This window comes from Nocardioides sp. NBC_00850, from assembly GCF_045207335.1.
Classification (GTDB): domain Bacteria; phylum Actinomycetota; class Actinomycetes; order Propionibacteriales; family Nocardioidaceae; genus Nocardioides.
Genome location: NZ_CP108845.1, coordinates 3,723,704 through 3,836,338 on the forward strand (window position 1 = coordinate 3,723,704; position 112,635 = coordinate 3,836,338).

Genomic DNA, 112,635 nt, shown 5'->3' on the forward strand with positions numbered 1-112,635 from the left:
CAGCCGCGGTCGACAAGGCGCCCACGCTGAAGTGGGAGTCCGCGATCGCCTACCCCAAGGACCCCAAGGTCAAGACGCTGACCGAGGGCAAGGGTGAGGAGATCCCGGAGGGCCGCGGCGTGTTCGCCAAGATCTACATCGGCAACGCCACCACCCTGGACAAGGAGTGGGCCTACGAGAGCCAGGCGCCCGAGGGTGAGGAGCTCCCGGCGGAGAAGCCGTGGAGCACCATCCTGAAGGGCGCCAAGGTCGGCGACCGGATCGAGGCCATCGTCGGCTCGGCCGACCTGCTCGGCGAGGGCGGCAACCCGCAGATGGGCATCGGCAACCACGACACGCTGCTGGTCGTCGTCGACGTGGTGAAGCCCGCCGCCGACAAGACGCCGAAGGACGTCGACGCCTCCGAGCTCCCGAAGGTCGTCGAGAAGAACGGCAAGCCGACCGGCTTCGACTTCACCGGCATCGCCAAGCCGAAGGCCGACGACGGGCTCAAGCGGGCCATCGTCACCGAGGGCGACGGCGAGGAGATCACCACCGACCAGACGGTCACTGCCAACTACCTCGGCATGACCTACGGCGCCAAGAAGCCCTTCGACGAGAGCTTCAGCAAGGAGGCCGTGCCGTTCGCCCTCAACCAGGTGGTCGCGGGCTGGACCAACGGCCTGGAGGGCGTCAAGGTCGGCAGCCGTGTTCTGCTGCAGATCCCGCCGGAGCTGGGCTACGGTGCAGAGGAGAAGCCGGGCCAGGGCGGCACGCCGGGGATCCCGGCCAACAGCACGCTCTACTTCGTCATCGACGTCGTCAAGGCCGAAGCCACCCCGGCGCCGCAGTAGAAGAGTCTCTAGGGGGAGAACACCGTGGCGGCGGGTAAGACCGAGCGGTTGATGAACCTGCTCATCATGCTGCTCGTGCAGCGTGACAACGTGTCGAAGGAGCGGATCCGCGAGGTCCTCTACCCGTCGTCCCACGGTGAGGCGTTCGAGAAGATGTTCGAGCGCGACAAGGAGGAGTTGCGCAGCCTCGGTGTGCCGATCGAGACCGGGGTGATCGACTCCTTCTTCGAGGACGAGATCGGCTACCGGGTCAGCCCCGAGCAGTTCGCGCTGCCGCCGATCACCCTCGAGGCCGACGAGCTCGCCGTGGTCGCCCTGGCCACCAAGGTCTGGGAGAACGCCTCGATGGCGGAGGCGACCACGGAGGCCGTACGCAAGCTCAACGCCGCCGGGCTCGAGACCGATGTCTCGGCGCTGGAGATCGTGCAGCCGCGGCTGGCCGCTGAGGAGGGCTCCTTCGACGTCTTCGTGGCGGCGACCCAGGACCGGCAGATCGTCGAGTTCGACTACCGCGGGTCGCGGGCGGCCGAGCCGTCCCATCGGCGGCTGCAGCCGTGGGGCGTGGTGCGCTACTCGGGCCGTTGGTACGCCGTCGGCCACGACGTCGACCGCGACGACACCCGCATCTTCCGGCTCTCCCGCGTCCTGGGGGAGGCTCGGGCGGTCGGCGAGTTCGATGCCTTCGAGGTGCCGGCCGAGGTGGACGTACGCGATATCGCACGAACCCTGGCGCCGGCACCGCCCACCGGGAAGGCGGTCCTGCTGCTGCGGCAGGGGAGCGGCTACACCCTCCGCCGGGCCGCCGACTCCACCGAGTCCGGAGTGACCGGACCCGACGGCAGCGACGACTGGGACCGCGTGGTGCTGACCCGGGTGCCCGCCGACCTGGTCGGGGCGGTGCTGGGCCACGGCCCCGACGCCTACGTCGAGGAGCCCGAGGACCTGCGCCGCGAGGTCGGCACGCGGCTGGAGCAGCTGGTGGCGCGCCTGGACGGAGCCGCACGATGACCGCGACAGGTGCGAGCGGCGCCAAGGGCCAGGTCGGGCGTCTGCTGACGCTGGTGCCCTACCTCTACTCCCAGGAGGACGACGTACGCCTCGACAAGGCGGCCGCCGACCTCGGCGTCGAGGAGAAGCAGCTGGTCAAGGACCTGCAGGTGCTCTTCATGTGCGGCCTGCCCGGCGGCTACCCCGACGACCTGATCGACGTCGACATCGACGCCTTGACCGAGCCCGACGGCGACCGGGTCATCCGGATCTCCAACGCCGACTACCTCGACCGCCAGCTGAGGTTGACCCCGATCGAGGCCACCGCCGTGATCGTCGCGCTGCGCGCGCTGCGGGGCGGAGCGGTGAGTGCGGAGACCAAGGAGGTCGTCGACCGTACGCTGGCCAAGCTCGAGCAGGCGGCCGCCGAGGGCGCCGCGGCGCGTGTCGACCCCGGCGAGGAGCTGATCGACACCTCGCTCGTCCAGATCCATGCCGCGATCGCGACCGCGATCGACCAGGGTCGCCAGGTACGCATCGACTACTGGGTCCCGGCGCGCGACGAGGAGTCCTCGCGGGTCATCGATCCGCGCGCGCTGGTCTCGATCCGCGACATCGAGTATCTCGACGCTTGGTGCCACACCGCCGAGGCGCCGCGCAGCTTCCGCCTCGACCGGATCAGAGGCGCCGAGGTGCTCGACACCCCGGTGGCCACAGACCCCGAGGACGGCGCGAGCGCCGAGGACGCGGCCGGGTTGCTGGAGCGTACGGACTACGGCACGGTCGTCCGGGTGCGGCTGGCTCCCGAGGCCCGCTGGGTCGGTGAATACTATTCGGTGATCGACCCGGTCGAGCTGGCCGGTGGCGGGCTCGAAGTGGGGCTGCGGGTCTACGACCAGCGCTGGCTCACCCGCTTCCTGCTCCGGCTCGCGCCCCATGCCGAGCTCTTGCCTGAGGACGCCCGAAGCGTGGAGGCCGACGCCCGAAGGGCGCAGATGAGCACAGAGTTCACTGAATCGTTTGCCGCGTCTGCGCGGCAGGCACTCGGCCTGTACCGTACGGGCGCGTAGACTTCTGGCGTTCCCCCTAGACGTAGATGAGGTAGTTCATGTTCACTCCATTGATCGGTATGCCGCAGGGAGCCGAGTGGCTCATCATCTTGGCGATCGTCATCCTCGTCTTCGGCGCCGCCAAGCTTCCTGAGCTCGCCCGCGGCACCGGTCAGGCGCTGCGTATCTTCAAGACCGAGACCAAGGGTCTTCGCGACGAGGACGAGAAGGAGAAGGGCGACAAGGCCGAGAAGCCGGCCGAGCTCACTGCCTCCGAGCAGGAGCGGATCGCCGAGCTCGAGCGTCGTGAGGCCGAGATCAAGGCCGAGCGCGAGCGCCTCTCCGGCAACTGAGGCCGACCTTGTCCATCGCCGGTGTTGTCGCGGTCTTCCGCGGCACCCCCAAGCACGCCATCGGCGACGACGGCCGGATGGCGCTCTCCGACCACCTGCGTGAGCTCCGCGCGCGGGTGATCAAGGCTGCCCTGGCTCTGGTCGTCGGTTTCATCGTCGCGCTGTTCTTCTTCGAGCAGCTCTTCGGCCTCGTCATGGACCCCTATCTCAAGGCCGTCGAGATGATGGACACGAACAGCGGGGCCGAGTCGCTCAGCTCCGTCAACGGGGCAGCGGGCGGCTTCATGCTCTACCTGAAGCTGTGCGGCTTGGCCGCCTTCATCGGCACGAGCCCGATCTGGCTCTACCAGATCTGGGCGTTCCTGATGCCGGGGCTGCACCCCCATGAGAAGAAGATGTCGCGGATCTTCGTGGCCGTCGCCAGCCCTCTGTTCCTGGCCGGTGTCCTGCTTGGCTACGTCACCTTGCCCAAGGGCTTGGAGATCCTGTTCGGATTCATCCCCGATGGGCTGACCAACATCGTCGAGTTCAGCGACTACCTCAGCTTCCTGAGCCGTACGCTGCTGGTCTTCGGCATCGCCTTCGAGATCCCGGTCTTCGTGATCATGCTCAACCGCATCGGGGTGCTGCCTGGAGCTGCGCTGGCGAAGTACCGCGCCTGGATCATCGTCGGCTCCTTCGTCTTCGCCGCCATCGCGACCCCGTCGGGTGACCCGTTCACGATGACGATCATGGCCGGCCCGATGGTCGTCCTCTTCGGGATCTCCGAGGTCATCGCCCGGGCGCACGACAGGCGGAAGGCCAGCAAGCGCAAGGACATGATCGGGGATCCTGACGTCCCGTCGGTGATCTGACCACTAGTCTTCACCGGGTGACGCGCCAGATCGCCCTGCTCGCCAACCCCACCGCCGGCCGTGGCCACGCCGACCAGATCCTCGATGCGGTCACCGCGAGGCTGGTGGCCTCGGGGGCCGCGGTCGAGCACCTGATCGGCGACGACGCCGAGCATGCTCTCGAGCTGGCCCGGAAGGCGGCTGCCGATGGGGTCGACACGGTCGTGACCCTCGGCGGCGACGGCATGGTCCACGTCGCGGTCCAGGCACTGGCCGAGACCGGGGTCAGCCTCGGCGTCGTCCCGCTCGGGACCGGCAACGACTTCGCGCGGGCGCTCGGGATCCCGGCCGGAGACCCGCTCGCCGCAGCCGACGTGGTCGTACGCAACCACGCCCGTCGCATCGACCTCGGCCGCAGCGGGGACACTTGGTTCGCGACCGTCTTGGCGGCCGGGTTCGACGCGGCGGTCAACGAGCGGGCCAACGCGATGAGGTGGCCCCACGGCGACCTCCGCTACACGTTCGCCGCGCTGTCGGTGATCCGCAGCTGGAAGCCTGTGCTCTACCGGCTCGAGATCCAGGACGCGACCGGCGCGACCACGGTCCGCGAGCAGGAGGCCATGCTACTTGCGATCGCCAACACCGAGTCGTACGGGGGAGGCCTGAGGATCGCGGCGGAGTGCGACCCCGCCGACGGCCTGCTGGACGCCATCCTCATCAAGCCGGTCTCGCGGCTGGAGTTCCTACGCGTCTTCCCGGGCGTACGCCAGGCCAAGCACCTCACCCATCCGGCCTTCGAGCGCATCCGTGCCCGCCGGATCAAGGCCTCGGCTCCCGGCGTGATCGCCTACAGCGACGGCGAGCGCCTCGGGCCGCTGCCGCTCGACGTCGAGTGCGTGCCGTCCGCTCTCGGCGTACTCGTGCCGCCGCCGTCCTGATTGTCGGTGTCGGTCGATAGGCTCGGGACCATGGACGCCTCGCCAGCGGAGAAGTACGCCGCTTTCAAGCGTGACAAGGACTACCCCGTCTTCCGGGACTTTGCCTCGCTCTACGACTTCGGGCTCGACGACTTCCAGGTCGAGGCGTGCAAGGAGATCGAGGAGGGCAAGGGCGTCCTGGTCGCCGCGCCGACCGGGTCGGGCAAGACGATCGTCGGTGAGTTCGCCATCCACCTGGCGCTCGCGACCGGCCGCAAGGCGTTCTACACGACCCCGATCAAGGCGCTCTCCAACCAGAAGTACAACGACCTGGTCAAGCGCTACGGCCCCGATCAGGTCGGCCTGCTGACCGGCGACAACGTCGTCAACGGCGAGGCGCCGGTCGTGGTGATGACCACCGAGGTGCTGCGCAACATGCTCTACGCGGGCTCGCACACCCTGGTGGGTCTCGGGTTCGTGGTCATGGACGAGGTCCACTACCTCGCCGACCGCTCCCGCGGCGCGGTCTGGGAGGAGGTCATCATCCACCTGCCCGAGTCGGTCTCGGTCGTCTCGCTGAGCGCGACCGTCTCCAACGCCGAGGAGTTCGGCGAGTGGCTCACCACGGTGCGTGGTGAGACCACCACGATCATCGAGGAGAAGCGGCCGGTGCCGCTCTACCAGCACGTGATGGCCGGCCGGCGGATCATGGACCTGTTCGCCTCCTCCGACGTCGACGCCGCGGCCGGGTTCGTCAAGGAGGGCGCCCCGGTCAACGGCGAGCTGATGAGGCTGGCGCGCGACGACTGGGCGGCCGGACGGATGACCGACCGGCGTACGCCCAAGGACAAGCGCAAGGGCAACGGGAACCGGCGCGTGGGCAACGGGAGGCGGGTCTGGATCCCGTCGCGCGTGGAGGTCATCACCGCCCTGCAGCGCGACAACCTGCTCCCCGCGATCAACTTCGTCTTCTCCCGGGTCGGCTGCGACGCCGCGGTGGGCCAGTGCATCCAGGCAAACCTGCGGCTGACCACGCCCGACGAGCGTGACGAGATCATCGCCTACGTCGAGGAGGCCTGCGCCGACCTGCCCGACGAGGACCGCCACGTCCTCGGCTACCACGACTGGATCGACGGCCTCAGCCGCGGCGTCGCCGCCCACCACGCGGGGCTGCTGCCGGCGTTCAAGCAGGTCGTCGAGGAGCTGTTCCTGCGCGGTCTGGTGAAGGCCGTCTTCGCCACCGAGACGCTCGCGCTGGGCATCAACATGCCCGCCCGCACGGTGGTCATCGAGAAGCTCTCGAAGTGGAACGGCGAGGCCCACGTCAACCTCTCGCCGGGGGAGTACACCCAGCTCGTCGGCCGCGCCGGCCGGCGTGGCCTCGATGTCGAGGGCCACGGCGTCGTGCTCTGGCAGCAGGGGCTCAACCCGCGCGAGCTCGCCGGCCTCGCCTCGACGCGTACCTATCCGCTGCGCTCGAGCTTCAGGCCGTCGTACAACATGGCGGTCAACCTGGTGCACCAGTTCGGCCGGGCGCGCTCGCGCGAGCTGCTGGAGCAGTCGTTCGCGCAGTTCCAGGCCGACAAGGCGGTCGTCGGGCTGGCCCGCCAGGTGCGCAAGGCGGAGGACGCGCTCGAGGGCTACCAGGAGGCCGCGACGTGCGACCGCGGAGACTTCATGGAGTACGCCGCGATCCGCCGCAAGATCTCCGACGTCGAGAAGTCCTCCTCCCGCGAGCGGCGCGCCGACCGCCGCGAGGAGATCATCGAGTCGCTCTCGAAGCTGAAGATCGGTGACGTGATCGACGTGCCGACCGGCAAGTTCGCCGGCTATGCCGTCATCCTCGACCCGGGTTTTGATCCCGACGGTCCTCGTCCCTACGTGATCACCCAGGACCGGCAGGCCCGGCGCCTGGCGATGATGGACTTCAACGTGCCGATCGTCGCCCAGACCCGGCTGCGGGTGCCGAAGTCGTTCAACGGCCGCAACCCGCAGATGCGCCGCGACATGGCCTCGCGGCTGCGGGAGAAGACCCTCGATCTGCGTCCGGTGCCGTACGAGGGGTCGCCGACCTCCCGCAAGGAGCGCAAGAGCTCGGTGGAGACCCAGATCTCCGAGCTGCGGCGCGAGCTGAAGATGCATCCCTGCCATGACTGCCCCGACCGCGAGGACCACGCCCGCTGGGCCGAGCGCTGGTTCAAGCTGTCTCGCGACACCGACACGCTGCGTCGCCGGGTGGAGGCGCGTACGAACACCGTCGCGCGCACCTTCGACCGGGTCTGCGAGGTGCTGGTCGCCCTCGACTACCTCGAGGGCGAGACGGTCACCGAGCGCGGCACCCGCCTGATGCGGCTCTACTCCGAGATGGACCTGGTCGCCGCCGAGGCGCTCCGCGAGGGGCTGTGGGACGACCTGACCCCCTCCGAGCTCGCAGCCGCCCTCTCGGTGCTGGTCTACGAGGCTCGTCGCTCCGACGACGCCACCCCGCCCCGCCTCCCCGGCGGCCGGGTCAAGGACGTCATCGCCGAGACCGTGCGGCTGTGGGGCCAGCTCGACGCCCTCGAGCGCGACCACAAGCTCGACTTCCTCCGCCAGCCCGACCTCGGCTTCGCCTGGGCCGCCTACCGCTGGGCCGAGGGCGACGAGCTCGACGACGTCCTCAGCGAGGTCGAGCTCGCCGCCGGCGACTTCGTCCGCTGGGTCAAGCAGCTCATCGACCTCTGCGGCCAGGTCGCCGACGCCGCCGGCGACGTCCCCCTCCGCCGCACCGCACGCCAGACCATGGACCTGATCAAACGAGGCGTAGTGGCCTACTCCTCCGTCGTCGAGTAGCCCCGCTGGTCGAGCCGCCGGAGTCTTTAGGCGGAGGCGTGTCGAGACAATCCCATCGACCGCGACAGGGGCCGTGTTGGTCTCGACACGCTCGGCCGCGGGCGGCCTCGCGGCTCGACCAGCAGGGGCGGGCGTTTGGTCTGTGGCATAGACGGTGAAATATGATGGGCGGGTGGATGTCTCTCCCTACGATGCCCTGCTGTTCGTCTCTTTCGGGGGGCCGGAGAAGACCGAGGACGTGGTGCCGTTCCTGGAGAACGTGACCCGGGGGCGGGGGATCCCGCGGGAGCGGCTGGTCGAGGTGGGGCAGCACTACTTCGATCGGGGCGGGAAGTCGCCGATCAACGACCAGAACCGGGCCTTCCTGGCGGCGCTGCGCAGCGACCTGGCGGAGAACGGGATCGACCTGCCGGTCTACTGGGGCAACCGCAACTGGGACCCCTACCTGAGCGACACGGTCGCGCAGATGCGGGCCGACGGGATCAAGCGGGCGGCGGTCTTCGCGACCAGCGCCTACTCGTCCTACTCCTCGTGCCGGCAGTACCGCGAGAACCTCTTCGAGGCGTGCGACAACGCCGGTGGAGTCGACCAGACGCCGGTGCTCGACAAGCTGCGGCGCTACTACAACCACCCGGGCTTCGTGGCGCCCGTCGTCGACGGCGTACTCGCCTCTCTCGAGGACCTGCCCGAGGACGATCGTGATGGTGCGCGGATCCTCTTCGTGACCCACTCGATCCCGACCTCGATGAACGACAACGCCGGCCCCGACGGCAACGCGTACGTCGCCCAGCACCTCGACGTGGCCAAGGTGATCGCCGAGCAGGTCGCGCAGCGGCGTGGGGTCACCCACGAGTGGGACCTCGTCTACTGCAGCCGCTCCGGCGCGCCGCACATCCCGTGGCTCGAGCCGGACGTGAACGACCATCTCGAGGACCTGGCGGGCAAGGACGTCGCGGCCGTGGTGATGTGCCCGGTCGGCTTCGTCTCCGACCACATGGAGGTCGTCTACGACCTCGACACCGAGGCCATGGCCACCGCTGAGAAGCTCGGCATCCACGCCCGCCGCAGCCCGACCGCGGGGGAGGACCCGCGCTTCGTGGCTGCCGTACGCGAGCTGCTCCTCGAACGCGCCGCCGCAGAGCGCGGAGGGGCCCCTGAGCGGCCCACCGTGGGTGACTTGGGCCCCGGGCCCGACCGCTGCCCGGCAGGCTGCTGCTTCAACCAGCGCTCGCCGCTGCCGACCCTGTCCGGAGAGGACTCGCCCCAGTACTCCGAGTGATCAGGTGATCAGCCGCGGCATAGGGTCGGCCCCATGACAGAGCATCCAGCGCCGGCTCAGCCCGCACCGCAGTGCCCAATTCCCAAGGCCGGAGACCTGCTCGCGCTCGCGGTGGCGACCGCCCGCGCGGCCGCCGATCTCGTTCGCGAGCGGGCCGCCGGCGTGGTCGAGGTGGCGGCCACGAAGTCGACCGCGACCGATGTTGTCACCGAGGCCGACCGGGACACCGAGGCGCTGATCCGGCGGCTGATCTCCCAGGAGCGTCCGGAGGACGCCTTCTTCGGTGAGGAGGGCGAGGAGACGATGGGCACCAGCGGGGTTCGCTGGATCGTCGACCCGATCGACGGCACCGTCAACTTCCTCTACGGCCTGCCGAGCTACGCGGTCTCGATCGCGGCCGAGTACGCCGGCGAGGTCGTCGCCGGTGCGGTCGTGGACGTGCCCCGCGGCACCCTCTACGCCGCCTTCCGGCAGCCCGACGGATCGGTCGCCGCGGTCAAGAACGGCGAGCCCATCCGCGTACGTCAGCCCGCCGAGCTCGGGCAGCGACTGATCGCCACCGGGTTCTCCTACGACGCCGAGCTCCGCCGGGTTCAGGCCGAAGCACTGGTCCGGTTCCTGCCGGTCGTACGTGACGTTCGTCGCATCGGCTCGGCGGCCCTGGACATCTGCGGGGTGGCCGAGGGAACGCTCGACGGCTACCTCGAGGAGGGGCTGCACCTGTGGGACCATGCCGCGGCCGGCCTGGTCGCGGAAGCCGCCGGTGCTCGCTGGGAGGCGACGACCGGCATCGGCGGTCGCCGGTTCGTGATCGTGGCACCAGCCCACGGCTACGATGAACTACGGAAAGCTGCTGTTCAGGCCGGTTTTCTGCCAGTTGACTCGCTCCCGGGTGTCGTACCCGACTGAAAGCCGCTGGTTGATGTAGATCTATGACCGGCCGGGGGCCGGGAAGGTCCCGGAGCCCCGTCGGTACAGCCGCGTTCACCCACCCGAAACTCGATGCTCATCTATACCCGTGATAGGGAATACCGCCAGATGACAGAACGTTTCGGCGACGCGGATCCGGTTGAGTGTGCGAAATCCGCGTTGATGGTGCACAATCACGGGCCGTGCCGCTGCCCTCGGGGGCGCGCGGGGGGACTGAAGATGAGTGAGAAGGGGAGTGGCGCATATGGCGACGGACTACGACGCACCGCGTAAAAATGAAGAGGACCAGTCCGAGGAGAGCATCGAAGAGCTCAAGGCTCGTCGTCACGACAAGAACTCGGGCAAGGTTGACGAGGACGAGGCCGAGGCGGCCGAGTCGTTCGAGCTCCCGGGAGCTGACCTCAGCCACGAGGAGCTCGCGGTCGAGGTCAAGCCGAAGCAGGAGGACGAGTTCACCTGTATGAGCTGCTTCCTGGTCCACCACCGCAGCCAGTTGGCTGACGAGAAGAAGATGATCTGTTTCGACTGCGCGTGAATCGCAGTCAAAAGCCGCCGAGTCGGCGGGTTTGCATAGCTTGCGCTAGCAAGCGCTCTGTGCAAACGCGCCGACTCGGCGGAAAGCCCGGCGCGAGCCAGGCCGAAAGAGGAAGGCCGCACGGAACCCGTGCGGCCTTCTTGCTATCTCAGGATCTGCTGACTCAGCGCTCGTCCTTCTCCAGCTGCTTGGGCAGCCGACCGACCGACTTGACGTAGTAGTTGGCCGCACGCCGCTGGGCGAACATCCGCGCGAGCGCGACGGTGGCGCCGGTTGCAGCCGACCAGAGCACGGCCTCCACGAGGCGTATGTCGGGGTCGGCGGGGTTCGCCGGTGGCTTGCGTCCGGTGGACGCCTTCCAGCCGGTGGAGAGGACCTTGTTCGTGACCTTTGCGGCCCCGATTCCGCTGACGAGGGCCATGATCGCCCAGACCTTGTCAGCCTTGTCGGCTTTGTCAGCCTTGGTGGACTTGGACATAACTCGAGCCTAGGCCATGGCCGGGAGGTTGCCGCTCAGAGACTCGCTCGGAGCGCGTTGACGGTCTTCGCGAGCGCCACCGGGTGGCGGGTGAAGAGCAGCCAGTAGGGCGCCGGGTCGGCCGGGTCGTCGATGGCGACCCGCACCGCGCGCTTGAGGTAGGGTCGAAGGAGCAGGTACGCCCTGGCGTCGGCGTCGCGCCCCGCCAGGTGATGTGCCTCGGCCTCGTCGAGGGCGACCGCCTCGCCGAGGAAGCGCGCCTCGATCCGGGCGGGCCCGGCACGCAGGACGCCGTCGGCGATCGTGATCCTGGCGTTGCCGTAGACGATCATGGCCAGCGCGAACAGGCCGACGATCGCCGCGGTGATGCCCCAGGCGAGCGCGGCCGGAACCCACAGGATGACCGCGATCCACAGGGTCGCCAGGAACATGACGCCCTGGACCCACCACCGCAGCGGCACGGTCAGTCGCTCGTCGTACGCCGGGGTGCTCACGAATCGTGAGTTTTTCACGTCGGTCAAGGGAGTCACGAATCGGGTGAGCCGTAGAGCATCTAGGGTGCGGGTTGTGTCTGATCTAGAAGTAGCCCTGGTCCGTCTCGACACCGAGCTGCCGCCACCTGCGTACGCCCACCCGGGCGATGCCGGAGCCGACCTGCGGACGACCGTGGACGTGAGCCTGAAGCCGGGGGAGCGCGCACTGGTGCCGACCGGGATCGCGATGGCGCTGCCGGAGGGGTACGTCGGCCTGGTGCACCCGCGCTCCGGGCTGGCCGCCAAGCACGGGCTGTCCATCGTCAACGCCCCCGGCACCGTCGACGCCGGCTACCGCGGCGAGGTGAAGGTGGCGCTGATCAACCTGGACCCTGTCGAGGCGATCGAGCTGTGCCGCGGCGACCGGGTCGCCCAGCTGGTGATCCAGCGCGTCGAGCAGGCTCGGTTCGTCGAGGTCTCCGAATTGCCCGACTCCGTTCGTGGAGATGGGGGATACGGTTCTACAGGGGGCTTCTCCAAGCGCTGAGGGATCAGTGTTAGATAAGTCTCCTCAGAGAATCACCGCAACCTGAAAGCAGATGGTCGTGAAGTTCCGTCGCAAGTCCACGCCCTCCCACCGGGGAGAGCCATCTGCACCGGTCGAGGACGGGCCGATGGCTCCCGAGCGGCCGGTGCCGGCTGCTCCAGAGGTCGGGCCGTTCGACATCGACTCCGTCCCCGACGGGCTGATCACCGGCGACTGGGTGGACCTCGGCTCGATGATGCTCGCGCCGGCGCCGGGCAAGGAGCTGCGCCTGCAGGTGGACGAGAAGTCCGGGCAGATCGCGGCCGTGATGCTGACCGCCGAGGACGGCGCCATGGAGCTGCGTGCCTTCGCCGCGCCCCGCAACGGCGACCTGTGGACCGAGTCGCTGCCGATGCTGCGCGAGGACGTCCAGCAGCGCGGCGGTGCGACCGCCGACCTGGAGGGCCCGTGGGGCACCGAGCTGATCACCCAGATGAAGGTCAAGCTGCCCGACGGCCAGCCGGCCGTCCAGCAGACCCGCATCATCGGCGTCAACGGCCCGCGCTGGATGCTGCGTGCCACCATGATGGGCCGTCCCGCGATGGAGCCGACCGCCGGCAAGGAGTGGGAGAAGCTCCTCGAGCGGGTCGTCGTGCGTCGCGGTGAGGGGGCCAAGCCCAAGGGCGAGGCGCTCGAGGTGAAGCTGCCGCCCAACGCGCGTCGCGTGGAGAAGTGAGCCAGTAGTGTCCAAGGGCCGGCTGCGCGCGAAGCTCAGTGAGTGGGCGAACACCGCCTCGATCGACGCGAGCGAGATCCGTGCGGCCTACGTCGCCAAGGATGTCGCCTCGATCGCCGACGCGCCCGACCGTGAGCCGGTGCGACTGCGGGGGACGTTGCGTACGATCACACTGCGGCCCCGCGGCGGTGTCCCCGCCCTGGAGGCCGAGCTGTTCGACGGCTCCGGCACCCTGACGCTCATCTGGCTGGGACGCCGGCGCATCGCTGGGATCAGCCCGGGCCGGTCCCTGCAGGTGCAGGGCCGCATCGGCCGTACCGATGGCCAGCGCATCATGTTCAACCCCCGCTACGAGCTGATACCGGACCCCAACGAGTGAGCCAACCACACGTGAGCCCCACCTCTGAGCCCCCTGCCGACGGCCAGGGCGATGAGCACGACCACAACCATCCGACGGTCGACACCGTCGAGGCGGTCGTACGCCGCCAGATGTCGGCCGGGCTGGGCGGTGTGCGCGGCATGCTCGAGGCCGGCGTACCCGGCCTGGTCTTCACCATCGCCTGGCTGGTGTTCAAGGACCTCAAGGTCGCGCTGATCGCCTCGGCCGCGACCGCCGCGGCCTTCCTGCTGGTCCGGCTCGTGCAGCGCTCGAGCCTGCAGTACGTCGGCAACGCCATCTTCGGCATCCTCATCGGCTTCGCGGTGGTGCGACTGGCCCAGTCCATGGGCGGCACGGCCGAGGAGCAGGCGCTGGCCTACTTCCTGCCCGGCATCCTGATCAGCCTCGGCTACACCGTCGTGGTCGGCGGCCTGTGCCTGATCGGCTGGCCGATCTTCGGCTTCTTCATCGGCGTCGCCAGCGGCGATCCGCTCGAGTGGCACCAGGACAAGCAGATCGTCAAGCTGTGCTCGCGGCTGACCTGGCTGTTCCTGGCTCCCGGAGCGATCGGCGCGGCCATCCAGGGCCCGATCTGGTTCCTGGCCTGGAGTGGGACCATCGACCGCGACTGGGCGATCCTCGCCCTCGGCATCCTCCGCACCGGCCTCGGCTGGGTGCTGCGGATCGCCTGCTACGGCACCATGATCTGGCTCCTCGCCCGCAACCACACGCCGGTCCAGCAGGCTCGATGAACCTGCGCTGGGCCGTCGTCGCCGGCGCTCTCGTCTCGCTCTCGATGGCCGGATGCGAGAGCCCGACCGCGAGCGGCGGCGGCAAGCAGCCCTTCTCGCTGCCCGTTGGACCGACCGAGTGGGACGCCACCGCGCCGGCCTGGTACGCCGACGGCACCCTGCACGTGGGGGAACGGACGGTCGACCTCGGTGATCGCGTGGACCAGTTCGTGCTGGGCGCGACCGGCGCCTACTGGATGCGTGGCGAGACGCTGTGGTTCACCAGCGCCGAGGGCGAGACCGAGAAGGTCGAGAAGGTCGGTTGGGGCAACTTGGCGGTGTCGGCGGATCGCTCGGTCTTCGCGACGGTGGACCAGTCGCGCGGCCCGACCGACGAGTTCGGCACCCATGTGCTCCAGGTGGCGGCGTTCGACACCCGCACCGGTGAGCAGCTCTACCGAACTCCCGACCAGGAGCCCGACGGCGGCGCCGATCTGGCAGATCTCTATGGCGAGATCATGCCCCTGCTGATCGGGGTGAGCGACGAGCGCCTCTTCTTCGACCGAACCACCATCGATCTCGAGGACGGCTCCACGACGCAGGCGAGCGAGGGCCCCGACGGGGAGGTCTACGAGGGTTTTGCCGAGACCCTCTTCCCCGATGGCTTCCACGTCTATCTCGAAGGCGAGGGCCGGCGCCGGGAGGTGGCCGACACCTGGCTGTCCGGGCTGGGGCTGCTCTCCCCGGACCGCAGCACGATCTTCGACACCAGCGAGTGGCCCACCCAGGCCGTCGCGTACGACGCAGCGACCGGGGACCAACGCCCGATCGATGCTCCCTGGGGTCATTTCACGCTGGCCGGGTGGAGTGACCAGGACACGTTCTTCGGCGTCGCGCAGCGCATCGACCAGGACGCCCTCAACGTACTGCGCGCGCAGCAGGTCGTCAGCTGCGAGGTGCGGACCCTCGCGTGCACGCCGGTGAGCCCGGTGATCCCGACCGACGACGAGGACCAGGGTCAGTATCCGACCTTCCTCGTCGAGGGCGCGGCCAACGAGCTCTGAGCGCGCCGTCGGGATACGGTGCTGCGCGTGGAGCTGCGAGTGGTGAGGCCGACGCGTGGAAGCGTGTCGCTCTCCCTGCTCGCCACGCTCGAGATCATGACCGGTGCGGCCCTGGCCCACCTGGCCGCGGGCGGCGCGCTGCCGAGCGCCGGCTGGCTGGCCGCGGCGGCCCTGGCCGTCTTCGGCGCCGGCATCGTGGTGCTGCAGCGCCGGGTCAGACTCCTCGCCGGTGCCGTCCTGGCCGGACTGTCCCAGCTGGGGCTCCACGAGGTCTTCGCGGCGTTCTCCGCGGCCCCCGGCGCCGAGCACCATCACGCAGTCGGCACCTCGCTCGGCTCCGCCGACGGCGCCGCGATGCTCCTGGCCCACGCCTGCGCCGCCGTCCTCTCCGTCGTCGTCTGGGTGCTGCACCGCAAGGCCCTCGCCGTTGCCGTACGCAGCCTCCCGATGCCGCGGGTCGCGGTCGCCGGCCGCCTGCTCGCCGAGTCAACACAGTTCGTCCCACGACCGGCCCTGTGGGCCCATGTCTCTCCGCGAAGGGGACCGCCGAGGCCGGCCGGCCTCTGAGATCCCTCTGCGAGCACCACCGGGTGAGTCCCGGTGGCTGTCTTGCGTACCCGAAGATTCGCGAGAAGAGAAACCTCGAATGTCCGTTCCGACGCAGTTCCAGACCGCCCCTCCAGCAGAGTCACAGATCGAGCCGTCGAGCCCCGGGCCCGGCTGGTGGCCGATGATCCGTCCGCTCGTGCTGCGGCTGCACTTCTACGCCGGGGTGCTGGTCGCCCCGTTCATCCTGGTCGCCTCGGTGACCGGGCTGCTCTACACGATCGCCCCGCAGGTCGAGCAGATCGCCTACCGCGACCTGACCCACGTCACCCCGTCAGGAGATCAGGCAACGCTGGCCGAGCAGGTCGCCGCGGCCCGCGCCAGCCACCCCGACGGCGACATCCTCCGCGTCGACGTGCCGCCCGCCGCGGACCGAAGCACCCGGGTGGTCTTCGCCGACGAGACCGTGCCCGACGACTATGCGATGTCGGTCTTCGTGAACCCCTATACCGCCGGTGTGGAAGGCCAGGTACGCAGCTACGGGCAGTGGCTCGGCTTCCGCGCCTGGCTCGACGAGTTGCACCGCAAACCTCCACCTGGGCGCCTTCGGGCGCCACTACAGCGAGCTCGCCGCGAGCTGGCTGTGGGTGGTGGCCCTCGGCGGGCTGATGCTGTGGATCGGCAAGGGACGCCGAGACCGGCGGATGAGCCGGCTGGCCACGCCCGACCCGGCGGCCACCGGACGCTCCCGGGTGATGTCGTGGCACGCCGTCATCGGCGTGTGGGTCCTGCTGGGCGTACTGGCGCTGTCGGTCTCGGGGCTGACCTGGTCACGCTTCGCCGGGGCGAACATCGGCGAGGTGCGTACCGCGCTGTCGTGGACCGAGCCCACACCGGCCACATCCCTGCACACCGGCGGCGCCTCGGACGAGCACGCGCACCACGGCTCCTCGGGGCCGGCGGCAGGCGTCGAGGACCCTGATGCGGTCTTCTCCGACGGGGCCGGTGTCGACGGAGTCCTCGCCGCCGCGCGGGACGCCGGGCTGGGCGACCCGCTCTACCTGGTTCCGCCGGCCGACGGCGCCAGCGCATGGACGGCGGCGGAGAACAAGCGCGACTGGCCGACCGGCTACGACGCGATCAGCGTGGACCCCGCCACGGGCAAGATGCTGGACCGGGTCGACTTCGCCGACTGGCCGGTCATGGCCAAGCTGACCGACTGGGTCATCGGCGCCCACATGGGCATCCTGTTCGGCATCGCCAACCAGCTGGCGCTCGCGGCGCTGGCGATCGGGCTGATCGTGATGACCCTGCTCGGCTACCGGATGTGGTGGCTGCGGCGGCCACGCGGCGCGAGCCGGCTGCGGTTCGGCCGGCCGGTGCCGCGCGGCGCCTGGCGCCGGCTGCCGGTGCCCGTGCTCGTGGGCGGCATCGCGGTGACCGCGCTCGTCGGCTGGTTCGTCCCGCTGCTGGGGATCAGTCTGATCGCGTTTCTGATGGTCGACGTCGCGCTGGGCGCGGTGCGTCGGCGCAGCTGAGTCAGGAGGCGGCGCAGGCGGCGCAGAGGCCGAAGATCTCCACGGTGTGGTTGACGTCGGTGAAGCCGTTCTGCGCCGCCACCTTGTCGGCCCAGGTCTCCACGGCCGGGCCCTCGATCTCCACGGCCTTGCCGCAGCTGCGGCAGACCAGGTGGTGGTGATGGGTCGTGGACGCGTCGCCGCACAGCCGGTAGGTGGACTCACCGTCGGGCTTGTGGATCACGTCGGCGAGTCCGTCGTCGACGAAGATCTGCAGGTGGCGGTAGACCGTGGAGAGGCCGATCTTCTCGCCGTTGGCTCGCAGCGTGGCGTAGACGTCCTGGGCGCTGCGGAAGGTGTCCTCGGCGGCGAGAGCTTCCTTCACCGCGGCGCCCTGGTTGGTTGCGCGCCGCTTGACCTGCTGGGTTGGTGCCATGGGCGTCATGTTAGTCGGTATCGGTATGGATCCCCTGCCCAGTGGCACCGTCAGCAGGGCGGTCGATGACACCGCATGCGGCGCCTGTGCCATAATGGGAACGATTCCCAATAAGACGAAAGGCTGCCATGTCACGCACGTGTCAGGTCACCGGAGCCCGCCCCGGCTTCGGCAACAACCGCCCCTGGTCCAAGAAGGCGACCCGGCGACGCTGGGAGGTGAACCTGCAGAAGAAGACCTACTACGTCCCCAGCCTGGGTCGGAAGGTCACGCTGCGGCTCAGCACCCAGGCGATCAAGCGGATCGACGTACGCGGCATCGACGCCGTCGTCGCCGAGATGCTCGCCCGAGGGGGATGCGTCTGATGGCCAAGAAGTCCAAGATCGCGGCCGAGGCCAAGCGCCGCGAGATCGTGGAGCGGTACGCAGCACGCCGGGCCGAGATCAAGGAGCGCATCCGCACCGCCGAGCCGGGCTCGGCCGAGCAGGCCGAGGCGGTCCGCGCCCTGTCCCGTCTCCCGCGCGACTCCTCACCCGTACGCCTGCGCAACCGCGACCAGGTCGACGGCCGGCCGCGGGGCTATCTGCGCAAGGCGGGCGTGTCCCGGATCCGGTTCCGCGAGCTCGCGCACAAGGGGCATCTGCCGGGGATCACCAAGTCCAGCTGGTGAGTTCCTAACGAGAATCGTTCCGAGTCGGCGAGGCGCAACCCGGCCGTCATCGGGCTGTGCTAAAAACCTGCTCCATGAGTACGAAGACCCCAGTGCGGACAGCCGAGAAGCCTGGGTTCAGGCTGGGGCAGACAGAGGTCGTGGCGATCGTCCTGCTCGTCATCCTGCTCTCCCAACGGTGGCTGCTGCCGCTGCTGGACCATGACCTGTTCAACACCTGGGGCACGATCTTCGTCGCCATCGTGGTGCAGTCGGCTCCGTTCCTGCTCGGTGGCGTGCTGCTCAGCGCCGTCATCTCGACCTTCCTCTCGGAGAAGGCGCTGAGCAAGATCGTGCCCAAGAGCCCGGCGCTCGGTGTCCCGGTCGCCGGCCTGGCCGGGATCGGGCTGCCGGGCTGCGAGTGCGCCGCGGTGCCGGTGACCAACTCGCTGATCCGCCGCGGGGTGGCGCCGGCCGTCGCGCTGACGTTCCTGCTGGCCGCGCCCGCGGTCAACCCGGCGGTGCTGGTCTCGACCGCAGTCGCCTTCCCCGGCCAGCCGGTGATGGTGCTGGCGCGCTTCCTGGCGTCGCTGATCACGGCGGTCGCGGTCGGCTGGATCATGCTCGCCCGCGGCAAGCTGCTGCTCGAGCGGCTGACCAACCTTGGCCGCGACGAGCACGCCCACGGGCGTTCGTTCCTCGGCAACGTCAGCCACGACTTCCTGCACGCGTCCGGCTTCCTGGTGCTCGGCGCCATGCTGGCCGCGGCGGTCAACACCTTCGTACCCCGCTCGGTGGTCAACACCGTCGCGGGTCAGGCGGTGCTGGGGATCGCCACGCTGGCGCTGTTCGCGTTCATCGTGGCGCTCTGCTCGGAGTCCGACGCCTTCGTCGCGGCCTCGTTCACCGCCTTCTCCGACACCGCGAAGCTGGTCTTCCTCGTCGTCGGTCCGGCGATGGACATCAAGCTCGCCTCGATGGAGGCCGGCCAGTTCGGCATGGGCTTCGCGCTTCGCTTCGTACCCTTGGTGATCATCACGGCGGTCGCCTCCGCCGTCGGCATCGGATGGTGGCTGCTGTGACACGTACAACTCAGGCCTTGGTCGTCGGCTTCCTCGGGGCGGTCCTGCTGCGGCTCTCCCTCGGCGACGGCTATCTGAGGTACGTGACCGGCTGGATGAAGTGGCCGCTGGTCGCCACCGGCGTGGTGCTGCTCGGGCTGACCGTGTGGATGCTGCTGCGCCCCGCGCCGGGCGAGCACGACGGCGAGGGCGGCGACGACCACGATGCCCACGACCACAAGGTCCCGGCGATGACCTGGCTGGCGATCATTCCCGGGGTGATCGTCTTCGTGGCCAGCCCGCCGTCGCTGGGCGCCTACCTCGCCGAGCGGCGTGCTGACGACCCGGTCGCGGCGGCCCCCGATGCCGAGATCCTGCCGCTGCCCGCGTCCGACGGGCCTGTCGACGTCGAGGTCGCCGAGTTCATGTGGCGTGCCGGGGTCGAGGACGGCGCGACGATCAAGGACCGCGACGTACGTCTCACCGGCTTCGTCAGCACCGACGAGAGCGGCAACTGGTACGTGACCCGCATCGCCATCGCCTGCTGCGCCGCCGACGCGAGCGCCTCGCGGGTGCGGGTCGAGGACTACGACGACGCCCCGGAGCGCGACTCCTGGGTCGCGGTCACCGGTCGCTGGGTCGAGGGCACCGCGCCGGGCGGCAAGTCGGAGACGGCCATCGAGGCCGCCTCCGTCGAGCCGCGCGAGGCGCCGGCCAACACCTACCAGTGAGCGCCCCGGTGAGTCGCGCCCCGAGTGACCCGAGGCGCTCCGGCAACCCCGCCCGCCGGGCCGAGGCGCAGCGTGAGCCGACCTGGCGGGACCGACTCCCGCACCCGCCGCGTGCGCTCATCGTCGGTGTGCTCATCGCGGTCGCGATCGGTGTCGTGGTGCTCACCCGCGACCTCGGCGGTGGAGACGCTCCGGCGGTCTCCGCCCCCTCGGGTGCGCCCTCGTCGGCCGCTCCGGTCGCCGCGGGGCCGGTCGCCTCGCTGGAGGAGTTCTGCGGCGCCGTACAGACCATGGCGAACGCCCACGCGACCCAGATGTCCACCCCGAACGACGAGAACGAGACCGCGCTCGGTCTGGCGGCGACGAGCCTGCAGTCGATGGGTGTCCCGGAACGTACGCCGGCGGCCGCTGTCGAGGGCGTGCGGATGATGATCGAGGACGCTCTGCGCACCGGCCGCGGTGAAGACCCGCTGGAGCGCGGCGAGGCGCAGAACCTCGCCTACGAGCGCCTCGGCGAGTTCCTCACCGAGAGCTGCGGCGCCGCCTGACGCTCCACCTGGCGATCACCGGTGACGGAGCAGGACCACGGCGTCCTCGAGGGTGGATTCCTCGCCGGACGGGGTGGTCACGGGACGGTGCCGGTGCTCGAGGACGACCGTCTCCCAGCTCTCCTCGGGCAGGCCGAGCTCGGCCAGCTCCTCCTTGGCGTCGAGGAAGCGGTGCTCGTGCGCGGCCGCGTCGGCCCACGGGGGTGCGGCCGCGTGGGAGGTGACCAGGAGGTGTCCGCCCGGGCTCACCAGCTCGGCCGCGCGCCGCAGGATGTCGGTGCGCGGCAGCTCGACGGGGGAGTGGAAGAAGCTGGCGGTGACCAGGTCGTAGCTCCCGTCGAGGTCGGCCGGCGAGGAGAGGTCGGAGACCACGAACCTCGCCTGGTCCTCGCTCAGCCCGGCAGCCCCCGCGGCCTCGCGTCCGCGCGTGACGGCGTTCTCGGAGATGTCGATGCCGGTGGCTCGCCAGCCCTGCTGCGCCAGCCAGATCACGTCGGCGCCCTCCCCGGAGCCCAGGTCGAGGGCCGTCCCGGGCTCGATGCCGGAGGCGATGTCACCGAGCACCGTGTTGACCTTGCCGGACCAGATGCGGTCGCTGCCGGCGTACCTCTCCTGCCAGAAGTCCACCGCGGCGGGCTCGGCCTGCGCGCGGTCGAAGTCGTCGGTGACCAGGGTCATGTTCACGACGCTGCCGGCCATGGTGCCGGCGCTCATGCTGATCGGGACGTTGGCCATCGGGTTGGAGACGTTGCCGACCGCCCAGATCCGGTCGCTGCTGGTCTTGCCGGTCGCGTCGACGGCGAGGAAGCTGCCGACCGGTGTGTCGGAGCGGTCGAGGCCGAGGTGGGTCAGGAAGTCGTCGTGCGGGCGCAGAGTGCCGGCCGTGAAGATGGCGCCGACCTCGGTGGTCAGCCCGTCCGCGGTGCGCACCGCGGTGACCCGGTCGCCCTCGCCGAGGACCTCGGTGACCGGAGAGGTCACGAGGGTGATCCCGCGCGACAGCAGCCGCTGCTCGTCGGCTTCCTCGAGTGGGCCTAGCCCGGCGGTGAAGACGACGACGTCGTCGCTCCACTGCCGGATGAGCTGCGCCTGGTGCATCCCGAGCGGTGAGGTGGTCAGGACGCCGATCCGCCGGTCGCGCACCTCCCAGCCGTGGCAGTAGGGGCAGTGCAGGACGGTGGCGCCCCAGCGCTCGGCCAGGCCGGGGATGCCGGGAAGCTCGTCGGTGACGCCGGTGGCGACGATCGCGATCCGGCCGGTGAGCCGCTCGCCGTCCTCCAGGAGGACGCTCACGCCGTGCTCGGTCTCGTCGAGGCGGGCGACGCGCCCGGGACGGATCCCCACGTCGTACGTAGCCAGCTCCTCGCGTCCCTTGCGCAGCAGGTCGGTGGGGTCGATGCCCTCGTGGCCGAGTACGCCGTGCATGTGTGCCGCGAAGCGGTTGCGGGGGAGGCCGGAGTCGACCACGAGGGTCCTGCGGCGGGAGCGGCCGAGCATGAGAGCCGCGGAGAGGCCGGCGGCACCGCCGCCGATGACGATCGCGTCGAAGTGTTCGGGGTGTTGGGTCATGCCTCCAGTTCAGTGGCACAATGAAAGAACGGCAAGGGTTCTTGCGGAAATGGCAAATGGGAGATGGAGCACATGATCGACGAGCTCAAGCAGGTCGGCCCGCGGATCCGGGCGATCCGGCACAGCAAGGGATGGACGCTGGACCAGCTGGCCGCGATGGCGGAGATGTCGCCGAGCACGCTGTCCCGGCTCGAGTCGGGCAAGCGGCAGGCGAGCCTGGAGCTGCTGATCCCGCTGACCCGCCACCTCGGCGTGGGTCTCGACAGCCTGGTCACGCCGTCGGTCCCGGACCCGCGGGTGCGCCGGCCGGTGATCCGCCGTGACGGCATGGAGATCGCGCCGCTGACTCCGGAGGGATCGCCGGTCAACACCTTCAAGATCACCTACGAGCCGGTGACCGAGGTGCCGGAGCCGCGGGTCCACGACGGCTACGAGTGGCTCTACGTCATCTCCGGCAAGCTGCGGCTGCTGCTGGGCGACCGCGACCTGGTCCTGACCCGCGGCGAGGCCGCCGAGTTCGACACCCGGGTGCCGCACGCGATCTTCGCGACCGGGTCTCGCCCGGCGCAGGTGCTGAGCATCTTCAACAGCGACGGCGTACGCATGCACACCCACACCGCCGACGGCTGAGTCGCGCCTCGATATGAGCGGAACGCCACCCTGTGTGTAGAATGAGAACCGTTATCATTAACCACAACGGGAGGTCCCCATGAAGCAAGGCATCCACCCCGTCTCCGGGCCGGTCGTCTTCCGCGACCGCTCGGCGGACACGCTCTTCCTGATGCAGTCGACGATCCTCGAGCGTCTCGCCGACGACCACGAGCGGGTCACCTGGGAGAACGGCGAGACCTACCCGGTCGTCGACGTCGACGTCTCCAGCGCCAGCCACCCGTTCTGGACCGGACGCGGCCGCGTCGTCGACACCGAGGGACGGGTCGAGCGGTTCAAGCGCCGCTACGGGCGTGGCCGATGAGCGAGCGTCAGCGAGCGACAATCGAAAATCTCAGCGCGCCGCGTCCGTATTCTGGCGCTTGCGCAACGGAGGTGGCGCGATGAGCACGCCTCGGCCGCGGTCTCCCCGCAACCTCTCGCGCCCCAAGGTGCCGGTGATCCTGGTGAGCGGGGTCGCGGAGAGCGCGATGCTCTCGGCGACCATCTCGCTCCAGTTCGGCCTCCCCGACGCGGTCATGGTGCGCCACATCATCGACCCAGAGCGCCAGCTCCTCACCCGCGTCGTCAGTGACCTGACCGGCGTGATCGAGCACGAGGAGATCAACCTCGCCCACGCCTGCGTGGCCTGCGCGATCCGCGAGGACATCGTGCCGACGCTCGAGCGCCTGGCGGCACAGGGTCGATGGGGGAGCATCGTGGCCTGCCTGCCGGTCGCAGCCGAGGCGATCCAGGTCTGCCGGGTGCTCGCCTGGGCCCCGCGGATGGCTCCGCACATCTCGATCGCCGCCGTCGTCGCGGCGCTCGAGGGCGCGACCGTCGCCGAGGACCTGCTCGGTCCCGACCTTCTCGACGAGCGTGGGCTGGCCACCTCCGAGGACGACCGGCGCGGCGTCGCCGAGGCCGCCAGCGCGATCGTCGAGTACGCCGACGTCGTCAGCATCACCGAGACCCCCGATCCCGAGGAGGAGTCGCTGGTCGCGACGCTCGCCCGGCCGGGTATCCCGGTGGTGACCGACCCCTCGCTCCTGGATGCGGCCGGCCTGGTCGCCGGCGGGCACCGCCACCACGCGGTCGAGGCCTGGGTCGCAGAGGTGCGTCGCAACGCGCTGCCGCCGCTGCCCGAGGGTGGCGCCTGGCGGCTCGACCTGCGTTCGGAGCGCCCGATCCACCCGGTCCGGTTCCAGGAGGAGCTGGAGCGTCTCGGTGGTGGCCCCCGCCGCTCGCGCGGCTGCTTCTGGGTGCCGACCCGCCCCGACGACATCTGCGTCTGGGACGGGGCCGGTGGCCAGGCGAGCGTGGGCTCGACCCAGAAGTGGGGTCGCACCGAGCGGCTCACCCGGATCGTCGTGATCGGCATCGACGACGAGGCCGACGAGATCCCGCGGGCCTTCGAGCGCGCCCTGCTCACCGACCAGGAGATCGCCCAGCGCGGCCAGATCTGGGAGGAGTCCTGGGACGGGCTCGAGGACTGGCTCGGCCCTATCGGCCGCGCCGCCTGAATCGCATCCACCACCCCGAAGGAGGCCGATATGGCCGTACCCAAGCGCAAGATGTCGCGCAGCAACACCCGCCACCGCCGGTCTAGCTGGAAGGCGACTCCGGTCGCGCTCGTGCCGGTGACCGTCGACGGCCAGAGCTATGACGTGCCCCGTCGTCTGGTCCGCGCGGTCCAGCTCGGCTACGTCGACCCCGCCAGGCTCCGCTGAGAGCCTCTGCTGAGAGGAAGCCGATCCGATGCCCAAACGACCGCCGTCTCCCGTCCGCAAGCGGCGCAAGCCACTGCTGGCGCCGGACGTGACCTACGTCGACTACAAGGACGTGCAGCTGCTGCGTACGTTCATCTCCGACCGCGGCAAGATCCGCTCGCGCCGCGTCACCGGACTCACCCCGCAGCAGCAGCGCGCGGTGACCAAGGCGATCAAGAACGCCCGCGAGGTCGCGCTGCTGCCCTACACGAGCACGAAGGGATAGTCCCATGAAGGTCGTCAACTCCATCCGGTCGCTGAAGAACCAGCCCGGCTCCCAGGTCGTACGCCGCCGCGGCCGGGTCTTCGTCATCAACAAGCGCAACCCGCGCCTCAAGGCACGCCAGGGCTGACTCCGGCCCGCCCTGAAGGTCGGCCCCGCAGCTCTGTGAGCTGCGGGGCCGACGTCTGTCTGCTGGATCTCCGTCAGCCAAGTTGCAGATGGGAATCATTCTCATTTAGGGTTCGGCGCGTCACCTGACTGGAAGGCACCAAACATGCACATCCGCCCCCACCTGCGAGGCGTCGCGGTCCTCGCGGCCGTCGTCCTCACGGCGACCGCTTGCGGCTCACGATCCGCGAGCCCGACCGACACGCTGCGCATCGCCGGACCGTTCGAGCTGCACAGCCTCGAGTCGTCCGCGGACGGCTACTTCTTCACCCGGCTCCAGGTCACCGAGACCCTGGTGACCGCCGACGTCGACGGTGCTCTCGCGCCCGGCCTGGCCACGTCGTGGGCGGCCGAGGACGACAACAGGACCTGGACCTTCGACCTGGTCGAGGACGCCGAGTTCCACGACGGCGAGCCGATGACCGCCGAGAACGTCGTCGCCGTTCTCGAGAAGGTCGAAGCCGAGGCTGCCAGCCCGCTGGCCGATGTCGGCGTCGAGGCGATCCGCGCCGAGGGCGGCTCGGTGGTGATCGAGCTCGCCGACTCCTACGTCTCCCTGCCTGCGGTGCTCAGCCACTACAGCACCGCGATCCTGGCCCCCTCGGCCTACGACGAGGAGGGGAAGGTCGAGGACGTCATCGGCACCGGGCCCTACCGGATCGAGACGATCCAGATGCCCTCCCGCATCGAGACCGTACGTGTCGCCGACTGGCGTGGCGAGGAGCCCGACGTCGAGAAGGTCTCCTTCCAGGCCGTCGGCCGCGCCGAGAGCCGCGCGGTGATGGCCACCAGCGACCAGGCCGACGTGGTCTTCGGCCTCGAGCCGGCCGGTCGCGAGCGGGTGGAGAAGACCGACGGCGTGGACATGGCCTCGACCCTGCAGCCCCGCACGATCCACATGAAGATGAACGCCGGTGACCCGGCGCTGAAGGACGTACGCGTCCGGCAGGCGATCAGCCTGGCGCTGGACCGGGAGGCGATCGCCGAGGCGGTGCTGAGGGAGAAGGAGCTCGCCGCGACCCAGCTGATGCCGCCGACCCTGAAGGACTGGGACGCCGACCTCGAGCCGCTGACCTACGACACCGAGGGTGCAAAGGCGCTGCTGGCCGACGCGGGTTGGAAGGCCGGCGCCGACGGCACTCTCACGAAGAACGGCGACCCGCTGCGGCTCGAGCTGCTGACCTACCCCGACCGGCCCGAGCTGCCGGCGCTGGCAACCGCCATCCAGGCCGAGCTCGCCAAGGTCGGCGTGCAGGTGGACGTCGAGGTCTCCAACTCCAGCGAGATTCCGGCCAAGCACGCCGACGGCACTCTTCAGATGGCGCTCGTCGCCCAGTTCTTCGCGCTGGTCACCGACCCGCTGCCCACCGTCGCCGACACCTTCGGTGAGGGTGGGTCCGACTGGGGCGCGATGGGCTGGAGCGACCCCGCCGTCGCGGAGGCCGTGGCCGCGCTGACGACGGGAGCCGAAGGTGCCGAGGGCTCCGCGCACCGCGAGACGATCGTGCGGGCGGCTCAGGAGCAGCTGCCGCTGGTCCCGGTCGCGTGGTACCGGATGAACGCCGCGGTCAGCGACCGGGTCGACGGGTTCGTCCTGGACTCCCTCGAGACCACCTGGCGGATCACCGACGTCGAGCTGGCGTCGTGAGGACGCGGGTCGTCGGGGGCGTCCTCGTCCGGCGGGCGGCGCAGGCTCTCACGGTGGCGGTCGGCGTATCGGCGCTCTGCTTCGTGATCACCCAGCGGTTGCCGGGGGACATCGCCTACCGGATCGCGGCGGGGCGCTACGGCTACGACATGGTCGACGCGGCCGCGGCCGCCCAGGTGCGCGACGAGCTGGGACTCGACCAGCCGCTGTGGCAGCAGCTCGGCGCATGGGTGGTCGACCTCCTCCAGCTCGACCTGGGCCGGTCGCTGGTCACCTCCCAGCCGGTGCTCGAGGAGGTCGGGTTCTACCTGGCGGGCACGCTGCAGCTCGCCGGGCTCGCGATCGTGATCGCGGTCGTCCTGGGTGCCGGGATCGGGGTCGTGGCCGCCCGCCGGCCGGGCGGGATCGCCGACCGGTTCGCATCGCTGTGGGTCGCCGGCGTACGTGCCGTGCCACCGTTCCTGCTGGGGCTGCTGCTGATGATCGTGCTCTCGGCGCAGCTGGGGCTCTTCCCGGCGGTCGGGCACGGCGGCGGGAGCATCGTGCTGCCCGCACTGACCCTGGGGCTCGGACTCTCCGGGCTCATCGCGCGGGTGACCAGGGACGCCGTCGTGGAGGTCCGCGGCTCGGCGTACGTGGAGTTCGCCCAGACCAAGGGGCTGGCCGAGAGGTGGGTGCTGGTCAGACACGTGGTGCGCAACGCCGCGGTCGTGCTGGTGCCGTACCTCGGGGTGCAGTTCGTCGTGCTGATCGAAGGAGTCGTCGTCGTGGAGAGCCTCTTCGCCTGGGACGGGCTGGGCCACTCGCTGGTCCACGCCGTCTTCTGGCGTGACATCCCGGTGCTGCAGGCGTCCGCGCTGGTGCTGGCGCTGCTGATCGTGCTGGTCAACACGCTGGTCGACCTTGCCGTCGCCTGGCTCGACCCGCGGCCGCGGGGACGGGCGGTGGCCGCATGAGCATGCTGATGCTGGAACAGACGCTCGGCACCCGGCCGCAGCGGTCGTGGACCCGGATCGCCGCTGTCGGTGGGCTGGTCCTGATCGCCGCGTTCGCGCTGGTCGGGCCGCTGGTGCTGCCCGACCCCGCGAGCCAGGACCTGGCTCGCTACCTGCAGCCGCCGTCGCTGTCGGACCCGCTCGGGACCGACGACTACGGGCGTAGCGTCGCCTCCCGGGTAGCGCACGCCACTCGGGTCTCGCTGCTGCTCGCGTTGGTGTGCGTGGCGACCGCGCTGGTCCTCGGCTGCGTCGCCGGGGTCGCCTCGGCCTGGTTCGGCGGCTGGGTCGACGCGCTGCTGCGCTCGGTCTCGGAGGCTTTCGTGGCAGTACCGGCGCTGCTCGTGGTGCTGCTGGTCTCGGCGCTCGCCGCACCCGGGAGCATGGTGGCGCTCTACGTCGGGCTCGCGCTGGTGCAGTGGGTGGAGTTCTTCCGGGTGGTGCGGGCACGCAGCGCCCTGGTGCTCGGCTCACCCGCCGTGGAGGCGGCCGGGCTGCTGCAGCTCGGCTGGACCCACGTCGTCCGTCGCCACCTGTGGCCGGCACTGCGCCCGCTGCTCGTGACGCTGGCCTCGCTCGGCATGGTCACCTCGATCCTGGCGATGTCGACGCTCGGCTTCGTCAAGGTCGGCCTCCAGCCGCCACGCGCCGAGCTGGGCCTGATGATCACCGAGTCGTTCCCGTTCTACGACGCGGCGCCGTGGATGCCGCTGGCCCCGGTCGGGGTCCTGTTCCTGCTCACCGTCTGCCTGCTCGGGCTGCGATCCCCGGAGGAGGGGCGATGAACCTGAAAGCCACCGGAGTGGTCGTACGCACCGGATCGCTCGTCCTCGCCGACGTACCCGAGGTGCGGATCGAGGCCGGGCGTGCGCTCTCGATCGTCGGCGAGAGCGGCTCGGGCAAGTCGGTGCTCGCCCACGCGCTCATGGGTACGCTTCCGGCAGAGCTGGCTGCCGAGGGGTCGCTGACGGTCGGGGACGAGTCCTTCGACCTCGCCGACAGGGACGGCCGGCGGAAGCTGTGGGGCCGCGAGGTCGCCCTGCTTCCGCAGGAGCCCGCGCTCGCGCTCGACCCGACCATGCGGGTGCGCGCCCAGGTCGCCGAGGGCGCACCGGGCTGGTCGCCACGCAGCCTCTCCGCGGCCCGGGCCGCCGACCACCGGCTGGGCCAGGTCGGGCTGGCCGACGCGGGCGGTGCCTACCCGCACACCCTCTCGGGCGGCATGGCCCAGCGGGTCGCGTACGCCGCGGCGACCATCGGCGGGGCCAGGCTGCTGATCCTCGACGAGCCGTCCAAGGGCCTCGACCGGGCGTCGGTCGACCAGCTCGCCGACCTGTTGCTCAGCCACCTCGACGAGGGTGGCCTGCTGCTCACCATCACCCACGACCTGCGCCTGGCTCGCCGGCTCGGGGGAGAGGTGATGGTGATGCGCGAGGCGGCCGTGGTCGAGTCCGGGCCGGCCGAGGATGTGCTGACCACGCCCACCGGCGACTACACCCGACGCCTGCTGGCCGCTGAGCCCTCACGCTGGGACCACCCCTGGATGCGTTCGCAGGCGCCCGGCGGGAGCGAGCTCCTGGTCGGCGCCTCGGGCCTCGCGAAGGCGTACGCCCACGGGCCGGTCTTCGAGGGCCTCGACCTCGAGATCAAGGCCGGTGAGCGGGTCGCGATCACCGGGCCCAGCGGCGCGGGCAAGACGACGCTCGGCAACGCGCTGCTCGGGCTGACCCGGCTCGACGCGGGGTCGGTGACGTACGGAGAAGGGGTGGGCCGGGGAAGGCTGCAGAAGCTCTACCAGGACCCGGCGCTCTCCTTCCCGCAGCAGGTGAGCCTGGAGAAGGCGCTCGGCGACGTGATGCGGCGCCATGGTGTGGGCGAGGCGGAGGTGCGTGCGTCGCTGGAGCGGCTCGGCCTGCCCTACGAGATCCTGCGCCGCCGACCGGGACAGGTCTCCGGTGGTGAGCTGCAGCGGATCGCGGTCGTGCGGGCGATGCTGCCTCGTCCTGCGCTCGTCTTCGCCGACGAGGCCACCTCGCGGCTCGACCTGGTCACCCAGGAGCAGACCGTCGACGCGCTGATGAGCGAGATCGACGAGAGCGGGGCCTCGCTGCTGCTGGTCACCCACGACACCGACCTGTCGGCTGCCGTGGCGGACCGGGAGATCGCGCTCTGAGAGCAATCCTCTGAGAACAGTCATCAAATGAAGGAAAGGCCGGGTCATGACGACCCGGCCTTTCTTAGGTGTCCAGGGACTCAGCCCTTGGCGACCCGCTCCTTGAAGGCGGAGCCGGCCTTGAACGCCGGGCCACGCGAGGCCGGGATGTTGATCTCGGCGCCGGTCTGCGGGTTGCGGCCGGTGCGAGCCGAGCGCTCGCGCGACTCGAACGTACCGAAGCCAGGCAGCGTGACCTTGTCGCCGTTGGCAACGGCCGCGCTGATCGCCTCGATGGCGGCACCCAGGGCGGCGGAAGCCTGCGTCTGGGTGATCTCGGCCTGCTTGGCGATTTCGCTCACCAGGTCGGTGCGGTTCATGCGATCTCCTTTAATCGTTGATCCGAGCCGCAAAGGTTGACGAGATGCGGCTCGTCGCCAGCGTAGGCCAGACCTGGGGATCTTCAACGTTCACGCGCGGCGTGTTCCGCGTGGTTACGGGCTCTGCGGGCCCTCGAGGAGCCGCCAGCCCTCTGCTTGCGTACGTTCGCGCCAGAAATCGAGGTAGCGGCCGCCGTGAGCCAGGAGTTCGGAGTGGGAGCCGCGCTCCACGATCCGGCCGCCGTCGAGGACGACGATCTGGTCGGCGGCGACGACGGTCTGGAGGCGATGGGCGATGACGATGACCGTACGGTCGGCGGAGAGGGCGGTGAGCGCCTCCTGGACCGCGGCCTCGTTCTCGGCGTCGAGGGCGGCGGTGGCCTCGTCGAGGAGTACGACGGGGGCGTCCTTCAGCAGCGCCCGCGCGATCGAGACCCGTTGCTTCTCACCGCCCGAGAGTGTGGAGCCGGCCTCGCCGATCCGGGTCTGCCAGCCGTGGGGGAGACGGTCGACGATGTCGTCGACCCGGGCCAGCCGGGCGGCCTCGAGCAGCTCGTCGTCGGTGGCGTCGGGCCGCGACATCATCACGTTGTCGCGCAGGGTGCCCTCGAAGAGGTAGACGTCCTGGAAGACGATCGAGACGCGCCGCATCAGCGCCTCGGTGCCGAGATCGCGTACGTCGACCCCACTGAGCATCACCGAGCCCGACGTGACGTCGTGGAACCGGGCGACCAGGCGCAGCAGGGTGCTCTTCCCGGAGCCCGACGGCCCGACCACGGCGGTCAGCGAGCGTGGCGGCGCGGTGAGGGAGACCTCGTCGAGGACCCGGGTGGTGCCGTCGTAGGAGAAGACCGCGCTGCGCAGCTCGATGCCGCTGTCGGCCGGCTCGCCCGGCGTGGACGGCTCGGGGAGCGGCTCGAGGGCGAGCACGTCGAGCACACGTCGCAACGAGCCCTCGGCGATCCGCAGCGCGCTGGAGAGCTCGCCGTAGTCGATGAGCGACTCCACGAACCGCACCGTGAGGACGAGGAGACCGATCGCGGTCGCTGGGGCGAGGGTGCCGCCGAGACTGAGGTGGACGGCGAGCGCGATCACCAGGGTGAGCAGCGCCTGGATGGAGAGCAGCTGGATCCCCAGGCCGCCGAACCCGGTCACCAGCAGCCGTCGCGACGCCCGCTTCTGCTCCCGCAGGGCGTTCTCGACCAGCTCGTTGCCATGGACGGTGCGGCCGAAGACCCGCAGCGCGGGCTGGTTGAGCGCGAACTCGACCACGCGCGCCGAGCCCTCCGCCATCGCGGCGTCGTAGGCGCCCTCGCCACGGCCGACGATCGTCGCGAGGAGCCGGGTCGTGGCCAGCACCGCGACGACCCCGACGAGAAGCGCGAGCGCCAGGCGCCACTCCAGGAACGCCATCGCGACGACCACGGTGACCGGGCTGACCACGGCGGCGATCAGCGGCCGGAGCAGGTGTCCGGGCACCGAGGCGATGTCGGTGGCGCCCTTGGACGCCATCCGGGAGAGCTGACCGGTGCGGTCCCGGTCGTACCAGCCGAGAGGCAGCCGTACGGTGTGGTCGCCGAGCCGGGCCAGGGTGATGTCGAGCAGGTCGCAGGCCAGGTCGTAGCCGTCCAGGTTGCCCACCGTCAGCGCAACGTGGTGGACCACGAAGAGGCCGGCGAGCACGCCCAGCCAGGCGGTCGCGGCGTCCCAGTCCTGGCGCAGCGCGGCGTCCAGGACCGGCACGACACAGCCGAAGGCGAGACCCTGGAGCACGCCGGTGGTGACGAACATCGCCACGACGCGGCCGAGCTGGCGCCGATGAGCGTGATCGAGGAGGTCGGCGAGCAGGCGGACGATGGTGATCATGCCGACTCCTCCTCGGCCCAGCCGTCCGCCGGGTGGGCGCGCTGGTCGGCGGCCCAGAGCCGCGCGTAGCGCCCGCCCCGGGCGAGGAGCTCGTCGTGGGTGCCGAGCTCGGCGACCCGGCCCTCGTCGAGGACCACGATCTGGTCGGCCGCGGTGACCGTCGAGAGTCGATGCGCGATCACCAGCAGCGTACGTCCGGCGACGAGGCGGGACAGGGCCCGCTGGACGTGCGCCTCCGACTCGGGATCCGCCGCCGCGGTGGCCTCGTCGAGGACCAGGATCGGGGTATCGGAGAGGAGGGCGCGGGCGATCGCGACCCGCTGCCGCTCGCCGCCGGAGAGCTGGCCGTCCTCACCGACCACCGAGTCGTAGCCTCGCGGGAGCTCGTCGATGCGGCCCGCGATCTGCGCGGCCTCGGCCGCGCGGCGTACGTCCTCGTCCGGTGCCTCGGGATGTGCGAGCCGGATGTTGTCCCGGATCGAGGTACGCAGCAGCCCGGTGTCCTGGAAGACGAAGGAGACCTGCTCGTAGAGCTGTGCGCTCGTCATCTCGCGCAGGTCCACCCCGGCGATCGTGATCCGGCCGGCGGTGGGGTCGGCGAAGCGGGGCAGCAGCTTGGCCAGCGTCGACTTGCCCGAGCCGGAATGACCGACGAGCGCGGTCACGGTGCCCGGTTCGAGGACCAGGTCGATGTCGTGGAGCACCGGTGACGCGCCGGGGGAGTAGGCGAAGGAGACGTGGTGCAGCGCGACCCGGGCCGAGCCCGGAGTCGGGGAGGGGACGGCCGGCTCCGGAAGCTCGGGCTCGGCCAGCAGGCGCTGGATGCGCCGGGCCGCCTCGGTGGCCTCGCGCAGCTCGCGGGCGGCGTAGCCGGCGACGGTGACCGGCGCGGTCATGGCTAGGCCGAGGACGAGGAACGGAACCAGGTCGGCTCCGGTGATCTGGCCGGCCCGGAGCATCCAGACCCCGGCGCCGAGGACGAGCACCAGGGTCAGCGCCGGCGTCAGAGCGAGCTCCATCAGCAGCATCCCCAGGGCGGAGTGTCGCATCCAGGCCCGGTTGAAGCCGCCGAACCGGGTGGCGACCTCGGCCAGGCGCCGGTGAGCCTGCCCGGTGGCGCCGAAGGTCTTGATCTCCGCGATCCCGCCGGTGTTCTCGACCGTGGCCGCGGCGAGCTCGGCCAGCCCGGCGTCGTAGTCACGGTAGAGCGCGGCGGCACCCCGCATCGAGATCCGGAACCCGACCAGGCCGAGCGCGAGCGGGACCAGGGTGACCAGGGCGAGCGGCGGGGAGACGATGAAGAGGTAGCAGGCCACAACGGCCGGCAGCGTGATCGCCGCGGTCAGCTCCATGACCGAGTGGGCGACCAGGTGGTGCAGCGCGGCGACGTCGTCCTGCACCGCCTTCTTGACGGTGCCGGAGTTGCGTTCGGTGAACCACGCCAGCGGCACCCGGCCGAGCCGAGCGACCAGCAGGCGGCGCAGGTGGATGGAGAGGTCGAGGTCGGCGACGTGGGAGAGCCACGACGAGCCGAGCACCGTCGCCAGGCGCACCAGCAGCGCCGCCACGCTCACCCAGACCACGACCCAGGCACGGCCCGCGTCGACCGCGGCCCCGGACGCTGCGGGCAGCAGGATCCGGGCGAGCTCGACGATCCCGACCAGCGGCACCAGCCCGGCGACGGTCGAGACGACCATCAGCAGCAGGCTGGCGACCAGCCTTCCCCGGACAGGACGAAGCGTCTGGAGGAGGGGGGAGCGAGCCAACTGTTGTCCTGCCGAGATCGTCGGGTTGCTGCGTACGGAATCCTCGGCGTCAGCCGCCGTGACCGGTGGGGGCGAGAAGACGCTCGAGCTCGTCCTCCTTCTCGGTGGGCACGACGAAGAGGAGCTCGTCGCCCTGCTCGAGAGGCTGCTCGGGGGTGGGTACGTAGACCTGGCCGTCACGCAGCAGCGTGACCAGGGCGCAGTTCTCCGGGAACGGCACCAGACCGGTGGGCTTGCCGACGTAGGGCGAGTCGGCGGGCAGGGTGATCTCGACCAGGTTGGCCTGGCCCTGCCGGAAGGTGAAGAGGCGCACCAGGTCGCCGACGGTGACGGCCTCCTCGACCAGCGCGGACATGATCCGCGGGGTGGAGACGTTGACGTCGACGCCCCAGGCCTCGGTGAAGAGCCACTCGTTGTTGGGGTGGTTGACCCGGCCCACGGTGCGCGGCACGCCGAACTCGGTCTTGGCCAGCAGCGAGCAGACCAGGTTGGCCTTGTCGTCACCGGTCGCGGCGATGACCACGTCGCAGTTGTCGAGCCTGGCCTCCTCGAGCGAGGAGAGCTCGCACGCGTCGGCGAGCAGCCACTCCGCGTCGGCGACCCGCTCGGGCTTGATCGAGCCCGGGTTCTTGTCGATGAGGAGCACCTCGTGGCCGTTGGTGATCAGCTCACGGGCGATGGACCGGCCGACGGCCCCGGCTCCGGCGATAGCAACTCTCATCGTCAGTCTTCCTCGGGGCCGTTCTTGATCGTCTTGTACGCCTGCGCGGTGTTCTCCTCGCGCATGACGATGTGGAGCACGTCGCCCTCCTGGATCACGCTCTCGCGGACCGGGAGGACACCCTCGCCGAGCCGGTCGATCCAGGCGATGCGACTGCCGGACTGGTGCTGGAACTTGATGGTCCGCTGGCCGACCCACGACTCGGGCATGATGACCTGGTCGATGCGGATGTTGCCCGACATGTCGCGGAAGTCGGGCTCGGCGCCGGCCGGCAGCAGCCTGCGTAGCACCTGGTCGGCGGTCCACTTCACCGTCGCGACCGTGCTGATCCCGAGGCGCTGGTAGACCTCGGCGCGGCCGGGGTCGTAGATGCGGGCCACGACCTGCTGGATGCCGAACTCCTCGCGCGCCACCCGGGCGGAGATGATGTTGGAGTTGTCGCCGCTGGAGACCGCCGCGAACGCCTCGGCGCGCTTGATGCCGGCCTTGAGCAGGACCTCGCGGTCGAAGCCCATCCCGGCGACCTTGTCGCCGTTGAACCCCGGTCCGAGGCGCCGGAACGCCTCGGAGTTCTGGTCGATGACCGAGACCGTGTGGTTACGGTCCTCGAGGCTCCTGGCCAGGGTCGAGCCGACGCGGCCACAGCCCATGATCACTACGTGCACCGTGTCATGATTGCACTCGCCCGGGCCGCGCGTCGCCTACGCCCTCGAAGTTGGCGTGTTCGGATGCGCGCGGCGATCCGGAAGCGCGAGGAAGCCGCGATGTGCCGTAGCGTCTGCGGTTGTGGGTGTTGGTGATGTCTCCAAGCGGATCCTGATCGGTCGCAAGCTCCGTAGCTCTCAGTTGGGCGAGACGCTGCTGCCGAAGCGCATCGCGCTACCCGTTTTCGCCAGCGACGCCCTCTCCTCGGTCGCCTACGCGCCCGACGAGATCTTCATCATGCTGGCGGTGGCGGGAGCCTCCGCGTACGCCTGGTCCTGGAAGATCGGCCTGGTCGTCGCCCTCGTGATGCTGACCGTGGTCGCCTCCTACCGGCAGACGGTGCACGCCTACCCGAGCGGCGGCGGCGACTACGAGGTCGCGACCGTCAACCTGGGTCGCAACGCAGGCGTGACCGTGGCCAGCGCCCTGCTGGTCGACTACGTGCTGACGGTCGCGGTGTCGATCTCCAACGCCGCGCAGTACGCCGCCAGCGCGATCCCCAGCCTGATCGGCCACGAGGTGCTGGTCGCCTCGATCGCGATCGTGCTGCTCACCGCGATGAACCTGCGCGGCGTACGCGAGTCCGGGACGTTCTTCGCGGTCCCGACCTACCTGTTCATGTTCGCCATCCTCGGGATGGGCCTCTACGGCCTGTTGCTGCTTGTGAACGGCAACCTGCCCGAGGCGGAGAGCGCCTCCCTTCACATCAGGCCCGAGGAGGGCTGGGAGGGCACCCTCAACCAGGTGGCGCTGGTCTTCCTGCTTGCCCGCGCGTTCTCGTCCGGCTGTGCGGCGCTGACCGGTGTGGAGGCGATCTCCAACGGCGTACCCGCCTTCCAGCGGCCGAAGAGCAAGAACGCCGCCACCACGCTGCTGCTGCTCGGCCTGATCGCGGTCACGATGATGATGAGCATCATCGTGCTGGCCAACCAGATGAGCATCCGCTACGTCGACCCGCACGCACTCGACAACCTGCGCACGGTCGCCGGCGACGCCGTCCCGGACGGCTATGAGCAGCACCCGGTGATCTCCCAGATCGCGGCCGGCGTCTTCAACGACTTCCCGCCGGGCTTCTACTTCGTCATCACCGTCACCGGCATCATCCTGGTCCTGGCTGCCAACACCGCGTTCAACGGCTTCCCAGTCCTCGGCTCGATCCTCGCCAAGGACGGCTACGCACCACGGTCCCTGGGGGCGCGCGGCGACCGGCTCGCCTACAGCAACGGCATCGTCTTCCTGGCGGTGCTGGCGATCGCGCTGATCGTCATCTTCGAGGCGCAGACCACCAAGCTGATCCAGCTCTACATCGTCGGCGTCTTCGTCTCCTTCAACCTGAGCCAGCTTGGCATGATCCGCCACTGGACCCGCCACCTCGCCACCGAGCGGGACCCGAGCGAGCGGCGCCGGATGCAGCGTTCGCGGGCGATCAACACCTTCGGTCTCGGGATGACCTCGGTCGTCCTGGTGATCGTGCTGATCACCAAGTTCCTCGCCGGCGCCTGGATCACGATCCTGGCGATGGGCTTCTTCTACGTGGTCATGCTGGGGATCAGGCGCCACTACGACAACGTCGCTCGCGAGCTGGCCGCGGATGAGCAGGACAAGGTCATGCCGACCCGGGTCCACGCGATCGTGCTGGTCTCCAAGCTCCACAAGCCGACGCTGCGAGCGCTGGCCTTCGCCCAGGCGACCCGGCCCAACGCCCTCGAGGCCGTGACGGTCTCGACCTCCGACTCCGACACCGCCGAGCTGCTGAAGCAGTGGGACGAGCGCAACCTGCCGATGCCGCTGAAGGTGCTCCACTCGCCCTACCGCGAGCTGATCCGCCCCGTCGTCGAGTACGCCTCGGCGATCCGTGACGCCAACCCGCGCGGCGTCGTGGCCGTCTACATCCCCGAGTACGTCGTCGGCCGCTGGTGGGAGCAGCTGCTCCACAACCAGACGGCGCTGCGGCTCAAGGGCCGGTTGCTCTTCACTCCGGGCGTCATGGTCATCTCCGTGCCCTACCAGCTCGCCTCCGGCAAGGAGCGCGCCGAGGAGTTGCGCGAGGAATACTGGCTCGCGCCCGGCCTGCGCCGCGGAAGTGGACGCCGATGAGCCGTCCGCAGCGTTCCGCGCCCCGTGGGCGGCGGCCCCGTCCGAAGGCGTCGAAGGGCGAGTCGTACGTCGGCCGTCGCTTCGAGGTCGAGGTCGGCCCGGTCGCCCACGGCGGCCACTTCGTCGCCCGCGTGCAGATCGAGACTGGCACGTCCAGGGAGGGCTCCCGCGTCGTCTTCGTACGCCACGCCCTGCCCGGTGAGCAGGTGGTCGTCGAGATCACCGAGGGAACCGCCGGCGACCGGTTCTGGCGCGGCGACGCGGTCTCGGTGGTCTCGGCCGCACCGGAACGGGTCGTTCCGCCGTGCCCGTACGCCGGCCCAGGCCTCTGTGGCGGCTGCGACTTCCAGCACGTCTCCCTGTCCGCCCAGCGAGAGTTGAAGGCGACGGTGCTTCGCGAGCAGCTGGTCCGCCTGGGTGGCCTGTCCGCAGAGGACCCGCTGGTCGCCGGCCTGGTCGTCGAGGCGGTCCCCGGCGACGAGGACGGGCTGCGCTGGCGGACCCGTCAGCGCTACACGACCGCCCCGGGTGGCGGCCGAGGCATGCGGAAGTACCGCTCCCACGACGTCATCCCCGTCGACGACTGCCTGATCGCCACCACCGACGCTCGCGAGCCGGGTGCCGGGACGGTAGTGGAGCAGGTCGCCGTCGGGGGAGCGGAGCACTCCTTCGAGGTGTCCGCAGACGGCTTCTGGCAGGTCCACCCCGGCGCGCCCGCGACGCTGGTCTCCGCGGTGCTGTCCGCCCTCTCGCCGGCCCCGGGCGACACCGTCCTCGACCTCTACGCCGGCGTCGGCCTCTTCTCCGCCTTCCTCGCCGACCGGGTCGGTCCCACCGGACGTGTCGTCGCCGTCGAGGGCGACCCGACCGCCTCCGCGCTCTCGGTGGGCAACGTCCCCACCGCCGAGATCAGTGCAGGTGATGTCGCCACCGTGCTGGGACGCCTCGAGGAAGGCCCCTTCGACCTCGTCGTCCTCGACCCGCCACGCGAGGGTGCCCGACGGAAGGTCGTCGAGGCCGTCGTCGCGCGTTCGCCTCGGAAGGTCGCGTACGTCGCATGCGACCCCGCCGCTCTGGCTCGTGACGTAGCGATCTTCGCCGAGCACGGCTACCGCCTACAGTCCTTGCGTGCCTTCGACCTGTTCCCGATGACGCATCACGTCGAATGCGTCGCTCTTCTCGAGAAGACTGACTCCGAACAGCGGCGCAGCAATTCGCGATGAAGGCGTGGATCTCCGCGGAGCAACTCCAGCGGCGAAGGGGCGGTCGACGAGACCGTGCCTGCCCTGGCGTTGACGCCAACTCTGCTGCCTGCCCGTAGCCCTGCGCCTCGCCCGCAGCGGGTGAAGCGACGGCGAGCTGGGCCTGCGACGGTACAGAGAGACAGTTTCCTCAGCTAGGTGGTGCCCCATGACCAGTCTGACGTTCGCGGTCCATCTCGTCGGCCAGGTCACCTCGCACCCGCCGAGGATCGAGCTGACCGAACGCATCGAGGAGGCGAGCAACCGTGAGCCCGGGTGAATCCCAGGAGCCACCTACGGACTCGACGCCGAAGACGAACTGGTTGCCGCTGGTGGCGTTGGCCATCGCCCAGTTCGTCATGGTGCTGGACCAGTCGGCGATGAACGTCTCGATCAGCGCGCTGGTGGCGGACTTCGACACGACGGTGACCACGATCCAGGCGGTGATCACGCTCTACTGCCTGGTGATGGCCATGTTCATGCTGACCGGCGGCAAGATCGGCGACATCATCGGTCGGCGCAAGACGTTCGTCATCGGTCTGGTCATCTACGCGTGTGGTTCGGCGATGACGGCGTTGGCGCCGTCGGTGGCCATCCTGACGCTGGGTTGGTCGGTGCTGGAAGGGCTCGGTGCGGCCCTGGTGCTTCCGGCGATGGTGGCGCTGATTGCAGGCAACTTCGAGGGCGCCTCGCGGAAGGCGGCCTACGCCGTGATCGGCGGGGTCGCCGGTGCCGGGATCGCCGTGGGGCCGATCCTGGGCGGTTGGGCGACCACTGAGTACTCGTGGCGGATCATCTTCGCCGGTGAGGTGCTGTTGGTGGCCCTCATCCTGGTGATGACCCCGAAGGTCGCCGACGCGGTGAGGACCGGCCCGGCACCGAGACTCGACATCGTGGGCACCGTGCTGTCTGCCACAGGCCTCGGTCTGGTCGTGCTCGGGGTGCTGCAGTCGAGCACCTGGGGGTGGGTCAAGCCGACAGACGACTCCCCGGTGACGCCGTTCGGCTTCTCGCTGACGGTATTCGTGATCGGCTTCGGGGCTGCCCTGTTGTGGGGCTTCAAGGCGTGGCAGGCTCGCCGAGAGAGTCGGGGACGCGACCCGCTGGTGCACCTGGTGCTGCTGAAGATCGCCCCGCTGCGCTCCGGCCTGGTCGGCCTGTTCAGCCAGAACCTGATCCTGATGGGCGTCTTCTTCACGATTCCGTTGTATCTGCAGTTGGTGATCGGGCTCGATGCCCTCGATACAGGCCTCAGGATGCTGCCTGTCTCCATCACCATGTTCCTCGCCTCGGCAGCCGGGTCGCGGCTGTCGCGCCGCTTCCCCATCCGGTCGATCGTGCGGGCCGGTCTGGCGACCAGCATGGTCGCAGCCGTGCTGCTCATGGCCACGATCGAGCCGGAGCTGGACAACTCGAGCTTCGCCTGGTCGATGGCGGTGCTCGGCGTGGGGATGGGTCTGATCGCATCGCAGCTCGGCAACGTCGTGCAGTCCTCGGTCGACGCCTCGGGTCGGGGAGAGGCCGGCGGGCTGCAGTTCACCGGCCAGCAGCTCGGCTCGTCACTGGGCGTGGCCCTGCTGGGGGCGATCGTGCTGTCGGGGCTCACCAGCGCTTTCGTGTCCAACATCTCTACCGATGAGCGGATCAGCAGCGCGGTCTCCGAGCAGGTCGGTGTGGCTGTCGGAACCGGAATCGACTTCGTGTCCGCTGACCAGATCGGAGCAGCTGCCCAGGAGGCTGGGCTGGACGAGCCGACCGCCGAGGCGCTCGTCGAGGGCTACGAGTCCGCACAGCTACAAGCGCTCAAGACCGGGCTGCTCGCCGCGGCATTCCTTGCCCTGCTCTCATTGGCCTTCACCAGGGATCTGCCGCATGAGGTGCAGAAACAGAAACCGGCCCCAGACGAGACTGCGGCGGGAAACGTCTAACGCCTACTTGGGCGGTCGGGCATGGGTGCGTGCACACCATCGGGCTGTCCGCACTGCCACGCAGCCGCGGGTCGTGGTGACCTGGCGGCTGCGTGCAACGTGGGGCGGGAGTTCGTGCGTCAGTTGATCTCGCGACGCACCGTGCGGACGAGGCCGACGGCCAGCGGCGCCGCCACCCACAGGGCCACGGCGACGAGGATCTGCGCCGTGTGGCCGGACCATTGGCCGTTGAGCAGCCAGTTGAAGGCGGTCGAGTAGTCGAGCCAGTTGGCCACCACCTGCGATGCCGTGCCCAGAAGCGCGAACCCGATGGGCAGCACGAAGGAGGCGACGATCGCGGCCGCCGAGTTGTGCACCAGCGCACCGAGCGCCACGCCCGTCATGATGTTGAGCAGCACGTAGGCCAGGAAGGCCACCGCGAGGCCGATGCTGAGGTCGGCCTCCAGCGTCCGACCTGACGCTGCGGCAACGCCGAGACCCACAGCGGTGACCAGCGCGCCGAACACCGCCGCACCGACACCAAGCATCAGGGAGACCACGATCTTGGCGATGACGACCCGCATGCGCCGCGGCTCCTGGGTGAACGTCGTGAGGTTGGTGCGCTGGCTCCACTCGCTCGTCAGGGTCAGGATCGCCACCACAGGCAGCAGGATGCTCAGGGCGACCGCCGCGAATCCGAGGTAGCTCGTGTAGGACTGCTCGATGCTCGACGGCGACACGATCGGCACCAGCATGAGGCCGACTGTCGACGCCGCGACCGCGGCGAGCAACCATCGCGAGGCTCGGGTGTCGGTCGCCTTGCCCCATTCGACACGGAGCAGACGGCTGAACGGGATGGCGGGGAACATCACGTCCGGGGACGTGGAGTCGGCGGTGCCGAGGGGTCGAGTCATCGTGGTGGTCATGCTGCTGCCTCCTGGGTTGGTGCCGCGTCCGCGGCGGTGAGTGAGAAGAAGAGCTGTTCGAGACCGCCCGCGTCGGAGTGGCGCAGCTCGGTGAGAAGCACCTGCTTCTCGAACGCGATGCGCGCCACCGCCTCTGTGGTCACGGCACCGCCGACCACGTCGACGACGAACGTCTGGTCCGGACCGGCGACGTAGTCCACACGGGCGGCGCGGAGGGCTGCGGCGAGGGCTTTCGGGTCGTCCGTGCGCGCCAACAGGCTCGAGCTGGCCAGCAGCTCGTCCATCCGGCCGGACGCGACCACCGCGCCCTGGGAGATGACGACGAGATGGTCGGCGGTCGCCTGCACCTCGTGCAACAGGTGACTGGAGAGCAGGACGGTGCCACCACGGTCGGCGAAGTCGCGCAGCAGCCGGCGCATCCAGGCGATACCTTCGGGGTCCAGCCCGTTCGCCGGCTCGTCCAGGATCAGCACGTGCGGGTCGCCGACGAGGGTCTGGGCGATCCCCAGGCGCTGCCGCATGCCGAGGGAGTAGCCGCCCACTCGTCGGTCGGCCGCATCTGCCAGTCCGACGCGGTCCAGCAGCTCGTCAACCCGATCGGTCGACACACCAGCCATTCGCGCCGCGATGGTCAGGGTCGCGCGACCGGTACGTCCGGCGTGCATCGCCGACGGGTCGAGCAACGTCCCGACCACTCGCGTGGGGTTGGGCAGCTCGACGAAGGGGTGACCGGCGATCAAGGACGTCCCGCGGTCGGGTCGAGCCAGACCGACGAGCATCCGCATGGTGGTGGACTTCCCCGCGCCGTTGGGGCCCAGGAAGCCGGTGATGGTGCCGGGTTCGCAGTGCAGAGAGACATCACGTACGACGGGGGCATTGCGGTAGCTCTTCGTGAGAGCGGTTGTTGTGATCATGTCGGCAAGCGTGGCCGCTGGACAGGTCTTCGCACATCGGGCGGCGGGCTACGATCGCACCTCCGAAATGAGCTCGCGAGCCCGAGCGAATGACGCCTTTCGTCGCGGGGTCGCGTCGACCTTCGTCGGTGTCACGGGCGCGAACGGGCCGCCTATACTGAGGTCATGTCAGGCCACGAATGATCTGGGCCAAGCAGCTGATGCCGGTGTCACTGGCGGCACAGTTCGATCCAGCACTGCTGGACAGGGTTGGTCCCCGTACGGCGCGCGACTGGGTCGTCGACACCGTCGGGTTCCTCGTCGCGGTCACGTTCGGCGTACTCATCCTGATCCAAGGAGTGCACGACACCGTCCGTCCGCTCACCGGCTCACAACTCATCGTCGACGCCGTGTGCGGGGCCATCTGCTGCCTCGCGTTGTGGTGGCGACGCCGCTGGCCGCTCGGTGTCGCGCTCCTCTGTGTCGTGCTCGGTGTGTTCTCGGCGGCCGCGACCATCGCCGGCCTCCTCGCGCTCTCCTCCTTGGCGGTGCACCGCAGTGTCCGGCAGGTGCTCCTGGTCGCGGTGTTGTGGATCCCGCAGGCCATCGGCTACGCGATCTACAGCGGACGGACCGACGCACCGACGGTGTTGCTCCTGGCCCTCGCCATGGTGCTCGCGGCCACTGCTTGGGGGATGTTCGTCCGTGCCCGACGTCAGCTCCTGCACACCCTGCGCGAGCGTGCGCTGCATGCGGAGGCCGACCAGTACGTGCGCACCGAGAACGCACGTATGGCCGAACGAACCCGGATCGCCCGCGAGATGCACGACGTACTCGCGCACCGGATCTCGCTGATCGCCCTGCACGCTGGCGGCCTGGAAGTCCGGCCCGATCTGCCGACGGAGAAGGTGCGTGAGACTGCCGTGCTGCTGCGCTCGACGGCCCGCCAGGCTCTCGATGAGCTACGCAGTGTCATCGGGGTGCTGCGCGCGGAGCCCGGCCACGAGGTCGCAGCAGCCGTACCGCAGCCGACGCTGACGGACATCCCTCGCCTGGTAGAGGAGACTCGGCAGACCGGTGCGAAGATCGACTTCGAGATGCGGGTCGACCGAGCCCACACCGCGCCCAGCGCACTGGGCCGAGATGCCTATCGCATCGTCCAGGAAGCCCTGACCAACATCGGCAAGCACGCCCGCGGCACGGCGGCGCGGGTGCGTGTTCGTGGTGCGGCAGGCAGCGGGCTGCATGTCAGTGTCAGCAACCCACTGCCCGTTCATGCGCATGCCCGGCCGGAGCTTCCGGGTTCCGGCGCCGGTCTCCTCGGGCTCCAGGAACGTGTCACCCTCGCCGGCGGCACGCTCGTGCACGGGCCAGACGGATCAGGCGACTTCGTGGTCGACGCCGAGCTGCGGTGGTGAGGATGCGAGTTCTGCTGGTCGACGACGACGCCTTGGTACGAGCCGGGCTACGAACGATCCTGTCCTCGGCCGCGGACCTGGAGGTGGTCGGCGAGGCGTCCGACGGCGTCCGCGCGGTTGCTGCGGTCCGCCAGCACAGGCCCGACGTCGTACTGATGGACATCCGGATGCCGGAGATGGACGGCATCACCGCCACCGCTGCGCTGCGCCAGCTGCATCCACCGCCTCACGTGATCGTGCTGACCACCTTCCAGGCGGACGAGCAGGTGATGAGCGCCCTGCGTGCCGGCGCGGGCGGGTTCCTGCTCAAGGACACCCCGCCGGCTGAGATCGTGGGGGCGATACGCCTGGTCGCCTCGGGCGAGGCGATGCTCTCGCCGTCAGTAACCCGCACGCTGCTGTCGCACGTCGGTGACGCCCAGGCCTCGGACCGGCGCAGGTCTGCCGCGGATCGACTGGCCGCGCTGTCCGATCGCGAGCGTGAGGTGGCGCTCGCGGTCGGCTCCGGCGCGTCCAACGCAGATGTGGCAGCGTCGTTGTTCATGAGCGAGGCGACCGTGAAGGCGCACGTGTCTCGCCTCTTCACGAAGCTCGGCGTCGTCAACCGGGTGCAGGTCGCGATCGTCGTGCACGACGCAGGCCAGGCCTAGCTCCCGGGTCGGCCAATCGCCCACGGATTCCTGAACCGCTGAGTCCGGCCGCGGGGCCGGGCCAGTCAGAAGTTGTAGCCGCCGGAGACCTCGATCTCCTGGGCGGTCACCCACCGTCCCTCCTCGGAGGCCAGCGCTGCGATCATCAGCCCGACGTCCTCGGGCTCGCCGATCCGGCCGAGCGCCGTCTGTCCGGCGATCGCGGGGATCATCTCGGGATGCTTGGCGAACGCGTCATCGCCGAGCCGGGTGCGGGTGACGCCGGGGGAGACGGCGTTGACCCGGATCCCGCGCGGGCTGAGCTCCTTGGCCAGATAGCGGGTCAGCGTCGCCATGCCACCCTTCGAGATCGCGTACGCCGAGTAGCCCGGTGTGAGCCCGGCCCCGGTCGCGTTGCTGGTGACGTTGACGACCGCCCCACCGTCCGCGAGCAGTGGCAGAAGCGCCTGGGTGAGGAAGTAGGGACCACGCAGGTTGACCTGCATGAAGGCGTCGAACTGCTCCTCGGTGGTGTCGGAGAACATCAACGGGACCCCGCCGACGCCGGCGTTGTTCACGAGCGCGGTGAGGCGATCGGTCTGCCAGTGCTCGGACAGCGCCTCGCTGACCCGGTCGCGGAACGCCGGGAAGGACTCCGGGCGGACGATGTCCAGCGGGAGTGCGACGGCGACGCCGCCGAGCTCGGTGATCTCGTCGGCGACCTGGTGTGCGCCGTCGGGGTTGCGGTTGTAGGTGATGACGACTCCGGTGCCACGAAGGGCGAGCTGGACTGCGGCGCCACGTCCGATCCCGGAGCTGGCGCCGGTGACCACGGCGACGGGGACGGTGGGCGTTGATGATGCGGACATGTGGTCGGTCTCTCTGGTCGGTTGGATGAGTTGTCATCCAGCCAACCGTCCGGAGCGCTTCAGAGGTAGACGGATCCTCCTCACCTCTTGCCTGATCCTGCTTGGTGAGGCACGAACCGGCATGTCACCTGGTTCACTGTCCACATGTCGATGGAGCAGTTGCGGAGCCTGATCGCCCGGCACGCCCGGCGGGGGACGAGGACCGCCGCGGAGGGCGTTCTGGTGTCGATGGTGACCGGTCCCGGTGATCCGGCGGCGGTGTCTCTCTCCGGCACGGTGTTCGCCCTGATCGCTCAGGGGCGCAAGACTCTCTCTGTCGGCGACCGGGTCCATGAGTACGGCCCCGGTGAGTTCCTGGTGACCTCCCTGGACCTCCCGGTGAGAGGTCATTACACGGAGGCGAGCGTGCGGCACCCCGCGCTCGGCTTCGGCCTGCGGTTGCGGTCATCGGTGATCGCAGAGCTGTTGCTCGATTCTGCGGCCGAGCCGATCTGGCGCCGCTCGAGCGATGCCGCGCCCGCGCTCGCCGTGAGCGCGGCCGACGAGGATCTGATCGACGCCGCGGTCCGCATGCTGCGACTGTTGGATCGCCCCCGGGACATCCAGGTGCTGGCTCCGCTGATCGAGCGGGAGATCCTGTGGCGGCTGATGACGGGGGAGCAGGGCGCCACGGTGCGGCAGCTCGGTCTGGCAGACAGCCGCCTCCACGACGTCGGCAGGGCGGTTCGCTGGATCCGGGACAACCCCGCCGACCCGGTCTCGGTCGCGGAGCTCGCGCGGATGGCGGGGATGAGCGAGTCGGCCTTCCATCGCACCTTCCGCACGGTGACAGGCATGAGCCCCATCCGGTTCCAGAAGCAGCTGCGCCTGCATGAGGCGCGAGTGATCCTCGCGGCGCGGGCCGGCGACGTCACCGGGGTCGCGCACGCGGTCGGGTATCAGAGCGCCTCGCAGTTCAGCCGGGAGTACCGGCGCCAGTACGGGGTGCCGCCGAGCGCGCATGTCGGTGACGCGGGTGCGGCCCTCACGGACACATAGTCCGTTGCGGGTATGGCGAGATGCCGGTACAGATTCATCCTGTGAGTGATGACCTGTGGGGGACCGACCGGCTCGACCTGACGGCGTATCTGGGCCGGATCGGGGTGACCGAGCCGCCCGGCCCGTCGCGGGAGGCGCTGGAGGAGATCTACGACGCCCACCTGCGCACCTTCACCTTCGACAACATCGACGTGCTGCTCGACCAGCATCCCGGCGTCGACCTGCCTGATGTGCAGGGAAAGTTTGTGGGTCGGGGGAGAGGCGGCTACTGCTTCGAGCACGGCACGCTGTTCGCGGCGGTGCTGGACCGGCTGGGCTTCGCCGTCGAGCGGCGGCTCGCGCGGGTGGGCACCGACCCGACTGCTGCGGGGCGTACGCATCTGGTGGTCGTCGTCGATCTGGACGGGGAGCGGCTGCTGGCAGATCCCGGGTTCGGGCTGAGCGTCTGGCGCCCGATCCCGCTGGTCGACGGCGCGGTCGACGAGGTCCGGGGCATCACCCACCGGGTGCGGTGGGGCGAGCACGGCTGGGCGCTGGAGCGGGCCAAGGACGATGGCTGGGACCTCATGCACACCCACGACGAGGCGCTGGTGGTGCCCAGCGACGTCGCGCTCGGCCACCACTACACCAGCACCCACCCGACGGTGCACTTCCGTCACCGGATGATCGCGACCAAGCTCCTCGAGGACCGACACCTCAGCCTCACCCACAACACCGTCACCATCCGCCGCGAGGGCGAGGAGACCGAGCACCGCGAGATCGGGCTCGATGAGGTGATGGCCTACATCGAGGAGCTCGAGGTGCCGCTCACCGAAGACGAGCGGGCCCGCCTCGGCGAGCGGCTGAAGACGCTGGACTAGCGACTGGCGTCGTCGGTGATGACCCGCATCGCCATCGTCGGGTCCTCGGAGAGGTCGGTGATCAGCTGCCGGCGGTCCAGGACGGCCTCGTCCAGGTGCGGCCCGAGCGTGCCGAGCAGCTCACCGGTCGTCGTGGCCGGCATCGCGTTGAGCACGCGCGGCGTACGGCGCCCGGAGTAGGGCACCACGCGAGCCAGTGCCCCGGCCACCGACCGGGTCGCCTCCGCGAAGGGTGCGGTGATCGGGTCGGTGATGGGGCCGAGCCAGTCGGCGGCACGCTCGGCCTCGGCGAGGGATGTGCGCGCCTTCAGGTCCGCGAGGCGTACGTCCTCCAGGGCCCGCTCCAGACGACGCTGCTCCAGGAAGGCGAGAGCGACGACGACACCGGCGCCGAGCACACCGAGCAGCGCGAGGCTAGCGACCAGCATGGACCTTGACCTCCGCCACCACGCCCTCGTCGGCGAGCCGCTCGCGCAGTGACTCGGCGGCCTGGTCGTAGACCATCTTCGAGAGCAGCGCCGGACGTACCTTGTGCAGCATCGTCGCCGCCTTGGTCTGGGCCGAGGCCAGCTCGAGCGGGTTGAGGATGCGGATGCTCAGCAGCCGGTCCTCGGGCGGGAGCTCGGCGTAGGCGGTGCGCGGGGCCGAGATGTCGGCCTGCTCCAGTCGCCACAGCAGACCGATGGTCTCGGCACGCAGCGCCTTGTTGGCGCGCCGAAGGCGCCAGGCGACAGCGGCGGCGGCCACGGCGATCACCAGCGCCACGACGGCGATCAGGGTGCTCAAGGCTCTCCTCGCATCACTAGTGCCCGACGAGTAGCGGCCCGCCGAGATCCGGTCGGACCAATCATGGAGCATCCGAGGATCGCTGTCAGCGGCGGTGGTCACAACACGGCGCGCCGGGGGTGATTCGAAATGTCGTTCGACATCATGTATCTTGATATCAAGAGATCGACGGCGAGTCCGTCGCAAAAGGTTAGGTGAGCCTTTGTTTTCCCGGCGTAGGTAGCCGGGGCAGGATGGGCCTCAAAGACTTGAATTCGTACGTCACTGTGGACGCGAGCAAGGAGATGAACGCGTTGGCCAGCAAGGACAGCTTCGGTGCCAAGAGCACCCTGGACGTGGACGGTAAGTCCTACGAGATCTTCCGCCTGGATGCGGTCAAGGGTGAGGGCCTCGACGTTGCGTCGCTGCCCTTCTCGCTGAAGGTGCTGCTGGAGAACCTCCTGCGCACCGAGGACGGCGCGAACATCACCGCCGACGACATCAAGGCGCTCGCGGGCTGGGACGAGACCGCCGAGCCCGACAAGGAGATCCAGTACACGCCGGCGCGCGTGATCATGCAGGACTTCACCGGCGTGCCCTGCATCGTCGACCTCGCCACCCTGCGCGAGGCCGCGGCCGAGCTCGGTGGCGACCCGACCAAGATCAACCCGCTCTCGCCCGCCGAGATGGTCATCGACCACTCCGTGATCGCCGAGGTCTTCGGCACCCCGGAGGCCTTCGAGCGCAACGTCGAGATCGAGTACGAGCGCAACCGCGAGCGCTACCAGTTCCTGCGCTGGGGCCAGACCGCCTTTGAGGACTTCAAGGTCGTCCCGCCGGGCACCGGCATCGTCCACCAGGTCAACATCGAGCACCTGGCCCGCACCGTCTTCACCCGTGAGGTCGACGGCGAGCTGCAGGCCTACCCCGACACCTGCGTCGGCACCGACTCCCACACCACCATGGTCAACGGCCTGGGCGTCCTCGGCTTCGGCGTCGGCGGCATCGAGGCCGAGGCCGCGCTGCTCGGCCAGCCGGTCTCCATGCTGATCCCGCGCGTGGTCGGCTTCAAGCTCAACGGCGACCTGCCCGAGGGCTCGACCGCGACCGACCTGGTGCTCACCATCACCGAGATGCTGCGCAAGCACGGTGTGGTCGGCAAGTTCGTCGAGTTCTACGGCGACGGCGTGACCGCGCTGCCGCTGGCCAACCGCGCCACCATCGGCAACATGAGCCCGGAGTTCGGCTCCACCATCGCGATCTTCCCGGTCGACGAGGAGACCATCAACTACCTCAAACTCACCGGCCGCTCCGAGGAGCAGCTGGCGCTGGTGGAGAAGTACGCCAAGGAGCAGGGTCTCTGGCACGACCCGGCCGCCGAGCCGCGCTTCTCGGAGAAGCTCGAGCTCGACCTCTCCACGGTCGTCCCCTCGATCGCCGGCCCGAAGCGCCCGCAGGACCGCGTCTCGCTCACCGACGCCAAGACCTCCTTCGAAGGTCACCTGCCGACGTACACCTCCAAGGCGACCGACGCGAAGATCCCGGTCACCCTGGCCGACGGTCAGCAGTTCGAGCTGGAGAACGGCGCGGTCACGATAGCCTCGATCACCTCCTGCACCAACACCTCCAACCCGTCGGTCATGATCGGCGCGGCGCTGCTGGCCAAGAAGGCCGTCGAGAAGGGCCTGACCCGCAAGCCGTGGGTCAAGACCACGCTCGCGCCGGGCTCGAAGGTCGTCACCGACTACTACGACAAGTCGGGCCTCACGCCCTACCTGGAGAAGGTCGGCTTCAACCTGGTCGGCTACGGCTGCGTGACCTGCATCGGCAACTCGGGCCCGATCATCCCCGAGGTCTCCGCCGCGGTGAACGAGCACGACCTCGCCGTCGTCTCGGTCCTCTCCGGCAACCGCAACTTCGAGGGTCGGATCAACCCCGACGTGAAGATGAACTACCTCGCGTCGCCGCCGCTGGTCATCGCCTACGCCCTGGCCGGCAACATGAACCTGAACCTGTTCGAGGACCCGCTGGGTCAGGACCAGGACGGCAACGACGTCTTCCTCAAGGACATCTGGCCGACCCCGGCCGAGGTCGAGGAGACCATCGCCACCGCGATCTCCTCCGACATGTTCACGAAGGACTACGCCGACGTCTTCGCGGGCGACGAGCGCTGGCAGAACCTGCCGACCCCGACCGGTGACACCTTCACCTGGGACGAGGAGTCGACCTACGTCCGCAAGGCGCCCTACTTCGACGGCATGGCCAAGGCCCCGGCCCCGGTCACCGACATCGAGGGTGCTCGCGTGCTGCTGAAGCTGGGCGACTCGGTCACCACCGACCACATCAGCCCCGCGGGCAACATCAAGAAGGACTCGCCCGCCGGCAAGTACCTCATCGAGCACGGCGTCGAGCAGCGGGACTTCAACTCCTACGGCTCGCGCCGAGGCAACCACGAGATCATGATCCGCGGCACCTTCGCCAACATCCGGATCAAGAACCAGGTCGCCCCGGGCACCGAGGGTGGCTACACCCGCGACTTCACCCAGCCCGACGCGCCGGTCAGCTTCATCTACGACGCGGCGCAGAACTACGCCGCGGCCGGCACCCCGCTGGTCGTCCTCGGCGGCAAGGAGTACGGTTCCGGCTCCTCGCGCGACTGGGCCGCGAAGGGCACCTCGCTGCTCGGTGTCAAGGCCGTCATCACCGAGTCGTTCGAGCGGATCCACCGCTCCAACCTGATCGGTATGGGCGTCATCCCGCTGCAGTTCCCCAAGGGAGAGAACGCCGACAGCCTCGGCCTGACCGGTGAGGAGACCTTCTCGATCTCCGGCATCACCGCGCTCAACGAGGGTGTCACCCCGAAGACGGTCAAGGTCACCACCGACACGGGCGTCGAGTTCGACGCGGTCGTCCGCATCGACACCCCCGGTGAGGCCAACTACTACCGCAACGGCGGCATCCTGCAGTACGTCCTGCGCAGCCTGGTCAACGCCTGAGTCTGACCTGACGAACGGCCCGTCACCCCGAGTGGGTGGCGGGCCGTTCCGCATTTGTCGGTACGACGGGGAGTTCGGCAGGGGCTACCCGCCGGTAGCCCCTGCAGAACTCCCCGTCGTATCCGAAGCCGGGCAGGCCTGTGGATAACTTCTGCAGGGTATTTCGGATCGGGTGATGATCTCGGCATGCCCGTTCCCACCGAGCTCTTCGAACCGCCGGCCTTTCACGTACGCAGGCCGGGGCTCGTGCGTCCTGTGCGCATCGATCGTGCCGGGACGCTCGGGCCGACCCGCGGCCAGGCGGCCGGCAAGGGGTGGCGGCGGACGAGTCGCGGCCACTATCTGCCTGCGAGGTTCGCTGCTGACACCGCGGAGCAGCGGATCGTCGAGGCCGCGATGGGTCTTGGTGCGGACGATGCCGTGACCGGGTGGGCGGCGCTTCGCTGGCTCGGTGCGGTCGAGTTCGACGGCGTCGGCCCTTCGACGATCTCAGGACTTCGCGTCGACCGCGAGCTTCCGGTGCCGCTACTCGTGGACGATCATCGCGTAGACCCGCCTCCGGGCGCGTTCATCACGGCGGAGCGGCGCCAGGTCGATGATCGGCGGGTCGTCGACGGCTTGGCGGTCACACATCCGCTGCGGTCGGTCTGCTTCGAGATGAGGTTCGCTCGTACCCTGGTCGAGGCGGTCAAGATCTTCGACCTCGCTGCGCAGTCCGACCTGGTGTCGAAACAGGAGGCCGAGACGTACGTCGCCCGTCTGTCCGGCTGGACCGGAGTAGGTCGATGCCGCGAGGCCATCGCACTCGGTGACGAGAACACCTGGTCACCGATGGAGACCGAGATGCGCCTGCTGTGGCGCGACCTCGGCCTGGTCAACCTCGTCAGCAACCATCCGGTGTTCGACGAGGCCGGCAACCACATCGGTACGCCGGACCTGTTCGACCTCGACCACGGCGTGGTCGGCGAGTACGACGGCTCGCTCCACCTCGAAGGAAGGCAGCGAGCCAAGGACATCCGCCGCGAGGGGTCCTTCCGTCGCCTGGGCCTCGAGTACGTGACCATGGTCGCCGCCGATCGCCGCGACCACGCTGACTTTCTGCGGCGCACCCTGGACGCGTGCCGGCGGGCTGGCCGCGACCCGATCCGTCGCTGGACGGTGACACCGCCCGCCTGGTGGGTCCCGACCACAACGGTCGAGGAACGACGTGCGCTGACATCGGAGCAGCGGTCGAGGATCCTGCACCGGCGAGCCGGATGACTAGAGCCGGCTACGACGGGGAGATCGGCAGGGGTTACCGGCGAGTAACCCATGCCGATCTCCCCGTCGTACCTGGAGGCGGCTCAGGTCAGCGAGGCGATCCTGGCGCGGCTGTCCTCGCTGAGGGTAGCCAGGAGCGCGTCGGCCGCCTCGCCGTGGTCGCCGGTGGCGGCAACCACCTCGGCCAGGGTCTCGTCGGAGAGGCCGGCGAGGATCGGGTCGAGCACCGAGGTGTCGTCGAGGAAGAGCGCCACCTGGAGGATCTCGGGGCCGGTGGCGCCGTCCATCACCTGGAGCGAGGTCTCGGGGCCGACGACGCCGGTGAACCTGGCCAGGGTCAGGACGTGACCGTCGGCGAGGAGCCGGCGGCCGACGTCGACGACTAGCGCCCGGTCGAGCTTCGCGATGATCGCCCCGACCCGGCTCGGGTCGAGGTGGACCGAGAGCTCGGCGAGGAACTCCGGCTTCAGGTGGCCGGCCAGCTTGGCGGCGTCGGCCGGGTCCATCACCGCCGCGACCCGGGCGCTGAGCATGGGGCCCATCGCGATCTCAGTGATCTTCGCGGTGACGGCCGCCGGGAGCTTCTTGCTGACCGCGGCCAGCCCCTTCACCCGGGACTCGTGACGGCTGAACATCGCGTGCGAGACGATCCCGCGCAGGTCGCGGAGGTCATCGGGGGAGGTGGTCGCGAGGAAGGCGAGCTCGGACTCGTCCACGTGCATCTCGTGGGCGAGCTTGGTGATCTCCAGCGCGCTGGTCAGGGCGGTCATCGGCCACCTCCGAGCATCTTCTGGACGACCCCGCGCAGCATCTTCGGCACCAGCTTCAGCGCCTCGTCGAGAGAGGCGTCGAACGCCTTGTCCTCCGCGACCATCGCGCCCCGGACCAGATCGTCGAACCGGCCCAGCTCCTGGTCGTCGTACGCCTCCAGCGGCGCGAGCCGCGTGGCCGGCACGCCCAGCGTGGCAGCGAGCCGGTCGAGTCCCTCACTCATCGGTTCCTTCCCGCCGGCGGTGCACCTTCGGCCCCCGGCGGCGCCACTATATGCAGGCCGCCGAAACGTTTGGATAGTGTTTCGACATGCTCGTCGCCTTCTCGATCGCCCCCACGACCACCGACGACCCTGATGGTTCGGTGGCCGCGTCTGTCGCGGAGGCGATCCGCATCGTCCGCGAGTCCGGACTGCCCAACGAGACCAACGCCATGTTCACCAACCTGGAAGGTGAGTGGGACGAGGTCATGGGTGTCATCAAGCAGTGCGTCGACGCGGTCGCCGTCGTCTCCCCGCGGGTCGGGCTGGTGCTCAAGGCCGACATCCGGCCCGGCTACACCGGCCAGCTCACCGCGAAGGTCGAGCGGATCGAGCAGGAGCTCTCCGGAGACTGACCGAGGCTAGAGACCCCGGGCCATCGCGTCCTGTCCGGTCTTGATGGCCTCCCGGATCCGGGAGTACGTCCCGCAGCGGCAGACGTTGCGGATCGCGTCGAGGTCGGCCTCGGTGATGGCGCGGCCCTCCTTGCGGACCTTGTTCACGAGGGCGACGGCGGCCATGATCTGGCCGGGCTGGCAGTAGCCGCACTGGGCGACGTCGTGTTCGAGCCAGGCCTCCTGCATCGGGTGCAGGCCGTCGCCCGGCGCGGTGTCGGCGAGGCCCTCGATGGTGGTGATCTCGTCGTCGGCCCCGATGTCGGCGACGCGCACCGAGCACGGGTTGAACGCCTTGCCGTTGATGTGCGACGTACAGGCCTTGCAGACGTTGATGCCGCAGCCGTACTTCGGGCCGGTGACGCCGAGGACGTCGCGCAGCACCCACAGGATGCGTACGTCGTCCTCGACGTCGACGGTGACGGTCTCGCCGTTGAGCTGGAAGGTGTGAGAAGGCATCGAAGACCTCAGAACGTGTAGGCGAGGCCGTCGGTCGGCGACTCGGGAACGGACGGGATGAAGGACTTGGGCTCGAAGTGGAGCGGCTCGTGGAAGTTGATCGGGAACTCCGTCGGCATCTTGCCGGTGGCCCGGGTGTAGGCGCAGGCGACGGCGGCCATCGAGGCGGCCACACCGGCCTCGCCGACACCGCCCGGCTGGCTGCCGTGCGACTCCATGACCTCGCACTCGAACTCGAACGGCACGTTCCACTGCCGGGTGTAGGCCGAGTTGTCCCAGCTGGCCTCGAGGAAGTGACCGTCGACCAGGTGGTTGCCGTAGGTCAGCGCCTGGCACATCCCGTCGGAGAAGCCACCCATCATCTGGGCCTTGACCCCGGCCGGGTTGATCACCAGGCCGACGTCGGCGACCACGACGGCCTTGGTGACCCGCGGTCCGGTGACGGCGTCGCGCACCTCGCGGTTGACCGTCTCGGGGCGGCAGTCGATCTCGACGAGGACGGCGGTGGCGCCCTTGTACTCCTTGTGGATGGCGATGCCCTGCGCCGTGCCGGCGGGCATCGAGCGGCCCCAGTCGCCGAGCTCGGCGGCACGGTCGAGAACACGCTTGACGGTGTCGCTCTTGAGGTACCTGCGCCGGAAGGCGACCGGGTCCTGCTTCAGCTTCTTGGCGAGCTGGTCGACCATCAGCTCGCTGGCTGTGGCGACGTCGGGGGAGTAGATGTTGCGCACCGAGCTGGTGTTGAACCGGTCAACGGCGGGCTTGGGCTCGTTGAGCAGCTGGGTGACGACCCCGAAGTTGTAGGGCAGCTCGGTGGCGAGCATGAAGATCGTCTCCGAGAAGCTGAGGTTCGACAAGCCGGTCGGCAGCGCCGCCACCTCGGCGGTCAGCCGCTCCCCGAGCCCATGGGTGAAGTCGCAGGCCACGCTGGCGTGGCGCTGCTCGAAGGTGAGGATGCTGCCGGCCAGCACGGTCGCCCGGATCTGGGAGACCGCCATCGGGTGCACCCGACCCTGGCGCGGCTCGTCGGCGCGGTGCCACATCAGCTTGACCGGTGCGCCGAACGCCTTCGATGCGTGCGCGGCCTCGAGAGCGGCGTCGAAGAACAGCTTGCGGCCGAAGGAGCCACCGCCCTGGACGACGTTCACCGTCACGTCGGTCGGGAGCAGGTCGAGGGCCGCGGCGATCTTCTCCTGGGCGGTGATCGGCGACTTGAGTCCGCCCCAGATGGTGGCCTTGCCGTCGCGTACGTCGGCGACCGCGCAGTTGGGTTCGAGGGCCGAGCCGCTGCGGAAGTGGAAGGTGAACTCGCCGTCGACCGAGGTCGCCCCGATCTTCGGCACCGCCAGCGGGATCTGCCCGGCCTTGAGCTCTGCCTTGATGTGCTTGGCCGACATCGTGGTCACGGTGCCGGAGTTCCAGGTCACGTCCAGCGCGCGTACGGCGTCGATGCACTGACCGAAGGTCTTGGCCCGGACCGCGACGCCGGTGGGGATGATCGCGACGTGGGTGACGCCGGGCATCGTCTCGACGTCGCCCTTGTTGTTGATCGAGTCCGGCGTGCCGTTGAGCTCGGGTGCGCGGCAGACCATCGTGGGCAGCGCGTCGGGGACGTCGAGGTCCATCGCGAACTTCTTCTTGCCGGTGACGGCGTCGCGTGCGTCGACGCGGCGATGGGGCTTGCCGACGACGGTGTGCTCGGAGGTCTCCTTGAGTTGGACCTCGACCTTCTCGGTCGTCGGCGCTGCCGCCTTGGCGGCCGCCTCGCCGTACGTCACCGAGGAGCCACCGGGGACGCTGATCACGCCGCCCTTGGCGACCAGCTGGGCGACCGTCGTCCCGAGCAGGATGGCGCCGGCCTCGAGCAGCGCCTTGCGGGCGATGGCGGCGGCGACCCGGACCGGGGTGTAGACCGAGATGATCGTGTTGGACCCACCGGTCAGCTGGTTGAAGAGCAGCTCGGGACGGGCCGGCGCCAGGGTGACGTGCACGTGGTCGACCGGGAGCTCGAGCTCCTCGGCGATCAGCATGGCCACGGCCGTGGTGATGCCCTGGCCGACCTCCATCCGCGGCAGGGCGAAGTGGGCGTGCCCCTTCTCGTCGACCTCGATCGCGATCAGGTTCGACGTCGGCATCGCGCAATGGGTGAGGAAGTCGTTGAGGTCGTAGACCTCGGGGACCTGTGGCACCGACGGGATCGGTGCGGCGTGGGCGGCCGAAGGAGCCAGGCCCAGGTCTGCGGCTGCGATCAGCGTCGTACCGCCGATGACGTATCCGACGAACGATCGTCTGGAGACCCGAGCAGGGCCTTCCGGGTTGTGCGTCCCCATGTGTAATCACTCCTGGCTTGGGCAGGGTCCGAGTTTTGTGACCCCCGACACATAGCACCATTCACCAGCCAGATCTCGGTTGGGAAGGGCGCGTCGAGAAATGTGTGAGGGCGCGACAACGCGGATGGAGACAGATCACAAACCCGTTGGAGCGTGACTGTCGCCACACTCGCGCGTTGATCTGGTTGACGCCGCAACCGCCAGCGAAACACCGAGGGAGCGCGATGAGCATGGAGCCGATCAAACGCATCGTCGCGGGCATCAGGGAGGACCTTCCGCACACCGTGGAGCTGTTCCTCAAGCACAACTGGGACCAGGTGCCGGCCTACGCCGTCAGCCCCGATCCCGAGCTGCGCAAGGAGGTCGGCGATCACGCCGAGGCCGTCTTCCTCGCGGTGCTCACCACGCTGGAGGAGGGACGTGCGGCCGTACGCGAGGACTTCCAGTTCACCGTGGACCAGGCGACGCGCCGGGTTCGCCAGGGGGTCGCGCTCGCCGACTTCCTGCAGGCGTTCCGCATCGGCCAGGTGGCGCTGTGGGAGCGCATCGTCGAGATCGCTGCCGCCGACCCGGAGACCAGCCGCGCGGCGCTCCCGGTGGCCTCGCACGTGATGCAGGTGATCGAGGTCGGCAGCACGGTCGCGGCGGAGGCCTACCTCGCCGCCCACCAGGTCGAGCTCGCCGAGGGCGACCGGATCCGCCGGGATCTGGTCGAGGACCTGCTCGCCGGGCGCGGGGCCCGGCCGGGCCCGATGCTCGAGGTGGCCCGCCGGTGCGGGCTCGAACCCGACGACCGGATCGTCGTCCTGGTCGCAGTGCCGGTGCGGCCGCTTCGCCCGGGACGGAGCCTGCGGGAGGCGCTGCGGCACGTGCGCACCGTGCTGGGCCCGGCGCGGGAGGGGGTCACGGTGATCCGCCAGGAGCAGCTCGTCGGGATCCTGCCCGTCGCCACCGACGACGTCAGGACGATCGTGCCCGACCTGAGACGCATCTACCGCCAGCTCGCCCGGGAGGGATTCGAGCTGGCCGTGGGCGCCAGCACCGTGCACACCGGGTTGGGTGCGGCGCCGGCTGCGTACTCAGAGGCCGCGATCGCTCGCGACGTCCTCGGTGCGGATCCGGGCGTGGTGGCGCTGCCGATGATCTCGACGATCGACTACCTCGTGCTGCGCGAGGATCCGACCGCTCGCCGCCTGGTGCGCCCGGCGCTGCGCCAGTTCGTCGAGGAGGACCTCGCGCGCGACTCCGTGATGATCGAGACCATGCTGGCGTACGTCGCCTGCGACCTCAACGCCAAGCTGGCCGCCGAGCGTCTTCACGTCCACGTCAACACCGCCTACCACCGGCTCGAGCGGATCGCCGAGCGCACCGGGTGCGACCTGCGCCGGTTCGCCGACGTCGAGGAGCTGATCTTCGCGATCCGGCTCCTCACCGAGCCTCGCGGCGTGGCGAGGGCCTAGGCGGCGGCCGGCTTGCGGCCGTAGAACCAGTAGACCGCCGCGCCGAGCAGGTTGGTGCTGCCCCACAGCCGCCACAGGGTCCGCGGCCCGCGGATCTCGTCGTCCGAGCGTGTCTGCAGGTCCCGAAGGATCACCGGAGCGACCGCCGCCTGAGCCACGAGCGCGCCGGTGGTCAGGATCGTCTTCTGCTTCTTGGTCAGAGCCATGTGGCCAGTCTTTGCCTTGGTCTGCGTTGCGTCAAGCGCGAAACTCTTCTCCAGCCTCGTACGCCGTCGGGTGCCGTGGCTGGTAGATCTGGATGTCATCGGCACCGGGCACCTGCACCATGGCGACGAGTCCGTACCCGTGGTCCGCGATCTCGCCGCTGAACCTGGCTCCTCGCCCTTCCAGCTCGGTCTTCGTCTCCTCGATGTCGTCACAGACGAACGAGATCAGGTGCTGCCGCGGCGAGGAGTAGGAATTCCCGTCATGGACCCCGCCGGTCGGGTGCACGCCGAGCTCGCTCGGTCCGGTCCCATAGATCAGCCAGCCCTCACCCGCATCCACATGCGGGAGTCGCAGCACGTCCTTGAGGAACCCACGGGTGGCCTCGACATCGTCGGAGTAGATCAGGGTGTGGCAGGCGAGGATCATGCTTCGACGCTACCCCTGGTCGCCCGGCGACGTTCCGCGCAGCGCCTCACAGCAGGGTCGGCAGGTCGGCGGTGGAGGGAAGGAGGTGGGTGTGCGGCTCGGTGGCGAGCCGGTCGTGGGTGAAGGAGCCGGTGGCGACGCCGACGACGAAGCCGGCCCCGGCGTTGGTGCCGGCGCCGAGGTCGTTGGGGGTGTCGCCGGCGACCAGCACGCGGCGTACGTCCTGGACGTCCGTGGCCTCCATGCAGTGGAAGACGAGATAGGGAGCGGGGCGGCTGGCGGCGACGAGGTCGGAGGTGACGAGAGCGTCGACGGTCGACTCCGGGCCGGGGCCGACGGTCCAGCCGAGGCCGTCGAGGATGGCGGCGGCGATCTCGGTGGAGTAACCGGTCTGCAGCGCGACCTTGACGCCTCGCGAGCGCAGCGTCGCGAACATCTCGGGCACGCCCGGGAACGGCTGCGGCGGGGTCTCCCGGTAGGCGGTGACGAGGCGCTCGCCGAAGCCGTCGAAGATCTTGTCGACCTGGGCGGTGGTCGGGTCCTGGCCGAGCCCGCGCAGCAGTCCCTGGATCGCCTCCCACTTCGAGGTGCCCTTCCACTGCAGCAGCAGGTCGTGGGGGACCGGCTCGCCGGCGGCGTCGGCAACGGTCGACTCGAGCACGTCGTAGACCAGCCCGCCCTCGTCGACGGTGGTGCCGGCCATGTCGAGGGCGGCAAGATCGAAGCGGAGCCCGAGACGGTTGGCGGGGTCGTAGGCGGTCACGAGATCTCCTTGAGGATGCGTACGTCGGTGCGGATCCCCGCCGCGGACGGGCGGGCGTTGTCGATGGTGAACGTGACTCGGTCGGGCCGGTAGCGGTCGTCGGCGTACTCCAGCGGCGTGCCGTCGGTGGCGGTCGCTCGGCGGCGCTCTCGCAGGAGCGGGCTGCCCACCGCGATGTCGAGCAGGTCGGCGTCGGTCTCGTCGGCCGCGACCGCGTCCATGGTGTGGCGCGCGGCGTGCAGGTCGACGCCTGCGGCCGTCAGATACCCGTAGAGCGAGCCGGTGTCGGGGTCGAAGTCGAAGAGCAGCCGCCCGACGCGCTCGACGAAGGTGCTGCGCTCCAGCATCGCGGGCTGGCCGTCGAGCAGACGGAGCCGGAGCACGTCGACCACCGGGTCGCCCTCACTGATGTCGAGCGCCTCGGCGGCAGCGGCGGTGGCGCCGCGCCGGGCGACCTCGATGGTGCGCTGGCCGGGGGTGTGGCCGATCTGCTGCACCCACGCGCTGAACGAGATCAGCTGTTCGAAGGGCTGCCCGAGCGCGGTGTCGCGCACGGTCGGCGGACGCCCCTGGCCGCCGCTGAGCAGGCCCTCGCGGCGCAGGCTCGCCAGCGCCGTACGGATCGTGCCGCGGGAGGCGCCGAACTGCTCGCACAGCTGCGCCTCGGAGGGGATCGGGGCGCCGGTCGGCAGCTCGCCGGCGATGATCCGGGCGCGGATGGCCTCGGCGACCTGGACGTGCAGCGGGCTACTCATGGGCAGCAGGCTACAACTTGATCAGACAAGTGTGATGAAGCGATTCGTGAACGCCCGGAAAACGCTCAGAGGACCAAACGGTGCGCAGGAAAACGACCGGTTAACTTGTATGTACATGTTCATCGGGACTGTTGACCGGGGCTGCCGCGAGACTGAAGTGTTCGGGCCGTGCCAACTCACACGACCACACCCGACGGTGCCGCCGACCTTGTCGTCGTCGGTGCCGGGATCGTCGGCCTCGCGCATGCCGTCGAAGGGCTCGCGCGCGGCCTGAAGGTCCATGTCATCGAGCGGGACGAGCGCGCCGTCGGCGCCTCGATCCGCAACTTCGGGCACATCTGCGCCACCGCCCAGTCGGGCCCGGCGCTGGCCTATGCCCTCGCGGCCCGTGAGCACTGGCTCGCCCTCGCCGCCAAGGCGGGCTTCGGTCTCCGTGAGGCCGGCACGGTCGTCGTCGCCCGGACCGAGGCCGAGATGGCCGTCCTCGAGGAGTTCGCGGGCATCCGCGGCACCGAGCAGGCCCGCCTGCTGGACGCCGACGCCACCCGCGAGCTGTTCCCGCCGGCCACCGCGGAGGTCCTCGGCGGCGCACACCTGCCGCTCGACCTCAGGGTGGACCCGCGCGAGGCGCTGCCGGCGATCGCCGCGTGGCTGGAGTCCGAGGGCGTTCGGTTCAGCTGGGCGACCCATGTCGGGGCCATCGACCCGGGCGCCGACACGATCGACGTCCGCACCAGCCGCGGAACCATCCGTTCCGCCCGGGTCGTCCACGCCGCCGGCCATGACATCGACCGGCTCTTCCCGCAGGTCGCCGAGGAGGCGGCCGTACGCCGCTGCCGGCTGCAGATGCTCGAGGTCGCGCCTCCGGCTGATGTCGAGATCGGGCCCGCGGTGCTGACCGGACTCTCGATGCTCCGCTACGGCGGGTTCGCCGAGACCACGGCGGCCGCCGACGTACGCACACAGCTCGAGGCGACCGCGCCCGAGCTCCTCGACGTCGTCATGAACCTCATGCTCACCCAGCGTCCCGGGAGCGGCGGCAGACCCGGCTCGATCGTCCTGGGCGACACCCACCACTACGACCGCACCCACCTGCCCTTCGACGACGAGCACGTCGCCGAGCTGGTGCTGCGGGAAGGGGCGCGGCTGCTCGGGGCTCCGCTCACCGTCCGACGTCGCTGGCGAGGGGTCTACGCGGACTCCCCGCGGACCGACTTCCTCGACACCGAGCCGTTCCCGGGCCTCCGGGTCGTCTCGGTGACGTCGGGCATCGGCATGACCACCGCACTGGGCCTCGCGCCCACCGTCCTCGACCAGTTGTTCTGATCACAGGAGAAACCGAAGATGTCCCCCTTGCGCTCCCTCACCGCCCTCGCCGGCGCCGCGACACTGACTCTCGCCCTGGCCGCCTGCGGCAGCGAGGCGACGACCGACAAGGCCGCCGCCGGCGGCGATGTCGGACCCGACCAGATCTGCCCCGACGGCACCCTGACGATGGGCGTCGAGCCCTTCGAGGACCCCAAGAACCTGATCCCCGTCTACGAGACCCTGGGCAAGGCCCTCGGCGAAGAGCTCGGCTGCGAGGTCGAGGTGCAGATCTCCGACACGTACGTCGCCGAGATCCTGGCCATGCAGAACGGCAAGCTCGACATCGGCCAGTTCGGGCCGTTGGGCTACGTCTTCGCCCAGAAGCAGGCCGGCGCCACGCCGTTGGCCTCGTTCGCGGGCGAGGACGGCAAGGTCTCCGCCTATACCGGTGGCATCTGGGTGCCCAAGGACTCACCGATCGAGTCCGTCGAGGACCTCGCTGGCACGACTCTGGCGCTGTCCGAGTCCGGTTCCACCTCCGGTGACGCGGTGCCGCGCAAGGCGCTCATCGACGCCGGGATCGAGAAGGACGTCACGGCCGAGTACGCCGGTGGCCACACCGAGGCGCTGCTGGCTCTGGTCAACGGCAAGGTCGACGCCGCCGAGATCAACAGCCAGACCCTGGCCTCGGCGACGGCCGAGGGCCAGTTCGACGAGTCGGCCTTCCGCCAGATCTGGAAGTCCGAGCCGATCCTGAACGACCCGATCGCGGCGGGCCCGAACATGACTCCCGAGGTGTCCGAGGCCGTCCAGGAGGCGCTGCTGAACCTGCCTGCCGACTCGGTTGCAAAGATCGGCGAGTACCTCGACTTCACCCCGCCCGCCGGCAAGCCGGCGCTGGTGGCGGTCACTGAGGAGGACTACCAGCCGGTGACCGACCTCGCCGAGGCCCTCGACCTGACCACGGACGACCTGTGATGCTGCGTATCGACGGCCTGAGGAAGGCGTTCGGGGAGAAGACGATCCTGGACGGCTTGGCCTTCGAGGTCGCCTCCGGGGAGGTGGTCAGCCTCCTCGGAGCCAACGGTTCCGGCAAGTCCACCTCGCTGCGATGCGTGGTCGGTCTGGAGCGACCCGACGGAGGCACGATCACCGTCGACGGCGTCAGAGCCAAGCCCGGCGAGGCGGTGCCGACGGTGGCGATGGTCTTCCAGAAGATCCATCTGGTGCCCCGTCGCAGCGTGCTCGACAACGTCTGCGCAGGAGCGCTCGGGCGGCTAGGCCTGAGCCGGTCCTGGTCGGTGCTGGCCTTCCCGAGCGAGGTGCAGGCCGAGGCGATGGCCTGCCTGGACCGGGTCGGTCTCGCCGACCGGGCCCGGGAGAAGGCGGGTCGCCTCTCCGGCGGCCAGCAGCAACGGGTCGCCGTCGCTCGCGCACTGTGCCAGCGCGCCAAGGTGCTGCTCGCCGACGAGCCGGTCTCGGCGCTCGACCCGGCCGCCTCCGAGCAGGTGATGAACCTGCTCCGCTCGCTGGCCGACGACGACGGCCTCGCCGTGGCCGCGGTGCTCCACCAGCCCGACCTGGCGCGCCGCTTCTCCGACCGCATCCTGGGGCTGGCCGGCGGTCGGCTGGTCTTCGACAGCAGCAGCGCCGAGGTCACCGACGAGACGGTGGCCGGCCTCTACCGGCCCGCCCTGGAAGCACTGGAAGCCGCCGAGATCGGGGTGCCCGCATGAGCAGCCTGACCAAAGCGCCTGAACCGCGCCTCGACATCCCACCCCGCTTCCGTCCGTCCGGCATCGCCATCGCGGCGGCCATCACGATCGCCCTGATCCTCGTGCACTGGTACGCCGCGGTGCAGACCAACACCTCGCCCAAGGAGCTGCTCGAGGGCTGGCGGGGCCTGTGGAACTTCCTGTTCGGGGTCGACCGCACCTACCCGAACGGCAAGACCATCCATCAGGACGGTGCCTTCCCGCTCGACCTGCGCTGGTCGGAGACCATCCGGCCCGGCCTGGAGTACTGCCTGCTCACGATCTGGATCGGCCTGCTCGGCACGACCCTGTCCATACCGGTGGCGCTCCTGTTCGCGGTCATCTCCTCGCGTACGACCAACCGGTTCGTGCCGCTGTGGCTGCTGGGCCGCGCGGTGATGTCGGTGCTGCGGGCCGTCCCGGAGACCGTCTATGCGCTGATGTTCATCGCCGCCGTCGGCTTCGGTGCCTTCCCGGGCGTGATCGCGCTGGCGATCCACAACGTCGCGGTCATGGGCAAGCTGTGGTCCGAGGCCATGGACGAGGTGGACCAGGGGCCGGTCGAGGCGCTCCGCGTGGCCGGAGCCTCGCCCGCGCAGTCGGCCGCGCACGCCGTGCTGCCCGCGGTCATGCCGTCGCTGCTCGGTCTGCTGCTCTACCGCTTCGACACCAACGTACGCAGCTCGGTCATCCTCGGCACGGTCGGAGCCGGCGGTATCGGGTTCTTCATCAAGACAGAGGTGGACAGCTTCCACTTCGACACGATGATGACGTACGTCTGCATGGTGATCGTCCTGATCATCGTCATCGACCTCTTCTCGGCCTGGCTGCGCAAGAAGGTCGGCGCGGTCTGATGGCACGGCTCGCGGTGTGGCGCGGTGGCGCCGAGGTGACGCTGGAGACCGTGGACCTGCCGGCGCCGGGGCCGGGGGAGACGCTGGTCGAGATCGACCTCGCGACGGTGTGCGGCTCCGACCACCACACGGTCTCCGGCCGGCGTCCCGGTGCCTGCCCGAGCGTGCTCGGGCACGAGGGCGTCGGCCGCATCGTGGGCACCGGCCGGCGCGTGGTCTGGGGTGTCACCGTCTCGTGCGGGACATGCGACCGCTGCAGACGAGGGCTCACCGCGAAGTGCCGCTCTGTGCGCAAGCTCGGCCACGAGCCCTACGAGCCGGCCTGGCCGCTGTCGGGCACGTACGCGACCCACGTGCTCCTGCCCGCCGGCACCGCGGTCGTGCCCGTCCCCGAGACCCTGGCCGACGAGGTCGCCGCGCCGGCCGGGTGCGCGACCGCCACGGTGATGGCGGCCCTGGAACGGGTCGGCTCGCTGCGCGGGAGGCGGGTGCTGGTGGTCGGCGCGGGGATGCTCGGGCTCACCGCGGTCGCCGCCGCGGCCGACGCCGGGGCGGCCGAGGTCGTGGTGAGCGACGTCGAGGCCGCTCGGCTGGACCTGGCCGTCGGCTTCGGCGCGACGTCGACGCTGTCCGCGGGCCAGGCGCTTCCGCCGGTCGATGTGGCGATGGACTTCTCCGGCGCCGCGTCCGCGGTGGAGGCGGCGCTCGGGGCGCTCGACATCGGTGGCTCCCTCGTCCTGGTGGGGTCGGTCTCGCCGGGGCGCGCGATCTCGGTCGACCCCGAGGCGATCGTGCGGGGCTGGCGGTCGGTCAGCGGCGTACACAACTACGAGCCTCGCCACCTGGAACAGGCGGTCGGCTTCCTCGCCGCGTCCGATCGTCCATGGGCGGCGCTGGTCGAGGAGCCCGTCGGGCTCGAGCAGGTCGGTGACGTACTGACGAGCGAGCTGGGTAGGCCGCGGGCATCGGTGCGTCCGCGCAGCAACTAGGCTCGCGCCTCATGACCGAGTTCGCCGCTGTGATCCTTGTCGACCGTCGTGGCTGGGTGCTGCTCCAGGAGCGCGACGAGCGCCCCGTGATCGCGCCGGAGAAGTGGGCCTTCTGCGGCGGCCACCTGGAGCCGGGGGAGGACCCGCTGGCCGGCGCGGTGCGCGAGCTCGAGGAGGAGACGGAGGTCCGGCTGAGCCCTGCCGACCTGGAGCTGGTCACCGTCCAGGACCTGCGCCACCCCGAGACCGGGACCGACGACAAGATCCACCTGTACGCAGCCGGCGTCGACCTCACCGATGCCGACATCGTCTGCCACGAGGGCCGACAGATCGTCTTCGTCGACCCTGCGAAGGCGCCTGACCTGGACCTCAGCGACTCGGCCCGGATCGGGCTGACGCCCTTCCTCGGATCGCCACAGCACGCGGCGCTATCCGAGTCGGTGGAGCTCAGGGTCGAGAAGTAGAATCCGGGCCATGGGTCTCCTCGAACGCATCGCCGCGCCGCAGGATCTTCGTGATCTCTCCGACGACCAGCTCGAGCTCCTCGCGAGCGAGATCCGGGACCTGATGATCCGAACGGTGGCCACCAACACCGGCCACCTGGGGCCGAACCTCGGCGTGGTCGAGCTGACCCTGGCCATGCATCGGGTCTTCGACAGCCCTCGCGACAAGATCGTCTTCGACACCGGTCACCAGTCCTACGTCCACAAGCTCGTCACCGGCCGGGCCGGCGACTTCGGCACGCTGCGCCGCGAGGGCGGGATGAGCGGCTACCCGAGCCAGTCCGAGTCCGACCACGACGTGGTCGAGAACTCCCACGCCTCCACCGCGCTCTCCTACGCCGACGGCCTCGCCAAGGCCTACACGATCCGCGGCGAGGACCGCCACGTCGTCGCGGTGATCGGCGACGGCGCGCTGACCGGCGGGATGGCCTGGGAAGCGCTCAACAACATCGCGATCCAGCACGACTCCAAGCTGGTCATCGTGGTCAACGACAACGGCCGCTCCTACACCCCGACCATCGGTGGCCTGGCCACGGCGCTGACGGCGCTGCGGACCAACCCGCGCTACGAGCTGGTCCTCGACATGGTCAAGCGCCGCCTCAACGCGGTGCCCGGGATCGGCGCGATGGCCTACGACGCGCTGCACGCGGTGAAGAAGGGGCTCAAGGACGCGGTCGCGCCCCAGGGCCTGTTCGAGGACCTCGGCCTGAAGTACGTCGGCCCCGTCGACGGCCACGACCGTCACGCCGTCGAGCAGGCGCTGACCTCGGCCAAGCGGTTCGGCGGCCCGGTGATCGTGCATGCGATCACCCGCAAGGGCTACGGCTACGACCCCGCCGAGCGCCACGAGGCCGACCAGTTCCACTCGCCGGGCCCCTTCGACGTCCAGACCGGCGCCGAGAAGCCCAAGGGCCGGATCTGGACCGACCACTTCTCCGACGCGATTGTGCGGCTGGGGGAGAGCCGCCAGGACATCGTCGCGATCACCGCGGCGATGATGCACCCGGTCGGCCTCGACACGTTCCAGGCCAGGTTCCCCGAGCGCACCTTCGACGTCGGCATCGCCGAGCAGCACGCCGCCACCTCGGCCGCCGGCCTGGCGATGGGCGGCCTGCACCCGGTCTTCGCGGTCTACGCGACCTTCCTCAACCGTGCCTTCGACCAGGTGCTGATGGACTGCGCCCTGCACCGGGCCGGGGTGACGTTCGTCCTCGACCGCTCCGGGGTGACCGGCGACGACGGCGCCTCCCACAACGGCATGTGGGACATGTCGCTCCTCCAGGTCGTCCCCGGGCTCCGACTGGCCGCGCCGCGCGACATCGCTCGCCTCAACGAGCTCCTCGACGAGGCCGTCGAGGTCGACGACGCGCCCACCGTCGTACGCTTCCCGAAGGGCCCGCCGCCGGAGGACATCCCCACGATCGCCAAGCTCGGCGAGGCCGACGTGCTTGTGCGCAACGGCACCAAGGACGTCCTGGTCGTCGGCGTCGGCTCCATGGCCGAGGTCGCCGTGGGCGTCGCCGAGCGGCTCACCGCCCAGGGCATCGGCGTCACCGTCGCCGACCCCCGCTGGGTCAAGCCGATCGACCCGGCTCTCATCGAGGCGGCCGCCGACCACAGCCTGGTCGTCACCATCGAGGACAACGGCGTCGCCGGCGGTGTCGGCGCGTCCTTCCTGCAGGCGCTGACCGCCGCCGACGTACGCACCCCGGTGAAGATCCACGGCATCCCGCAGGAGTTCCTCGACCACGCCAAGCGGCCCAAGATCCTGGAGAGCATCGGCCTGACCCCCCAGGCGGTCGCGCTCGACACCATCGAGCGCCTGGGCGCCCTGACCCCCAGCCCGCTGCCCCGGGACGTCAGCCTCTGACGCCCCGAAAGGCCGAATTTTGACCCTACGGGGTCGGTCTCTCTGGTCGAGCCCCTGGCGAAGATCGATCGTTCTGGGCTTAGAGTGGGGTCTGTCGGGGGCGACGAGGGCCCTCGGTATCGTCACCACACAGCACTCGGGGGATTCAATGCTCTATGACGACCTCGTGGCCGAGTTCCGTTGGTCACCTGAGCAGATGTCGGCGCCGTTCGACCTCAGAGCGGCGGACGAACAGATCCGCAAGAAGATCGAGGGCCGGCGCGGCTCGGCGCAGGCCTCGGGTCGCCAGCAGCGACCCCGCACGCGGCAGAACATGGGCACGCCGGAGACGGCGGTCGGAGGCGGCAAGGTGGCCACCGACAAGGCCTGAGTCCCTGCTGAGGTACGTCCGGGCCTGACCCCGGCCCAGCATGGGACCGCCCCCGACCGATCAGATCGGTCGGGGGCGGACTTGCTACGGTCAGTGGAACTTCTTGCCGGTGACCTTCTCGGAGATGCCCTCGCGGTCGAGGAGCTGGGTGATGCCGCCGTTCCAGAACTGGAAGCCGGCACCGGTGATCATCGCCAGGTCGATGTCCTCGGCGGCCTGGGCGACGCCCTCCTCGAGCATCCGGCCGATCTCGTCGGCGATGGCCTCCAGGGCCTGCTGGCGGGCCTCCTCGGCGGTCTTGACCACGTCGCCGGAGACGAGCAGCGCCTCGACCTCGGGGTCGAGGGTGCGCCCGTCGGGACCGAAGAAGGAGCTCTTCTTGGCCTCGACGACCCGGTGGAGGTTCTCGGAGAGGTGGAACCGGTCGGGGAACGCCTTCGCGAGCGTCTCGTTGTTGTGGTAAGCGATCGCCGGACCGACCAGGCCGATCAGCGCGAACGGGCCCATCGGCGCCACCCCGGCGAAGGCGGACTCGACGACGTCGATCGGGGTGCCCTCGTCGGCGACCTTGGAGACCTCGCCCATGAAGCGGCCCAGGAGCCGGTTCACGATGAAGGACGGGCTGTCCTTGACCAGGATCGAGGTCTTCTTCAGCGACTTCGAGACGGAGAACGCCGTGGCCAGGGCCGCGTCCGAGGTCTTCTCGCCGCGGATGATCTCCAGCAGAGGCATCACCGCGACCGGGTTGAAGAAGTGGAAGCCCACGACCCGCTCGGGGTTCTTCAGGTCGGCCGCCATCTCCGTGATCGAGAGGCTCGAGGTGTTCGTGGCGAAGACCGCGGTCTCCGGCGCGACGGCCTCGGCGTTGGCGAAGACCGTCTTCTTGACGCCCATCTCCTCGAAGACGGCCTCGATGATGAAGTCGGCGTCGGAGAAGGCCTCCGCGTAGTCGATCGACGACGTCACGAGTGCCTTGAGGCGGTTGGTCGCGTCCTGCGAGGCGCGGCCCTTGGCGAGCTTCTTGTCGAGCTCGGCGTGGACGTACGCCACGCCCTTGTCGGCACGCTCCTGGTCCAGGTCGACCATGACGACCGGCACCTTGAGACGCTGGACGAAGAGCAGCGCGAACTGCGAGGCCATCAGCCCGGCACCGATGATGCCGACCTTGGTGACCTTCTGCGCGAGCGCCTTGTCGGGCGCGCCGGCGGGACGCTTGGCGCGCTTCTGCACCAGGTCGAAGGAGTAGAGCGAGGCGAGCAGCTGCGGGGTCTTCGACATCGCCACGAGCGCGTCGTCCTCGGCCGCGAAGCCCTCGTCGCGGGTCGCGGTCTTGGCCAGGGTGAGCAGCTCGACGGCCTTCTTGGCGGCCGGGGAGGCGTCGCCGGTCTTGGCCCAGGCGAAGAAGCCGGCGTTCTTGGCGGCCTCGTCCCAGGCCTCGCCCCGGTCGATCTCCTCACGGTTGACCGTGACGTCACCGGACAGGACGCCGTCGGCCCAGAGCAGCGACTGCTCGAGGTAGTCGGCGCCACCGAACATCGCGTCCGCGATGCCGAGGTCGAAGGCCTCGGTGCCCTTGAGCACCTTGCCGTTGTTGAGCGGGTTCTCGATGAAGACCTTGGCGGCCTTGGCCGGACCGATCAGGTTCGGCAGCAGGTAGCCACCGCCCCAGCCCGGGATCAGACCGAGCATGACCTCGGGCAGGCCGACGGCCGGCACCGAGTCCTGGATCGTGCGGTAGTCGGCGTGCAGCGCGACCTCGAGGCCACCACCGAGCGCGAGCCCGTTGATGAAGCCGAAGGACGGCTTCTTGACGCCGTCGGCACCGTCGCCAAGCTTGCGGAAGACCGCGTGACCGAGCTCGGCGATCGTACGGATCCCGTCGGGTCCGCCCGCCTGCAGCGAGGTCAGGTCGGCACCGGCCGCGAGGATGAACGGCTTGCCGGTCACCGCGATCGCGTCGATCTCGGGGTCGGCCAGGGCCGCGTCGTACGCCGTGTTGAGCTCGACCAGCGACTTCGGCCCGAACGTGTTCGGCCGGGTGTGGTCGTGGCCGTTGTCGAGGGTGACCAGGCCGAGGACCTTGCCGGAGGGCAGGTTGACCTTCGCCAGCTTGGCCGCGGTCACGACCTCGTCGTCGGAGAAGAGCTTCTCGACATCAGCGAGAAGCGTGTTGATGTCAGTCACTTCGACTCCCCAGTCCAGTTCGGGTTCTCCCAGATGACCGTGCCGCCCATACCCAGGCCGATGCACATGGTGGTGAGGCCGTAGCGGACCTCGGGGCGCTCCTCGAACTGGCGCGCGAGCTGGATCATCAGCCGCACACCGGAGGAGGCCAGCGGGTGGCCGAACGCGATCGCGCCGCCGTAGGGGTTCACACGCTCGTCGTCCTCGGCGATGCCGAAGTGGTCCAGGAACGCGAGCACCTGGATCGCGAACGCCTCGTTGACCTCGAAGGCCTCGATGTCGTCGATCGTGAGACCGGCCTTGGCCAGCGCCTTCTCGGTCGAGGGGATCGGGCCGACGGCCATGACCTCGGGGGCGACGCCGGCGAAGGCGTACGACACCAGCCGCATCTTGATCGGCAGGCCGAGCTCGCGGGCGACGTCCTCGGAGGCCAGCAGCGAGGCGGTCGCGCCGTCGTTGATGCCCGCCGCGTTGCCCGCGGTCACGCGGCCGTGTGGGCGGAACGGGGTCTTCAGCTTGGCCAGGTCCTCGGTGGTGGTGCCGGGACGCATCGGCTCGTCGGTGGTGGCCAGGCCCCAGCCGTTCTCGGCGGAGCGGGTGGCGACGGGGACCAGGTCGGGCTGGATCTTGCCGTCGGCGTACGCCTTGGCCGCCAGCTCCTGGGAGCGGACGGCGAATGCGTCGGTGCGCTCCTTGGTGATCGCCGGGTAGCGGTCGTGGACGTTCTCGGCGGTGTTGCCCATGACGAGCGCCGAGGGGTCGACGAGCTTCTCGGAGATGATCCGCGGGTTGGGGTCGACGCCCTCACCCATCGGGTGGCGGCCCATGTGCTCGACACCGCCGGCGATGACGACGTCGTAGGCACCGAAGGCGATGCCGCCGGCGGTCGTGGTGACGGCGGTCATCGCGCCGGCGCACATCCGGTCGATCGCGTAGCCGGGGACGGACTGCGGGAGCCCGGCGAGCAGGCCTGCGGTGCGGCCGATCGTCAGGCCCTGGTCGCCGATCTGCGTGGTCGCGGCGATGGCGACCTCGTCGATCCGCTCGGGGGGAAGCTCGGGGTTGCGGCGCGTGAGCTCACGGATGAGCTTGACGACCAGGTCGTCTGCGCGGGTCTCGGCGTACTGGCCCTTGGCCTTGCCGAAAGGTGTGCGTACGCCGTCGACGAAGACGACTTCTCGCAGCTGTCGGGTCACCGTGTCACTCCTACTAGGTGGTGCTGAGGTGCGGGCACGGGTGGTGCCCGCCGACTACATTACCCGCTAGTAACAACGGCCGCACCGAGGGGGAGGTCACACCGGCTGTCGCAGGGTAGATCGCCGGTCTCCGCGCGTCGGCTTGGGAATAACTGGGGCGTCCAGGATGCTGCGCTGTCGTCATGTGGAAGCGTGTATTGAGAAGGTTGAGCCCCAGGGTCGCGATCCCTGGCGAGGCGAGCGACGACGAGGTCCGCGAGGGCCGTACGCAACGGGAGGAGACACCGATGGCCGGATCACGACTGGTGCACATCGTCGACGACCTGCCCGAGGAGATCATCCTTGCCGGAGGTGACCAGCTGCCGCTGGTGGTCGTCCTGGACGGCTTCCTCGACGCGGGCAAGGCCGCCGAGCGGGCCGCGGCCCATCTGATCCAGACCTCGAGGCGAGCGCCGGTGGTGGCGACCTTCGACGTCGACGAGCTCCACGACTACCGGGCTCGCCGCCCGGCGATCTCGTTCGTCAGCGACCACTACGAGTCCTTCGACGCGCCGCGGCTGGTCGTCCGGCTGCTCAAGGACACCGGTGACAACCCCTACCTCCTGCTGCACGGCCCCGAGCCGGACAACCGCTGGGAGGCGTTCGCCGGCGCCGTACGCGAGGTCATCGAGCGCCTCGGCGTGACCGAGGTGATCTCGCTCGCCTCGGTGCCGATGGCGGTGCCGCACACCCGCCCGCTGACCACGACCAGGCACGCCAACGACCCGGCGCAGGAGCTCGCCGGCCAGGTCTGGGAGAGCCAGTGGAAGGGCGAGATCCGCATCCCGGCCTCCGCCCAGGCCCTGGTGGAGGTACGCCTGGGGGAGTGGGGCCATCCGGCCGGCGGCTTCGTGGTGCACATGCCGCACTATCTGGCCCAGAGCGACTACCCGGCCGCGGCGGTCGTGCTCGTCGAGGAGCTGGAGCGCGCGGCCCGGCTGACGATCCCGGTCTCCGACCTGGAGGCCGAGGCGCAGCGCCGCGAGGAGGAGATCGCCTCCTACATCGAGGACAATGCCGAGGTGCGGGAGGTCGTGGCCGCTCTCGAGCAGCAGTACGACACCTTCCAGCGCGGCGAGGAGTCCGGACGCTCGCTCCTGGCGCCCGACGAGCCGCTGCCGACCGGTGACGAGCTCGGTGAGCAGTTCGAGCAGTTCCTGGCCGGGCTGAACGGTCCCGACCCCGATGACAACCCTGAGAAGGATTGAGAGAAACTCAACGCATGACGACCGACGCCGTAGCGGCGGATCAGGCAGTGGCAGAGCTGGTAGGCGTGCTCGACCTGGTCGAGATCGACAAGGACCTCTTCCACGGTGCCACCACGACCCGCAACTCGCGCGGTCGCGCCTACGGCGGCCAGGTGGCCGCTCAGGCGCTGATGGCCGCGGTGCGGTCGGCCGACCCGGCCTTCACGGTGCACTCGATGCACTCCTACTTCCTGCTGCCGGGCGACCCGTCCTACCCGATCGTCTACGACGTCGAGCGGATCCGCGACGGGCGCTCCTTCGAGACCAGGCGGGTCCGGGCGCGCCAGAAGGGGCGCGACATCTACTACCTCACCGCCAACTTCCAGCGTGAGGAGACGGGCTTCGAGCACCAGGACGCGATGCCGTCGGTCCCGGCGCCCGAGAAGTGCATCGACTTCCTGAAGATGATGGCCGACTCCGGCAGCCCCGAGGCCGTCTCGCTGGCGCGTGAGTGGGAGGCGGTCGAGGTGCGTGCCGTCGGCAACTCGCTGCTCGGCATCGAGCCCGACCCGACCCGTCCCGCGCAGCAGCGCCTCTGGATCCGGCTGGGCGCCTCGCTCCCCGACGATCCCGACATCCAGCGCGGTGCCTTCACCTGGGCCTCCGACATCTCGCTGCTCGGCGCCTCCCTGGCGGCCCACTCGCTGGACCACATGGGCATCCAGATGGCCTCGCTCGACCACACCATCTGGTTCCACCGCCCCTTCCGCGCCGACGAGTGGTGGCTCTACGACCAGGAGAGCCCCTCGGCCTACGGCGGCCGCGGCCTGTCCATCGGCCGGGTCTTCACCGCCGACGGCATCCTGGCGGCCACGGTCGCGCAGGAGGGCCTCATCCGCCCGCCTCGCGGCTGAGCTCTGCTCGGGGCCGGCGCCGCTTCTCTGTCGCTGTCCCTAGAGATAGGCTGGCGCACTATCGCACACCCTGGTTGCCTGCCGCGATAGCGCACCCGACCCGCGGGCTAAGGTGGCGCCGTGGACCAGATCACCGTGTACGAGAAGCCGACCTGCACGACGTGTCGGAACCTGTTCGTTCTCCTCGAGGAGGAGGGCGTCGACTTCGAGAAGGTCGACTACCACGTGCTCGGCCTGCGCACCGAGGAGGTCAAGGACATCCTCGCCAAGACCGGCCTGAGCGCTCGTGACGTGCTGCGGAAACGGGAGCCGGTCTTCAAGGAGCTCGACCTGGCCAACCGCGACCTCTCCGAGGACGAGCTGGTCGCGCTGATGGTCGAGCACCCCGCCCTGCTGCAGCGCCCGGTCGTCCTCAAGGGCGACCGCGGTGTGCTCGCCCGGCCGATCGAGAAGGTCCGCGAGCTCTTCTGAGCCTCAGGCGCGCAGCCGCTCGACCGGCTGGCCGGTCGTGCGGGTGATGAGGTCGACGTCGTTGTCGGCGTGGAGCACGGTCAGATCGGCCTCCTCGGCGACCGCGGCAACCAGCAGGTCCGGCACCGACGGCGCCCGGTGGCGGCCGTCGCGCAGCACGATGCGCTGGATCTCCAGCGCTCGTGCCTCGGTACGCGGCGTGAGGGTCGCGAGCGGCATGTGGATCACCGGCACGTCCTCGACGAGATCGGACCATTCCCGCTCCGAGCGGGCCAGGTGGCCGATCTCGAGCAGTGTGGTGGTGGTGATGCGTACTTGTCCCAGCTCGATCAGGCGGGACCACTTCTCAGCGTCGGGGCTGGTGGACATCCGGGCGAGTGCCGACCGGTGCATCAGCCAGGGTCGCCTCACGACCATGCGTCACGCATCAGACCCCGGTCGGCGAGCGGGGCGAACTTCGCGAAGTCGCCGCCGGCCACGGGTCGCGCCGGTGGCAGCGGACGCAGAGCGTCGGGCGTGAACCATCGGCGGAGATACTCGTTGCGGGTGAGCCCGAGCCGCGTCGCCTCGGTGTCGATGCGCGCGAGCTCGTCATCCGAGAGACCCCGGATCAGTACGTCGGACATGTCTGTCCACCTCCTGGACGCAAGATGGTAGCCGAGGGCAGGGCGTCGAAGTGGGATCAGGGCCGGGTCGCCCGGTGGACCCAGGTGGACTCGACCTCCATGCCGACGTGGAGATAGAGGTCGAGTGCGCCTGTGCGGGAGTCCGTCGACAGGGTCGCGCGCGTCGCTCCGTGGGCGCGGGCGACGCCGAACGCGTCGGCGAGGAGCGCCTGGGCCAGGCCGCGGTTGCGCTGGTCCTTGCGGGTGGCCAGCCTGCTGACGTACCCCTCCCGGCCGTCCTCGGTCATCACCAGCACCGCGGCGGCGACCACGGCACCGTCCGCGCCGGTCACCACGCGGACGTTCCACGGCTCGGCGCCCGGCCGCTCGATGGTCGTGGCGACCCAGTCTGCGTAGGGTTCCCGCTCGCGCTCGGACCACTCCAGGAAGGCGTCCTCGATCACGGTCCACACCTGCTCGTGGTCCTGCGGCGTGGCAGCCCGGATGGCGTACGCCTCGGGCAGCTCCCGCACGGGAATCGCCGCGTCCGGCGGCAGCGCCAGCACCCAGGACTCCCAGCGTGGGAACCAGTCCAGGGACTCCAGCAGCCGGTCGCCGGGCGAGCCCTGGGGGACCGGCATGCCGATGACCGGTTCCCCGAGCTCGGCCGCGCGGGCGCTGATCCAGCCGGCCAGGGCGGTGCCGATCCCGCGATCCCAGTGCTCGGGGTGGACTGCCGCGTCGGCACGGGCGCCGCCTGAGCACTCCGCGTAGCCCACCAGCGCGGTGTCGGGTCCGAACACGCCGACCGTGGCCGCACCGACGTCGAAGGAAGGCCGCTGCCACTCCGCGACGATGTCGGCCTCCTCGATGAGGATCTCGCCCACGGTGGCCAGCTCGTTCGCCGCCATCAGGCGGGTCACGGCGGCGGCATCGGCGAGTGTCAACGGCCGCTCGGTGTATCGCGGCGGGAGCTGAAGCGGGGCAGGCATGCGAGCACCGTCTCACCTGCGAGACCAGGGCCGCCACGGGTTAATCGTGGCGGCCCCCGAAGTCACAGAGTGGTGGTGCGCCCCACCAGGTGGAGCGTGTCCGAGCCGCGCTTGTGGAGTGAGAAGTCGTAGCCGTCGAGGTGCTTGAGCGACCCGAACGCGACCGAGGAGGGCAGGAAGACCGGCTTCTTGAACGCCACGTCCACGCGTACGGCATCGCTCAGCCGGTTCTCCAGCGCTGCGATGCAGCGCGCCTTGGTCCACATCCCGTGCGCGATCTGCCGCTTGAAGCCGAGTGCCTTCGCGGTCAGCGGGTAGAGGTGGATCGGGTTGTAGTCGCCGGCGACCTTGGCGTAGCGCCGGCCCAGGTCGGCCTTGAGCGGGAAGACCGGCCCGGACGGGTCCACTTCGATGAGATCTCGGCCCGGAGTCGGACCCAGCCAGGAGACGTCGGAGTTGCGCTTCCCGCGGACGAGGTACGTCGAGGTGGACTCCCACACGACCTCGCCCTCGACGGTGGCGACGGTCAGGAACCGGTACGCCTTGCCGACCGGGTGTGGCTCGGGCTGGCCCACGGTCGCGGTGACCGCGACTGCCTCGCCGACCGAGATCGGGCGGTAGCCGCTGATCGAGTTCTCGATGTGGACCATCCCCATCGCGGGCGAGGGGAAGTCGGGCGAGGACATCAGCGCCATGTGCAGCGGGAAGGCCAGCATGTGTGGGTAGGGTAGCGGCACGGTGTCCTTGATCGGGAAGCCGCACAGCTCGGCGTACGCGTCGACGGCCTTCCGCTCGAGGGCGACCGGCTCGCGGGTGAGGCTGAGCTCCTCGTAGGCGACGCCGGTCTTCTTGATCCCCGGGAGCGCGTTGATGCCCGGGATGGCCGGCAGTGCCGCCCGGACGAGCAGGGCGGGACCGGACCTGCCGGTGAAGCTGGGTTCGGTCTTGGGCGTGCTCATCAGGCCCCCAGCATCATCTGGCCGCAGACCCGCACGACGTTGCCGTTGACGCCGGTGGAGGCCGGCGAGGCGTACCAGGCGATGGTCTCGGCGACGTCGACTGGCAGGCCGCCCTGGGCCATCGCGTTGAGCCGCTGCCCGACCTCACGCGTCGCGAACGGCACCGCCGCGGTCATCTGGGTGATGATGAAGCCCGGCGCGACCGCGTTGATGGTGATCCCGTCGGGAAGCTCCTCGGCCAGCGAGTCGACGAAGCCGATGACGGCGGCCTTCGAGGCGCCGTAGGAGGTCTGGCCGAGGTTGCCGGCGATGCCGGCGATCGAGGAGACGCCGATGATGCGGCCGTTTGGCCGGACCAGCTTCTGCTCGAGCAGCTCGGCGGTGATCCGCTCCGGTGCGGTGATGTTGATCTCGAGCACCTTGCCGAAGCGGTCGGCCTTCTGGTTGGCCAGCTTCTTGTCGAGGGTGACGCCGGCGTTGTGCACGACGATGTCGACGCCGCCGAACTTCTCCTGGAGGTAGGCGGCGATCGTGGCCGGCGCGTCCGCGGAGGTGATGTCGGCGGTGATGTAGTCGGGGGTGACCTTCTTCAGGTCGTCCTCGGCCGGCGGGATGTCGAGACCGACGACAGTCGCGCCGTCGCGCTGCAGGACCTTGGCGATCTCCTCGCCGATGCCGCGCGCGGCGCCCGTGACGAGCGCGACCTTGCCGGTCAGCGGCTTCTTCGGGTCCACCTGCTCGGCGGCGGGGGAGGCGTTCTTGGTGCCGATCCGCACGACCTGGCCGGAGACGTAGGCGCTCTTCGGGGAGAGCAGGAAGGCCAGCGTGGAGAGCAGCGAGCCCTCGAAGCCCTCGGCGACGTAGACGAGCTGGACGGTGCCGCCCTTGCCGATCTCCTTGCCGAGGCTGCGGGTGAAGCCCTCCAGCGCGCGCTGGGCGACCCGCTCTGCGCCCTTGAGCTGCTCGGGCGGGGTGCCGATCACGACCACGCGCGGGTTGTTCTCCAGGCTGCGCAGCACCGGGGTGAAGAACTCCTGCAGCGCGACCAGGTCGGCGGTCGAGGTGAGGCCGGTGGCGTCGAAGACGAGCCCCTTGAACCGGGTGCCGGCCGTCGCCGTCTCGGTCGAGGTGACGTCCAGCTCGCCGAGGAGTCCGCCCAGCGACTCCGCCAGACGACCACGTCCGCCGACGAGGACGGTGCCCTTCACGAGCGGGGCACCGGCTGCGTACCGCTCGAGCTTGGCGGGGCTCGGCAGCCCGAGGTTCTTGACGAGGACCTTGCCGATCGTCGACTGGGTGAAGCTCTGGTACTTGTCGCTCATGGTCTCTCTGATCCTTCTGGACGTGGTCTCTGAGGCGTACGTTGGTATGTTACTGACCAGTTGTAACTAGGCGTGTAACTCGGTGTCCACTTTTCGTGATCTCCCTGACATACCCTTCTCCAAAGCGCTTCATCAGACAAGGATGAACTCATGACCACCACTCGTCGTGTCGCCATCGTGGGCGGCAACCGTATTCCTTTCGCCCGCTCCAACGGTGCGTACGCGACCGCGTCCAACCAGGAGATGTTCACCGCCGTCCTCGACGGGCTCGCCGCTCGCTTCGGCCTCGGCGGCGAGCGCATCGGTGAGGTCGCCTCCGGCGCGGTGCTCAAGCACTCGCGCGACTTCAACCTGACCCGCGAGTCGGTGCTCGGCTCCAAGCTTGCCCCCGAGACGGCCGCCGTCGACCTGCAGCAGGCCTGCGGCACCGGCCTCCAGGCCGCGACCTACATCGCCAACAAGATCGCGCTCGGCCAGCTCGACTCCGGCATCGCAGGCGGCACCGACACCACCTCCGACGCGCCGATCGCGCTGGGCGAGAAGCTCCGCAAGGTGCTGCTCGAGGCCAACCGCGCCAAGACCAACATCGACCGCGTCAAGGCCTTCGCCAAGCTCCGCCCCGCCGACGTCATCCCCAACATCCCGGCCAACGTCGAGCCGCGCACCAAGCTCTCGATGGGTGAGCACGCCGCGTTGACCGCTCAGGAGTGGGGCATCACCCGCGAGGCCCAGGACGAGCTGGCCGCCGCCTCCCACCAGAAGCTCGCCGCCGCGTACGAGGCCGGCTGGTTCGACGACCAGATCACCCCGTTCCGCGGTCTGGAGAAGGACAACAACCTGCGCCCGGGCTCGACCGTGGAGAAGCTCGCGACGCTCAAGCCCGTCTTCGGGGTCAAGGGTGAGAACCCGACCATGACGGCCGGCAACTCGACGCCGCTGACCGACGGCGCCTCCGCCGTGCTCTTCGCGAGCGAGGAGTGGGCCGCCGCCAAGAACCTGCCGGTCCTGGCCTACTTCGTCGATGCCGAGGTCGCCGCTGTCGACTACGTCGCCGGCGGCGAGGGCCTGCTGATGGCTCCCGCCTACGCCGTCCCGCGCCTGCTCGCCCGCAACGGCCTGACCTTCGACGACTTCGACTTCTTCGAGATCCACGAGGCGTTCGCGTCGCAGGTCCTCTCCACCCTCGCCGCCTGGGAGTCCCCGGACTTCTGCAAGGACAAGCTCGGCCTCGACGCCCCGCTCGGCACCGTCCCGCGGGAGAAGCTCAACGTCAAGGGCTCCAGCCTCGCCGCCGGCCACCCCTTCGCCGCCACCGGCGGCCGGATCATCAACAACCTCGCCAAGCTGCTCGACGAGAAGGGCTCAGGCCGCGGCCTCATCTCCGTCTGCGCCGCCGGCGGCCAGGGCGTAGTCGCCATCCTCGAGAAGTAACCCTCGCGCCGAGGCGACCCGAATCAGCCGAGGCGTCACCCGCGTCGGCCGAGACGTCACTCCCGTCGGCCGAGTTGGCACCCGACTGCCAACTCGGCCGGCGTACGTGACGCCTCGGCCGTTGCTAGCCCGCCGAATCGGCAGAAGTGGCGGCCGAGAATGTAGTTGTGGTCGACGAAGTTCGAGTTTCGGCGCCCGCAACTGCAATCTCGGCGCCCACAACTGACGTCTCGACCGACGCAACTGACGTCTCGACCGTCGTACGTGACGTTTCGGCCGACGTATGTGACGGCTCGGCGCTATTTGGCGGTGAGGGCCAGGGCGGAGGTGACGAGGAAGTCGCGGACCTGGTCGGGGGAGACGGAGCCGACGGTGGGTACGCCGGGGGCGGACTCCGAGACGAGGATGCCGACGCGGGCGAGCTGGAGGGCGCCGAGGCCGGAGGCGTAGAGGGTGTTGGCGAGCAGGTTGGCGTCCTTGACGTGGAGCTCGCCGGAGGCGGCGCCGTCCTCGAAGACGGTGGTGAGGATGGTGAGGCAGCCGTTCATCGCCCGGCCCAGGCGGAACAGGGCGCTCTCGGAGAGCTCGTCGAGCAGGTCGGAGCCGCTGCGGCGCATGAGGGTCTGGGCGCAGTCGACGAAGGCGGGATGTTCGATGCCGTAGTCGACGAAGGTGCCGACGACGTCGCGGACCACGTCGGTGGGGGCGCTGTCGCCCTCGGTCGCGGTCAGCATCCGCTCGCGGAGCTCGTCGAGGTAGCCGACCAGGGTCAGCGCGAAGATCTCGTCCTTGCCGGTGAAGTGCCGGTAGACGATCGCGCGGTTGATGCCGACTGCCTTGGCGATGTCCTCGATCTGGGCGTCGCTCACCCCGCGCTCGTCGAAGAGCCTGCGGGTGGCGGCGACGATGTCCGCCTCGCGGGCGCGGCGTCGGGCCGCGGCGGCCGAGCGGCGGCCGTCGGACCCGGAGCCGTGGGCCGAAGCGGAGCCCGAGGAGGAGGGGGAGGTGCTTGGTCGGGTGCTCACAAGCACACTGTACGCGGCGTGCAACTCCGAGTTGCACTATCCGTGTCCGTGCTCACATCGGGCTAGTGGAGCAGTGCGCGCCGGGCACCCACGACGTCGTCGGTGGTGACGTAGTCGACCCCCGCGACAGCGGCGCGGAGCACGGATGCGGTGCCGACCGCCGGCCAGGTGCCGACCTTTGCCCCTTGGCGGCGGTAGCGGTCCACGAGCGCGGCGTCGAGCAGCCGGGTGTGGAGGTGTACCTGCGCAAAGCCTTGGCCATAGACGTCCGCGGGATCGGGCTCGTCCTTGACCGCGACCTTCTCCATGCCGGTCCTCTCGACGCCAGGGAAGTCGAAGTGGCTCGCCTCGAAGCTCATGAAGATCGCCTTGTCGTCGTGGCCCTTCCTGGAGACCCAGTCCGGACGCAGCGAGACGACCTTGCGGTAGAGCGCGCGCATCTCGGCGGCGCTCTCGCCCTTGAGTTCGACCACGAGCCGGACCCGGTGGCCGTGCAGCCGCTCGGCCGACTCGATGGCGTCGAAGGTCTCCTCGATGGTCGGCACCCGGACACCCCGGAACTGCGGCCCCATCCATGAGCCCGCGTCGAGCGACTGCACCTCGGCGCGGGTGAACTCCCGCGGACTCGCGTTCCGGCGCTCGGGGAAGCGGGCCTCGACGTCGGTCGTACGCCTGAAGTCGCCGTCGTGCAGCAGCACCCACTCGCCGTCGGCCGTCGGCTGGAAGTCCATCTCGATGAAGTCGGCCCGCTGCCGCACCGCGCTGCGGAACGCGTCCAGGGTGTTCTCCGGATAGTTGAGCGAGTCGCCGCGCCAGGCCATCACCCCGACCGGCCTGCTGCCGAGGGCGTAGACCGCCGCCGAAGAGCCCACGAACGCCGGCGCCCCGTGATGCGCCCGGGCGATCGTCCGGAACCGCGTCTTCGCCACCCCCCGGGTCCTGAAGACGTACGTCGCATGGCCGGTCGGGCCGGTGGTGAGGTTGGCGACGTTCGTCCATCCGTTGCCGCTGTCGCGCTGGAGGGCGAGCACCCGTCCGGGGCGGGCCGGAGCGGCGAAGAGGGTGAGCCGCACCGCGCTCCCGGCGCGCACCGACCTCGCCATGCTGGTCGTGACGGCCTGCGGCTGCCCGAAGAGCGTACGTGGCGCCGTGACCCGCTCTGCCCAGTTCCGCCCCTCCTGCTCGACTCCGGGGGCGAGGACCCGCCAGCGCATCCGCCACGACGACTGGCTCACGACGAAGGAGTAGTGTCCGGTCCGCGCGGCGACCTGCTTCTGAACCGATAGCCAGTCGCCGTCGTGGTAGCGCTGCAGCCGAACCACCCGGCTCACGCCAGGCCCGAGCGAGCCGCTCAGCCTGAACGACTCGCCCAGGATCGGCCGGGAGACGCTGGCGCCCGGCGCGGCGACCGAGAGGTCGGTGGAGGCGCCGGTGGAGGCGGGGGCCGGGTTGACGGCGGCGGGCCCCAGGATCATCGTCAGCGTCGCGAGAATCGCAACGAGGCGGGCATAGGCGTGTGGGGGCACGCGTAGTGAGGTTAAGGGATCGGTCGGGGCCACCTGCACCCGGTATCCCGATCAGGTCACTGAAGATACATTCTGACGGTATCTATCGTGTCGGCCTCCGCCGGCGTCTTGTCCTCGCGGTAGCGCACCACCCGGGCGAACCGCAGCGCGACGCCACCCGGATAGCGCGTCGAGCGCTGCACCCCGTCGAAGGCGATCTCGACCACCTGCTCGGGGCGGACCTCCACCTGCCAGTCGTCGGTGCCCCCGACGGCGAGCTCGGTGAAGCGCTCGGTCTGCCAGGCCAGCATCTGGTCGGTCATGCCCTTGAACGTCTTGCCGATCATCACGAACTCGCCGTCGGCGCCCCGGGCGCCGAGGTGGATGTTGGAGAGCCAACCCTTGCGGCGTCCCGAGCCCCACTCGATGCCGATGACGACCAGATCGAGGGTGTGGACGGGCTTGACCTTGATCCAGCCCGAGCCGCGCCGCCCCGCCTCCCAGGGCAGGCCGACCCCCTTGACGACGACGCCCTCGTGGCCGGCGGCGAGCACGTCGGTGGCGAACCGCTCCGCCTCCTCGGTGTCCACCGTGACCAGTCGCGGCGCCCGATGCCGCTCGGGGACGACCCGGTCGAGCTCGGCGAGGCGTTGGTCGAGCGCCAGGTCGATGAGGTCGCGGCCGTCGACGTGGAGGATGTCGAAGAAGTACGGCGCGACGACGGTGTCGGCGGCCGACCGGGTCGCGGTGCGCGAGGCGGTCTCCTGGAACGGCCGCGGCCGTCCGTCCGGGCCGAGCGTCATGGCCTCGCCGTCCAGCACGAGCGTGTCGGCCGGGAAGGAGGCGACGATCTCCGCCACCTCGGGCAGCCGCGCGGTGATGTCCTCCAGGGTGCGGGTCGCTATGCGAACGTCCGAGCCCGACTTGTGGGCCTGGATCCTGATGCCGTCGAGCTTGGTGTCGACCACGACCGCCTCGCCGAGCTTGGCCATCGCCTCCTCGACCGAGCCGGCCGACGAGGCGAGCATCGGCAGCGCGGGCCGTCCCACGACCAGGCCGACCTCGGCCAGTGCCTCCTCGCCGTCGAAGGCGAGGCCGGCCACCACCACGGTCGAGCCTGCCAGCATCGCGGCGCGGCGTACGGCGGGCAACGGCACACCGGCAGCCACCGCGAGCGCCTCCTGCACCAGCGAGTCGAGCGCCCCCTGGCGTACCTCCCCGGTGATCACGCCTCGCAGCCACATCTGCTCCGCCGTGGTCGCCGCGCCGAAGAGCGTCTCGGCCTCGGCCGCCCGGGCAACCTGTGAGCCCGAGCCCGCCAGCAGCGACATCCGCTCGAACGCCTCGTGCACGTCGCTCACCGTGAGCGTCGCCTCGGCCGCGGGCGAGGGGAGTGTGGTGAGCGAGCGCCACCCCAGCCCCGTACGCCGCTGCAGCAGGGTGCCGGCGAGATAGGCGGTCACCACCGGCAGCTCGTTGCGCGTGGCCGCGCCGAGGCACTCCGCCAGCGCGGCGACCTTCGCCTTCCGCGACCGGGTCGCGGCGACGGCGTTCGAGGTGGACACGATGTCGGCGAGCAGCATGCTCCCAGTGAACATCACGCCACCGACATCCGAGTCTTGCCCGGCGCTTGCGCCGGGCAAACGGGAGGAGGTCGAGCGAGCGCAGCGGGTGAGCCCGCGAACCCGCGAAGCGGGTCGAGACCCACGTTGCGCTAAGCGGCCGCCGGCTGGTCCGGATTGCGCCCGAGGAGGCGCAGCGCGTCGCTCCAAGGGTCCTTGCCGCCCTCGGCGAGCGGCGCGGCGAACACCGGCGTCCCGCCCGGTCTCGCGGCGATCTGCCGGGCCATGTCGAGGACGACGGTGACGGTGGCCTCGGTCGGCCGGTAGGTCTGCCCGAGCGCCGTCGCGACGTCCCAGGCGTGCACGGCAGCGTCGAGGAGCTGCATGCCCAGTGCGACCGCGACGGTCGGGCGGAAGCCGAACTCGGCGAGGTGCACGGTCGCCTCCGGGTCGGCTGCGCCGAATGCGTCCCGGACCCGGGTGGCCGAGTCCTGCCACGTCTGGGTGACGTCGTCGGTGCCGACGGGCACGGACTCGTACGCAGCCACCGGCGCGTCGCCGTCGGCGACCGCAGCGGCGAAGCCGAGGTTCTGTCCGACCATGTGGCCGAACAGGTCGGCGAGGTCCCAGCCCGCGCACGGCGTGGAAGCCGTCAGATCGCCGGCCCCGGAAGCCAGCACTGTGATGTCGTCGAGGGCGCGGTCGTAGGCAGTGAGCATCTCGCTAAAAGTAAGCATGCGTAGATCGTAAGCAGACGTAGACGATATGTCGAGCGGTTAGGATTCTGCGGTGGATCGACCCGAGCTCGGCTTCCTGCTTTCCCGTCTCATGCGCGAGGTGATGGCCCGCGAGAAGCCGATCCTCGACTCCGCGGGGCTGGAGATGTGGGACTACGCGGTGCTGAGCGCGCTGGCCGACTCGGACGCGCCCACCCAGGCGCAGCTCGCCGCCACGACCGGCCGCGACAAGACCCGCCTGATCGGCAACCTGGACCGCCTCGAGGCCCAGGGCATGGTCGAACGCGAGCCCGACCCGGCCGACCGCCGCAACCGGATCGTGTCCCTGACCCCGGCTGGCTCTCGGGTCCTCCGCAGCTGCCGGGATGCCATCGGGGCCATGGAGACCGAGCTGCTGGCCGATCTCGACCGGGCCGACCGGGCCGCGTTCGAGCGCGCCCTGACAACTCTCGCCGACACCGAGCGCTGAGCCGCTCCGCCTATCCTCGCCCCATGTCGCTTGCCGCCGCCCGCTCCTGGATCGAGTCCGAGCTGCCCGCTCTGCTGGCGCGTCGCCGCGTGCCGGCGGCCGCTGTCGGAGTGCTCCAGGACGGCCAGGTCATCGACCACGCCTGCGGCATCCTCAACCTCGAGACCGGCGTGGAGGCGACCACCGACTCGCTGTTCCAGGTCGGCTCGATCACCAAGCTGTGGACCACCGACCTGGTGATGCAGCTCGTCGACGAGGGCCGGGTCGGCCTCGACGACGAGATCAGGCGCCACCTGCCGGGATTCGCGGTCGCCGACGAGGAGGCGTCCGCGACGATCACGATCCGTCAGCTGCTCTCCCACACGGCCGGCTTCGAGGGCGACATCTTCACCGACCACGGGCCGGGAGATGACGCGGTCGAGCGGTTCGTCGCGTCCATGGGCGACCTGCCGCAGATCTTCGCCCCGGGGGAGCGGTTCTCCTACTCCAACGCGGGCTTCGCCGTGCTCGGGCGCCTGGTGGAGGTGCTGCGCGGCACCACCTGGGACCGGGCGCTCTAGGAGCGTCTCGCCGCCCCGTTGGGTCTCACCCACATCGCCACCACGGCATACGACGCGATCAGGTTCCGTGCGGCGATGGGCCACATCGACCCCGCTCCCGACCATGTCCTCCGACCGGGACCGGCGTGGGGGATGGCCCGGGCCAGCGGCCCGGTCGGCGCGATGCTGTCGATGCGCGTACGCGATCTGCTCGGTTTCGCCGCCATGCATCTCGCCGGCGGGACGGCCCCTGACGGCACCCGCGTCGTCTCGGCGGCATCCTGCGCCGAGGTGCTCACCCGACAGGTCGACCATCCCGCATCGACCCGTTCCGACGCACGCGGCCTGGGCTGGTCCCTCGACGACCTCAGCCAGGGGCTCGTCGGCCACGACGGCCAGACGATCGGGCAGTCGGCCTTCTTCAGGATGGTGCCCGAGCACGGGCTGGCGGTCGCGCTGCTCACCAACGGCGGCGACACCTACGGGCTCTATCACGACGTCGTCGGCCACCTCCTCGACGACCTCGCGGACGTCCGGATCGCGCCCGACCCGGTGCCACCGCCCCAGCCGCCCTCCGGCTTCGACGCCCGCCGGCTCCTCGGCACCTACCGCGCCCGCATCGTCGACTGGACGCTGCGCCACGAGCCCGACGGCCGGCTGTGGGTCGAGGAGATCCCTGGCCCCGAGGGCGCCGCCATCGGCGATGAGCCGCAGAGCTACGAGGTCCTCCCGTACGCCACCGACCAGGTCGTCACCGCCGACGCGCTCCACGGCGCACACCGTGTCTTCGGCTTCACCGGCCGCGACCCTGCTGGCCGGGCCACCCATCTGACCACCAGCCGGGTCTTCCCGCGGGCTAACCTCGAAGCATGAGCGCGCAGCGGACGGTCCGGCCGGGCTACGCCGTCGGCCTCGCCTCGATGCTGCGGCCGCTTCGTCGTGGGCTGGGCGACCCGACGTACAAGATCCTCGGCGAGGACCACTGGCGAGCCGTCCGTACGCCGCAGGGCCCCGCCACGCTCAGGCTGCGCCAGCGCGACGTCGAGGTGGAGTCCGAGGCGTGGGGCGAGGGCGCGGAGTGGGTGCTGGAGCACGTGCCCGGGCTGCTGGGAGCGGGCGACCGCCCCGAGGAGTTCCACACCGACGACCCGCTGCTCGCCGGCCTGCTGGAGCGCTTCGAGGTGCCGCGCTTCGGGCGCACGGGACTGGTGATGGAGGCGCTGGTGCCCTCGATCATCGAGCAGAAGGTGACAAACAACGAGGCGTTCCGCGGCTTCGGCAACCTGGTCAGGCGGTTCGGTGAGGTCGCTCCGGGCCCGGGCGCCGATCACGGGCTGCGCCTGCAGCCGACACCCGAGACGCTCCGGACCATCCCCAGCTGGGACTGGCTGCGCCTACCGGTCGACCCGGCCCGGTCCAAGGCCGTCCTCCAGGTCGCCCGGGTCGCGACGGCGGTCGAGCGGACCGCCGGCCTCCCGGGTGACGAGGTAGAGCGCCGGCTCACCACCATCCCGGGCATCGGGGAGTGGACCGTCGCCGAGGTGCGACAGCGGGCGCTCGGCGACCCCGACGCCGTCAGCTTCGGTGACTACCACCTCGCCAAGGACGTCGGCTGGGCGCTGACCAACGACGCCTGGGACGACGACCGGCTCCGCGACTACCTCGAGGGCTTTCGCCCCCACCGGGCCCGCGTCGTGGCGCTGATCTACCGAGGTGCCGGTAAGCGCCCTCGTCGGGGCCCCAAGATGTCGCCGCGGACGCATCTGCCGTCTTGACTGCAGGCCTCAGAGCAGCGGCCGCAGAGGGGTCAGGACCAGCTCGGTGAACTTGCGGTGGATGTCGCGGGCGGCCCACTCGTCGGAGGTCAGCTCGAGCGCGTTGGACTCGTCGCGGGCGAAGATCTCCTCCATCTGCTTGGCGACGTCGCGGTCGAAGATCTCCAGGTTGATCTCGTAGTTGCCGGTCAGCGAGAGCCGGTCGATGTTGGCGGTGCCGACGGTCGACCAGAAGCCGTCGACGGTGGCGGTCTTGGCGTGGATCATCGAGTCCTTGAACCGCAGGATCCGCACTCCCGCGCCGAGCAGTTGGGAGAAGTAGCCGCGCGAGATCCAGTCGACGACGATGTGGTTCGACTTCAGCGGCAGCAGGATACGTACGTCGACCCCACGCTGTGCCGCGGCCTTGAGCGCGTCCACGAAGTCCTCGTCGGGGACGAAGTAGGCGGTGGTCAGGTAGATGTTGCGGGAGGCCCGGTTGATCGCCTCGAGGTACATCGACCGGATCGGGAACATCCACAACCGGGGCACGTTGCGGTGGAACCGGAGATCGGGCTCCCACGACGGTGCGGTCTCGATGAGCAGCGGTCCCTCGGCGCCCTGGTGGGTCAGCGGGTGCGGCCGCCGCCGGTTGAGGTTCCAGAAGTCGGCGAACGCGCGGCGCAGGTCCCACACACCGGGGCCGGTGATGCGCACGTGCGTGTCGCGCCACTCGGTGGCGTACGCGGTCCCGATGTTGTAGCCGCCGACGAACCCGACCGTGTCGTCGACGACCAGGATCTTGCGGTGGTCGCGGCCGTAGCGGGAGAGGTCGAAGAAGCGCCACCCCGCCGCGTAGGTGGGGTAGCGCAGGACGTGCATGCCCTCGGGGAAGCGCTTGAACCGGGAGGGCACCACGAGGTTGGCGAGCTCGTCGTAGATGCAGTAGACGTCGACCCCGCGCTCGGTCGCCGAGGCCAGCGCCTGTTTGAACCGCTGACCGACCTCGTCGCCCTTCCAGATGTACGTCTCGAGGAAGATCTGCTTCTTCGCGCCATCGATGGCGGCGATCATGTCCTCGTAGAGGTCGTTGCCGAAGGTGTAGGTGGTGACCGTGCCGTCGCCGACGCTGTTGGTCAGCGGTGGAGTCACCGGGAACGGCTTGCCCCTTCGGCCTCGCTTGCCGCGGCTGCGGTAGCCGTCGACGAGGCTCATCACGACGGCCAGCGCCACCGGCACGCCGAACACGGCGAGGAGCAGGCGGCGTAGGAACCTCATGACGCCCCCCGGCGACAGTCTCATCACAGTCCCCAATCTAACCGGCTCGGCACGGCGAGACACACCGGTGCGGACTTCTGGCCCCGTCGAGGGCCCCGGCGCGCGCGATCACGCTCGGGACCAGCATGCGAGAACCGACCTTCTCGGGCCGCGGGGAAGAGGTGGAGGATCCTGTGACCCGCGTCACCTACCGGCGGGTAAGTCGTTGGACCGGAATACCTCCCACCCTGTTCCCGGGCATGTCGCGGCGGGTCGTTGCCCTCAGAACTGAAACATGTTCTACTACAGGCTTGAAACGTGAGCCGAGTCACAAGACCACGCGAAAGGTGAAGGATGGCAGTGCAGTTCGCATCGCTGGTCCGAGGTGTCGGCGGGATGGGCCTGATGACCGGAGAGGTCGTCAAGGGGACGTTCACGACCAAGTTCCAGATGCGGGAGTTCCTCGAGCAGGCCTGGTTCATCACGAGCGTCACGTTGTTGCCGGCGGTGCTGGTCTCGATCCCGTTCGGGGCGGTCATCTCGCTGCAGGTCGGCAACCTCGCCGGCCAGCTCGGAGCACAGTCGTTCGCGGGGGCGACGGCCGTGCTCGCGGTGGTCAGGGAGGCGGCGCCGATGGCGGCCGCGCTGATCATCGCCGGGGCAGCCGGGTCGGCGATCTGCTCCGACATGGGATCGCGCAAGATCCGTGAGGAGATCGACGCGATGGAGGTGCTGGGCATCGACCCGGTGATCCGGCTGGTGATCCCGCGGGTCCTCGCGTGCCTGTTCGTCTCGGTGATGATCAACGGGATCGTGATCGCGACCGGGATCGGTGGCGGCTACTTCTTCACCGTGATCGTCCAGGGCGGCTCGGCCGGCGCGTTCCTGTCGAGCTTCACCGCGCTGGCGAGCCTTCCCGACCTCTACATCTCGATGGTCAAGTCGGCCCTGTTCGGGTTCCTGGCGGCGATCATCGGCGCCTACAACGGCCTCAACGCCCAGGGTGGTCCCAGCGGCGTCGGTCGAGCGGTCAACGAGGCCGTGATCATCGCGTTCATGATGCTGTTCGTCCTCAACTCCATCATGACCGCTGTCTACTTCCAGATCGTTCCTCAGGACGGGTTGTGATCCCCCGGTGACCAACACGCTCGCCCAGGTGGGCAACCAGATCGTCAAGGAGCAGCGCCATGCCGTCGAGGGCTATGGCGACCAGCTGCTCTTCTACGTCAAGGCCCTGGCCTGGGCTCCCCGCACCATCCGCCGCTACAAGCGCGAGGTGCTCAACATCCTGGCCGAGGTCGCCTTCGGCGCCGGTGGCCTGACGATGATCGCCGGCACCGTCGGCGTGATCGCGTTCATGGCCTTCTTCGCGGGCTCCGAGGTCGGTATCCAGGGCTACGCCAGCCTGAGCCAGATCGGTGTCGCGAAGTTCTCCGCGTTCATCTCGGCCTTCTTCAACACCCGCGAGGTGGCCCCGCTGATCTCCTCGATCGCGCTGGCCGCGACCGTCGGCTGCGGCTACACGGCGAGGCTCGGCGCGATGCGGATCTCGGAGGAGATCGACGCGCTCGAGGCGATGGGCGTGCCGAGCCTTCCCTACCTGGTCACCACCCGGATGATCGCCGGGTTCCTGGCCGTCATCCCGCTCTACATCGTCGCCCTGTGCGCCTCCTACCTCAGCCCGCGGCTGATCACGACGCTGATGTACGGGCAGTCGGGCGGGACGTACGACCACTACTTCCTGGCGTTCCTGCCGCCGATCGACATCCTCTACAGCTTCCTGAAGCTGATCATCCTCGCGGTCGCGATCATCCTGATCCACTGCTACTACGGCTACACCGCCTCCGGCGGCCCGGCCGGGGTCGGCATCGCGGTCGGCAAGGCGATCCGTACGTCCATCGTCACCGTCGTCGTCGCGGACTTCTTCCTGAGCTTCGCGATCTGGGGCTCGACGACCACGGTCCGGATCACGGGATGAGGTGGGCAGCCAGATGTTGATGGGCATCCAGCGCGACACCCGCGCCGAGCACACCAAGCTCTTCGTCTCCGGGATCGCCTTCACGGTGACCCTCGCCCTGCTGATCACGCTCTGCATCGCGATCTACCAGAAGGCGTTCGTGCAGTTCACCACCGTCAGTGTCGAGGCCGACCGGGCCGGCCTGCAGCTGCCGCGCTACGGCGACGTACGCATGCACGGCGTCATCGTCGGCCAGATCCGCGAGATCGACCAGGACGGCAAGAAGGCTGTCATCGAGCTCGGCCTGGAGCCGGAGCAGGCCGAGCAGATCCCCGCCAACGTCAGCGTCGCGATCAAGCCGACGACGCTGTTCGGGCAGAAGTACGTCGAGTTCATCGACCCCGAGGGGGAGCGCACCGGTGCGCTGAGCGACGGCACCGTGATCCCCGCCGACCGGGTCCGCACCAGCGTCGAGCTCGACGTGATCCTGGCCCGGCTCTTCCCGCTGCTGAAGTCGATCCGTCCCCAGGACCTCAACAGCACTCTGCACGCCCTCGCCACCGCGCTCTCCGGCAACGGGGAGAAGCTCGGCGAGACCATGGTCCAGCTCAACGACTACCTCGAAGAGATGAACGTCCACCTCCCCACACTCGAACGCGATCTCGAGGACATGGCCGACGTCGCCGAGACCTACTCCATGGCCGCACCCGACCTGGTCAAGGTCCTCGAGAACACCACGACCACCGCCAACACCGTCACCGAGCAGCGCGCCCGCCTCGGCGGCCTGCTGACCTCCGTGACAGGAGTCGCCGACACATCCAAGAACCTGCTCGCCGAGAACGAGAAGGCGATCAGGTACGAGACCGAGCTGGCCGTCCCGCTGCTCAAGCTGCTCTCCGACTACTCGCCGGAGTACACCTGCCTACTCAAGGGCCTCGACGACTACACCGAGCTGCTGGCGACCGTCTTCCAGCAGAACCGGGTGCGCCAGACGATGGTCCTCGACGGCACCCAGAAGCCGGCGTACGGCCGCGACGACCGCCCCGAGTGGGGCGAGATCGGCCACGGCCCCTGGTGCGACGGCCTGCCGAACCCGCAGGTTCCTGCCGGGCCCAACGAACTGGAGAACGGCACCGAGGACGTCCCTTGGGCACCCGGGAACGGGGGTCTGCAGTGAACAAGCGCGATCTGAAGACCGCGGTGGCCGGGACCAAGCTGGTCATCTTCACCGTCCTCTCGATCCTCGTCACCGGCACGCTGGCCTCGATCATGGGCAACGTCGGCTTCGGCGACCGGGTGCCCTACCGCGCCGAGTTCACCACCGCCTCGGGCCTGAGCGAGGGGGACGACGTACGCGTCGCCGGCATCACCGTGGGGGAGGTGCTCGCCGTCGAGATCGAGGGTGGCGACCACGCGATGGTCACGTTCCGGGTCGACAGGACGGTGCCGCTGACGACCGCCAGCGGCGCCCAGGTGCGCTACCTGAACCTCGTCGGTGACCGCTACCTGGCGCTGACCCAGGACGCCGGTGCGCAGGAGGCCGGAGCGGATGCGTCCCCGTTGCGGCAGGGACAGGCCATCGCGATGGCCAACACCACCCCGGCGCTCGACCTGACCGAGCTCTTCAACGGCTTCCAGCCGCTCTTCCAGGCGCTGCAGCCCAAGGACGTCAACAAGCTCTCGCTCAACCTGATCCGGGTGCTGCAGGGGGAGGGTGGCACGGTCGCGAGCCTGCTGTCCGAGACGGCCGAGCTGACCAGTGCGCTCGCCGAGCGAGACCAGCTGATCGGCGACGTGATCACCAACCTGTCCAAGACGCTCAACACCGTCAACGAGCACCACACCGAGCTGGCCGAGCTCATCCAGCAGCTCAGCGGCTGGATGAAGGACCTGGCCCGCGACAAGGAGGCGATCGGCGACTCGATCTCCTCGATCGGCGACCTCACCGACGAGCTGGCCGGGCTGCTCACCGACGTACGCCCGTTCCTCAAGGAGGACATCAAGCAGCTCAAGCGGGTGGTGGACATCCTCAACAAGCCCGGCAACCAGAAGCTGCTCGACAGGACGCTCGAGCGGCTCCCGGAGACCCTCGAGTCGCAGGCGCGGATCGGCAGCTACGGCTCCTGGTACAACTACTACCTCTGCGACCTCGACTTCTCGATCAAGCTGCCCTCTCTCGGTGAGCTGCTCGACAACTCACCGGCCGTCAAGGCGATCCAGAAGCAGCTCGACAACGTGGCCTTCTACAGCCGGGCCGAGAGGTGCAAGCTCTGATGGCACACCACTCGGACACCCAGCTCAAGCGCACCGGTGTGATCACGATCGTGGCGATCGCGCTGGCCCTGACCGCGGCGTTCAACCTGCGCAAGCTCCCGTGGTTCGCCGGCACCACCTACCAGGCCGAGTTCTCCGACACCAGCGGCCTGCACGTGGGCAACCGGGTGGAGATCGCCGGCATCCGGGTCGGCCGGGTCAGCGACATCGAGATCGAGGGCGCCAAGGTGGTCGTCTCGTTCTCGGTCGAGGGCACCGAGATCGGCCATCGCAGCGAAGCCTCGATCGGCGTGCTCAACCTGCTGGGGGAGAAGTATCTCGACATCACCCCGCAGGGCGGCCGCACGCTCGATGCCGGCTCGAAGATCCCGCTGGCCCGCACCAGCGCCGGCAGCGACATCGTCGGCACGTTCGGCGATCTCGCCGAGACGACCGAGGCGATCGACACCCAGCAGCTGGCCAAGGCGCTGACCACGATGTCGGGCACTCTCGACAAGGCCGGGCCCGAGGTACAGGGCGCCTTCCAGGGCATCGCCGCGCTCTCCCAGACGATCGCCGCCCGCGGCGACGAGCTGGAGTCGCTGCTGGAGGACGCCGAGAAGGTCGTCCAGCTCGTCAACCAGCGCAAGCAGGACATCATCAGCGTGATGGAGAACGGCGACCAGGTCTTCGCCGAGCTCATCCAGCGCCGCCAGGCGATCCACCAGCTGCTGGTCAACGCCACCGCCCTGGCCGAGCAGCTGCAGGCCCTGGTGAAGGAGAACCAGAAGCAGATCGGGCCCGCGCTGGACGCGCTCGACCAGGCGCTCAAGTTTCTCAACGCCCGCGACGAGGACCTGACCAAGACCATCCAGAACTACGGGCCGTACGCGTCGATCCTGATCAACATCATCGGCACCGGCCCCTGGTTCGACGCCTACCTCGCCAACCTGACCGGCATCGTGAGCGGCGAGTTCGTGCCCGGACGACGACCAGGGATCGTGGAATGACAAAGAACTTCTGGGGCCGAAAGTGGGCCGCACTGCCGATCGCGCTCGTGCTGATGTGCGGGCTGCTGCTCGTCTCCGAGGTCGCTGCCCCCGACACCAAGATGGTGACCGCCAGCTTCCCGCAGGCGGTGAGCGTCTACGAAGGCTCCGACGTGGTCATCATGGGCGTCAAGGTCGGCAAGGTCGCCTCGCTCGAGCCGAAGGGCGACCACGTGGACGCGGTGATCGAGTACGAGAGCGACTACAAGCTCCCCAAGGACGTCAAGGCCGCGATCGTGACCCCGACGCTGGTCGCCGACCGGTTCGTACAGCTGACCCCGGCCTACACCGGCGGGCCGGCCATGGCCGACGGCGGGGAGATCCCGATCGAGCGCACAGCGGTCCCGGTCGAGCTCGACCGCATCTACGCCAGCCTCTCCGAGCTCACCACTGCGCTGGGACCCAACGGGGCCAACAAGAACGGGGCGCTGAGCGACGTCCTGCGTGAGGGCGCCGACGCCCTGGAGGGCAACGGCAAGATCGGCAACCAGGCGATCGCCGACATGTCCGAGGCAGCACAGGTGCTCGGCGGCAACTCCGAGCAGCTCTTCAGCACCCTCTCCCAGCTCTCGGAGGTCACCCGGACGCTGGCCCGCAACGACGACACCACCGAGAAGTTCCTGACCGACCTCGGGACCGTCTCCACCCAGTTGGCCGGTGAGAGCGACGAGCTCGACCAGGCGCTCGCTGCGATCGCGCAGGCGGTCAAGGTGACGAAGTCCTTCGTGGAGAACAACCGCGACGCCCTGGTCGGCGACGTCAAGGAGCTCAACAAGACGCTCAACATCCTGGCCAAGGAGAAGGAGACCCTCGGCACCGTCATCGACCTGGCGCCGCTCGGTATCGGCAACCTGGCCGAGTCCTTCGACCCGGCGTCGGGCTCGGTCGGCTTCCGGCTGCAGGTCGGGCCGATCGGCTCCGACCTCTCCAACATCCTCTGCATGGTCGTGGAGAACGACAAGATCCCAGGAGCCAAGGAGATCTGCGCACTGTTCAAGGCGCTGCTGCCGACCGGGTCGACCGCGCCAGCCGGCAAGGCGCTCACCGATGCCGCGGCACCCACCGACCGTGACACCGCCACCGGGCTGCCGCTCGACACCGGCACCCAGGCGAAGCAGTCGGAGGTCGAGCCCGAGGTGGTCACCCAGGGCGGCATCACCGAGCTCAGCGGATCGCTCCAGGACCTGATGTCGGGAGGCAAGAGATGAGGACGCGTGTCTTCCTGGCCATGGTCGGCCTCGTCGCGATGGCGAGCGGGTGCGGCGTACAGGCCTATGACCTACCGCTTCCCGGCAAGGAGGTCGGTGAGGGCGACGGCTACGTCGTCACCGCGGAGTTCAACGACGTCGTCGACGTGGTGCCGCGCACCAAGGTGATGGCCAACGACGTACCGGTCGGCCAGGTCGACAAGGTCGAGCGGGAGGGCTGGCACGCGAAGGTCACCATGACTCTCCGCAAGAACATCGAGCTCCCGGCCGACGCGCTGGCCAACGTACGCCAGACCAGCCTGCTCGGGGAGAAGTACATCGCCCTGGTGGCACCCGAGGGGTCCACCATCGCCAGCGCCGGCAGGCTGGGCGACGGCGCCACGATCGGGCTCGACCGCACCAACCGCAACCCCGAGGTCGAGGAGGTGCTCGGCGCGCTCTCCTTCCTGCTGGCGGGTGGCGGCGTCGGGCAGCTGAAGACGATCAGCGACGAGCTCAACACCATGATGGACGGGCGCACCGGCGACATGCGGGCGCTGCTGGGCAACCTGGAGACCACGGTCGCCTCGCTCAACCAGCAGAAGGGCTCGATCATCAGGGCGATGGAGCAGGTCGATCGGCTGACCCGCACCCTCAACAAGGAGTCCGAGAAGATCGAGGCGGCCATCGACTCCTTCGGCCCGGCGCTCGAGGTGCTCCGCCAGCAGCACGCCGACCTGCTGAAGATGATGAAGGCGCTCGACCGGCTCGGGGTCGTCGCGACCCGGGTGATCAACCAGAGTGGCGCCAACCTGACCACGGCGCTCGACGAGCTCGCACCGACGCTGCGCGAGCTCGCCGACGCAGGTGACTCGCTGCCGCGCGGCCTGATGATGGCGGCCAGCTTCCCCTTCCCCGAGAACGCGTCGGGGCTGGCGATGGGTGACTACTCCAACGCGCTGTTCCACATGGATCTCGACCTCGGCAAGCTGGTCGGCAGCCTCACCAACGGCAAGTCCAGCGGCATCATCCCGCAGGTCTTCCAGATCTGCCTGTCCTACTCCAAGGGCTGCGAAGCGATCCAGCCGCTGGCCAAGGCGCTGTGCGACCTGACCAACCTGCAGCTGGTCTGCTCGGTGGTCGGCAAGGAGGACACCGCGGCGAAGCCGGGGGAGAAGACACCGAAGCTGCCCGACATCTCCGACCTGCTGCCCAAGAGCTCGACCTCGACCAAGACGCCGGGGCTCAACGACCTGGTGCCGGAGATCGCCGAGGGCCTCTCGAGTCCGACCGACACCGAGTCGCCCACGGCCGAGCCGACGACCGGGGGCCTGGCCGGCCTCCTCGGGCTGCTGGGAGGCGGTAGCTGATGACACGGAGCGTCCGCAACAAGCTGGTCATCTTCCTCATCCTCGCCGCGGTCGGGATCTTCTACGTCTCGGCCGCCTACCTCGGCGTCGTCGACCGGGTCCTGGGCCGCCACGTGGACGTCTCGGTCGACCTGCCGGCCTCCGGCGGCCTCTACGAGGGCAGCGAGGTCAACTACCGCGGCGTCAGCATCGGCCGGGTCGCCTCGATGACCGTCACCGACGAGGGCGTACGCGCCGAGCTGGAGCTCGACCCCGGCACCGAGGTGCCGCGAGACGCCGAGGTGGAGGTCCACAACCTGTCGGCGGTCGGGGAGCAGTACATCAACTTCATCCCCGACTCGGCCGCCGGTCCCTACCTCGCCGAGGGCGACGTCGTGACCGCCGGGCCGGAGTCGATGCCCGGCACCACCGACGAGCTGCTCACCGAGCTGAACAGCTTCACCACCTCCATCAACGGCGAGGACCTGAGCACCGTCGTCGCCGAGCTCGGCACGCTGTTCCGCGGCAACGCCGAGAACCTTCGTACGCTGCTCGACTCGGGCTCCACGCTGGTCGACCAGGCCTCCGCCCACCAGAAGGAGACCGTGCGGCTCCTCAACACCAGCCAGACGGTGCTCCAGACGCAGAAGGAGCACAGCGGCGACATCCGCGAGTTCGCCGACGGGCTCGAGGAGGTCACCGCGACGCTCGACAAGCGCGACCCGGAGCTGCGCGAGATCCTGCAGGGCGGCGAGGCGACCGCGGTCCAGGTGCAGTCGCTGCTCGACGGGCTGCAGCCGCTGCTGCCGGTCTTCCTGGCCAACCTCAGCACCGTCAACGAGGTGCTGACCGCACGACTGCCCGCGCTGGAGCAGACGCTGGTGACCTTCCCGCGCGTCGTGGCGACAGGGTGGACCGGCTCGCCCGGTGACGGCTACGGTCACCTGTCGATGGGCTTCGTCTACACCACACCGCCGTGCCAGGAGGGCTACAAGCCCGCCGACCAATGGATCCCTGGCACCGTGATGGAGGACCAGCCGCTCTACCCGGCCAAGTGCACCGACGAGCGCGCCCAGCCCGGCTACGAGGGCGACAACCCGATCATGCAGCGCGGTGTCAACATGGTCCCCGAGCCCGAGGGCGTGGGGAAGTACGTCACGACCTACGACCCGAAGACCGGGCGCACCAACCTTCCCGATGGAAAGACGGTCACGATGTCCACCCCGACCGATGACGGAGGCCTGGTCTCCGCCCTGTCCGACGACTCCTGGCGATCGATGATCCTGGGAGAGGAGTGAGTCCGGTGCCTGAACTCGACGTCAAGCTCTCCCTGGCCAGGCTGGGGCGGGTCAACACCGTGCTCGCGGCGGTGGTGGTGATCCTGGTGGTGCTGGCCGCGGCCGTCTTCATCGGCGGCGCCCGGGTGCTGCCCTGGACGACGCCTGCCGAGGCCGCGGCCGCCGACTACGACGAGGTGAAGGCGGTCGCCGAGGACGGCGTGATCGCCTTCCTCGACGTCGACTACCGCGACATGGACCCGCGGATCCAGGCCGTCAAGGAGATCTCCACCGGCACCTTCGGCAAGGAGTACACCGCCATCGCCGAGCAGATCCGGCAGGCCGCGATCCCCGCCCAGACCATCTCCAAGGGCAAGGTCAAGCAGGTCGGCATCCGCGCGATCGGGTCGAAGAAGGCGGTCGTGCTGGTCGCCGTCGACTCGGTCGTGACCAGCAGCCAGACCGCTGAGCTGAAGAAGAGCGACACCTGCCCCTACGACGGTGCGCGGTGCTCGAAGTACCGCTTCAAGGTGTCGCTGGCCAAGACGAAGGACGGATGGCGCATGTCCGACCTGGCAGGAGTCAACTGATGACAGGCGTACGAGCGAACGGATCGGTCTCCACCGGCCAGAAGGAGTGCCCCTTCTGCGCGGAGACGATCAAGGCCGCCGCGATCAAGTGCCGTTACTGCGGCTCGGACCTGCTGCCTCCGGCCGACGAGCAGGACAAGGACGTACGTGACGAGGTCGCTGCTCCGGAGGAGAGCGAGGCCGGCGGCGCCGAGTCCGAGGACGCCGAGACCGGCACCGCAGAGCCTCAAGCTGAGGTTGAGGGTGAGGGTGATTCCGAGGGGCGTGCCGGGCTCGCCGAGCGGTGGCTGGGTGACGGTAGCCGGGTGCTGACGGCCGTTCTCGGCGTACTCGTCCTGGTGGCCGGTGGTGTGCTGTGGCTGGCCGTCGACCTGGCGTCGAACGACGATGTGGCGCCGAACGGTGAGCTGACCGCGGCCGGGTCTCGGGCGGCGATCATGGAGCACTCGGTCGATCTGGCGCAGACGGTGATGTCCTACCAGGCCGCCAGTGCGGAGAAGGACATCGCGGCGGCGAAGAAGCTGATGACGCCGGCGATGCAGAAGGACTACGAGAAGACGCTGCCCGGCGAGGACAAGCGCAAGGAGCAGGCCGACCTCGGCATCAAGGTCGACGCCGAGGTGGCGCCGCTCTCCGAGGAGGGCGCGAAGGCAGCCGAGGAGGGCAAGGCCTGTGTCGACGAGGACTGTGCCGCCTCCATCATCTCGGCGACCGAGGACTCGGCGAAGGTGCTGCTCTTCGTCAACCAGAGCGCGACCGCGCCGAAGACGAAGAACACCGTGGTCAGCCCGACCTGGGAGGTGCTGACGCTGGTCAAGGACGACGGTGGCTGGCTGATCTCCGAGATGAAGGCCGCGTCCTAGTCGAAGCGGAGTCCGAGGCGATGGGCCTAGTCTCACGATGAGGCCCCTCCACGGGACCTCTCCACCCTGTTATGGTAGAACGTGTTCTAGTTTCACTGCTCGAGGAGGGCACATGGCCGGCTCACGCCAGTCCGTACAGCTGACCGACGCCGAGATCGAGGATTTCCTCGGCTCGCAGATGAAGGTGCAGGTCGCGACCGTCGGTCCCGACGGCGCTCCGCACCTGACCACGCTGTTCTACGTGCTCGACGAGGGCAGGATCGTCTTCTGGACCTACGGGTCCTCGCAGAAGGTCCGCAACCTGCGGCGTGACCCGCGGGTCACCTGCCTGGTCGAAGACGGCGTGGACTACTTCGAGCTGCGCGGGGTGAGCGTCACCGGGCGGGCGCGACTCGTCGAGGACTACGACGAGATCAAGGGCATCGGGTCGCGGGTGATGACCCGGATGGCCGGTGGAGCCGACCTGGGTGAGCTCGGCGAGGACCTGGTCTCGAAGCAGGCGCACAAGCGCGTCGGCATCGTCATCGAGCCCGACAAGGTCGCAAGCTGGGACCACCGCAAGCTGGGCGCGTTGCCCGGCCAGGGCTGAGTTCAATCACGGCGAAGACAGAGGAGACGGACATGGCAAAGGTGATCGCGGACTTCGACCTGTGCGAGTCCAACGGGATGTGCGAGGCGTTCGCTCCCGACGTGTTCGAGATCGATGACGACGACTACCTGCAGATCGAGGACCCGACGGTCACCGACGAGAACCGTGGGCGCATCGAGCAGGCCGTGGCCGGCTGCCCCAAGGCGGCCCTGAGGATCGAGGAGTAGCACCACGTGAGCGTTGACCTGGATGGAAAGACAGCGATCGTCACCGGCGCGGGTGCCGGTCTCGGGCGCGCCGAGGCGGTCGCCCTGGCCCGGGCCGGTGCCCGGGTAGTGCTCAACGACCTGCCGGGCGCCGCCGAGGAGGCGGCCGAGGAGATCCGCGGCTTCGGTGGCGAGGCGGTGATCGCGGCCGGCGACGTGAGCGAGCGTGCCACCGCCGACGCGATGATGGCTGCCGCCGTCGACGGCCTCGGCGGGCTCGACATCGTGGTCAACAACGCGGGCATCACCCGCGACAAGATGCTCTTCAACATGTCCGATGAGGAGTTCGACCTCGTCGTACGCGTGCACCTCCGCGGCCACTTCCTGCTGACCCGCAACGCCTCGGCCCACTGGCGCACGGTCGCGAAGTCGACGGGTGCACCGGTGGACGCCGCCGTGGTGAACACCTCCTCTGAGGCGTTCCTGTCCGGACCTCCGGGACAGGCCAACTACGGCGCCGCGAAGGCCGGGATCACCGCGCTGACGATGTCGACGGCGCGCTCGATGGGCCGTTCCGGCGTACGCGCCAACGCGATCTGCCCGCGAGCCGCGACCGCGATGACCGAGGGCGTGCTCTCGGGTGACTTCTACGGCCCCGAGCACGTGGCGCCACTGGTCACCTACCTCGCCTCGCCGGCCGCCGCCGCGATCACCGGGCAGGTCTTCGTCGTCTACGGCGGGATGATCGCCGTCCTCGCACCGCCCACGGTGGCCGAGCGCTTCGACAACGCCGCCTGGGACCTGGACTCGCTCGACAAGCAGGTCGGCGGCTGGTTCGCCGACCGCGACCCCGCGGCCGGGTTCTCGGCCGACTCGATCATGCAGCTGAAGCTGAAGGACTGAAGGAGCAGTGATGGCACGTCTCGAGGGCAAGACCGCGATCGTCACCGGTGGTGCGCAGGGGCAGGGAGCCGCCATCGCGCGTGCCTTCATCTCCGAGGGCGCCAGGGTGGTGATCGCCGACGTGGCTGATGAGCCGGGCAAGCTGCTCGCCGACTCGCTGGGGGAGTCCGCGCTCTTCGTGCACCATGACGTCAGCTCGGAAGAGTCCTGGACCGCGCTCGTGGCGCAGACCGCCGAAACGTACGGACCGGTCAACGTCCTCGCCAACAACGCCGGCATCCTGCGCTTCGGTGAGATCCTGACCCAGCCGGTCGAGGAGTTCGAGCTGCTGTGGCGGGTCAACACCCTCGGCTGCTTCCTCGGGATGCGCTCGGTGATCTCGATGATGAAGGAGAACGGCGGCGGCTCGATCATCAACGCCTCCTCGATCGAGGGCCTGGCCGGGATGGCCTTCGTGGCTGGCTACACCTCGACCAAGTTCGCAATCCGCGGCATGACCAAGGCCGCCGCCCTCGAGCTCGGCCCCAGCGGCATCCGGGTCAACTCCGTACACCCCGGCATGATCGACACTGGGATGACCCGCGGCGTCGGTGCCGATGACGCCGCGATGGAGTTCGGCGCCGCCAAGGTGGCGCTCAAGCGCGTCGGTCACCCGGAGGACATCGCGCCCCTCTACGTGTATCTGGCCTCTGACGAGTCGGGTTTCGTCACCGGCGCCGAGATCGCCATCGACGGCGGCGCCACCGCCACCCACGCCTTCGGCGGCTGACCCACCCCCGCCCGACGCGTCCCACGCCTCGGCGTGGGTGAGTCGGCCACGCGAGAGGCTCGTCTCCGGCATACTTCCGCGGGAAGGTTTCAGTCAGCGGGGACGAACCGAAGGCCATCAGAACTTGTCTCGACGACGCAGTGCGTTCGCCACCGTTGTGGTGCTGGGTGTGTTCGCGTGCCTCTACAGCCTGGCCCTCGCGATCCCGGTCTACATCGGCGATATCTCGGCTCTGTGGAGCGCACGGGGACATGCCTGGTTCGGGGATGTGCTCGGCCGGATGGTGGACGGGTTCTCGTTCCTGTGGGGATCGGCGGTGATGAACGAGGGCTATCCCGTTGCGCCCGCGTCCGGTTGGCCGACGGTGGTGTTCGTCGCCCTGCTCGTGGCGCTGGTCTACGCGAGCCTGCGGACCGCCTCGGACGCCGTCTACGCGGTGGCCGGCCGGGTGCTGTGCGCGAGCGTCCTCGCCGGAGGCCTGACGAACCTCTTCGTGGTCGTCCAGACGGTCCTGGGGATCCGTGGTGGGCTCGAGTCCTTGCCGACGGTCATCTGGGCGGTGCCCGACGACGGGATCTGGCTCGGTCTCGTCGTGGGAGTGTTCGGCGGGTATGCGGCGTACGCGGCGGCTGCGTTTGCTCGGTTCGCCGCCCTCGCCCTGCACAGTGAACGCGAAACCGATGATCCCGCCACCGCTACGGAGCGCGGCTGGCCACGGGCGGTGCAGGTTGCGACCTGGGGTGCGCTGCCGACACTCGTGCTGGCACTCGTCGGCGGGTTCGTCTGGGACTACGGCCCGGACGCCGACCCGTTCGGGGCGGACATCGACCCGCGCCAGGCCTGGGTGCGCCTGGTCTGGTTCGCCCACGCCAGCCTCTCGGCGCCGCACAACCCTCATTCGCTCAGTGGCAGCTTCGACACGTCGGTCTGGTTGCCGCGTACGTTGACCTCGGCCGTTCTTGTCGTGCTTGTCTGGCTGATGGTGGCGCTCGTCGTGGCGGGCTGGCAGCGCAGCGGCAGGCCGGGTGGGTTCTGCGTCGTGGTGCAGCTCTGGGCTGTAGTTACCGTGCTCGCCGGGATCGTCGGCCTGCTCGAAGGCGCACTCGTGCCGCAGGACGACTTCGCGATGGCGAGCCACTACTGGGCACTCGACACCGCTGCCCAGGGCATTCGGTTCGGGGCCTGCTTCGGCTGGATGACCGGCATCGCCGTGTTGCTCGCCCTACGACTCTCGAGAGGAGCACGGACCGATGTCGAAGAAGAGGTCTCGTGAGACCGAGACCGACGAACTCCGGCAGGGGCGGCTGGCGTCACTGGTGAGGAAGCCGGCCACCTGGGTTGTCGGGGTGATCCTGGTTGCGCTGGGCGCGACCTTCAGCTCCGGACTGCAGAGTCTGTTCGCCGGCCTCCTGCCCGACGGCTGGAGCGAGCCGGGCAGCGGCATCAAGGTCGTGGACGTACGCCGTAAGCCGCTGAGTGGTCCGGTGCTGATCCCGCAGGCGGAGTCGGTGAAGTTCAGTGACCAGACCGATGCGCGCGAGAAGGTCAACGACCCCGAATGGGAGGCGCAGCACGAGTGGTACGCCGCCGGCCGCATCACCTGGGAGGTGACGCTCGTCGGGCGACACAGTGATCCGGTGGTGATCACGGACATTCGTCCATCGCGGACCGGTGCCTGCACGACGATGATCCGCCAGGGCACCCTCGTGGATGACGTTCCTCAGGGCGAGGGCAAGAAGATCGAGCTGACGACCGCCATCGACTCAGAGGTGCCGGAGCTGACCTCGGTCGATGACGGCTCGGCGTACTTCGACGACGGGACGGTCACACTCGCGAAGGGCGAGACGGTGGTCATCTCCATCCAGGCGACCAGTGCTGGGCCGACGTGCCAATGGGTGCTCGAGGCCGACTACGTCGACCACGGCAAGCGCGAGACGATGACGATCAAGGCGCCCGGAGATCGCCCCTTCCGCATCACCGGTTCATCAGAGGGCAATCCCTACGAGCTCACCTGGAGCGTCGTCTGCGATCAGTCGATGACGCCCGAGGACTGGGCTGCGCGCAAGAAGGACCAGGACTACTGCCCGAGGTGATCCTTCAGCGCAGCAGCAGGCGTACGGCTACGTCGATCGACTTCTCGACGTCCTTCTCGTCCATGCGACCGGTGACCCAGGAGATGAGGGCGGAGAGCCATACGTCGGAGATGATCCGGATGATGGCGGCCTCCTCCTCGGTGACCTCGCCGTGCTCGGGGGTGCCGTGCATGGCGCGGGCGATGACGGTGGTCAGGCTGGTGCCGACCTCGTGGATCTCGCCGGTCACCGACTGGTCGGCGAACATGAAGGCGCGGACGAGGGCTTCGGTGAGCTTGGGCTGCTTCTGCAGGGCGCGGGTGCGGCGGTTGAGGACGTACATGATCCGCTCGTGCGCGGTGTCGCCCGGCGTAGCCCGGATGGCGGAGCGGTCGACGTCCTTGGTGAACTCACGCGCCAGCGCGGAGACCAGCAGGTGGATCTTCGAGGGGAAGTAGCGGTAGAGGGTGCCGAGCGCGACCTCGGCCTGCTCGGCGACGGCGCGCATCTGCACGGCGTCGAAGCCACCCTCGGCGGCGAGGCTGATCGTGGCGTCGAGGATGCGCCGGCGCCGCTCTCGCTGCGCCGCGGAACCGCCGGTGGGTGCGGTGGCCGGAGTCGGGCCATCGGTGTCGCGTGGCTCCGTGCTGACGGACGTCACTGGTTGTCCCCCTAGGACTATGACCGGATCTCGATCTGTGGCTCTCAGACTAACCGCAACGGCGCCCGAGAGTGAAACACGTTCCTTCGTGAGTCTAGACTTGTAACACGTTCTACATCAGTCTCTATTCCTGAAGGCCGCGGAACCAGACGGAAATAGTAGGAGGTCCCTGTGCCGATCGGCATCACCGACGAACACCAAGCCCTCAGCGAGAGCCTGCGCGACTGGGCCAAGGGGCTGGGTGGCATCGCGATCGCCCGTGCCGCAGAGGACACCGCCTCCGCGGACTTCGACGAGGTGTGGCGGGGTGTCGAGGAGTACGGCGTCGCCGCCATCGCGGCGCCTGAGCCGAACGGTGGTGGCGGGACGCTGCTGGATGCGGCCGTCGCGCTCGAGGCCTGTGCTCATGAACTGCTGCCGGGCCCGCTGCTCGGCAGCACGGTTGCCGCCTTCCATGCGGGAGCGGCCGGGCCCGGCGACGTGGTCGGGGCCGTCACCGCCGGCGGCTGCGGGATCGCGCTCGACCCGGTGCTCGAGCTCGGCGACCGCCTCCGGGGAACGGTTCCTGTCGTCTACGACGGTGGCGGGGCGGCGCAGCTGTTGCTCGGTGCCTGCGGCGCCGACGGCGAGGAGCGCTGGTTCTTCCTGGCTGCCGAACAGGTGGACGTACGTCCCCAGGTGGGCCCCGATCTGACCAGGCGAATCGCCGAGGTGCGGGTCGACGTCGATGTCAGTGAGGCGGTCGAGGTCCCGGGCCTGCACGGCGAGGCGGTGCGGCGTACGGCCCTCACGCTCGCTGCCGCGGAGGCCTCCGGGATCGCGCAGTGGTGCCTGACGACCGCCGTCGAGTACGCGAAGGTGCGCGAGCAGTTCGGGGCGCCGATCGGGTCGTTCCAGGCGATCAAGCACCTGTGCGCCCAGATGCTGGAGACCGCCGAGGCGGTGGCTGCTGCCGCCTGGGACGCGGCGGCGTCGGCCGAGGGCGGCGACGCCGACCAGTGGACCTTCGCGGCCGAGGTCGCCGGGGTGACCGCGCTCGACGGAGCGGTCAGGGCGGCCCAGGACTGCATCCAGGTCCTCGGCGGCATCGGCTTCACCTTCGAGCACGACGCCCATCTCTACCTGCGGCGTGCGGTCGCCCTGCGAAGCCTCCTCGGTGGCGGCGACGCCCACGCGGTCGCGCTGGCCGGACACGCCGTGGCCGGGATCCGCCGCGCGGCCCGTGTCGACCTCGACGGCAAGGACGAGGCGATCCGCCCCGGAGTGCAAGAGACGATCGCCGCGATCGCGGCGCTTCCCGAGGCGGAGCGCCGGGACGCGCTCGTCGACGCGGCCCTTCTCGCGCCGCACTGGCCCGCTCCGTACGGGCTCGGTGCCGGTCCCGTCGAGCAGCTCGTCATCGACGAGGAGCTCGCCGCCGCCGGGGTGTCGCGGCCCGACATCAAGATCGCCGGATGGGCCGTGCCGACCATCCTGAAGCACGGCACCGACGCCCAGCGCGAGCGGTTCGTCGGGGCCTCGCTGCGCGGCCGGATCGTCTGGTGCCAGCTCTTCAGTGAGCCCGGTGCCGGCTCCGACCTGGCCTCTTTGGCGACCCGCGCCGAGCGTGTCGAGGGCGGCTGGCGGCTGACCGGCCAGAAGGTGTGGACATCGCTCGCGGCGGACGCCGACTGGGCGATCTGCCTGGCGCGCACGAACCCCGACGTCCCCAAGCACAAGGGCATCACCTACTTCCTGGTGGACATGCGCAGCGAGGGGATCGACGTCCGCCCGCTGCGTGAGCTGACCGGCGACGCCCTCTTCAACGAGGTCTTCCTCGACGGCGTCTCCGTGCCCGACGAGCTCGTCGTCGGCGAGGTCGACGGCGGCTGGCGCCTGGCCCGTACGACGCTGGCCAACGAGCGGGTCGCGATGGCCTCGACCAACCTCGGCGGCAGTGTCGAGCGCGCGGTGGCGCTCGCCGGCGGTCGCGGTGAGGCCGATCTCGCCAGGGTCGGCCATGCGGTCGCGCTCTCCACGGTCTGTGCGCTGCTCGGCGTCCGCTCCACGCTCAAGGCGCTCGCCGGGCGCGGGCCGGGTGCGGAGTCCTCGGTGGCCAAGCTCTTGACCGTACGCAACCGCCAGGACGCCTCCGAGCTCGTCGTCGACCTCCTCGGTCCGCTGGCGCTCACCGACGACCCGCAGGTCCGCGAGGACCTGCACCAGTCCCAGCTGACCCGCTGCCTCTCGATCGCGGGCGGCACCACCCAGGTGCTCCGCAACGTGGCTGCCGAGCAGATCCTCGGTCTGCCGCGATAGGACAGCGAGCCCTCTCGCGATCAGAACTAGAACACGTTACAGTTTGGTTCATGGGAGACGAGACGCTCGATGCCGTACGCAGCGTGGTGGCCGAGGTCCTTGCCCGAGAGTCCGACCGGAACGACTGGTCGGCCTGGGCGAGCGCCGGCCTGACCGCACTGCCCGTGCCGGAGGCCCAGGGCGGTGAGGGGTTCGGGCCGGCGGAGGTCGCGGTGCTGCTGCGGGAGGCCGGGCGCCATGCGGTGCGGGTGCCGGCCTGGGAGACCCTCGCTGTCGGCGCGTTGACGCTGGCCGGTCACGGGACGCCGGAGCAGCAGGGCGCGATCCTGCCCGGCGTGGCGAGCGGCGAGACGCTGCTGACCCCGGCGTGGCTCGAGCCGGGACGCCCGCAGACACCCTCGGCCAGCTACCGGGACGGCACCGTCAGCGGTCGCAAGACCGGGGTGACGTACGCCGCCGAGAGCTCCCGCCTCCTGGTCACCGCGACCGCCGCCGACACCGGGGAACCGGTCGTGGTGCTCGTCGACCCGAGCGGTCCGGGCGTCACGCTGGCTCCCGCGAGCGCGTCGGGCGAGGTGCCCCAGCACACCGTCGTGCTCGAGGACACCCCGGCAGAGCCGCTGGGCCCGGGGGCCTTCGAGGCTCTGACCGGTCTCGCGACCGCCGGGCTGGCGGTGAGCGCCGCGGGTGTGCTCTCCGGTGCCCGGGACCTGACCGCCGCCTACGTGAAGAACCGGCAGCAGTTCGGCCGCGCTCTCGCGGAGTTCCAGGCTGTCGCGCTGCAGTTGGCCGACGTCTACGTCACCTCGCGCACGCTCGACCTCGCCGCCGACAACGCGGTCGCCGCCATCGCGGACGGGCGAGCTGCCGCGGTCGACCTGAAGGTCGCCGCCTACTGGGCCAGCCAGGTCGCGCCGTACGCCTTCCGCACCTGCCACCATCTCCACGGCGGCATGGGTGTCGACGTGACCTACCCCCTGCTCGCGTTCACGACCTGGGGCACCGACATCGCCCACCAGCTCAACACCTCGGCCTCCGACGTCCCGGTCGAGACCGCGGAGGCCAAGAACCTCGAGCTCACCGAGGCGCAGCGCAGCCTGAAGTCCGAGGTCAGAGCCTACTTCGCGGGCCTCTCGCACGAAGGTGAGCCGGGCGACCCCGGCCCCGAGGGATCGTGGGACCGGCACGGACCGACCTACCAGAAGCTCATCAAACAGCTCGGCGACGACGGCTGGATGGGCGTCGGCTGGCCCAAGGAGTACGGCGGCCACGGCCTCGGGGAGGTCGAACAGACGATCTTCGCCAACGAGGCGCAGTACGCCGACGTGCACCTGCCGGCGGTGACCCTGCAGACGGTCGGCCCGACGCTGATCCGCTACGGCACCGACAAGCAGAAGGAGATGTTCCTCAACCGGATCCTCGCCGGTGAGGTGCACTTCGCGATCGGCTACTCCGAGCCCGAGGCGGGCACCGATCTGGCCTCGCTGCGCACCACGGCCAGGCGAGACGGCGACCACTACGTCGTCAACGGTCAGAAGCTGTGGACGACCGGCGGTCATGCCGCCGACTACATCTGGCTGGCCGTACGCACCGACCCGGACGCCCCCAAGCACAAGGGCATCTCGATCCTCATCGTCGACACCACCGACCCGGGCTTCTCCTGGACCCCGATCATCACCGCCGACGGCTCTCACCACGTCAACGCGACCTACTTCAACGACGTCCGCGTCCCGGCCGACATGCTGGTGGGGGAGGAGAACAAGGGCTGGAAGCTGATCACGACCCAGCTCAATCACGAGCGGGTCATGCTCGGCCCGGCCGGCCGGATCGAGGGTCTGCGCGACCGCGTCTTTCGCTGGGCACAGTCCCAGGGCATCACCGACAGCCCGGACGTACGCGCGCTGATCGGGAAGACCACCGCCGTCTTCCGGGTCAACGAGCTGCTCAACTGGGAGGTCGCCAAGGCCGCGGAGGCCGGGGACATCGAGGTCGCAGACGCGTCCTCGTCGAAGGTCTTCGCCGCCGATCAGGTCCAGCACCTGCTCGCCGACCTGATCGCACTCGTCCATCGCCACGGCGACCCCGGGGATCCCGTCACGAAGAGCCTGCTCGACTATCTCGACGCCCAGGCGAAGCGGAACCTCGTGCTCACCTTCGGCGGCGGCGTCCAGGAGGTCCAGCGCGAGCTGATCGCGATGTTCGGCCTCGGGATGCCGAGGGTGCCGCGATGAGCGAGAAGCCCCGAGATGTGCACAGCCTGGTGGACGAGGCCGTCCACGAGAAGATCATGGCCGCCGCCGAGGAGATCAAGGCGTGGGGCGAGGCCGCCGAGCGCGATGCCCGCGACCTGGTCAACCAGCCCACGATCAACAACTGGCTCGAGGCGATGGGCCTCGAGTCCGAGCGGTTCCACCAGGGTGAGGCGCCGCCGTCGATGGCGCAGGTGTGGACGATGTACGGCCAGAGCGGCAAACGCCCCGACCGCGATCCGCTCCACGCGATCATGAACGTCCTCACCGACGCCGGCTTCAACGGCGTTCTCGGCACCAACTCCGAGCAGAGCTACGACCGCTACCTCCGCGTCGGCGAGCAGGTCCGCATCACCACGGCGCTCGACTCCGTCGTCGGCCCGAAGAGCACCGGGATGGGCGTCGGCTACTTCGTGACCTCGAAGAGCACCTGGTACGTGGGCGACGAGCGGGTCGCGACGATGCTGTTCCGCGTCCTCAAGTTCATCCCCAAGGTGACGGCATGAGCAGCCCGGTGCGCCCGGTGATCGGCCGGGACAACGCGTACTTCTTCGAAGGCACCGCCAAGCAGGAGCTCCGGATCCAGAGCTGCAACGCCTGCGGCACCCTGCGGCACCCGCCGGGCCCGGCGTGCCTGAGGTGCGAGGCGTACGACCGCGGACATGTCGTCGCCCGGGGCGAGGGCACCGTCTACTCGTTCACCGTCGTCCACGCGCCGAAGCTGCCCGGCAAGGTGCTCCCGCTGGTGGTCGCCCTGCTGGATCTGCCCGAGGGCGTACGCATGGTGGCCGAGGTGACCGGCGTGCCGCCCGAGGGTGAGGACGGCCTGCGGATCGGCGAGCGCCTGGTGGTCGACTGGAACGTCATCGATGAGGAGCTGACGCTCCCGATCTGGAGGAGGCCCTGATGAAGGCTGGCGACGAGATCCCGGTCTGGGAGCTCCCGATCACCCCGACGCTGGTCGTCTCTACGGCGATCGCGACGCGGGACTTCCAAGACGTGCACCACGACCGCGACCGTGCCCAGGGGGCCGGCTCGAAGGACATCTTCATGAACATCCTGACCTCGACGGCGCTCTGCGAGCGCTACGTCACCGACTGGGCGGGCACCGACGTTCAGATCAAGGGCATCTCGATCCGGCTCGGCGCCCCGGCCTACCCCTACGACACGCTGTCGTTCTCGGGCGAGGTCACCGACGTCACCGACGGGATCGCCACGATCAGCGTCACCGGCGCGGTCTCGCTCGGGGCGCACGTGACCGGAACGGTCAGGGTCGCCGCATGAGCTTGAGCGGGAAGGCCGCGATCGTCGGCATCGGCGCCACCGAGTTCTCCAAGGAGTCGGGGCGATCCGAGCTCCAGCTGAGCGTTGAGGCGACGAGAGCTGCTCTGAAGGACGCCGGTCTCGCCCCCGCCGACGTCGACGGGCTGACCACGTTCACCATGGACACCAGCTCCGAGATCGCGCTGGCCCGCGAGCTCGGGCTCGGCGACCTGAGGTTCTTCTCGCGGATCAACTACGGCGGCGGCGCGGCCTGCGCGACGATCCAGCAGGCCGCGATGGCGGTCGCGACCGGCGTCGCCGATGTCGTGGTCGCCTACCGCGGCTTCAACGAGCGCTCGGGGCAGCGCTTCGGGCAGGTGCAGCCGTGGGCCGCGCAGCAGGTCAACACCAACGGCATCGACAACGCCTGGACCTACCCGCTCGGTCTCTCGACGCCTGCGGCGACGGTCGCCATGCAGGCGCGCCGCTACATGCACGACTACGGCGTGACCAGCGCGGACTTCGGTGCCGTGGCCGTCGCCGACCGGCGCCACGCCGCGACCAACCCGGCCGCGTTCTTCTATGAGAAGCCGATCACCCTCCAGGACCACCAGGCCTCGCGGATGATCGCGGACCCGCTCCACCTGCTCGACTGCTGCCAGGAGTCCGACGGCGCCGTCGCGATCGTCGTCACCAGCCCCGAGCGGGCCCGCGACCTGCCGAATCCGCCGGTCACCATCGCCGCGGCCGCCCAGGGCAGCGCTGCCGACCAGTACGTGATGACCTCCTACTACCGCGACGAGATCGGCATCCCCGAGATGGGCGTGGTCGCCAAGGATCTGTGGCGCCAGTCCGGCCTCACCCCGGCTGACATCGACACCGCCGTCCTCTACGACCACTTCACCCCCTACGTACTCATGCAGCTCGAGGAGCTCGGCTTCTGCGGCAGGGGAGAGGCCAAGGACTTCGTACGCGACGGGGCCATCGAGCTCGGCGGGCGGCTGCCCGTCAACACCCACGGCGGCCAGCTCGGCGAGGCCTACCTGCACGGCATGAACGGCATCGCCGAGGGCGTACGCCAGGTGCGCGGCACCTCGGTGAACCAGGTCGCTGGCGCCGCCCACGTGCTCGTGACGGCGGGCACCGGCGTACCGACGAGCGGACTGGTGCTGACAGCACCCTGACCGCATCGGACCGCCGACGCGCGGTTCTGAAATTTTGCGCAAAGTCTTGCACCCCTGGGTTACGCCCGGGGGTGCTGCTTTGAGATGTCTGCACGTCAGGGGTTGACGTGTGACCGGCATCACTCATACGGTCGGCCTGCAAGATCTTGCAGCAAGATTCAGCCGCGCTGTGTCACCCCCCCCACCACCCCCATCCGGACACGGCGCGTTGCCTTCGACCTAGGAGGATCCATGCCCCGAAAGTCCATGGCTGCCGCACTTGCCCTCTCGGCGGGAGCTGCTGTCGCGCTCACGATCCCGGTCTCGGCCCCGGCACAGGCCGCGCCACCGGGAGACAAGGACGTCACCGCGGTGATGTTCGAATGGAACTTCGCCTCGGTGGCCCGCGAATGCACCAGCACCCTGGGCCCGGCCGGCTACGGCTACGTCCAGGTCTCCCCACCCCAGGAGCACATCCAGGGCTCGCAGTGGTGGACGTCCTACCAGCCCGTCAGCTACAAGATCGCCGGCCGGCTGGGTGACCGCACCGCCTTCAAGAACATGATCGACACCTGTCACGCCGCCGGCGTGAAGGTCGTCGCCGACGCTGTCATCAACCACATGTCCGCGGGCGCCGGGACCGGCACCGGCGGCTCGTCCTACAGCAAGTACGACTACCCCGGCCTCTACTCCTCCAACGACTTGGACAACTGCACCGCGCAGATCAGCAACTACCAGGACCGCACGAACGTCCAGGAGTGCGAGCTGGTCGGTCTCGCCGATCTCGACACCGGCGAGGACTACGTACGCGGCAAGATCGCCGGCTACCTGAACGACCTGCTCTCGCTCGGCGTCGACGGCTTCCGGATCGACGCCGCCAAGCACATGGCCGCCTCGGACCTGGCCAACATCAAGTCGCGACTGACCAACCCGGACGTCTACTGGAAGCAGGAGGCGATCTACGGCGCGGGCGAGGCCGTCTCGCCCAGCGAGTACCTCGGCAACGGCGACGTCCAGGAGTTCCGCTACGCCCGCGACCTGAAGCGGGTCTTCAACGACGAGAACCTCGCCTACCTGAAGAACTACGGCGAGGGCTGGGGCTACATGTCCTCGGGCAGCACGGCCGTCTTCGTCGACAACCACGACACCGAGCGCGGCGGCGACACCCTCAACTACAAGGACGGCGCCAACTACACCCTGGCCAACGTCTTCATGCTGGCCTGGCCCTACGGCTCGCCAGACATCCACTCCGGCTACGAGTGGAGCGACAAGGACGCCGGCCCGCCCAACGCCGGCGCCGTCAACGCCTGCTGGCAGGACGGCTGGAAGTGCCAGCACGCCTGGCCCGAGATCAAGAAGATGGTCGCCTTCCGCAACACCGCCCGCGGCCAGGCCGTCACCAACTGGTGGGACAACGGCGCCGACGCCATCGCCTTCGGGCGAGGCAGCAAGGCGTACGTCGCGATCAACCACGAGTCCTCGTCGCTGACCCGCACCTTCCAGACGTCGCTGGCAGCTGGCACCTACTGCGACGTACAGAGCGGCAAGAGCGTCGCCGTGAACGGCTCCGGCCAGTTCACCGCCACCCTCGGGGCCAACACCGCCCTCGCGCTGCACGTCGGCGCGATGACCTGCAGCTGATCCCGCGTCCGACCGTCCGGCGCCGACCCCCATGGGCGCCGGACGGTCGGTCTCCACCGCATGCCCCCGCACAATCCAGAGAGGCCCCTCAAGGTGAATCGAAGAAGTGGCGCACACGGCGCGCCCAGGATCGCAGCGACTGTGCTGGCGACCGCACTGCTCGCCACGGTGCTGCAGACGGCCACGTCGGAGTCGGCGACCGCCGCCGCCCCGAAGCCGCCGTCGGACGCCAAGCTGGCCGCCGAGCCGACCCGTCACGAGGCGACGAAGGAGCAGTTCTACTTCGTGCTGCCCGACCGCTTCGCCAACGGCGAGAGCGGTAACGACAAGGGCGGCCTGACCGGAAGCCGTACCGAGACCGGGTTCGACAGAGGCGACAAGGGCTTCTACCAGGGCGGCGACCTCCAGGGCCTCACCGATCGGCTCGACTACATCAAGGGCCTCGGCACCACTGCCATCTGGATGGCGCCGATCTTCAAGAACAAGCCCGTCCAGGGAGAGGGCGCGAACGCCTCGGCCGGCTACCACGGCTACTGGATCACCGACTTCACCCAGGTCGACCCGCACTTCGGCACCAACGAGGACCTCGAGACCCTCGTCGACGAGGCCCACGCCAAGGGCATGAAGGTGTTCTTCGACGTCATCACCAACCACACCGCCGACACCGTCGACTACGCGGAGAAGAAGTACGGCTACCGCCCCAAGGGCGCCTTCCCCTACCTCGACACCGAGGGCCGTCCCTT

The 112,635-nt window shown here is 69.6% G+C and carries 116 protein-coding genes and 2 pseudogenes (2 of these 118 only partly in view); 83 read left to right on the forward strand and 35 right to left on the reverse strand.

Going from position 1 to position 112,635, the window contains the following annotated elements:
- From OH802_RS18025 to OH802_RS18070, 10 genes are all read left to right on the forward strand, one after another.
- Positions 1–833, forward strand: the 3' portion of a protein-coding gene (locus OH802_RS18025) for an FKBP-type peptidyl-prolyl cis-trans isomerase (protein WP_406020693.1). 148 nt of this gene lie to the left of the window's left edge; only the last 833 of its 981 coding nucleotides appear in the window; the start codon falls outside the window, past its left edge; it ends in the stop codon at positions 831–833.
- 24 nt (positions 834–857) lie between these two features.
- Positions 858–1,841: a helix-turn-helix transcriptional regulator gene (locus OH802_RS18030; RefSeq protein ID WP_406020695.1), complete on the forward strand. Its 984-nt coding sequence runs from the start codon at positions 858–860 to the stop codon at positions 1,839–1,841.
- Positions 1,838–2,890 (forward strand): helix-turn-helix transcriptional regulator, encoded by a 1,053-nt coding sequence (locus tag OH802_RS18035; RefSeq protein WP_406020697.1) that lies wholly within the window; start codon positions 1,838–1,840, stop codon positions 2,888–2,890. The genes OH802_RS18030 and OH802_RS18035 overlap by 4 nt, the downstream gene beginning before the upstream one ends.
- A 38-nt stretch (positions 2,891–2,928) precedes the next feature.
- The gene (tatA, locus tag OH802_RS18040; protein WP_141804833.1) at positions 2,929–3,222 is read left to right on the forward strand and encodes a twin-arginine translocase TatA/TatE family subunit; all 294 of its coding nucleotides are present in this window, start codon (positions 2,929–2,931) and stop codon (positions 3,220–3,222) included.
- An 8-nt stretch (positions 3,223–3,230) separates the two neighbouring features.
- Positions 3,231–4,076, forward strand: coding sequence for a twin-arginine translocase subunit TatC (tatC, locus tag OH802_RS18045; protein WP_406020700.1), 846 nt, complete (start codon positions 3,231–3,233; stop codon positions 4,074–4,076).
- A 17-nt stretch (positions 4,077–4,093) separates the two neighbouring features.
- Positions 4,094–4,993, forward strand: a complete 900-nt coding sequence (locus tag OH802_RS18050) for a diacylglycerol/lipid kinase family protein (RefSeq protein ID WP_406020702.1) — start codon at positions 4,094–4,096, stop codon at positions 4,991–4,993.
- A gap of 30 nt (positions 4,994–5,023) precedes the next feature.
- Positions 5,024–7,804: a DEAD/DEAH box helicase gene (locus tag OH802_RS18055; RefSeq protein ID WP_406020704.1), complete on the forward strand. Its 2,781-nt coding sequence runs from the start codon at positions 5,024–5,026 to the stop codon at positions 7,802–7,804.
- 172 nt (positions 7,805–7,976) lie between these two features.
- Positions 7,977–9,083, forward strand: a complete 1,107-nt coding sequence (locus OH802_RS18060) for a ferrochelatase (protein ID WP_406020706.1) — start codon at positions 7,977–7,979, stop codon at positions 9,081–9,083.
- Positions 9,084–9,116: 33 nt separating this feature from the next.
- The gene (locus tag OH802_RS18065; protein ID WP_406020708.1) at positions 9,117–9,992 is read left to right on the forward strand and encodes an inositol monophosphatase family protein; all 876 of its coding nucleotides are present in this window, start codon (positions 9,117–9,119) and stop codon (positions 9,990–9,992) included.
- 265 nt (positions 9,993–10,257) lie between these two features.
- A complete protein-coding gene (locus OH802_RS18070; protein WP_040755057.1) occupies positions 10,258–10,548 on the forward strand; it encodes a DUF4193 domain-containing protein in 291 nt (96 codons plus the stop codon).
- Between the two features lie 163 nt (positions 10,549–10,711).
- Here OH802_RS18070 and OH802_RS18075 read toward each other — a convergent pair whose 3' ends face one another.
- On the reverse strand, positions 10,712–11,026 hold the full coding sequence (locus OH802_RS18075; protein ID WP_406020711.1) for a DUF4235 domain-containing protein: 315 nt from the start codon (positions 11,024–11,026) through the stop codon (positions 10,712–10,714).
- A 35-nt stretch (positions 11,027–11,061) separates the two neighbouring features.
- Positions 11,062–11,520: a DUF3093 domain-containing protein gene (locus tag OH802_RS18080; protein WP_406020713.1), complete on the reverse strand. Its 459-nt coding sequence runs from the start codon at positions 11,518–11,520 to the stop codon at positions 11,062–11,064.
- 73 nt (positions 11,521–11,593) lie between these two features.
- Between OH802_RS18080 and dut the strand changes: the two genes are divergently transcribed.
- From dut to OH802_RS18120, 8 genes and pseudogenes are all read left to right on the forward strand, one after another.
- Positions 11,594–12,046: a dUTP diphosphatase gene (gene dut / locus OH802_RS18085; protein WP_406020715.1), complete on the forward strand. Its 453-nt coding sequence runs from the start codon at positions 11,594–11,596 to the stop codon at positions 12,044–12,046.
- A gap of 52 nt (positions 12,047–12,098) precedes the next feature.
- On the forward strand, positions 12,099–12,761 hold the full coding sequence (locus OH802_RS18090; RefSeq protein ID WP_355224878.1) for a DUF3710 domain-containing protein: 663 nt from the start codon (positions 12,099–12,101) through the stop codon (positions 12,759–12,761).
- A gap of 7 nt (positions 12,762–12,768) precedes the next feature.
- Entirely contained in the window at positions 12,769–13,140 is a 372-nt protein-coding gene (locus OH802_RS18095; protein ID WP_355224876.1) for an OB-fold nucleic acid binding domain-containing protein, read from the forward strand.
- Between the two features lie 11 nt (positions 13,141–13,151).
- Complete coding sequence (locus OH802_RS18100; RefSeq protein ID WP_406020717.1) at positions 13,152–13,892, forward strand: DUF3159 domain-containing protein; 741 nt, start codon at positions 13,152–13,154, stop codon at positions 13,890–13,892.
- Positions 13,889–14,935, forward strand: coding sequence for a hypothetical protein (locus tag OH802_RS18105; RefSeq protein ID WP_406020719.1), 1,047 nt, complete (start codon positions 13,889–13,891; stop codon positions 14,933–14,935). Before OH802_RS18100 ends, OH802_RS18105 begins: the two co-directional genes overlap by 4 nt.
- A 27-nt stretch (positions 14,936–14,962) precedes the next feature.
- Positions 14,963–15,502, forward strand: coding sequence for a cell division protein FtsQ (locus tag OH802_RS18110; RefSeq protein WP_406020721.1), 540 nt, complete (start codon positions 14,963–14,965; stop codon positions 15,500–15,502).
- 163 nt (positions 15,503–15,665) lie between these two features.
- Positions 15,666–15,995 (forward strand): annotated as a pseudogene (locus OH802_RS18115) (PepSY-associated TM helix domain-containing protein); the annotation flags it as partial.
- A gap of 1 nt (position 15,996) precedes the next feature.
- The gene (locus tag OH802_RS18120; protein ID WP_406020723.1) at positions 15,997–17,019 is read left to right on the forward strand and encodes a PepSY-associated TM helix domain-containing protein; all 1,023 of its coding nucleotides are present in this window, start codon (positions 15,997–15,999) and stop codon (positions 17,017–17,019) included.
- Position 17,020: 1 nt separating this feature from the next.
- Here OH802_RS18120 and OH802_RS18125 read toward each other — a convergent pair whose 3' ends face one another.
- On the reverse strand, positions 17,021–17,434 hold the full coding sequence (locus tag OH802_RS18125; protein ID WP_160023058.1) for a transcriptional repressor: 414 nt from the start codon (positions 17,432–17,434) through the stop codon (positions 17,021–17,023).
- 128 nt (positions 17,435–17,562) lie between these two features.
- Here OH802_RS18125 and rpmB point away from each other — a divergent pair, with 128 nt between their 5' ends.
- The 5 genes from rpmB (at position 17,563) to OH802_RS18150 (ending at position 20,423) form a co-directional block, all read left to right on the forward strand.
- Positions 17,563–17,799 carry a 50S ribosomal protein L28 gene (gene rpmB / locus OH802_RS18130; RefSeq protein WP_406020725.1) on the forward strand — a complete coding sequence of 79 codons (237 nt, stop codon included), beginning with the start codon at positions 17,563–17,565 and terminating at the stop codon, positions 17,797–17,799.
- Positions 17,799–18,104, forward strand: a complete 306-nt coding sequence (gene rpsN / locus OH802_RS18135; RefSeq protein WP_160023062.1) for a 30S ribosomal protein S14 — start codon at positions 17,799–17,801, stop codon at positions 18,102–18,104. The genes rpmB and rpsN overlap by 1 nt, the downstream gene beginning before the upstream one ends.
- Before the next feature lie 74 nt (positions 18,105–18,178).
- Positions 18,179–19,165, forward strand: coding sequence for a permease (locus tag OH802_RS18140; protein WP_406020727.1), 987 nt, complete (start codon positions 18,179–18,181; stop codon positions 19,163–19,165).
- Positions 19,162–19,875, forward strand: coding sequence for a TIGR03943 family putative permease subunit (locus OH802_RS18145; RefSeq protein ID WP_406020729.1), 714 nt, complete (start codon positions 19,162–19,164; stop codon positions 19,873–19,875). The genes OH802_RS18140 and OH802_RS18145 overlap by 4 nt, the downstream gene beginning before the upstream one ends.
- Positions 19,876–19,883: 8 nt before the next feature.
- Positions 19,884–20,423, forward strand: a complete 540-nt coding sequence (locus OH802_RS18150; RefSeq protein ID WP_406020731.1) for a hypothetical protein — start codon at positions 19,884–19,886, stop codon at positions 20,421–20,423.
- 15 nt (positions 20,424–20,438) lie between these two features.
- On the opposite strand, the gene OH802_RS18155 is transcribed toward OH802_RS18150, so the two are convergent.
- Positions 20,439–21,992, reverse strand: a complete 1,554-nt coding sequence (locus OH802_RS18155) for an FAD-dependent oxidoreductase (protein WP_406020733.1) — start codon at positions 21,990–21,992, stop codon at positions 20,439–20,441.
- A 72-nt stretch (positions 21,993–22,064) separates the two neighbouring features.
- On the opposite strand from OH802_RS18155, the gene OH802_RS18160 reads away from it, so the two are divergent.
- The 10 genes from OH802_RS18160 (at position 22,065) to OH802_RS18205 (ending at position 29,616) form a co-directional block, all read left to right on the forward strand.
- Positions 22,065–22,622: an XRE family transcriptional regulator gene (locus OH802_RS18160; protein WP_357353802.1), complete on the forward strand. Its 558-nt coding sequence runs from the start codon at positions 22,065–22,067 to the stop codon at positions 22,620–22,622.
- A 79-nt stretch (positions 22,623–22,701) separates the two neighbouring features.
- Complete coding sequence (locus OH802_RS18165) at positions 22,702–22,965, forward strand: type B 50S ribosomal protein L31 (protein ID WP_406020736.1); 264 nt, start codon at positions 22,702–22,704, stop codon at positions 22,963–22,965.
- 79 nt (positions 22,966–23,044) lie between these two features.
- Positions 23,045–24,163 (forward strand): CobW family GTP-binding protein, encoded by a 1,119-nt coding sequence (locus OH802_RS18170; RefSeq protein ID WP_406020738.1) that lies wholly within the window; start codon positions 23,045–23,047, stop codon positions 24,161–24,163.
- Positions 24,164–24,193: 30 nt separating this feature from the next.
- Positions 24,194–24,370, forward strand: a complete 177-nt coding sequence (gene rpmF, locus OH802_RS18175) for a 50S ribosomal protein L32 (RefSeq protein WP_406020740.1) — start codon at positions 24,194–24,196, stop codon at positions 24,368–24,370.
- A 28-nt stretch (positions 24,371–24,398) separates the two neighbouring features.
- Positions 24,399–24,635 carry a 30S ribosomal protein S18 gene (gene rpsR, locus OH802_RS18180; RefSeq protein ID WP_141804807.1) on the forward strand — a complete coding sequence of 79 codons (237 nt, stop codon included), beginning with the start codon at positions 24,399–24,401 and terminating at the stop codon, positions 24,633–24,635.
- Positions 24,636–24,639: 4 nt separating this feature from the next.
- Positions 24,640–24,762, forward strand: coding sequence for a type B 50S ribosomal protein L36 (gene ykgO / locus OH802_RS18185; RefSeq protein WP_141780388.1), 123 nt, complete (start codon positions 24,640–24,642; stop codon positions 24,760–24,762).
- Between the two features lie 144 nt (positions 24,763–24,906).
- A complete protein-coding gene (locus tag OH802_RS18190; protein WP_406020743.1) occupies positions 24,907–26,448 on the forward strand; it encodes an ABC transporter substrate-binding protein in 1,542 nt (513 codons plus the stop codon).
- A complete protein-coding gene (locus OH802_RS18195; RefSeq protein ID WP_406020745.1) occupies positions 26,445–27,404 on the forward strand; it encodes an ABC transporter permease in 960 nt (319 codons plus the stop codon). Before OH802_RS18190 ends, OH802_RS18195 begins: the two co-directional genes overlap by 4 nt.
- Positions 27,401–28,228 carry an ABC transporter permease gene (locus tag OH802_RS18200; protein WP_406020747.1) on the forward strand — a complete coding sequence of 276 codons (828 nt, stop codon included), beginning with the start codon at positions 27,401–27,403 and terminating at the stop codon, positions 28,226–28,228. Before OH802_RS18195 ends, OH802_RS18200 begins: the two co-directional genes overlap by 4 nt.
- A complete protein-coding gene (locus OH802_RS18205) occupies positions 28,225–29,616 on the forward strand; it encodes an ABC transporter ATP-binding protein (protein WP_406020750.1) in 1,392 nt (463 codons plus the stop codon). The genes OH802_RS18200 and OH802_RS18205 overlap by 4 nt, the downstream gene beginning before the upstream one ends.
- An 80-nt stretch (positions 29,617–29,696) precedes the next feature.
- Here OH802_RS18205 and OH802_RS18210 read toward each other — a convergent pair whose 3' ends face one another.
- From OH802_RS18210 to OH802_RS18230, 5 genes are all read right to left on the reverse strand, one after another.
- Positions 29,697–29,975 (reverse strand): HU family DNA-binding protein, encoded by a 279-nt coding sequence (locus OH802_RS18210; protein WP_406020751.1) that lies wholly within the window; start codon positions 29,973–29,975, stop codon positions 29,697–29,699.
- Between the two features lie 114 nt (positions 29,976–30,089).
- On the reverse strand, positions 30,090–31,841 hold the full coding sequence (locus OH802_RS18215) for an ABC transporter ATP-binding protein (RefSeq protein WP_406020753.1): 1,752 nt from the start codon (positions 31,839–31,841) through the stop codon (positions 30,090–30,092).
- Entirely contained in the window at positions 31,838–33,607 is a 1,770-nt protein-coding gene (locus OH802_RS18220) for an ABC transporter ATP-binding protein (protein WP_406020756.1), read from the reverse strand. The genes OH802_RS18215 and OH802_RS18220 overlap by 4 nt, the downstream gene beginning before the upstream one ends.
- 49 nt (positions 33,608–33,656) lie before the next feature.
- Positions 33,657–34,328: a TrkA family potassium uptake protein gene (locus OH802_RS18225; RefSeq protein ID WP_091041412.1), complete on the reverse strand. Its 672-nt coding sequence runs from the start codon at positions 34,326–34,328 to the stop codon at positions 33,657–33,659.
- A 2-nt stretch (positions 34,329–34,330) separates the two neighbouring features.
- Complete coding sequence (locus OH802_RS18230) at positions 34,331–34,993, reverse strand: potassium channel family protein (protein WP_406020758.1); 663 nt, start codon at positions 34,991–34,993, stop codon at positions 34,331–34,333.
- Between the two features lie 121 nt (positions 34,994–35,114).
- Between OH802_RS18230 and OH802_RS18235 the strand changes: the two genes are divergently transcribed.
- The 3 genes from OH802_RS18235 (at position 35,115) to OH802_RS18245 (ending at position 40,299) form a co-directional block, all read left to right on the forward strand.
- Positions 35,115–37,130, forward strand: a complete 2,016-nt coding sequence (locus tag OH802_RS18235; RefSeq protein ID WP_406020760.1) for an APC family permease — start codon at positions 35,115–35,117, stop codon at positions 37,128–37,130.
- Positions 37,127–38,353, forward strand: coding sequence for a class I SAM-dependent RNA methyltransferase (locus OH802_RS18240; RefSeq protein ID WP_406020762.1), 1,227 nt, complete (start codon positions 37,127–37,129; stop codon positions 38,351–38,353). Before OH802_RS18235 ends, OH802_RS18240 begins: the two co-directional genes overlap by 4 nt.
- A 284-nt stretch (positions 38,354–38,637) precedes the next feature.
- Positions 38,638–40,299: an MFS transporter gene (locus tag OH802_RS18245; protein ID WP_406020763.1), complete on the forward strand. Its 1,662-nt coding sequence runs from the start codon at positions 38,638–38,640 to the stop codon at positions 40,297–40,299.
- A gap of 119 nt (positions 40,300–40,418) precedes the next feature.
- On the opposite strand, the gene OH802_RS18250 is transcribed toward OH802_RS18245, so the two are convergent.
- Together OH802_RS18250 and OH802_RS18255 are read right to left on the reverse strand one after the other, a co-directional pair.
- Entirely contained in the window at positions 40,419–41,204 is a 786-nt protein-coding gene (locus tag OH802_RS18250; RefSeq protein WP_406020764.1) for a hypothetical protein, read from the reverse strand.
- Positions 41,201–42,118, reverse strand: a complete 918-nt coding sequence (locus OH802_RS18255; protein ID WP_406020766.1) for an ABC transporter ATP-binding protein — start codon at positions 42,116–42,118, stop codon at positions 41,201–41,203. Before OH802_RS18255 ends, OH802_RS18250 begins: the two co-directional genes overlap by 4 nt.
- A gap of 179 nt (positions 42,119–42,297) precedes the next feature.
- Here OH802_RS18255 and OH802_RS18260 point away from each other — a divergent pair, with 179 nt between their 5' ends.
- Positions 42,298–43,515, forward strand: a complete 1,218-nt coding sequence (locus OH802_RS18260) for a sensor histidine kinase (protein WP_406020768.1) — start codon at positions 42,298–42,300, stop codon at positions 43,513–43,515.
- 2 nt (positions 43,516–43,517) lie between these two features.
- Positions 43,518–44,165 carry a response regulator gene (locus OH802_RS18265; protein ID WP_406020770.1) on the forward strand — a complete coding sequence of 216 codons (648 nt, stop codon included), beginning with the start codon at positions 43,518–43,520 and terminating at the stop codon, positions 44,163–44,165.
- Positions 44,166–44,230: 65 nt separating this feature from the next.
- Here OH802_RS18265 and OH802_RS18270 read toward each other — a convergent pair whose 3' ends face one another.
- Positions 44,231–45,013 carry an SDR family NAD(P)-dependent oxidoreductase gene (locus OH802_RS18270; RefSeq protein WP_406020772.1) on the reverse strand — a complete coding sequence of 261 codons (783 nt, stop codon included), beginning with the start codon at positions 45,011–45,013 and terminating at the stop codon, positions 44,231–44,233.
- 144 nt (positions 45,014–45,157) lie between these two features.
- On the opposite strand from OH802_RS18270, the gene OH802_RS18275 reads away from it, so the two are divergent.
- The gene (locus OH802_RS18275) at positions 45,158–46,051 is read left to right on the forward strand and encodes an AraC family transcriptional regulator N-terminal domain-containing protein (RefSeq protein ID WP_406020774.1); all 894 of its coding nucleotides are present in this window, start codon (positions 45,158–45,160) and stop codon (positions 46,049–46,051) included.
- 41 nt (positions 46,052–46,092) lie between these two features.
- Complete coding sequence (locus OH802_RS18280) at positions 46,093–46,911, forward strand: arylamine N-acetyltransferase (RefSeq protein ID WP_406020776.1); 819 nt, start codon at positions 46,093–46,095, stop codon at positions 46,909–46,911.
- Here the strand turns inward: OH802_RS18280 and OH802_RS18285 are convergent.
- Positions 46,908–47,339 carry a hypothetical protein gene (locus tag OH802_RS18285; RefSeq protein WP_406020778.1) on the reverse strand — a complete coding sequence of 144 codons (432 nt, stop codon included), beginning with the start codon at positions 47,337–47,339 and terminating at the stop codon, positions 46,908–46,910. The two genes, OH802_RS18280 and OH802_RS18285, sit on opposite strands and share 4 nt — an antisense overlap.
- Positions 47,326–47,697 carry a hypothetical protein gene (locus OH802_RS18290; protein WP_141804792.1) on the reverse strand — a complete coding sequence of 124 codons (372 nt, stop codon included), beginning with the start codon at positions 47,695–47,697 and terminating at the stop codon, positions 47,326–47,328. Before OH802_RS18290 ends, OH802_RS18285 begins: the two co-directional genes overlap by 14 nt.
- A gap of 284 nt (positions 47,698–47,981) precedes the next feature.
- Between OH802_RS18290 and acnA the strand changes: the two genes are divergently transcribed.
- Positions 47,982–50,672, forward strand: coding sequence for an aconitate hydratase AcnA (gene acnA / locus OH802_RS18295; RefSeq protein WP_406020780.1), 2,691 nt, complete (start codon positions 47,982–47,984; stop codon positions 50,670–50,672).
- Between the two features lie 186 nt (positions 50,673–50,858).
- The gene (locus OH802_RS18300) at positions 50,859–51,932 is read left to right on the forward strand and encodes a hypothetical protein (RefSeq protein ID WP_406020782.1); all 1,074 of its coding nucleotides are present in this window, start codon (positions 50,859–50,861) and stop codon (positions 51,930–51,932) included.
- A gap of 83 nt (positions 51,933–52,015) precedes the next feature.
- Here OH802_RS18300 and OH802_RS18305 read toward each other — a convergent pair whose 3' ends face one another.
- Entirely contained in the window at positions 52,016–52,702 is a 687-nt protein-coding gene (locus OH802_RS18305; RefSeq protein ID WP_406020784.1) for a hypothetical protein, read from the reverse strand.
- Positions 52,699–52,926, reverse strand: a complete 228-nt coding sequence (locus OH802_RS18310; protein WP_406020786.1) for a hypothetical protein — start codon at positions 52,924–52,926, stop codon at positions 52,699–52,701. Before OH802_RS18310 ends, OH802_RS18305 begins: the two co-directional genes overlap by 4 nt.
- 86 nt (positions 52,927–53,012) lie before the next feature.
- Here OH802_RS18310 and OH802_RS18315 point away from each other — a divergent pair, with 86 nt between their 5' ends.
- Entirely contained in the window at positions 53,013–53,318 is a 306-nt protein-coding gene (locus OH802_RS18315) for an MTH1187 family thiamine-binding protein (protein WP_406020788.1), read from the forward strand.
- Between the two features lie 6 nt (positions 53,319–53,324).
- On the opposite strand, the gene OH802_RS18320 is transcribed toward OH802_RS18315, so the two are convergent.
- Complete coding sequence (locus OH802_RS18320) at positions 53,325–53,816, reverse strand: (2Fe-2S)-binding protein (RefSeq protein WP_350658667.1); 492 nt, start codon at positions 53,814–53,816, stop codon at positions 53,325–53,327.
- A gap of 8 nt (positions 53,817–53,824) precedes the next feature.
- Positions 53,825–56,146, reverse strand: a complete 2,322-nt coding sequence (locus OH802_RS18325; protein ID WP_406020790.1) for a molybdopterin cofactor-binding domain-containing protein — start codon at positions 56,144–56,146, stop codon at positions 53,825–53,827.
- A 224-nt stretch (positions 56,147–56,370) separates the two neighbouring features.
- On the opposite strand from OH802_RS18325, the gene OH802_RS18330 reads away from it, so the two are divergent.
- The gene (locus OH802_RS18330; RefSeq protein WP_406020792.1) at positions 56,371–57,606 is read left to right on the forward strand and encodes a PucR family transcriptional regulator; all 1,236 of its coding nucleotides are present in this window, start codon (positions 56,371–56,373) and stop codon (positions 57,604–57,606) included.
- On the opposite strand, the gene OH802_RS18335 is transcribed toward OH802_RS18330, so the two are convergent.
- From OH802_RS18335 to OH802_RS18350, 4 genes are read right to left on the reverse strand one after another with little or no spacing between them, the layout of a single operon-like run.
- Entirely contained in the window at positions 57,603–57,812 is a 210-nt protein-coding gene (locus OH802_RS18335) for a hypothetical protein (protein ID WP_355230830.1), read from the reverse strand. The genes OH802_RS18330 and OH802_RS18335 overlap by 4 nt on opposite strands.
- Before the next feature lie 31 nt (positions 57,813–57,843).
- A complete protein-coding gene (locus OH802_RS18340; protein ID WP_406020794.1) occupies positions 57,844–58,239 on the reverse strand; it encodes a VOC family protein in 396 nt (131 codons plus the stop codon).
- Positions 58,240–58,285: 46 nt separating this feature from the next.
- A complete protein-coding gene (locus OH802_RS18345) occupies positions 58,286–59,002 on the reverse strand; it encodes a phosphonatase-like hydrolase (protein WP_406020796.1) in 717 nt (238 codons plus the stop codon).
- The gene (locus OH802_RS18350; RefSeq protein ID WP_406020798.1) at positions 58,999–59,757 is read right to left on the reverse strand and encodes a GntR family transcriptional regulator; all 759 of its coding nucleotides are present in this window, start codon (positions 59,755–59,757) and stop codon (positions 58,999–59,001) included. Before OH802_RS18350 ends, OH802_RS18345 begins: the two co-directional genes overlap by 4 nt.
- 168 nt (positions 59,758–59,925) lie before the next feature.
- Here OH802_RS18350 and OH802_RS18355 point away from each other — a divergent pair, with 168 nt between their 5' ends.
- The 8 genes from OH802_RS18355 to OH802_RS18390 all read left to right on the forward strand — a co-directional run bounded on the left by OH802_RS18355 (position 59,926) and on the right by OH802_RS18390 (position 67,405).
- Positions 59,926–61,083 (forward strand): TIGR03364 family FAD-dependent oxidoreductase, encoded by a 1,158-nt coding sequence (locus OH802_RS18355; RefSeq protein WP_406020800.1) that lies wholly within the window; start codon positions 59,926–59,928, stop codon positions 61,081–61,083.
- 18 nt (positions 61,084–61,101) lie between these two features.
- Positions 61,102–62,043: a phosphate/phosphite/phosphonate ABC transporter substrate-binding protein gene (locus tag OH802_RS18360; RefSeq protein ID WP_406020802.1), complete on the forward strand. Its 942-nt coding sequence runs from the start codon at positions 61,102–61,104 to the stop codon at positions 62,041–62,043.
- Positions 62,043–62,801 carry a phosphonate ABC transporter ATP-binding protein gene (locus tag OH802_RS18365; protein ID WP_406020804.1) on the forward strand — a complete coding sequence of 253 codons (759 nt, stop codon included), beginning with the start codon at positions 62,043–62,045 and terminating at the stop codon, positions 62,799–62,801. The genes OH802_RS18360 and OH802_RS18365 overlap by 1 nt, the downstream gene beginning before the upstream one ends.
- The gene (phnE, locus tag OH802_RS18370; protein ID WP_406020806.1) at positions 62,798–63,673 is read left to right on the forward strand and encodes a phosphonate ABC transporter, permease protein PhnE; all 876 of its coding nucleotides are present in this window, start codon (positions 62,798–62,800) and stop codon (positions 63,671–63,673) included. The genes OH802_RS18365 and phnE overlap by 4 nt, the downstream gene beginning before the upstream one ends.
- On the forward strand, positions 63,673–64,662 hold the full coding sequence (locus OH802_RS18375; RefSeq protein WP_406020808.1) for a zinc-binding dehydrogenase: 990 nt from the start codon (positions 63,673–63,675) through the stop codon (positions 64,660–64,662). Before phnE ends, OH802_RS18375 begins: the two co-directional genes overlap by 1 nt.
- Before the next feature lie 11 nt (positions 64,663–64,673).
- On the forward strand, positions 64,674–65,126 hold the full coding sequence (locus OH802_RS18380; RefSeq protein ID WP_406020810.1) for an NUDIX hydrolase: 453 nt from the start codon (positions 64,674–64,676) through the stop codon (positions 65,124–65,126).
- 10 nt (positions 65,127–65,136) lie between these two features.
- Positions 65,137–67,035, forward strand: coding sequence for a 1-deoxy-D-xylulose-5-phosphate synthase (gene dxs / locus OH802_RS18385; protein WP_406020812.1), 1,899 nt, complete (start codon positions 65,137–65,139; stop codon positions 67,033–67,035).
- 148 nt (positions 67,036–67,183) lie between these two features.
- Positions 67,184–67,405: a hypothetical protein gene (locus OH802_RS18390; RefSeq protein WP_406020814.1), complete on the forward strand. Its 222-nt coding sequence runs from the start codon at positions 67,184–67,186 to the stop codon at positions 67,403–67,405.
- Positions 67,406–67,495: 90 nt separating this feature from the next.
- On the opposite strand, the gene OH802_RS18395 is transcribed toward OH802_RS18390, so the two are convergent.
- Both OH802_RS18395 and OH802_RS18400 read right to left on the reverse strand, forming a co-directional pair.
- Positions 67,496–69,589 (reverse strand): 3-hydroxyacyl-CoA dehydrogenase NAD-binding domain-containing protein, encoded by a 2,094-nt coding sequence (locus OH802_RS18395; RefSeq protein ID WP_406020816.1) that lies wholly within the window; start codon positions 69,587–69,589, stop codon positions 67,496–67,498.
- Positions 69,586–70,785, reverse strand: a complete 1,200-nt coding sequence (locus OH802_RS18400) for an acetyl-CoA C-acyltransferase (RefSeq protein WP_350658645.1) — start codon at positions 70,783–70,785, stop codon at positions 69,586–69,588. The genes OH802_RS18395 and OH802_RS18400 overlap by 4 nt, the downstream gene beginning before the upstream one ends.
- Positions 70,786–71,072: 287 nt before the next feature.
- Here OH802_RS18400 and OH802_RS18405 point away from each other — a divergent pair, with 287 nt between their 5' ends.
- From OH802_RS18405 to OH802_RS18415, 3 genes are all read left to right on the forward strand, one after another.
- Positions 71,073–72,032, forward strand: a complete 960-nt coding sequence (locus tag OH802_RS18405; RefSeq protein ID WP_406020818.1) for a proteasome assembly chaperone family protein — start codon at positions 71,073–71,075, stop codon at positions 72,030–72,032.
- Between the two features lie 14 nt (positions 72,033–72,046).
- Positions 72,047–72,925 carry an acyl-CoA thioesterase gene (locus OH802_RS18410; RefSeq protein ID WP_406020820.1) on the forward strand — a complete coding sequence of 293 codons (879 nt, stop codon included), beginning with the start codon at positions 72,047–72,049 and terminating at the stop codon, positions 72,923–72,925.
- Between the two features lie 120 nt (positions 72,926–73,045).
- Entirely contained in the window at positions 73,046–73,396 is a 351-nt protein-coding gene (locus OH802_RS18415; protein WP_406020822.1) for an arsenate reductase family protein, read from the forward strand.
- A gap of 3 nt (positions 73,397–73,399) precedes the next feature.
- Here the strand turns inward: OH802_RS18415 and OH802_RS18420 are convergent, their stop codons facing one another.
- The 5 genes from OH802_RS18420 to OH802_RS18440 all read right to left on the reverse strand — a co-directional run bounded on the left by OH802_RS18420 (position 73,400) and on the right by OH802_RS18440 (position 77,274).
- On the reverse strand, positions 73,400–73,789 hold the full coding sequence (locus OH802_RS18420) for a PIN domain-containing protein (RefSeq protein WP_400463373.1): 390 nt from the start codon (positions 73,787–73,789) through the stop codon (positions 73,400–73,402).
- Positions 73,790–73,803: 14 nt separating this feature from the next.
- Entirely contained in the window at positions 73,804–74,022 is a 219-nt protein-coding gene (locus OH802_RS18425; RefSeq protein ID WP_091041496.1) for a hypothetical protein, read from the reverse strand.
- A gap of 56 nt (positions 74,023–74,078) precedes the next feature.
- Complete coding sequence (locus OH802_RS18430) at positions 74,079–74,993, reverse strand: GNAT family N-acetyltransferase (RefSeq protein ID WP_406020825.1); 915 nt, start codon at positions 74,991–74,993, stop codon at positions 74,079–74,081.
- A 62-nt stretch (positions 74,994–75,055) separates the two neighbouring features.
- Positions 75,056–75,952 (reverse strand): MaoC family dehydratase, encoded by an 897-nt coding sequence (locus tag OH802_RS18435; protein ID WP_406020827.1) that lies wholly within the window; start codon positions 75,950–75,952, stop codon positions 75,056–75,058.
- Positions 75,952–77,274, reverse strand: coding sequence for a 3-oxoacyl-ACP reductase (locus OH802_RS18440; protein ID WP_406020829.1), 1,323 nt, complete (start codon positions 77,272–77,274; stop codon positions 75,952–75,954). Before OH802_RS18440 ends, OH802_RS18435 begins: the two co-directional genes overlap by 1 nt.
- 150 nt (positions 77,275–77,424) lie before the next feature.
- On the opposite strand from OH802_RS18440, the gene OH802_RS18445 reads away from it, so the two are divergent.
- Positions 77,425–78,705: an acetyl-CoA C-acetyltransferase gene (locus tag OH802_RS18445; RefSeq protein ID WP_406020831.1), complete on the forward strand. Its 1,281-nt coding sequence runs from the start codon at positions 77,425–77,427 to the stop codon at positions 78,703–78,705.
- A gap of 299 nt (positions 78,706–79,004) precedes the next feature.
- Here the strand turns inward: OH802_RS18445 and OH802_RS18450 are convergent, their stop codons facing one another.
- The 4 genes from OH802_RS18450 to OH802_RS18465 form a co-directional block, all read right to left on the reverse strand.
- Entirely contained in the window at positions 79,005–79,730 is a 726-nt protein-coding gene (locus OH802_RS18450) for a TetR/AcrR family transcriptional regulator (RefSeq protein ID WP_406020833.1), read from the reverse strand.
- Positions 79,731–79,792: 62 nt separating this feature from the next.
- Positions 79,793–81,256, reverse strand: a complete 1,464-nt coding sequence (locus tag OH802_RS18455; RefSeq protein ID WP_406020835.1) for a glycerophosphodiester phosphodiesterase — start codon at positions 81,254–81,256, stop codon at positions 79,793–79,795.
- A gap of 56 nt (positions 81,257–81,312) precedes the next feature.
- Positions 81,313–82,818: an ATP-dependent DNA ligase gene (locus OH802_RS18460; RefSeq protein ID WP_406020837.1), complete on the reverse strand. Its 1,506-nt coding sequence runs from the start codon at positions 82,816–82,818 to the stop codon at positions 81,313–81,315.
- A 131-nt stretch (positions 82,819–82,949) separates the two neighbouring features.
- Positions 82,950–83,534 (reverse strand): TIGR03086 family metal-binding protein, encoded by a 585-nt coding sequence (locus tag OH802_RS18465; RefSeq protein WP_406020839.1) that lies wholly within the window; start codon positions 83,532–83,534, stop codon positions 82,950–82,952.
- 52 nt (positions 83,535–83,586) lie between these two features.
- On the opposite strand from OH802_RS18465, the gene OH802_RS18470 reads away from it, so the two are divergent.
- The 3 genes and pseudogenes from OH802_RS18470 (at position 83,587) to OH802_RS18480 (ending at position 86,317) form a co-directional block, all read left to right on the forward strand.
- Positions 83,587–84,003 (forward strand): MarR family winged helix-turn-helix transcriptional regulator, encoded by a 417-nt coding sequence (locus tag OH802_RS18470; RefSeq protein ID WP_406020841.1) that lies wholly within the window; start codon positions 83,587–83,589, stop codon positions 84,001–84,003.
- Positions 84,004–84,026: 23 nt separating this feature from the next.
- Positions 84,027–85,415: pseudogene (locus OH802_RS18475) on the forward strand (serine hydrolase domain-containing protein).
- Positions 85,412–86,317 carry a DNA-3-methyladenine glycosylase family protein gene (locus OH802_RS18480; RefSeq protein WP_406020843.1) on the forward strand — a complete coding sequence of 302 codons (906 nt, stop codon included), beginning with the start codon at positions 85,412–85,414 and terminating at the stop codon, positions 86,315–86,317. The pseudogene OH802_RS18475 and the gene OH802_RS18480 overlap by 4 nt, the downstream one beginning before the upstream one ends.
- A 9-nt stretch (positions 86,318–86,326) precedes the next feature.
- On the opposite strand, the gene OH802_RS18485 is transcribed toward OH802_RS18480, so the two are convergent.
- Positions 86,327–87,574, reverse strand: coding sequence for a phospholipase D-like domain-containing protein (locus OH802_RS18485; protein ID WP_406020845.1), 1,248 nt, complete (start codon positions 87,572–87,574; stop codon positions 86,327–86,329).
- A 375-nt stretch (positions 87,575–87,949) separates the two neighbouring features.
- Here OH802_RS18485 and OH802_RS18490 point away from each other — a divergent pair, with 375 nt between their 5' ends.
- The 16 genes from OH802_RS18490 (at position 87,950) to OH802_RS18565 (ending at position 102,638) form a co-directional block, all read left to right on the forward strand.
- Positions 87,950–88,681: an ABC transporter permease gene (locus OH802_RS18490; RefSeq protein ID WP_305367616.1), complete on the forward strand. Its 732-nt coding sequence runs from the start codon at positions 87,950–87,952 to the stop codon at positions 88,679–88,681.
- 7 nt (positions 88,682–88,688) lie between these two features.
- Positions 88,689–89,531, forward strand: coding sequence for an MlaE family ABC transporter permease (locus OH802_RS18495; RefSeq protein WP_406020847.1), 843 nt, complete (start codon positions 88,689–88,691; stop codon positions 89,529–89,531).
- 13 nt (positions 89,532–89,544) lie between these two features.
- Positions 89,545–90,687, forward strand: coding sequence for an MCE family protein (locus OH802_RS18500; RefSeq protein ID WP_378674080.1), 1,143 nt, complete (start codon positions 89,545–89,547; stop codon positions 90,685–90,687).
- Positions 90,684–91,784, forward strand: a complete 1,101-nt coding sequence (locus OH802_RS18505) for an MCE family protein (protein ID WP_406020850.1) — start codon at positions 90,684–90,686, stop codon at positions 91,782–91,784. Before OH802_RS18500 ends, OH802_RS18505 begins: the two co-directional genes overlap by 4 nt.
- Positions 91,784–92,773, forward strand: coding sequence for an MCE family protein (locus tag OH802_RS18510; protein WP_406020852.1), 990 nt, complete (start codon positions 91,784–91,786; stop codon positions 92,771–92,773). Before OH802_RS18505 ends, OH802_RS18510 begins: the two co-directional genes overlap by 1 nt.
- Positions 92,770–94,020, forward strand: coding sequence for an MCE family protein (locus OH802_RS18515; RefSeq protein WP_406020854.1), 1,251 nt, complete (start codon positions 92,770–92,772; stop codon positions 94,018–94,020). The genes OH802_RS18510 and OH802_RS18515 overlap by 4 nt, the downstream gene beginning before the upstream one ends.
- Positions 94,017–95,369, forward strand: a complete 1,353-nt coding sequence (locus OH802_RS18520; protein ID WP_406020856.1) for an MCE family protein — start codon at positions 94,017–94,019, stop codon at positions 95,367–95,369. Before OH802_RS18515 ends, OH802_RS18520 begins: the two co-directional genes overlap by 4 nt.
- Positions 95,369–96,646, forward strand: a complete 1,278-nt coding sequence (locus OH802_RS18525) for an MCE family protein (protein ID WP_406020858.1) — start codon at positions 95,369–95,371, stop codon at positions 96,644–96,646. The genes OH802_RS18520 and OH802_RS18525 overlap by 1 nt, the downstream gene beginning before the upstream one ends.
- A gap of 5 nt (positions 96,647–96,651) precedes the next feature.
- Positions 96,652–97,215, forward strand: coding sequence for a hypothetical protein (locus OH802_RS18530; protein WP_406020860.1), 564 nt, complete (start codon positions 96,652–96,654; stop codon positions 97,213–97,215).
- Positions 97,215–98,078, forward strand: a complete 864-nt coding sequence (locus tag OH802_RS18535) for a hypothetical protein (protein WP_406020862.1) — start codon at positions 97,215–97,217, stop codon at positions 98,076–98,078. The genes OH802_RS18530 and OH802_RS18535 overlap by 1 nt, the downstream gene beginning before the upstream one ends.
- 112 nt (positions 98,079–98,190) lie before the next feature.
- The gene (locus OH802_RS18540) at positions 98,191–98,667 is read left to right on the forward strand and encodes a pyridoxamine 5'-phosphate oxidase family protein (protein ID WP_406020864.1); all 477 of its coding nucleotides are present in this window, start codon (positions 98,191–98,193) and stop codon (positions 98,665–98,667) included.
- A 32-nt stretch (positions 98,668–98,699) separates the two neighbouring features.
- Positions 98,700–98,894 (forward strand): ferredoxin, encoded by a 195-nt coding sequence (locus OH802_RS18545; protein WP_141804749.1) that lies wholly within the window; start codon positions 98,700–98,702, stop codon positions 98,892–98,894.
- A gap of 6 nt (positions 98,895–98,900) precedes the next feature.
- Positions 98,901–99,776 carry an SDR family oxidoreductase gene (locus OH802_RS18550; protein WP_406020866.1) on the forward strand — a complete coding sequence of 292 codons (876 nt, stop codon included), beginning with the start codon at positions 98,901–98,903 and terminating at the stop codon, positions 99,774–99,776.
- 10 nt (positions 99,777–99,786) lie between these two features.
- Positions 99,787–100,545, forward strand: a complete 759-nt coding sequence (locus OH802_RS18555) for a glucose 1-dehydrogenase (protein ID WP_406020867.1) — start codon at positions 99,787–99,789, stop codon at positions 100,543–100,545.
- 124 nt (positions 100,546–100,669) lie between these two features.
- Positions 100,670–101,818, forward strand: a complete 1,149-nt coding sequence (locus OH802_RS18560) for a hypothetical protein (RefSeq protein WP_406020869.1) — start codon at positions 100,670–100,672, stop codon at positions 101,816–101,818.
- Entirely contained in the window at positions 101,796–102,638 is an 843-nt protein-coding gene (locus tag OH802_RS18565; RefSeq protein WP_406020871.1) for a hypothetical protein, read from the forward strand. Before OH802_RS18560 ends, OH802_RS18565 begins: the two co-directional genes overlap by 23 nt.
- A gap of 4 nt (positions 102,639–102,642) precedes the next feature.
- Here the strand turns inward: OH802_RS18565 and OH802_RS18570 are convergent, their stop codons facing one another.
- Entirely contained in the window at positions 102,643–103,278 is a 636-nt protein-coding gene (locus OH802_RS18570; RefSeq protein ID WP_406020873.1) for a TetR family transcriptional regulator, read from the reverse strand.
- Between the two features lie 171 nt (positions 103,279–103,449).
- Here OH802_RS18570 and OH802_RS18575 point away from each other — a divergent pair, with 171 nt between their 5' ends.
- The 8 genes from OH802_RS18575 to pulA all read left to right on the forward strand — a co-directional run.
- Complete coding sequence (locus OH802_RS18575; RefSeq protein ID WP_406020874.1) at positions 103,450–105,576, forward strand: acyl-CoA dehydrogenase family protein; 2,127 nt, start codon at positions 103,450–103,452, stop codon at positions 105,574–105,576.
- A gap of 50 nt (positions 105,577–105,626) precedes the next feature.
- The gene (locus OH802_RS18580) at positions 105,627–107,807 is read left to right on the forward strand and encodes an acyl-CoA dehydrogenase (protein WP_406020876.1); all 2,181 of its coding nucleotides are present in this window, start codon (positions 105,627–105,629) and stop codon (positions 107,805–107,807) included.
- Entirely contained in the window at positions 107,804–108,331 is a 528-nt protein-coding gene (locus OH802_RS18585; RefSeq protein ID WP_406020877.1) for a MaoC family dehydratase N-terminal domain-containing protein, read from the forward strand. Before OH802_RS18580 ends, OH802_RS18585 begins: the two co-directional genes overlap by 4 nt.
- A complete protein-coding gene (locus OH802_RS18590) occupies positions 108,328–108,732 on the forward strand; it encodes a Zn-ribbon domain-containing OB-fold protein (RefSeq protein ID WP_406020879.1) in 405 nt (134 codons plus the stop codon). The genes OH802_RS18585 and OH802_RS18590 overlap by 4 nt, the downstream gene beginning before the upstream one ends.
- Entirely contained in the window at positions 108,732–109,109 is a 378-nt protein-coding gene (locus tag OH802_RS18595) for a MaoC family dehydratase (RefSeq protein ID WP_406020881.1), read from the forward strand. Before OH802_RS18590 ends, OH802_RS18595 begins: the two co-directional genes overlap by 1 nt.
- Positions 109,106–110,272: a lipid-transfer protein gene (locus OH802_RS18600; protein WP_406020882.1), complete on the forward strand. Its 1,167-nt coding sequence runs from the start codon at positions 109,106–109,108 to the stop codon at positions 110,270–110,272. Before OH802_RS18595 ends, OH802_RS18600 begins: the two co-directional genes overlap by 4 nt.
- 231 nt (positions 110,273–110,503) lie before the next feature.
- The gene (locus tag OH802_RS18605; RefSeq protein WP_406020884.1) at positions 110,504–111,892 is read left to right on the forward strand and encodes an alpha-amylase family protein; all 1,389 of its coding nucleotides are present in this window, start codon (positions 110,504–110,506) and stop codon (positions 111,890–111,892) included.
- Between the two features lie 141 nt (positions 111,893–112,033).
- Positions 112,034–112,635, forward strand: partial view of a pullulanase-type alpha-1,6-glucosidase gene (pulA, locus tag OH802_RS18610; protein WP_406020886.1) — the beginning only. It continues 4,690 nt past the right edge of the window; the window shows 602 of its 5,292 coding nt (coding positions 1–602); its start codon is at positions 112,034–112,036; its stop codon lies beyond the right edge, outside the window.

Bases quoted from the DNA above. Each gene is read 5' to 3' on its own strand.
- OH802_RS18430 (WP_406020825.1), bottom strand. From the start codon at position 74,993: ATGCCTGCCCCGCTTCAGCTCCCGCCGCGATACACCGAGCGGCCGTTG.
- OH802_RS18485 (WP_406020845.1), bottom strand. From the start codon at position 87,574: ATGAGGTTCCTACGCCGCCTGCTCCTCGCCGTGTTCGGCGTGCCGGTG.
- OH802_RS18200 (WP_406020747.1), top strand. From the start codon at position 27,401: ATGAGCATGCTGATGCTGGAACAGACGCTCGGCACCCGGCCGCAGCGG.
- OH802_RS18490 (WP_305367616.1), top strand. From the start codon at position 87,950: ATGGGCCTGATGACCGGAGAGGTCGTCAAGGGGACGTTCACGACCAAG.
- ykgO (WP_141780388.1), top strand. From the start codon at position 24,640: ATGAAGGTCGTCAACTCCATCCGGTCGCTGAAGAACCAGCCCGGCTCC.
- OH802_RS18465 (WP_406020839.1), bottom strand. From the start codon at position 83,534: ATGCTTACTTTTAGCGAGATGCTCACTGCCTACGACCGCGCCCTCGAC.
- OH802_RS18425 (WP_091041496.1), bottom strand. From the start codon at position 74,022: ATGTCCGACGTACTGATCCGGGGTCTCTCGGATGACGAGCTCGCGCGC.
- OH802_RS18075 (WP_406020711.1), bottom strand. From the start codon at position 11,026: ATGTCCAAGTCCACCAAGGCTGACAAAGCCGACAAGGCTGACAAGGTC.
- OH802_RS18350 (WP_406020798.1), bottom strand. From the start codon at position 59,757: ATGAGTAGCCCGCTGCACGTCCAGGTCGCCGAGGCCATCCGCGCCCGG.
- OH802_RS18190 (WP_406020743.1), top strand. From the start codon at position 24,907: ATGCACATCCGCCCCCACCTGCGAGGCGTCGCGGTCCTCGCGGCCGTC.
- OH802_RS18320 (WP_350658667.1), bottom strand. From the start codon at position 53,816: ATGCCTTCTCACACCTTCCAGCTCAACGGCGAGACCGTCACCGTCGAC.
- OH802_RS18285 (WP_406020778.1), bottom strand. From the start codon at position 47,339: ATGCTGGTCGCTAGCCTCGCGCTGCTCGGTGTGCTCGGCGCCGGTGTC.
- OH802_RS18600 (WP_406020882.1), top strand. From the start codon at position 109,106: ATGAGCTTGAGCGGGAAGGCCGCGATCGTCGGCATCGGCGCCACCGAG.
- OH802_RS18605 (WP_406020884.1), top strand. From the start codon at position 110,504: ATGCCCCGAAAGTCCATGGCTGCCGCACTTGCCCTCTCGGCGGGAGCT.
- OH802_RS18070 (WP_040755057.1), top strand. From the start codon at position 10,258: ATGGCGACGGACTACGACGCACCGCGTAAAAATGAAGAGGACCAGTCC.
- OH802_RS18445 (WP_406020831.1), top strand. From the start codon at position 77,425: ATGACCACCACTCGTCGTGTCGCCATCGTGGGCGGCAACCGTATTCCT.
- OH802_RS18335 (WP_355230830.1), bottom strand. From the start codon at position 57,812: ATGGCTCTGACCAAGAAGCAGAAGACGATCCTGACCACCGGCGCGCTC.
- OH802_RS18210 (WP_406020751.1), bottom strand. From the start codon at position 29,975: ATGAACCGCACCGACCTGGTGAGCGAAATCGCCAAGCAGGCCGAGATC.
- OH802_RS18140 (WP_406020727.1), top strand. From the start codon at position 18,179: ATGAGTACGAAGACCCCAGTGCGGACAGCCGAGAAGCCTGGGTTCAGG.
- OH802_RS18375 (WP_406020808.1), top strand. From the start codon at position 63,673: ATGGCACGGCTCGCGGTGTGGCGCGGTGGCGCCGAGGTGACGCTGGAG.
- OH802_RS18580 (WP_406020876.1), top strand. From the start codon at position 105,627: ATGGGAGACGAGACGCTCGATGCCGTACGCAGCGTGGTGGCCGAGGTC.
- OH802_RS18590 (WP_406020879.1), top strand. From the start codon at position 108,328: ATGAGCAGCCCGGTGCGCCCGGTGATCGGCCGGGACAACGCGTACTTC.
- OH802_RS18270 (WP_406020772.1), bottom strand. From the start codon at position 45,013: ATGTCCGCATCATCAACGCCCACCGTCCCCGTCGCCGTGGTCACCGGC.
- OH802_RS18410 (WP_406020820.1), top strand. From the start codon at position 72,047: ATGACGACCGACGCCGTAGCGGCGGATCAGGCAGTGGCAGAGCTGGTA.
- OH802_RS18500 (WP_378674080.1), top strand. From the start codon at position 89,545: ATGTTGATGGGCATCCAGCGCGACACCCGCGCCGAGCACACCAAGCTC.
- OH802_RS18510 (WP_406020852.1), top strand. From the start codon at position 91,784: ATGGCACACCACTCGGACACCCAGCTCAAGCGCACCGGTGTGATCACG.
- OH802_RS18055 (WP_406020704.1), top strand. From the start codon at position 5,024: ATGGACGCCTCGCCAGCGGAGAAGTACGCCGCTTTCAAGCGTGACAAG.
- OH802_RS18360 (WP_406020802.1), top strand. From the start codon at position 61,102: ATGTCCCCCTTGCGCTCCCTCACCGCCCTCGCCGGCGCCGCGACACTG.
- OH802_RS18540 (WP_406020864.1), top strand. From the start codon at position 98,191: ATGGCCGGCTCACGCCAGTCCGTACAGCTGACCGACGCCGAGATCGAG.
- OH802_RS18310 (WP_406020786.1), bottom strand. From the start codon at position 52,926: ATGAGTGAGGGACTCGACCGGCTCGCTGCCACGCTGGGCGTGCCGGCC.
- OH802_RS18160 (WP_357353802.1), top strand. From the start codon at position 22,065: ATGATCGACGAGCTCAAGCAGGTCGGCCCGCGGATCCGGGCGATCCGG.
- OH802_RS18090 (WP_355224878.1), top strand. From the start codon at position 12,099: ATGGTCGTGAAGTTCCGTCGCAAGTCCACGCCCTCCCACCGGGGAGAG.
- OH802_RS18440 (WP_406020829.1), bottom strand. From the start codon at position 77,274: ATGAGCGACAAGTACCAGAGCTTCACCCAGTCGACGATCGGCAAGGTC.
- OH802_RS18525 (WP_406020858.1), top strand. From the start codon at position 95,369: ATGACACGGAGCGTCCGCAACAAGCTGGTCATCTTCCTCATCCTCGCC.
- OH802_RS18535 (WP_406020862.1), top strand. From the start codon at position 97,215: ATGACAGGCGTACGAGCGAACGGATCGGTCTCCACCGGCCAGAAGGAG.
- OH802_RS18065 (WP_406020708.1), top strand. From the start codon at position 9,117: ATGACAGAGCATCCAGCGCCGGCTCAGCCCGCACCGCAGTGCCCAATT.
- OH802_RS18035 (WP_406020697.1), top strand. From the start codon at position 1,838: ATGACCGCGACAGGTGCGAGCGGCGCCAAGGGCCAGGTCGGGCGTCTG.
- OH802_RS18260 (WP_406020768.1), top strand. From the start codon at position 42,298: ATGATCTGGGCCAAGCAGCTGATGCCGGTGTCACTGGCGGCACAGTTC.
- OH802_RS18420 (WP_400463373.1), bottom strand. From the start codon at position 73,789: ATGCACCGGTCGGCACTCGCCCGGATGTCCACCAGCCCCGACGCTGAG.
- OH802_RS18125 (WP_160023058.1), bottom strand. From the start codon at position 17,434: ATGGCACCAACCCAGCAGGTCAAGCGGCGCGCAACCAACCAGGGCGCC.
- OH802_RS18240 (WP_406020762.1), top strand. From the start codon at position 37,127: ATGAGCCGTCCGCAGCGTTCCGCGCCCCGTGGGCGGCGGCCCCGTCCG.
- OH802_RS18380 (WP_406020810.1), top strand. From the start codon at position 64,674: ATGACCGAGTTCGCCGCTGTGATCCTTGTCGACCGTCGTGGCTGGGTG.
- OH802_RS18265 (WP_406020770.1), top strand. From the start codon at position 43,518: ATGCGAGTTCTGCTGGTCGACGACGACGCCTTGGTACGAGCCGGGCTA.
- OH802_RS18480 (WP_406020843.1), top strand. From the start codon at position 85,412: ATGAGCGCGCAGCGGACGGTCCGGCCGGGCTACGCCGTCGGCCTCGCC.
- OH802_RS18435 (WP_406020827.1), bottom strand. From the start codon at position 75,952: ATGAGCACGCCCAAGACCGAACCCAGCTTCACCGGCAGGTCCGGTCCC.
- OH802_RS18365 (WP_406020804.1), top strand. From the start codon at position 62,043: ATGCTGCGTATCGACGGCCTGAGGAAGGCGTTCGGGGAGAAGACGATC.
- OH802_RS18305 (WP_406020784.1), bottom strand. From the start codon at position 52,702: ATGACCGCCCTGACCAGCGCGCTGGAGATCACCAAGCTCGCCCACGAG.
- OH802_RS18545 (WP_141804749.1), top strand. From the start codon at position 98,700: ATGGCAAAGGTGATCGCGGACTTCGACCTGTGCGAGTCCAACGGGATG.
- OH802_RS18225 (WP_091041412.1), bottom strand. From the start codon at position 34,328: ATGAGAGTTGCTATCGCCGGAGCCGGGGCCGTCGGCCGGTCCATCGCC.
- rpsN (WP_160023062.1), top strand. From the start codon at position 17,799: ATGGCCAAGAAGTCCAAGATCGCGGCCGAGGCCAAGCGCCGCGAGATC.
- rpmF (WP_406020740.1), top strand. From the start codon at position 24,194: ATGGCCGTACCCAAGCGCAAGATGTCGCGCAGCAACACCCGCCACCGC.
- OH802_RS18300 (WP_406020782.1), top strand. From the start codon at position 50,859: ATGCCCGTTCCCACCGAGCTCTTCGAACCGCCGGCCTTTCACGTACGC.
- OH802_RS18105 (WP_406020719.1), top strand. From the start codon at position 13,889: ATGAACCTGCGCTGGGCCGTCGTCGCCGGCGCTCTCGTCTCGCTCTCG.
- OH802_RS18250 (WP_406020764.1), bottom strand. From the start codon at position 41,204: ATGACCACCACGATGACTCGACCCCTCGGCACCGCCGACTCCACGTCC.
- OH802_RS18585 (WP_406020877.1), top strand. From the start codon at position 107,804: ATGAGCGAGAAGCCCCGAGATGTGCACAGCCTGGTGGACGAGGCCGTC.
- OH802_RS18460 (WP_406020837.1), bottom strand. From the start codon at position 82,818: ATGCTGCTCGCCGACATCGTGTCCACCTCGAACGCCGTCGCCGCGACC.
- rpmB (WP_406020725.1), top strand. From the start codon at position 17,563: ATGTCACGCACGTGTCAGGTCACCGGAGCCCGCCCCGGCTTCGGCAAC.
- OH802_RS18165 (WP_406020736.1), top strand. From the start codon at position 22,702: ATGAAGCAAGGCATCCACCCCGTCTCCGGGCCGGTCGTCTTCCGCGAC.
- OH802_RS18595 (WP_406020881.1), top strand. From the start codon at position 108,732: ATGAAGGCTGGCGACGAGATCCCGGTCTGGGAGCTCCCGATCACCCCG.
- OH802_RS18405 (WP_406020818.1), top strand. From the start codon at position 71,073: ATGGCCGGATCACGACTGGTGCACATCGTCGACGACCTGCCCGAGGAG.
- OH802_RS18325 (WP_406020790.1), bottom strand. From the start codon at position 56,146: ATGGGGACGCACAACCCGGAAGGCCCTGCTCGGGTCTCCAGACGATCG.
- OH802_RS18555 (WP_406020867.1), top strand. From the start codon at position 99,787: ATGGCACGTCTCGAGGGCAAGACCGCGATCGTCACCGGTGGTGCGCAG.
- phnE (WP_406020806.1), top strand. From the start codon at position 62,798: ATGAGCAGCCTGACCAAAGCGCCTGAACCGCGCCTCGACATCCCACCC.
- OH802_RS18255 (WP_406020766.1), bottom strand. From the start codon at position 42,118: ATGATCACAACAACCGCTCTCACGAAGAGCTACCGCAATGCCCCCGTC.
- OH802_RS18515 (WP_406020854.1), top strand. From the start codon at position 92,770: ATGACAAAGAACTTCTGGGGCCGAAAGTGGGCCGCACTGCCGATCGCG.
- OH802_RS18330 (WP_406020792.1), top strand. From the start codon at position 56,371: ATGAGCATGGAGCCGATCAAACGCATCGTCGCGGGCATCAGGGAGGAC.
- OH802_RS18520 (WP_406020856.1), top strand. From the start codon at position 94,017: ATGAGGACGCGTGTCTTCCTGGCCATGGTCGGCCTCGTCGCGATGGCG.
- OH802_RS18205 (WP_406020750.1), top strand. From the start codon at position 28,225: ATGAACCTGAAAGCCACCGGAGTGGTCGTACGCACCGGATCGCTCGTC.
- OH802_RS18565 (WP_406020871.1), top strand. From the start codon at position 101,796: ATGTCGAAGAAGAGGTCTCGTGAGACCGAGACCGACGAACTCCGGCAG.
- acnA (WP_406020780.1), top strand. From the start codon at position 47,982: ATGAACGCGTTGGCCAGCAAGGACAGCTTCGGTGCCAAGAGCACCCTG.
- OH802_RS18170 (WP_406020738.1), top strand. From the start codon at position 23,045: ATGAGCACGCCTCGGCCGCGGTCTCCCCGCAACCTCTCGCGCCCCAAG.
- OH802_RS18275 (WP_406020774.1), top strand. From the start codon at position 45,158: ATGTCGATGGAGCAGTTGCGGAGCCTGATCGCCCGGCACGCCCGGCGG.
- OH802_RS18315 (WP_406020788.1), top strand. From the start codon at position 53,013: ATGCTCGTCGCCTTCTCGATCGCCCCCACGACCACCGACGACCCTGAT.
- rpsR (WP_141804807.1), top strand. From the start codon at position 24,399: ATGCCCAAACGACCGCCGTCTCCCGTCCGCAAGCGGCGCAAGCCACTG.
- OH802_RS18340 (WP_406020794.1), bottom strand. From the start codon at position 58,239: ATGATCCTCGCCTGCCACACCCTGATCTACTCCGACGATGTCGAGGCC.
- OH802_RS18215 (WP_406020753.1), bottom strand. From the start codon at position 31,841: ATGATCACCATCGTCCGCCTGCTCGCCGACCTCCTCGATCACGCTCAT.
- dxs (WP_406020812.1), top strand. From the start codon at position 65,137: ATGGGTCTCCTCGAACGCATCGCCGCGCCGCAGGATCTTCGTGATCTC.
- OH802_RS18390 (WP_406020814.1), top strand. From the start codon at position 67,184: ATGCTCTATGACGACCTCGTGGCCGAGTTCCGTTGGTCACCTGAGCAG.
- tatA (WP_141804833.1), top strand. From the start codon at position 2,929: ATGTTCACTCCATTGATCGGTATGCCGCAGGGAGCCGAGTGGCTCATC.
- OH802_RS18155 (WP_406020733.1), bottom strand. From the start codon at position 21,992: ATGACCCAACACCCCGAACACTTCGACGCGATCGTCATCGGCGGCGGT.